At 44.7% G+C, this 115,343-nt stretch carries 107 protein-coding genes, 1 tRNA gene and 1 riboswitch (2 of these 109 cut by a window edge); of the genes, 83 read left to right on the top strand and 25 right to left on the bottom strand.

From position 1 onward, the window contains the following. The 6 genes from recC to ACXAH2_RS09955 all read left to right on the top strand — a co-directional run. Positions 1–1,883: the 3' portion of an exodeoxyribonuclease V subunit gamma gene (recC, locus tag ACXAH2_RS09980; protein ID WP_475078246.1), read on the top strand. Its footprint begins 1,507 nt before the window's first position; the window shows 1,883 of its 3,390 coding nt (coding positions 1,508–3,390); its start codon lies off the left edge, out of view; the stop codon is at positions 1,881–1,883. Beyond that, positions 1,880–5,596 carry an exodeoxyribonuclease V subunit beta gene (gene recB / locus ACXAH2_RS09975; protein ID WP_475078245.1) on the top strand — a complete coding sequence of 1,239 codons (3,717 nt, stop codon included), beginning with the start codon at positions 1,880–1,882 and terminating at the stop codon, positions 5,594–5,596. Before recC ends, recB begins: the two co-directional genes overlap by 4 nt. After that, positions 5,583–7,517, top strand: coding sequence for an exodeoxyribonuclease V subunit alpha (gene recD, locus ACXAH2_RS09970; RefSeq protein ID WP_475078244.1), 1,935 nt, complete (start codon positions 5,583–5,585; stop codon positions 7,515–7,517). Before recB ends, recD begins: the two co-directional genes overlap by 14 nt. A 151-nt stretch (positions 7,518–7,668) precedes the next feature. Beyond that, on the top strand, positions 7,669–8,676 hold the full coding sequence (locus ACXAH2_RS09965; RefSeq protein WP_475078242.1) for a tryptophan--tRNA ligase: 1,008 nt from the start codon (positions 7,669–7,671) through the stop codon (positions 8,674–8,676). 13 nt (positions 8,677–8,689) lie between these two features. Then, positions 8,690–9,541 (top strand): Tim44 domain-containing protein, encoded by an 852-nt coding sequence (locus ACXAH2_RS09960; RefSeq protein WP_475078240.1) that lies wholly within the window; start codon positions 8,690–8,692, stop codon positions 9,539–9,541. Between the two features lie 101 nt (positions 9,542–9,642). Beyond that, positions 9,643–10,152, top strand: a complete 510-nt coding sequence (locus ACXAH2_RS09955; protein WP_475078239.1) for a chemotaxis protein CheW — start codon at positions 9,643–9,645, stop codon at positions 10,150–10,152. A 77-nt stretch (positions 10,153–10,229) separates the two neighbouring features. Here the strand turns inward: ACXAH2_RS09955 and ACXAH2_RS09950 are convergent, their stop codons facing one another. Further along, positions 10,230–11,528: an inosine/guanosine kinase gene (locus ACXAH2_RS09950; RefSeq protein WP_475078237.1), complete on the bottom strand. Its 1,299-nt coding sequence runs from the start codon at positions 11,526–11,528 to the stop codon at positions 10,230–10,232. Positions 11,529–11,617: 89 nt separating this feature from the next. On the opposite strand from ACXAH2_RS09950, the gene ACXAH2_RS09945 reads away from it, so the two are divergent. Continuing rightward, positions 11,618–12,376: a HesA/MoeB/ThiF family protein gene (locus tag ACXAH2_RS09945; RefSeq protein WP_475078236.1), complete on the top strand. Its 759-nt coding sequence runs from the start codon at positions 11,618–11,620 to the stop codon at positions 12,374–12,376. Positions 12,377–12,514: 138 nt separating this feature from the next. After that, positions 12,515–13,468 (top strand): thioredoxin-disulfide reductase, encoded by a 954-nt coding sequence (trxB, locus tag ACXAH2_RS09940; RefSeq protein ID WP_475078234.1) that lies wholly within the window; start codon positions 12,515–12,517, stop codon positions 13,466–13,468. Between the two features lie 140 nt (positions 13,469–13,608). Here the strand turns inward: trxB and ppa are convergent, their stop codons facing one another. Further along, positions 13,609–14,139: an inorganic diphosphatase gene (gene ppa, locus ACXAH2_RS09935; protein WP_353667687.1), complete on the bottom strand. Its 531-nt coding sequence runs from the start codon at positions 14,137–14,139 to the stop codon at positions 13,609–13,611. Positions 14,140–14,350: 211 nt separating this feature from the next. Between ppa and ihfB the strand changes: the two genes are divergently transcribed. The 5 genes from ihfB to ACXAH2_RS09910 all read left to right on the top strand — a co-directional run bounded on the left by ihfB (position 14,351) and on the right by ACXAH2_RS09910 (position 17,491). Beyond that, on the top strand, positions 14,351–14,659 hold the full coding sequence (gene ihfB, locus ACXAH2_RS09930; RefSeq protein ID WP_475078233.1) for an integration host factor subunit beta: 309 nt from the start codon (positions 14,351–14,353) through the stop codon (positions 14,657–14,659). Between the two features lie 74 nt (positions 14,660–14,733). Next, the gene (locus tag ACXAH2_RS09925) at positions 14,734–15,057 is read left to right on the top strand and encodes a lipopolysaccharide assembly protein LapA domain-containing protein (protein ID WP_475078232.1); all 324 of its coding nucleotides are present in this window, start codon (positions 14,734–14,736) and stop codon (positions 15,055–15,057) included. Positions 15,058–15,062: 5 nt separating this feature from the next. Next, positions 15,063–16,241: a lipopolysaccharide assembly protein LapB gene (lapB, locus tag ACXAH2_RS09920; RefSeq protein ID WP_475078231.1), complete on the top strand. Its 1,179-nt coding sequence runs from the start codon at positions 15,063–15,065 to the stop codon at positions 16,239–16,241. 71 nt (positions 16,242–16,312) lie between these two features. Further along, the gene (gene pyrF, locus ACXAH2_RS09915; protein ID WP_475078230.1) at positions 16,313–17,014 is read left to right on the top strand and encodes an orotidine-5'-phosphate decarboxylase; all 702 of its coding nucleotides are present in this window, start codon (positions 16,313–16,315) and stop codon (positions 17,012–17,014) included. Positions 17,015–17,188: 174 nt separating this feature from the next. Further along, complete coding sequence (locus ACXAH2_RS09910) at positions 17,189–17,491, top strand: ComEA family DNA-binding protein (RefSeq protein ID WP_475078229.1); 303 nt, start codon at positions 17,189–17,191, stop codon at positions 17,489–17,491. A 97-nt stretch (positions 17,492–17,588) separates the two neighbouring features. On the opposite strand, the gene ACXAH2_RS09905 is transcribed toward ACXAH2_RS09910, so the two are convergent. Together ACXAH2_RS09905 and ACXAH2_RS09900 are read right to left on the bottom strand one after the other, a co-directional pair. Then, complete coding sequence (locus ACXAH2_RS09905) at positions 17,589–19,307, bottom strand: SulP family inorganic anion transporter (protein WP_475078228.1); 1,719 nt, start codon at positions 19,305–19,307, stop codon at positions 17,589–17,591. Between the two features lie 9 nt (positions 19,308–19,316). Beyond that, positions 19,317–20,192 (bottom strand): MBL fold metallo-hydrolase, encoded by an 876-nt coding sequence (locus tag ACXAH2_RS09900; RefSeq protein ID WP_475078227.1) that lies wholly within the window; start codon positions 20,190–20,192, stop codon positions 19,317–19,319. 203 nt (positions 20,193–20,395) lie between these two features. On the opposite strand from ACXAH2_RS09900, the gene uvrB reads away from it, so the two are divergent. The 3 genes from uvrB to ACXAH2_RS09885 all read left to right on the top strand — a co-directional run bounded on the left by uvrB (position 20,396) and on the right by ACXAH2_RS09885 (position 22,805). Beyond that, entirely contained in the window at positions 20,396–22,423 is a 2,028-nt protein-coding gene (uvrB, locus tag ACXAH2_RS09895; RefSeq protein WP_475078226.1) for an excinuclease ABC subunit UvrB, read from the top strand. A 34-nt stretch (positions 22,424–22,457) separates the two neighbouring features. Continuing rightward, a complete protein-coding gene (locus tag ACXAH2_RS09890) occupies positions 22,458–22,646 on the top strand; it encodes a hypothetical protein (protein WP_353667696.1) in 189 nt (62 codons plus the stop codon). An 82-nt stretch (positions 22,647–22,728) separates the two neighbouring features. Continuing rightward, positions 22,729–22,805: transfer RNA gene (locus ACXAH2_RS09885), tRNA-Val, on the top strand. Positions 22,806–23,267: 462 nt separating this feature from the next. Here ACXAH2_RS09885 and ACXAH2_RS09880 read toward each other — a convergent pair. Together ACXAH2_RS09880 and ACXAH2_RS09875 are read right to left on the bottom strand one after the other, a co-directional pair. Continuing rightward, positions 23,268–24,521 carry a type II toxin-antitoxin system HipA family toxin gene (locus ACXAH2_RS09880; RefSeq protein ID WP_475078225.1) on the bottom strand — a complete coding sequence of 418 codons (1,254 nt, stop codon included), beginning with the start codon at positions 24,519–24,521 and terminating at the stop codon, positions 23,268–23,270. Further along, positions 24,505–24,852 (bottom strand): helix-turn-helix transcriptional regulator, encoded by a 348-nt coding sequence (locus ACXAH2_RS09875; RefSeq protein ID WP_475078224.1) that lies wholly within the window; start codon positions 24,850–24,852, stop codon positions 24,505–24,507. The genes ACXAH2_RS09880 and ACXAH2_RS09875 overlap by 17 nt, the downstream gene beginning before the upstream one ends. Positions 24,853–25,610: 758 nt before the next feature. Between ACXAH2_RS09875 and ACXAH2_RS09870 the strand changes: the two genes are divergently transcribed. The 8 genes from ACXAH2_RS09870 (at position 25,611) to ACXAH2_RS09835 (ending at position 30,911) form a co-directional block, all read left to right on the top strand. Continuing rightward, entirely contained in the window at positions 25,611–26,672 is a 1,062-nt protein-coding gene (locus ACXAH2_RS09870) for a hypothetical protein (RefSeq protein WP_475078223.1), read from the top strand. Positions 26,673–26,759: 87 nt separating this feature from the next. Beyond that, positions 26,760–27,491: an Abi-alpha family protein gene (locus ACXAH2_RS09865; RefSeq protein WP_136996233.1), complete on the top strand. Its 732-nt coding sequence runs from the start codon at positions 26,760–26,762 to the stop codon at positions 27,489–27,491. Positions 27,492–27,701: 210 nt separating this feature from the next. After that, the gene (locus ACXAH2_RS09860; RefSeq protein ID WP_475078222.1) at positions 27,702–27,950 is read left to right on the top strand and encodes a DUF1272 domain-containing protein; all 249 of its coding nucleotides are present in this window, start codon (positions 27,702–27,704) and stop codon (positions 27,948–27,950) included. A 298-nt stretch (positions 27,951–28,248) separates the two neighbouring features. Continuing rightward, positions 28,249–28,680 (top strand): hypothetical protein, encoded by a 432-nt coding sequence (locus ACXAH2_RS09855; protein WP_475078221.1) that lies wholly within the window; start codon positions 28,249–28,251, stop codon positions 28,678–28,680. Positions 28,681–28,795: 115 nt separating this feature from the next. Next, entirely contained in the window at positions 28,796–29,308 is a 513-nt protein-coding gene (locus ACXAH2_RS09850; RefSeq protein WP_475078220.1) for a DUF5946 family protein, read from the top strand. A gap of 28 nt (positions 29,309–29,336) precedes the next feature. Continuing rightward, complete coding sequence (locus ACXAH2_RS09845; RefSeq protein ID WP_475078219.1) at positions 29,337–29,786, top strand: GyrI-like domain-containing protein; 450 nt, start codon at positions 29,337–29,339, stop codon at positions 29,784–29,786. A 153-nt stretch (positions 29,787–29,939) separates the two neighbouring features. Beyond that, positions 29,940–30,140, top strand: coding sequence for a tautomerase family protein (locus ACXAH2_RS09840; protein ID WP_475078218.1), 201 nt, complete (start codon positions 29,940–29,942; stop codon positions 30,138–30,140). Between the two features lie 456 nt (positions 30,141–30,596). Beyond that, entirely contained in the window at positions 30,597–30,911 is a 315-nt protein-coding gene (locus ACXAH2_RS09835; protein ID WP_475078217.1) for a hypothetical protein, read from the top strand. Positions 30,912–31,076: 165 nt separating this feature from the next. On the opposite strand, the gene ACXAH2_RS09830 is transcribed toward ACXAH2_RS09835, so the two are convergent. The 3 genes from ACXAH2_RS09830 to ACXAH2_RS09820 all read right to left on the bottom strand — a co-directional run bounded on the left by ACXAH2_RS09830 (position 31,077) and on the right by ACXAH2_RS09820 (position 34,412). Beyond that, positions 31,077–32,240: an alpha-hydroxy acid oxidase gene (locus ACXAH2_RS09830; protein WP_475078216.1), complete on the bottom strand. Its 1,164-nt coding sequence runs from the start codon at positions 32,238–32,240 to the stop codon at positions 31,077–31,079. 227 nt (positions 32,241–32,467) lie between these two features. After that, positions 32,468–33,331 (bottom strand): GNAT family N-acetyltransferase, encoded by an 864-nt coding sequence (locus tag ACXAH2_RS09825; protein ID WP_475078215.1) that lies wholly within the window; start codon positions 33,329–33,331, stop codon positions 32,468–32,470. Between the two features lie 202 nt (positions 33,332–33,533). Then, positions 33,534–34,412 (bottom strand): GNAT family N-acetyltransferase, encoded by an 879-nt coding sequence (locus ACXAH2_RS09820; protein ID WP_475078214.1) that lies wholly within the window; start codon positions 34,410–34,412, stop codon positions 33,534–33,536. A 268-nt stretch (positions 34,413–34,680) separates the two neighbouring features. On the opposite strand from ACXAH2_RS09820, the gene ACXAH2_RS09815 reads away from it, so the two are divergent. From ACXAH2_RS09815 to ACXAH2_RS09780, 8 genes are all read left to right on the top strand, one after another. Beyond that, positions 34,681–36,153, top strand: coding sequence for an aldehyde dehydrogenase family protein (locus tag ACXAH2_RS09815; RefSeq protein ID WP_475078213.1), 1,473 nt, complete (start codon positions 34,681–34,683; stop codon positions 36,151–36,153). 262 nt (positions 36,154–36,415) lie between these two features. Beyond that, positions 36,416–37,084 carry a haloacid dehalogenase type II gene (locus ACXAH2_RS09810; protein WP_475078212.1) on the top strand — a complete coding sequence of 223 codons (669 nt, stop codon included), beginning with the start codon at positions 36,416–36,418 and terminating at the stop codon, positions 37,082–37,084. Between the two features lie 20 nt (positions 37,085–37,104). Further along, on the top strand, positions 37,105–38,382 hold the full coding sequence (locus ACXAH2_RS09805) for an NAD(P)/FAD-dependent oxidoreductase (RefSeq protein WP_475078211.1): 1,278 nt from the start codon (positions 37,105–37,107) through the stop codon (positions 38,380–38,382). A gap of 185 nt (positions 38,383–38,567) precedes the next feature. Continuing rightward, positions 38,568–40,178 carry an ABC transporter substrate-binding protein gene (locus ACXAH2_RS09800; protein WP_475078210.1) on the top strand — a complete coding sequence of 537 codons (1,611 nt, stop codon included), beginning with the start codon at positions 38,568–38,570 and terminating at the stop codon, positions 40,176–40,178. Between the two features lie 190 nt (positions 40,179–40,368). Next, entirely contained in the window at positions 40,369–41,322 is a 954-nt protein-coding gene (locus ACXAH2_RS09795; RefSeq protein ID WP_475078209.1) for an ABC transporter permease, read from the top strand. After that, entirely contained in the window at positions 41,319–42,152 is an 834-nt protein-coding gene (locus ACXAH2_RS09790) for an ABC transporter permease (protein ID WP_475078208.1), read from the top strand. Before ACXAH2_RS09795 ends, ACXAH2_RS09790 begins: the two co-directional genes overlap by 4 nt. Before the next feature lie 10 nt (positions 42,153–42,162). Continuing rightward, a complete protein-coding gene (locus tag ACXAH2_RS09785) occupies positions 42,163–44,010 on the top strand; it encodes an ABC transporter ATP-binding protein (RefSeq protein ID WP_475078206.1) in 1,848 nt (615 codons plus the stop codon). 42 nt (positions 44,011–44,052) lie between these two features. Next, positions 44,053–44,451, top strand: coding sequence for a helix-turn-helix domain-containing protein (locus tag ACXAH2_RS09780; protein WP_475078205.1), 399 nt, complete (start codon positions 44,053–44,055; stop codon positions 44,449–44,451). Positions 44,452–44,489: 38 nt separating this feature from the next. On the opposite strand, the gene ACXAH2_RS09775 is transcribed toward ACXAH2_RS09780, so the two are convergent. From ACXAH2_RS09775 to ACXAH2_RS09755, 5 genes are all read right to left on the bottom strand, one after another. Next, positions 44,490–45,815 carry an NAD(P)/FAD-dependent oxidoreductase gene (locus ACXAH2_RS09775; RefSeq protein WP_475078204.1) on the bottom strand — a complete coding sequence of 442 codons (1,326 nt, stop codon included), beginning with the start codon at positions 45,813–45,815 and terminating at the stop codon, positions 44,490–44,492. Positions 45,816–45,905: 90 nt separating this feature from the next. Further along, positions 45,906–46,877, bottom strand: a complete 972-nt coding sequence (locus ACXAH2_RS09770) for a M14 family metallopeptidase (RefSeq protein ID WP_475078203.1) — start codon at positions 46,875–46,877, stop codon at positions 45,906–45,908. Between the two features lie 19 nt (positions 46,878–46,896). Continuing rightward, the gene (locus tag ACXAH2_RS09765) at positions 46,897–48,378 is read right to left on the bottom strand and encodes an NAD-dependent succinate-semialdehyde dehydrogenase (RefSeq protein WP_475078202.1); all 1,482 of its coding nucleotides are present in this window, start codon (positions 48,376–48,378) and stop codon (positions 46,897–46,899) included. A 179-nt stretch (positions 48,379–48,557) separates the two neighbouring features. Next, positions 48,558–49,052, bottom strand: a complete 495-nt coding sequence (locus tag ACXAH2_RS09760; protein ID WP_353667734.1) for an Lrp/AsnC family transcriptional regulator — start codon at positions 49,050–49,052, stop codon at positions 48,558–48,560. 102 nt (positions 49,053–49,154) lie between these two features. After that, positions 49,155–50,567 (bottom strand): aminotransferase class III-fold pyridoxal phosphate-dependent enzyme, encoded by a 1,413-nt coding sequence (locus ACXAH2_RS09755; RefSeq protein WP_475078201.1) that lies wholly within the window; start codon positions 50,565–50,567, stop codon positions 49,155–49,157. A gap of 274 nt (positions 50,568–50,841) precedes the next feature. Between ACXAH2_RS09755 and ACXAH2_RS09750 the strand changes: the two genes are divergently transcribed. The 9 genes from ACXAH2_RS09750 (at position 50,842) to ACXAH2_RS09710 (ending at position 58,475) form a co-directional block, all read left to right on the top strand. After that, positions 50,842–51,774, top strand: a complete 933-nt coding sequence (locus tag ACXAH2_RS09750; protein ID WP_475078200.1) for a 2-hydroxyacid dehydrogenase — start codon at positions 50,842–50,844, stop codon at positions 51,772–51,774. Positions 51,775–53,023: 1,249 nt separating this feature from the next. Continuing rightward, on the top strand, positions 53,024–53,506 hold the full coding sequence (locus tag ACXAH2_RS09745) for a hypothetical protein (protein WP_475078199.1): 483 nt from the start codon (positions 53,024–53,026) through the stop codon (positions 53,504–53,506). A gap of 142 nt (positions 53,507–53,648) precedes the next feature. Further along, positions 53,649–53,927: a type II toxin-antitoxin system RelE/ParE family toxin gene (locus ACXAH2_RS09740; RefSeq protein WP_475078198.1), complete on the top strand. Its 279-nt coding sequence runs from the start codon at positions 53,649–53,651 to the stop codon at positions 53,925–53,927. Further along, positions 53,927–54,163: a HigA family addiction module antitoxin gene (locus tag ACXAH2_RS09735; protein WP_475078196.1), complete on the top strand. Its 237-nt coding sequence runs from the start codon at positions 53,927–53,929 to the stop codon at positions 54,161–54,163. The genes ACXAH2_RS09740 and ACXAH2_RS09735 overlap by 1 nt, the downstream gene beginning before the upstream one ends. Before the next feature lie 543 nt (positions 54,164–54,706). Beyond that, positions 54,707–55,348, top strand: coding sequence for a DUF998 domain-containing protein (locus ACXAH2_RS09730; RefSeq protein WP_475078195.1), 642 nt, complete (start codon positions 54,707–54,709; stop codon positions 55,346–55,348). Positions 55,349–55,420: 72 nt separating this feature from the next. After that, complete coding sequence (locus ACXAH2_RS09725; protein ID WP_475078194.1) at positions 55,421–56,407, top strand: DMT family transporter; 987 nt, start codon at positions 55,421–55,423, stop codon at positions 56,405–56,407. Positions 56,408–56,493: 86 nt separating this feature from the next. Continuing rightward, positions 56,494–56,751, top strand: a complete 258-nt coding sequence (locus ACXAH2_RS09720) for a type II toxin-antitoxin system Phd/YefM family antitoxin (protein ID WP_475078193.1) — start codon at positions 56,494–56,496, stop codon at positions 56,749–56,751. Continuing rightward, entirely contained in the window at positions 56,739–57,038 is a 300-nt protein-coding gene (locus ACXAH2_RS09715) for a type II toxin-antitoxin system RelE/ParE family toxin (RefSeq protein WP_475078191.1), read from the top strand. Before ACXAH2_RS09720 ends, ACXAH2_RS09715 begins: the two co-directional genes overlap by 13 nt. Before the next feature lie 258 nt (positions 57,039–57,296). Then, positions 57,297–58,475 (top strand): hypothetical protein, encoded by a 1,179-nt coding sequence (locus tag ACXAH2_RS09710; RefSeq protein ID WP_475078189.1) that lies wholly within the window; start codon positions 57,297–57,299, stop codon positions 58,473–58,475. 97 nt (positions 58,476–58,572) lie between these two features. Here the strand turns inward: ACXAH2_RS09710 and ACXAH2_RS09705 are convergent, their stop codons facing one another. Continuing rightward, complete coding sequence (locus tag ACXAH2_RS09705) at positions 58,573–59,811, bottom strand: saccharopine dehydrogenase family protein (RefSeq protein ID WP_475078188.1); 1,239 nt, start codon at positions 59,809–59,811, stop codon at positions 58,573–58,575. Between the two features lie 34 nt (positions 59,812–59,845). After that, entirely contained in the window at positions 59,846–60,943 is a 1,098-nt protein-coding gene (gene nspC / locus ACXAH2_RS09700) for a carboxynorspermidine decarboxylase (protein WP_475078187.1), read from the bottom strand. Positions 60,944–61,209: 266 nt separating this feature from the next. Here nspC and ACXAH2_RS09695 point away from each other — a divergent pair, with 266 nt between their 5' ends. After that, positions 61,210–61,788 carry an NnrU family protein gene (locus ACXAH2_RS09695; RefSeq protein ID WP_475078186.1) on the top strand — a complete coding sequence of 193 codons (579 nt, stop codon included), beginning with the start codon at positions 61,210–61,212 and terminating at the stop codon, positions 61,786–61,788. 70 nt (positions 61,789–61,858) lie between these two features. Here the strand turns inward: ACXAH2_RS09695 and ACXAH2_RS09690 are convergent, their stop codons facing one another. After that, complete coding sequence (locus tag ACXAH2_RS09690) at positions 61,859–63,769, bottom strand: methyl-accepting chemotaxis protein (RefSeq protein WP_475078185.1); 1,911 nt, start codon at positions 63,767–63,769, stop codon at positions 61,859–61,861. Between the two features lie 230 nt (positions 63,770–63,999). Between ACXAH2_RS09690 and yegD the strand changes: the two genes are divergently transcribed. Next, on the top strand, positions 64,000–65,364 hold the full coding sequence (yegD, locus tag ACXAH2_RS09685; RefSeq protein ID WP_475078184.1) for a molecular chaperone: 1,365 nt from the start codon (positions 64,000–64,002) through the stop codon (positions 65,362–65,364). Positions 65,365–65,391: 27 nt separating this feature from the next. Next, the gene (locus ACXAH2_RS09680; RefSeq protein ID WP_475078182.1) at positions 65,392–66,465 is read left to right on the top strand and encodes an FUSC family protein; all 1,074 of its coding nucleotides are present in this window, start codon (positions 65,392–65,394) and stop codon (positions 66,463–66,465) included. A 14-nt stretch (positions 66,466–66,479) separates the two neighbouring features. Here ACXAH2_RS09680 and ACXAH2_RS09675 read toward each other — a convergent pair whose 3' ends face one another. Continuing rightward, complete coding sequence (locus ACXAH2_RS09675) at positions 66,480–67,871, bottom strand: EAL domain-containing protein (protein WP_475078181.1); 1,392 nt, start codon at positions 67,869–67,871, stop codon at positions 66,480–66,482. A 379-nt stretch (positions 67,872–68,250) separates the two neighbouring features. Continuing rightward, positions 68,251–68,459: riboswitch (cobalamin riboswitch) on the top strand. Between the two features lie 57 nt (positions 68,460–68,516). Between ACXAH2_RS09675 and ACXAH2_RS09670 the strand changes: the two genes are divergently transcribed. Further along, positions 68,517–69,188, top strand: coding sequence for an energy-coupling factor ABC transporter permease (locus ACXAH2_RS09670; RefSeq protein ID WP_475078180.1), 672 nt, complete (start codon positions 68,517–68,519; stop codon positions 69,186–69,188). A gap of 13 nt (positions 69,189–69,201) precedes the next feature. On the opposite strand, the gene ACXAH2_RS09665 is transcribed toward ACXAH2_RS09670, so the two are convergent. Continuing rightward, positions 69,202–69,795 carry a TetR/AcrR family transcriptional regulator gene (locus tag ACXAH2_RS09665; protein WP_475078179.1) on the bottom strand — a complete coding sequence of 198 codons (594 nt, stop codon included), beginning with the start codon at positions 69,793–69,795 and terminating at the stop codon, positions 69,202–69,204. A gap of 126 nt (positions 69,796–69,921) precedes the next feature. On the opposite strand from ACXAH2_RS09665, the gene ACXAH2_RS09660 reads away from it, so the two are divergent. Then, positions 69,922–71,943 (top strand): oxidoreductase, encoded by a 2,022-nt coding sequence (locus tag ACXAH2_RS09660; protein WP_475078177.1) that lies wholly within the window; start codon positions 69,922–69,924, stop codon positions 71,941–71,943. 49 nt (positions 71,944–71,992) lie between these two features. On the opposite strand, the gene ACXAH2_RS09655 is transcribed toward ACXAH2_RS09660, so the two are convergent. Continuing rightward, positions 71,993–72,505 (bottom strand): hypothetical protein, encoded by a 513-nt coding sequence (locus ACXAH2_RS09655; protein WP_475078175.1) that lies wholly within the window; start codon positions 72,503–72,505, stop codon positions 71,993–71,995. Positions 72,506–72,759: 254 nt separating this feature from the next. Here ACXAH2_RS09655 and iscR point away from each other — a divergent pair, with 254 nt between their 5' ends. The 19 genes from iscR (at position 72,760) to ACXAH2_RS09560 (ending at position 90,961) form a co-directional block, all read left to right on the top strand. Beyond that, complete coding sequence (iscR, locus tag ACXAH2_RS09650) at positions 72,760–73,248, top strand: Fe-S cluster assembly transcriptional regulator IscR (protein WP_475078174.1); 489 nt, start codon at positions 72,760–72,762, stop codon at positions 73,246–73,248. 75 nt (positions 73,249–73,323) lie between these two features. Next, on the top strand, positions 73,324–74,760 hold the full coding sequence (sufB, locus tag ACXAH2_RS09645; protein ID WP_353667750.1) for a Fe-S cluster assembly protein SufB: 1,437 nt from the start codon (positions 73,324–73,326) through the stop codon (positions 74,758–74,760). 13 nt (positions 74,761–74,773) lie between these two features. Beyond that, on the top strand, positions 74,774–75,550 hold the full coding sequence (sufC, locus tag ACXAH2_RS09640; protein ID WP_475078172.1) for a Fe-S cluster assembly ATPase SufC: 777 nt from the start codon (positions 74,774–74,776) through the stop codon (positions 75,548–75,550). A gap of 3 nt (positions 75,551–75,553) precedes the next feature. Next, positions 75,554–76,813, top strand: coding sequence for a Fe-S cluster assembly protein SufD (sufD, locus tag ACXAH2_RS09635; protein ID WP_475078170.1), 1,260 nt, complete (start codon positions 75,554–75,556; stop codon positions 76,811–76,813). Between the two features lie 11 nt (positions 76,814–76,824). Then, positions 76,825–78,042: an aminotransferase class V-fold PLP-dependent enzyme gene (locus ACXAH2_RS09630; protein WP_475078169.1), complete on the top strand. Its 1,218-nt coding sequence runs from the start codon at positions 76,825–76,827 to the stop codon at positions 78,040–78,042. An 8-nt stretch (positions 78,043–78,050) separates the two neighbouring features. After that, complete coding sequence (locus ACXAH2_RS09625; protein ID WP_475078167.1) at positions 78,051–78,401, top strand: HesB/IscA family protein; 351 nt, start codon at positions 78,051–78,053, stop codon at positions 78,399–78,401. 5 nt (positions 78,402–78,406) lie between these two features. Beyond that, positions 78,407–78,937: a putative Fe-S cluster assembly protein SufT gene (gene sufT, locus ACXAH2_RS09620; protein WP_475078165.1), complete on the top strand. Its 531-nt coding sequence runs from the start codon at positions 78,407–78,409 to the stop codon at positions 78,935–78,937. Positions 78,938–79,049: 112 nt separating this feature from the next. Continuing rightward, a complete protein-coding gene (locus ACXAH2_RS09615) occupies positions 79,050–79,475 on the top strand; it encodes a SufE family protein (protein ID WP_475078163.1) in 426 nt (141 codons plus the stop codon). Positions 79,476–79,494: 19 nt separating this feature from the next. Continuing rightward, positions 79,495–80,646: an IscS subfamily cysteine desulfurase gene (locus tag ACXAH2_RS09610; RefSeq protein WP_475078162.1), complete on the top strand. Its 1,152-nt coding sequence runs from the start codon at positions 79,495–79,497 to the stop codon at positions 80,644–80,646. Between the two features lie 167 nt (positions 80,647–80,813). Beyond that, positions 80,814–81,221, top strand: coding sequence for a nucleoside-diphosphate kinase (ndk, locus tag ACXAH2_RS09605; protein WP_013796955.1), 408 nt, complete (start codon positions 80,814–80,816; stop codon positions 81,219–81,221). A gap of 143 nt (positions 81,222–81,364) precedes the next feature. Next, positions 81,365–82,480, top strand: coding sequence for a dual-specificity RNA methyltransferase RlmN (gene rlmN / locus ACXAH2_RS09600; RefSeq protein ID WP_475078161.1), 1,116 nt, complete (start codon positions 81,365–81,367; stop codon positions 82,478–82,480). 162 nt (positions 82,481–82,642) lie between these two features. After that, complete coding sequence (locus ACXAH2_RS09595; protein WP_475078160.1) at positions 82,643–83,242, top strand: hypothetical protein; 600 nt, start codon at positions 82,643–82,645, stop codon at positions 83,240–83,242. Between the two features lies 1 nt (position 83,243). Next, positions 83,244–84,473: a RodZ domain-containing protein gene (locus ACXAH2_RS09590; protein ID WP_475078158.1), complete on the top strand. Its 1,230-nt coding sequence runs from the start codon at positions 83,244–83,246 to the stop codon at positions 84,471–84,473. 8 nt (positions 84,474–84,481) lie between these two features. Beyond that, positions 84,482–85,594, top strand: coding sequence for a flavodoxin-dependent (E)-4-hydroxy-3-methylbut-2-enyl-diphosphate synthase (gene ispG / locus ACXAH2_RS09585; protein ID WP_475078157.1), 1,113 nt, complete (start codon positions 84,482–84,484; stop codon positions 85,592–85,594). Positions 85,595–85,603: 9 nt separating this feature from the next. Continuing rightward, a complete protein-coding gene (gene hisS, locus ACXAH2_RS09580) occupies positions 85,604–86,887 on the top strand; it encodes a histidine--tRNA ligase (protein WP_475078156.1) in 1,284 nt (427 codons plus the stop codon). Positions 86,888–86,933: 46 nt separating this feature from the next. Then, the gene (locus ACXAH2_RS09575; protein ID WP_475078154.1) at positions 86,934–87,575 is read left to right on the top strand and encodes a YfgM family protein; all 642 of its coding nucleotides are present in this window, start codon (positions 86,934–86,936) and stop codon (positions 87,573–87,575) included. Positions 87,576–87,577: 2 nt separating this feature from the next. Continuing rightward, the gene (gene bamB / locus ACXAH2_RS09570) at positions 87,578–88,711 is read left to right on the top strand and encodes an outer membrane protein assembly factor BamB (RefSeq protein ID WP_475078152.1); all 1,134 of its coding nucleotides are present in this window, start codon (positions 87,578–87,580) and stop codon (positions 88,709–88,711) included. A gap of 84 nt (positions 88,712–88,795) precedes the next feature. Next, entirely contained in the window at positions 88,796–90,136 is a 1,341-nt protein-coding gene (der, locus tag ACXAH2_RS09565; protein ID WP_475078151.1) for a ribosome biogenesis GTPase Der, read from the top strand. A gap of 225 nt (positions 90,137–90,361) precedes the next feature. Then, on the top strand, positions 90,362–90,961 hold the full coding sequence (locus ACXAH2_RS09560) for a hypothetical protein (RefSeq protein WP_475078150.1): 600 nt from the start codon (positions 90,362–90,364) through the stop codon (positions 90,959–90,961). Positions 90,962–91,029: 68 nt separating this feature from the next. On the opposite strand, the gene ACXAH2_RS09555 is transcribed toward ACXAH2_RS09560, so the two are convergent. The 3 genes from ACXAH2_RS09555 to ACXAH2_RS09545 all read right to left on the bottom strand — a co-directional run bounded on the left by ACXAH2_RS09555 (position 91,030) and on the right by ACXAH2_RS09545 (position 95,040). Further along, positions 91,030–93,252, bottom strand: coding sequence for a YgiQ family radical SAM protein (locus ACXAH2_RS09555; RefSeq protein ID WP_475078148.1), 2,223 nt, complete (start codon positions 93,250–93,252; stop codon positions 91,030–91,032). A 122-nt stretch (positions 93,253–93,374) separates the two neighbouring features. Next, positions 93,375–94,016: a class I SAM-dependent methyltransferase gene (locus ACXAH2_RS09550; RefSeq protein ID WP_475078147.1), complete on the bottom strand. Its 642-nt coding sequence runs from the start codon at positions 94,014–94,016 to the stop codon at positions 93,375–93,377. Between the two features lie 145 nt (positions 94,017–94,161). Further along, positions 94,162–95,040: a LysR family transcriptional regulator gene (locus tag ACXAH2_RS09545; RefSeq protein ID WP_475078146.1), complete on the bottom strand. Its 879-nt coding sequence runs from the start codon at positions 95,038–95,040 to the stop codon at positions 94,162–94,164. A 98-nt stretch (positions 95,041–95,138) separates the two neighbouring features. On the opposite strand from ACXAH2_RS09545, the gene ACXAH2_RS09540 reads away from it, so the two are divergent. Continuing rightward, positions 95,139–96,341, top strand: coding sequence for an MFS transporter (locus ACXAH2_RS09540; RefSeq protein WP_475078145.1), 1,203 nt, complete (start codon positions 95,139–95,141; stop codon positions 96,339–96,341). Between the two features lie 225 nt (positions 96,342–96,566). Here the strand turns inward: ACXAH2_RS09540 and ppsA are convergent, their stop codons facing one another. Next, complete coding sequence (gene ppsA / locus ACXAH2_RS09535) at positions 96,567–98,963, bottom strand: phosphoenolpyruvate synthase (protein ID WP_475078143.1); 2,397 nt, start codon at positions 98,961–98,963, stop codon at positions 96,567–96,569. A gap of 243 nt (positions 98,964–99,206) precedes the next feature. Here ppsA and ppsR point away from each other — a divergent pair, with 243 nt between their 5' ends. From ppsR to ACXAH2_RS09450, 17 genes are all read left to right on the top strand, one after another. Next, positions 99,207–100,010, top strand: a complete 804-nt coding sequence (gene ppsR, locus ACXAH2_RS09530) for a posphoenolpyruvate synthetase regulatory kinase/phosphorylase PpsR (RefSeq protein WP_475078142.1) — start codon at positions 99,207–99,209, stop codon at positions 100,008–100,010. A 363-nt stretch (positions 100,011–100,373) separates the two neighbouring features. Further along, the gene (gene rnr, locus ACXAH2_RS09525) at positions 100,374–102,941 is read left to right on the top strand and encodes a ribonuclease R (protein WP_475078140.1); all 2,568 of its coding nucleotides are present in this window, start codon (positions 100,374–100,376) and stop codon (positions 102,939–102,941) included. A 40-nt stretch (positions 102,942–102,981) separates the two neighbouring features. Further along, positions 102,982–103,749 (top strand): 23S rRNA (guanosine(2251)-2'-O)-methyltransferase RlmB, encoded by a 768-nt coding sequence (gene rlmB / locus ACXAH2_RS09520; protein WP_475078138.1) that lies wholly within the window; start codon positions 102,982–102,984, stop codon positions 103,747–103,749. A gap of 11 nt (positions 103,750–103,760) precedes the next feature. Continuing rightward, positions 103,761–104,819, top strand: coding sequence for a nicotinate-nucleotide--dimethylbenzimidazole phosphoribosyltransferase (gene cobT, locus ACXAH2_RS09515; protein WP_475078136.1), 1,059 nt, complete (start codon positions 103,761–103,763; stop codon positions 104,817–104,819). A gap of 30 nt (positions 104,820–104,849) precedes the next feature. Then, positions 104,850–105,635, top strand: a complete 786-nt coding sequence (locus ACXAH2_RS09510; RefSeq protein WP_475078134.1) for an adenosylcobinamide-GDP ribazoletransferase — start codon at positions 104,850–104,852, stop codon at positions 105,633–105,635. Then, positions 105,632–106,216, top strand: a complete 585-nt coding sequence (locus ACXAH2_RS09505; RefSeq protein ID WP_475078133.1) for a histidine phosphatase family protein — start codon at positions 105,632–105,634, stop codon at positions 106,214–106,216. Before ACXAH2_RS09510 ends, ACXAH2_RS09505 begins: the two co-directional genes overlap by 4 nt. A gap of 79 nt (positions 106,217–106,295) precedes the next feature. After that, the gene (locus tag ACXAH2_RS09500) at positions 106,296–106,910 is read left to right on the top strand and encodes a trimeric intracellular cation channel family protein (RefSeq protein WP_475078132.1); all 615 of its coding nucleotides are present in this window, start codon (positions 106,296–106,298) and stop codon (positions 106,908–106,910) included. A gap of 11 nt (positions 106,911–106,921) precedes the next feature. Then, a complete protein-coding gene (cobO, locus tag ACXAH2_RS09495) occupies positions 106,922–107,530 on the top strand; it encodes a cob(I)yrinic acid a,c-diamide adenosyltransferase (protein WP_475078131.1) in 609 nt (202 codons plus the stop codon). 191 nt (positions 107,531–107,721) lie between these two features. Next, positions 107,722–108,165, top strand: a complete 444-nt coding sequence (locus ACXAH2_RS09490) for a tetratricopeptide repeat protein (RefSeq protein WP_475078130.1) — start codon at positions 107,722–107,724, stop codon at positions 108,163–108,165. Positions 108,166–108,190: 25 nt separating this feature from the next. Continuing rightward, positions 108,191–108,412, top strand: coding sequence for a hypothetical protein (locus tag ACXAH2_RS09485; protein WP_475078128.1), 222 nt, complete (start codon positions 108,191–108,193; stop codon positions 108,410–108,412). Next, positions 108,402–108,905, top strand: coding sequence for a superoxide dismutase, Ni (gene sodN, locus ACXAH2_RS09480; RefSeq protein ID WP_475078126.1), 504 nt, complete (start codon positions 108,402–108,404; stop codon positions 108,903–108,905). Before ACXAH2_RS09485 ends, sodN begins: the two co-directional genes overlap by 11 nt. Positions 108,906–108,972: 67 nt before the next feature. Beyond that, on the top strand, positions 108,973–109,272 hold the full coding sequence (locus ACXAH2_RS09475; RefSeq protein WP_475078125.1) for a S24/S26 family peptidase: 300 nt from the start codon (positions 108,973–108,975) through the stop codon (positions 109,270–109,272). A 128-nt stretch (positions 109,273–109,400) separates the two neighbouring features. Next, positions 109,401–110,036 carry a YitT family protein gene (locus ACXAH2_RS09470; RefSeq protein ID WP_475078124.1) on the top strand — a complete coding sequence of 212 codons (636 nt, stop codon included), beginning with the start codon at positions 109,401–109,403 and terminating at the stop codon, positions 110,034–110,036. Positions 110,037–110,205: 169 nt separating this feature from the next. Further along, positions 110,206–110,736, top strand: a complete 531-nt coding sequence (locus ACXAH2_RS09465) for a GNAT family N-acetyltransferase (RefSeq protein ID WP_475078122.1) — start codon at positions 110,206–110,208, stop codon at positions 110,734–110,736. An 18-nt stretch (positions 110,737–110,754) separates the two neighbouring features. Then, a complete protein-coding gene (locus ACXAH2_RS09460) occupies positions 110,755–111,444 on the top strand; it encodes a pseudouridine synthase (protein ID WP_475078121.1) in 690 nt (229 codons plus the stop codon). Positions 111,445–111,465: 21 nt separating this feature from the next. Continuing rightward, positions 111,466–111,837, top strand: coding sequence for a DUF2750 domain-containing protein (locus ACXAH2_RS09455; protein ID WP_475078120.1), 372 nt, complete (start codon positions 111,466–111,468; stop codon positions 111,835–111,837). A gap of 90 nt (positions 111,838–111,927) precedes the next feature. After that, positions 111,928–112,542, top strand: a complete 615-nt coding sequence (locus tag ACXAH2_RS09450; RefSeq protein ID WP_475078119.1) for a TetR family transcriptional regulator C-terminal domain-containing protein — start codon at positions 111,928–111,930, stop codon at positions 112,540–112,542. A 1-nt stretch (position 112,543) separates the two neighbouring features. Here the strand turns inward: ACXAH2_RS09450 and ACXAH2_RS09445 are convergent, their stop codons facing one another. Further along, positions 112,544–115,343, bottom strand: the 3' portion of a protein-coding gene (locus tag ACXAH2_RS09445) for a PAS domain-containing hybrid sensor histidine kinase/response regulator (RefSeq protein WP_475078117.1). The gene runs 671 nt beyond the window's last position; the window shows 2,800 of its 3,471 coding nt (coding positions 672–3,471); its start codon lies off the right edge, out of view; the stop codon is at positions 112,544–112,546.

Genomic DNA, 115,343 nt, shown 5'->3' with positions numbered 1-115,343 from the left:
GTTTAGATGAACACACTGCCGAGCAACATAATTTGCCCAAACAACAAGCGCACACCTGGCTCAATGGGGTGCGTCGAATGTTGTTGGGTTATGCCATGGGGCACGATCATATCTGGCAAGAGACTCTGAGTTATGGCGATGTAGAAGGCTTAGAAGCCGTTGTGGCCGGCAAATTGGCCGAATTTTTGGACGCTATTCATCATGCTCAACATGGTTTGCAACAAGCCATGAACCCAGAGCAATGGTTGCAAACCCTGTATGCACTCCGAGATACTTTCTTCGTGCTAGAAGAGGATGACAGTTTCCAAGATTTGCTGGCCACTCAATTAGATGGGCTCATGTCTGAGTGGCAGCATGCGCATTTTGATCAAGCGCTAGACCAAATGGTGATTCGCCAGTTATTGGCGCCGCGTTTACAGGAGTCACAAGGCGGTCAGCGTTTTCTGGCTGGGCGAGTTAATTTCTGTACCCTGATGCCAATGCGTTCCGTGCCCTTTAAAGTCATCTGTGTATTGGGATTAAACGAAGGCGAATACCCGCGCAGTGTTGCGCCAATGGGCTTTGATCTCATGGTGGGACATTATCGCAGTGGCGATCGTAGCCGACGAGAAGACGACAAATACCTTTTCCTCGAAGCGCTCATGTCGGCGCGCGAAGTGTTTTACATGAGTTATGTCGGTCGCAGTATTCAGGACAACAGCGAGAAAAATCCGTCCATATTGCTCAGTGAATTGTTGGAATATTTGGCGCAAAGTTGCGTCTTTGAGTCTCATCAAGATTTGCCACCAGAAGATGCGCAACAAGCATTTTTACAGCAGTTGATGGTTGAACATCCGTTGCAGCCCTTTAACCCTGCGTATTATGCTGATTCAGCAGAGAGCATGGCCAAAAACAAAGCTTTATACAGCTTTAACCCTCATTGGTTACCCGCGTTACAGGTACAGGTAGAGGATCAAGCAACGACGATTACAGACCTAGCCTCGTTCGAGCAAAGCAGTGCGGAATTACCACTGGAAGAGTTGGTGAGATTTGTCAGCCATCCGGCGCGTTATTTCACACAGCGTCGCCTGAAAGCGTATCTAAGTTTGAAAGAAGAGCAAGAACGAGAGGATGAGCCTTTTAGTCTAGAGGGCTTATCTGGTTACCAACTCAAAGACGAGTTGTTACAAGCCATGCTAAAGGGAGAGGAGGAGAGCTTCTTGGCGCGGTTAGCCTTATCCGGTGTGGTGCCTTATGGGGCATTTGGGCAATTGTCTTTGCAACAGAGTCTACAGCAATGTCGGCAGCTGTATCAGTCCTTACAAGGTTATGCTTTAGCGTCATTAGCGCCTATGGAAGTCAATTTAGCGTTAGCAGGGGTTAAGGTGCAAGCATGGCTGGACTTGCCTAGTGCCACTACGCGTTTGTCCTATCGAATCGGTGATATGACGGCAAATCAGAAAATGCGTGCTTGGATCGAGCATTTGGCCTTGTGCGCGCAAGGAACCCCTAAGCAACATCATCTGATTAACCTATTGAAAAACGGTAAAGTGGTGCAACATGAATTCACCATCTTACCGCCAGAAGCGGCTCGAACCTATCTCCTAGAGCTGTTAAATTTGCTGCACACAGGCTTGTGTCAGCCTTTAATCATGCCAGCGAAAAGTGCCGACGCTTGGTGTAAGAGTTATTGCGCAGAAAAGTCGAAAGAAGACCATGAACAAGCCTGGCAACAAGCTGTTAAGGTGTATCAAGACGCCAGTAGCGCCTTTACATCAAGTGAAGTGGAGGATGCTTATTGGCAACGCTATTTCCCAGATTTAACGGCCCATAAAACGGCATTTGTGGCGTTCTGCGAACAAGTTTGGTTGCCAATGACGCGCCATTTGGAGCCCATTCAATGACTTCTAATCCAAACACCTCTGCCGCTGTTGAAAGGCTTGATGCCATGCGCTTTCCGTTATTTGGTAAGCGTCTCATTGAAGCCAGTGCGGGCACAGGAAAAACCTATACCATTGCCAATCTTTACCTTCGTCTATTAGTGCCCACAGGACAAGCAGGGGATTTGGCGCACGCCTTAACGGTAGACCAAATTCTGGTAGTGACCTTCACCGAAGCCGCCACCGCTGAGTTAAAGTCCCGTATTCGTCAGCGTATTCGAGCGGCACGCAAAGCCCTAATGCTGAACCAGAGTGACGATACCTTTTTGGCGCAATGGCTGGCTCAGATGACAACAGAGCAACAACAAGATGCGATTGAGAAGCTGCTGTATGCCGAAAAACAAATGGATGAAGCGGCTGTCTTCACTATTCACGGTTTCTGTCAGCGTATGCTCAGTCAAAACGCCTTTGAAAGCCGTATGTTGTTTCAACAAAGTATTGAAACCGATGAACAAGCCCCGTTAGCCATGGCGGTAAAAGACGTTTGGCGACGTGTGTTTTACCCAATGGAACAAGCGCAAGCGGCGTTAATCAAACCCATTTGGTCGACCCCAGAAGCCTTACAAAAAGACCTCTCTTTGCTCAACAATCAGCCTGATGCCAACATTGTCAGCCAAGAATACGATTGGCAAGCGGCGTTAACTCAGGCTCAGCAAGAGATAAAAGCCGTGCGCACAAGCTGGTTGTCACAACGAAATGACATTATTCAGGCTTTGGAACAGAGTGGTATTAAGCGGAACTTTTGGCGTAAAGATCCCAGTAAAGACATTCAAGCCATGAACCAATGGGCTCAAGACGACCAATTTGTGTTGGATAAATGCCTTGATAAGTTTGATGCCAATGAGCACGCCACGCGTATCAGTAAAGGCGGCGAAGCACCAAGCCATGTGTTTTTTCAACAAGTGGCTCAACTACGGGAACATTTTCCCGATGCCGGTAAGGTGAAATCGGTTTTGCTGGTGTCACTTTGGCAACAAGTAAAACAGCGTATGGCAGAGTGGAAGCGAGCCACTCAGTCGTTGACCTTTACTGACTTGCTCACCTCTTTGGATGTGGCGCTGCAAGAAGACGAGAGTGGCAAATTGGCGCAACGTATTCGCAGCCTTTATCCAATTGCTTTGATCGATGAATTCCAAGACACGGATGCCGTGCAATACCGTATTTTCTCCAAGGTGTATCAAGAGGCGTTGGCCGATCAAAATCGCTTAGGGTTGATCATGATAGGCGACCCCAAGCAGGCGATTTATGCTTTTCGTGGTGCTGACATATATACCTATTTGGCCGCTAAACAAGAGGTAGACGCGGTTTATTCCTTAGCGACCAACTACCGCTCCTCAGCGGCCATGATCCAGGCAGTGAATGCTTTGTTTAGCACCCAGCAAACGCCTTTTCGAGTGGACGGTATTCCTTTTGTGGAAGTGCAAGACCGAGGCGTTGAGAGCCAATTTATTCGCCACGGCCAACGCCAAGCCGCCTTGCAATTTCTCTACTTAACCACGGATGAGCCTGTTTCAGCCAAAGAGTATCGTGATCAAATGGCAGAGCAGTGTGCCGCTCACTTACACCAAATGTTGTTAGAAGGGCAAAAATCGTCAGATGAAAAGCCACAAGCGCAACTCAATCAGCAAGGGGTGCGACCCAAAGATGTGGCCTTACTGGTCAGTAATTTTGCCCAAGCCAATGCTTTGAAGCAGGCGTTGCGTGCTCGTGGCATTGCCAGTGTGTATTTGAGTGATAAGGGCTCGGTGTTTGAAAGTATAGAAGCCAGAGAACTGCTGATCGTTCTGACAGCGATCTTATCTAATGGACAAGAAAATAACCTGCGTTCGGCACTGGCAACTGGGCTGGTGGATTGGTCGCTCGAGGATTTGGATACCCTCAATCATGATGATCTGGTGTATGAGAAATGGGTACAGGCTTTTCAAGGTTATTTGGCTATTTGGGATCAGCAAGGCTTACTGCCTATGTTACGTGTCTTCATGCAAGACGTGGTATTAGCGCCTAATATGTTGCGTCATGTGGATGGGGAAAGGCGCTTAACGGACTTTTTGCACCTCACTGAAAAACTACAGGAAAAGTCCTTAGAACTGGATTCCAAAGAAGGTGTGTTGCGCTATTTACGTCTGGCCATTCAATCGCCCAATGGTAATAGCGACGAGCAAAAAATTCGCTTAGAAACCGATGCGGAACTGGTGCGCATTGTCACCATTCACAAGAGTAAAGGCTTGGAATATCCGATCGTCTATCTGCCGTTTGCTTTGACACCTTTTCAAGACAGAGAAAAATCTGCTCTGTTTCATGATCAGAACCGGCAGTTGTGGATTGCCATTGATCCAGACGAAGCGCAAACCGAACAACACAAAGAGGAGTTATACGCAGCGGAAATTCGTTTGGCATACGTGGCGCTGACACGTTCCAAAGAAGCCTGCTTTATTGGTTTCATGGAAGTAGGGAAAAAAGCCAATAAAACCCGAGACGCCATCTTGGATGTGCATTTAAGCGGTGTCGGAGCACTGGTTAGCGAAGGTGAAGCCATGACGGCAGGGGACTTGTATCCTAGTCTAGAGCGCCTTTGTCAGCGTTATCAGCAAGGGCAAATGCAGCTCATCGACTTACCTGAAACCGCACCAGAGTTACCACGCTTTGAAATGCAAGATACGATCCCAGAAAAAGTACAGGAGCGTCGTTTCCAAGGGCGAGTAGAGCGAGATTGGTGGATTGGCAGTTACTCTTCTTTGGTGGTGGAGGATAAAGAAACACGCGACACGAGTTTGCCTGGGTTTGATGAACAAGCCAGTCTTCAGACCAAGACAGAAGACCTGTCAGTGGTTGAAAATACTCTCGACAATTCGTCAGCTGAGAGCGAAGTGCAGGCCAACCGATTTAGTTTCCCTCGAGGAGCCGCACCAGGCACTTTCTTACACGATTTGCTCGAAGGCAAAGGGTTACTGGAACACCTTGCTCGGCCAAGTTTTGCTGATTTGATCAAGCTGAATCAGCAGACCACTATGGCACAATTTTATCAACATAGGGGATTTCAAGACTGGCAAGACGTACTACAAAACTGGCTGCCAGATATAGTGCAAACTCCTTTGGTTGAGGGGGCGAGATTAGTGGATTTATCGATTGCCTCATGCCGTAAAGAGATGGAGTTTTTCTTACCCGTGCAAGGCATGAATGCTTTGCAACTGGATCAAATCGCCAGAGAGCATGACCCACTGTCACAGCGCGCCCCTGTGATTCAGGATAAAGCGCTAAAAGGCATGTTAAAGGGCTTTATTGACCTCTTGTTTGAGTGGCAAGGGCGCTATTATGTGTTGGATTACAAGTCCAACTATTTGGGCGATGAGTTTACCGATTACACGCCTGAACACTTGGCGGAAGCCATGTTGGATCACAGGTACGATTTGCAATATCAAATTTACACCTTGGCTTTGCATCGCCTCTTACAGCAACGCATTCCTGATTACGATTATGAGCGTCACATTGGTGGTGTGGTGTATGGTTTTCTGCGGGGAATGTCACCAAACTCCGATACGGGGGTGTTTCGCACACGCTTAACCAAGGAACATGTTGAGGCGTTAGACGCGTTGTTTTATGGACAAGAAACTTACGCTCAATTGGGCGAGAGTTCGTTATCCAACTCATCTGAGGCAATACAATATGGACTCTTCTAAACAACTCGATTGGTTGCAACAAGCACAAGATGGCGCTGAAGAAACGGCATCATTTTCCCTTGCCGCGTCTGCTACTGACATTCTCTCTGAATGGCGTAGCAAAGGCGTGTTAAGTGCCATTGATGAGCAGTGGATACGACAGCTTGCACAACATGCGGATGAACAACATTTGGCTGTGTTTATTGCTGGCGCATTAACCAGCGCGGCGTTAAGTGCTGGACACATTTGCATGGATTTGGCCGATGTTTGGCAATCTCCAGTAGAAGGGTTACGGGGCGATGAGCTGCGTCAAACATTGAGCAAGGTACAAGTGAATTCCGTCGCTCAGTGGTGTGCGGTATTGCAAAAATCGTCTTTGGTGAGTGAGGCTTTGTCATTGCAGGCAAGACCTTTGGTATTGGTTGGAACGCGCCTCTATCTTTATCGTTATTACCAGTATGAACAAGGCGTTTTGAACTATTTGCAGCAGAGCTTAGGTAAGCCTGTGTTTGAGGTGGAGCAAAGCTTAATACAAGGTTTATTTCCAGCGCAGACGGATGCGGTGGACTGGCAGAAAGTGGCGGTGGCGAACGCAGCGAGTCAGGCTTTTGCCGTCATCAGTGGTGGCCCAGGTACAGGTAAAACCACCACAGTGACGAAATTACTGGCTTTGTTGGTGGCTCAAGCGCAACAGCAAGGACAAAGCTTGCGCATAGCGCTAGCGGCACCAACGGGCAAAGCGGCAGCGCGTCTTACCGAATCCATTTCCAACGCCAAAGCGTCTTTGTCTCTGGACGATGAGGTTAAGCAAGGTATTCCTGAGCAAGCCAGTACCTTGCATCGTTTATTAGGTAGCGAATTTGGCCGCAGCCGTTTCAAACATCATCAGCACAATCCCTTGCATTTGGATGTGTTGTTGGTGGACGAAGTGTCCATGGTGGATTTGCCCATGATGGCAAAACTGATCGATGCGTTACCAGCTCATGCTCGATTAATCCTGTTGGGTGATAAAGATCAGCTGGCGTCAGTGGAAGCGGGCAGTGTGTTGGGGGATTTGTCCTACGGTATTGAAAATGCTTATTTTCAGTCTGAATGGGCCGAGCAATTGGCAAGATCCACTGGGGAAAATCTCCAACCATTCGCTAACCCAGCCGCTGCTCCTATTAGTCGAGCATTAACCCTATTGCGAACCAGTTATCGTTTCTCTGCCGACAGTGGCATAGGTCATCTCGCCAAAGCCATGAATCATGGACAAAGTGATGCGGTGTTCCATTGTTTACAGCAAGGTTATGAAGATTTGGCTTGGTATCCGCCCAAACAAGATCAAACACAAGCGGAAATCGGACAACTGGCAAAAGGTTATGACGCTTTTTGGCAAAGTGTGCGAGCCGGTGACAGGGTGGCTCAGGTACATGATGCTTTTAATCGGTATCAGATTTTGACCGCCGTTCGCCAAGGGGAGTTTGGCGTGGAGCGTATTAATGCTCAGTTGGAAAATCTGTTTTACCAGCACGGCATGATAAGGGATCTGCACAAATGGTATCCGGGCAAGGCGGTTATGCTGACCCGTAATGATGCAGCGTTAGGCTTGTTTAACGGTGATGTGGGAATTTGTTTGGCGGATGGTGATGGACGATTACGCGTCTGGTTTATGCAGCCCAATGGGGAGTATCTCGGTTTATTACCGAGCCGACTCAATGAATACGAATTGGTGTTTGCCATGACAGTACATAAGTCGCAAGGGTCGGAGTTTGATCAGGTGGCATTGGTATTGCCCTTAACGCCTTCTCCTGTGTTAACCAAAGAGCTTTTGTACACAGGCATTACTCGGGCCAAGCAAGGGTTTTCTTTGTGGGGCGCGCAAGAGGTGATTCGTGCGGCTACGCAAAGTCGGATTAAACGCTACTCTGGTTTATTGGGTGCTTTGTGGTCAAACCCTTGAATTAACAACTTTTTATCACCATTAACAAGCTGTCTTTAACGGCCGTAAAACAGCATACGAAATAATCGCTGAAAGGCGAGGCGAGTACCGGATTTTATGATAAGGTAGGCGCACAAATAAAATAGGTAACGTAGGAAAAGAGAACACCATAATGGCAAAAGAAATTGTTTTAACCGGTGTCACCACCACAGGCACGCCACATTTAGGAAACTATGTGGGGGCGATTCGTCCTGCGATCGAAGCAAGCCGTCAAGAGAATACGGAATCTTACTTCTTTCTCGCAGACTATCATGCCTTGATCAAATGCCAAGATCCAGAGCGTGTCAAACAGTCTCGTTTGGAAATCGCAGCAACCTGGCTGGCTTGTGGCTTAGATACGGATAAAGCAACCTTTTATCGTCAATCGGATATTCCTGAAATTACCGAGTTAAACTGGTTGCTAACCTGCGTCACCGCAAAAGGTTTAATGAATCGAGCTCATGCCTACAAAGGGGCGGTTGATGAAAACCTAGCCAATGAACAAGATCCTGACTTTGGTATCACCATGGGACTGTTTTGTTATCCTGTGCTGATGGCGGCAGACATTCTTGCGTTTAATGCGCATAAGGTGCCAGTTGGCCGAGATCAAATCCAACATATTGAAATGGCTCGTGACATAGCCGGTCGCTTTAATCATTTGTTCGGTGAGCACTTTGTTTTACCGGAAGCGGTTGTGGGTGAAGAAGGATCCATCCTAAAAGGCCTTGATGGCCGTAAGATGAGTAAGAGCTACAACAACACGATTCCTTTGTTTGAAACGGAAAAGAAACTGCAAAAAGGCATCAATAAAATCAAAACCAACTTGTTGGAGCCTGGCGAACCGAAGGATCCAAATGATTCTACAGTATTTGATATTTACCAAGCCTTTGCCACGCCAGAGCAGACGGCTGAAATGCGTCAAAAGTTTGCTGATGGCATTGCTTGGGGTGAAGCCAAGAAGGAACTATTTGCCTTGGTTAATGGTCAATTAGGTGAGGCGCGTGAGAAATACCACGAATTGATGGCCACCCCTGCGTTTGTTGAAGAGGTATTGCAAGCTGGAGCCGAAAAAGCTCGTACCCGTGCAAAAGAAAGCATTGCTAAATTGCGCAACGCAGTCGGTCTTGTGAATTTTAATTAAGCGGAGAAAAACAGTGAAAACAACAGCATTTGCCATGTTTATGGCATTTATTCTAGCGATTGGCGCTGGTGGCTACAGTACTGAGGTGCAGGCTAAGAAGTTTGGCGGTGGTAAGAGCTTTGGTAAAAGCTTCTCCATTGCTAAACCGAAGAGTGCTACCAACAGCACATCAAAAGCAACCAATACCACCAACAGCACGTCAAAAAGTAAAGGTCTTCTGGGCGGCTTAGGCGGCGGTCTTTTAGGTGGTTTGTTAGCAGGTGGTTTGTTTGCGGCTTTGCTTGGTAGCGGAGCATTTGATGGCATTTCATTTGGTGATATCTTGTTATTTGCCTTGATTGGTTTCTTGATTTACAAATTCTTCATCGCGCCAAAACGTCAGGCAGCACATGCTCAGGCACAAGCGGGTGGTATGTATCGAGAAATGTCTGACGGCCAAGCTCCTGGTGCTATGTCTGGCTTGTCTGGGTTTGGCGGTATGCCAGATATTCAATTGCCACCAGGCTTTAATGAGCAGGCGTTTGTCGCAGAAGCTAAGAACCACTATATCTTGCTACAAAAAGCGTGGGACGATAATAACTTTGACACCATCTTGGATTACGTTAGCCCTGAAATGTATAACATGTTGGTGGCAGAACGCGCTAAGTATGGTGACAACAAGCCTCGCACCGAAGTGGTGTCTTTGATGGCAGAATTGGTTCGTGGTGAAATTTCTGGTTCGACTGCGTCCATTTCATTGCAGTTCTCTGGCTGGATTAAGGAAGGCGAAGAGACCTCTGAGACCAATGAAATCTGGCACTTGGAGAAAAACTTGTCATCGGCAAGTGGCAACTGGGTTATTGTTGGTATACAACAAGACAACTAATTGTTACTTAAATTAGCTCGAAGATTCATCATAACTTGTCTAATCTAGCTGATGAGTTCTATAGTAGTAATTGTTTATTAAATTGAATATGGATATGAGCCATGTCTGAATTAGCACCTATTAACGAAGCAGGTAAAGGCGTTGCTGAGAGCAAGAAAGGTGAATTGCTCCAATACCTTACTTTTAAACTGATTGACGAAACCTATGGCATAAACGTCATGCAGATAAAGGAAGTTTTGCGCTACAGCGAAATTGCTCCTGTTCCGGGTGCACCTTCCTACGTTCTAGGTATCGTTAACTTACGTGGTAATGTGGTGACTGTGGTGGACACGCGTGTTCGTTTCAGTTTGCCAGAATGCACTATCACGGACGACACTCGTATCATCATTGTTGAGCATGATGGTGAGCAAATTGGTCTTTTGGTGGATGCAGTACAAGAAGTATTCTATTTGTACCAAGGTGAGATTGAGCAAAGTCCAAGTGTGGGTAATGACGAAGCTTTGATGTTCATTCAAGGTGTATACCAGAAAGAAGAAGAACTGGTTATCTTGTTGGAGCTGGATCGTATGTTTGAGCGCAACGACGCTCTTGGTATTGAGGCAATGAGCTAAGCCCTGTTTCCTGTCAATTTACAGATTAAAAAGGCCATGCATTTGCATGGCCTTTTTCGTTTGGTGTTGGGTCTCGACTAACGCTCCCAGTAAGCTTCTTCTAGGCTGTCTTCTCTTTCTGGTAAACCACGGGATAAGCGTGGTGCATTTTGTACCAGAATTTCATAACTAACGCGGTTAGCGTACTTACAGATTTGTGCAAATGACGAATAAGCAAGGAAAGGCGCCACGTGTTTACTGGAATTTGGCAAACTTTCTTTATGGTAGTGATTGGCAGATATGTCATGTAATAAAGCGGATAATGCACCATCACCAGCCCCATTGGTATTGCGAATCTTTTCAGGGCCTCCCATATAGGGATCAATATGAGAAAACACCTTGATCGGATTCTGACAAGCGGAGTGCAGCATAGGACGGCTGAATTCCCAGCGGTTAAAGTCTGCCAAACTGCCGGATTTAATCGGATTTGAGGTTTCGCGTTTGACGCTATCATCGGTATGACCACACAAATACATGCCATCTTGACCTGCGGTGAGCAAAACAATGTCCACATAGTCCAAGATTTGATTGGCCGCTTGTAAAGGATCCGATAACCCCGTTAAGGCTTCGGCTTCCAACTCATTCATTGCCAATACGTTGACATGACGCTTAATCAAGTCGAGCAACTCATCTTTATTTTCTTCCACAAGGTGTTGGGTGCCTAAGGTCAGTACAGTGGGCACTTGATGTTGGTGAGCGTACTCCAGTGCGGTCAGCATGGCTTGTTTAATGGGTTTGCCTTGATGGCGCAGTGGGTAGGCACAAGTGACCAAAGCGGCACTGCCGGCGATGATGTTTTCTGGAATCTGTTCTGCGTCTAATTCGTCCATGTCGCCAGGGGCAATGGCAAAAGTGCGTTCACCGTCTGGCGTGATTAAGGTGATACCACGACCAATGTCACCCGCAACGCCTTGTAAGTGGTTCATATCCACCTTGCTGCTGGTGTGGCAAATGTAATGATAGGCTGGTGAGCCTAAGGTGATATTGGCCGACATGACGCCCAATAAAACCGATTTATCGTCGGCAAGCACGGAATAATTGTGTATGGTGTTGCCAATGGTGCCACCGGCAAAGTGATCCGAAATGCATTCTTGGGCAGCCAATTCACGATAAATGGCCGAGGCAGTATCGGTATCCACTAGGTTGGACAGGCCTTTTTGAATCTTGAATTGAGCAAGAAAATCGTCTGAAACATTGGCGACAACGTCTACTATGGTCTCGTCCAAACCGACAATATAGGTATCTTTGTCCGGTTGAACATCAATGGATGGTAAGATGGGTTTAGGCTGAGATACAGGAAAATAGTGCTTTAGTTTACGTCTGCCGGGGAATTTCATGCTGTTCGCTCGTAGAATAGATAATGCTGAGATTTTAGCAAAGAATTGACCAATCGGGCAGAATCAATCCAAAGAAAAGTTAGGCAAAGATGAACGAATTTGAACTCGACCGGTACAGTCGTCAAATATTACTAAATGACTTTGATATTACAGGGCAATTGAAGCTCAAAGAAGCCAAGGTGTTGATTATTGGCTTAGGTGGCTTAGGCAATATTGCCGCTACGTATTTGGCCACTTCCGGTGTAGGGCATTTGACCTTGGTTGACGACGATACCATTGAAATGAGCAATTTACCTCGTCAGGTGTTATACACAGAAGCGCACGTTGGACAAACTAAGGCAGCGGCAGCTGCTGAACAATTAAAGCATAAGAACTCAAGTGTTGAGATTGATGTGATCGAGCATCGATTGGCTGAAAGTGAATTATTGCAAGCGGTTGCAACGACCGATTTGGTATTGGATTGCACGGATAACGTTGCGACTCGCCAAGCCATTAATAGAGCTTGTTGGCAGCAAAAAACACCTTTGGTAAGCGCGGCTGCGATACGTTGGGAAGGGCAGTTGGTGAGTTTTTTATTTGATCAAGTGTCAGCTCCTTGTTACGAATGTCTTTATCCTAACTTATCGGATCAAGCATTGAGTTGTCATGAAAGTGGCATATTGTCGCCTGTGGTCGGTATGTTAGGGGTTTATCAAGCTCTTGAAGCCATCAAGGTATTGAGCCAATGTGGTGATGTAGAGCATGGTTCGCTGAAACTCTTTGATGCTTTTCAAGGGTGTTGGCGCGAAATGCGTTTAACGCAAGACAAGGAATGTCAGCTATGTAGCAAAGTGTCATCCTCGACTTGAAAAGCCATAGATAAGCCCTATTTTAGTAATTAATATTTTTAGTAAGAATTTTGACGTTTTTTCGGTAAAATTTAGCACACAGATTTCGTCGATAAAGAAATTTATTGAGCACACATTCAGTGACAGGAGCAACAAAGAATGAGCGATGTAAAACACGCTAAGTTAATGATTTTAGGTTCAGGACCGGCTGGTTATACGGCGGCGGTATACGCTGCTCGTGCGAACCTTAACCCTGTAATGATCACTGGTATGCAAATGGGCGGTCAGCTGACTACCACCACAGAAGTAGACAATTGGCCGGGCGATGATCAGGGCGTACAAGGACCTGAGCTGATGGAGCGTATGCGTAAACACGCTGAGCGTTTTGAAACAGAAATCATTTTTGATCACGTCAACAAGGTTGATTTGCAAAACCGTCCATTCCGTTTGGAAGGTGACAGTGGTGTGTATACTTGTGATGCTTTGATTATTTCAACTGGTGCTAGCGCACAGTACCTAGGCCTAGAAAGTGAAAGCAAATTCATGGGGCAAGGCGTATCAGCCTGTGCAACTTGTGACGGTTTTTTCTACCGTAACCAAGACGTTGCTGTCATCGGTGGTGGTAATACTGCAGTAGAAGAAGCCTTGTACTTAGCAAACATTGCTAAGACGGTCACTGTGATTCATCGTCGCGATAAATTCCGTTCTGAAAAAATTCTTGCGGACAAGCTGATGGAAAAAGCGGCGAATGGAAACATTAACATTGAATGGTACTCTGAGTTGGATGAGGTCTTGGGTGACGATGCGGGTGTAACTGGTGTTCGTATCAAGAATAATCAAACCGGTGAAAGCAAAGAATTGTCTGTTGCGGGTTTGTTTGTGGCCATTGGTCATAAACCGAATACGGATATTTTCCAAGGCCAATTAGACATGAAAGATGGTTATCTAACGGTTCAATCTGGCACACAAGGGAATGCCACTCAGACCAGTGTTGAAGGTGTGTTTGCCGCTGGTGACGTAAGCGATCACATTTATCGTCAAGCCATTACCTCTGCTGGAACTGGTTGTATGGCGGCATTGGATGCAGAGCGTTACTTAGACTCTTTAGAATAAGGTCCAGTCGCAAAAGAAATATCATTAAAACCAAAAAAACCGATCATCTGATCGGTTTTTTTCTATGCATAAAAGTTAGGGCAAAAAAAAGCGTTTGTCCGCAAGCAGATCAAACGCTTTCTTCATGCTAATCGCTGATTTTATTGTGCGTTGTAAGCTTCTACGCCTTCGACAATCGCTTTGCGAGCTTCTTCTGCGTTTGCCCAACCTTCCACTTTTACCCACTTACCTTTTTCAAGCTTCTTGTAGTTTTCGAAGAAATGCTCGATCTGGTCGCGTAGCAATTGTGGGATGTCGTTAACATCTTGGATGTGGCCGTATTCTTTACTCAGTTTTTCGTGCGGTACGGCAACCAATTTTGCGTCCATACCGGCTTCATCTGACATGTTTAGCACACCAACAGGGCGGCATCGAATGACAGAGCCTGGCACCACTGGGTAAGGCGTAATAACCAAAACGTCAACTGGGTCGCCATCGTCAGCCAATGTGTTGTTGATGTAGCCATAGTTTGCAGGGTAGAACATAGGTGCTGTCATGAAACGATCTACCACCAAAGCATCCATGTCTTTGTCTACTTCGTATTTCACAGGATTGGCTGCGGCTGGAATTTCGATGATGACATTGATGTCGTTTGGTGCGTCTTTACCCGCTGGAATATTGCTGTAGCTCATTATTTTTCTTCCGATCTGGTTAAATATGCGCGCTATTATAAAAGTTAGGGCGCGCATATGCTAGTTGTCGAACAAAAACACCAATAATAATCCTTATCGAAAGGCAATTAATTCAGTAAAATTGCAGAGAATAGGCTATAACTTATTGCTTTCTTTCTAAATTTAGCTAGTCTTACATAATATTGGTCAAATAATAGACGCGAGGACGGTAATGACAAAATCTGAGCTGATAGAGATGCTTATTGATCAGCAATCTCATTTGCCTGTTAAAGACGTGGAACAAGCGATAAAGGCAATGTTAGAACATATGTCTGATTCTTTAGCAAACGGTGAGCGTATTGAGATTCGAGGATTCGGCAGCTTTTCATTGCATTATCGAGCGCCTCGAATCGGTCGTAATCCTAAAACTGGTGAGTCTGTTGAATTGAATGCCAAGTATGTACCGCATTTTAAACCCGGTAAAGAATTACGTGAATTGGTCAATGATTCGTCAGATAGTCAGTCAAACGAACTCAACTAATTTACACCTAATGCCTCGAAATTTTTCAGCTATCACGGCATAATATCGCCATTCCGTTCTCGATAGGTTGTTTTATGCTTAAATGGCTGAAAAGAGTTATCTACACTGTCCTTGTGCTTTTCTTTCTTGCTGTGGGCGTATTCTTTGCAATACGTAACCCGCAACTAATCCAACTTGATTTGGTCTTTTGGCAAGGCCCTGAATTAAGTGTTGCTCTCTATACTCTGCTCGCTTTTACCTTTGGTGCTTGTGTGGCTTTGTTGGTAAGCTCGGTGACTTATCTGCGCAGTGAAAGACAGATTCGTGTATTGAGTCGTAAATACGAAAAGACACTGGACGAAGTGGATCTTCTAAGAAAAGCATCTATTACGAAAGAGTTGTCGGTAGGGGAGGAGTAACAGCATTGACCGAAGTCGGTTTGTTTTTTGTGCTGTTTGTGGCTCTCTTTGTCGGCTGGACAATGGGACGCAAAACGTCGGCCAAAAAAAGTAAACCGCTTAAAAAGTCTGTACCGAACGATTATTTTCGTGGCTTAAATCATTTACTGAACGATCAACACAGCGAAGCCATTGATGCGTTTGTGGATTCGTTGGAAGTCAATTCTGAAACCTTTGATATTCACCTCACCCTAGGCAACCTGTTCCGTAAAAAAGGCGAAATTCAGAAAGCCATCAATATTCATCAAAACTTGCTTGCTCGACCTGAAATATCGCAACGTGAAATGCGTATGGTGCAGCTTGAGTTGGCCAGTGACTTTATGTCGGCAGGCTTATTAGATCGAGCCGGTCGTTTGTTACTGAACATGGCTTCGACGGCTCGTAAAAGTGAATTCCAACCAAAAATTTTAACCCTGTTAGTGGATCTGTATGAGTTTGAGCAAAGTTGGCATAAGGCGATTCAAATAGGCTCTGAGCTGATCAAAGAAACACCGAGCAAAAAAGAGATTAAACGTCTTGGGCATTATCATTGCGAAATGGCGCAAGAATACCAAGCTAAAGAACAGTGGAAACCCGCCTTCGCACAATACAAGCAAGCATTGGACATTGATCCATCTTGTGTGCGCGCCAGTATAGGTGCGGCCGACGTACTGAAAAAGCAAAATCGCTATCGTGATGCCATTAGAGAGCTCAAACATGCTGCAGAACAGGACAGTGAGTTTGTCCCTGTCATCATTCCTCAATTGAAAGAGTGTTACCAAAAAATTTGGGGTAGCGGTGGTTACATCAAGTTTCTACAAGAGCAAAATGCCAAGAAAACCTCTACTACCTTAATCATGGCGTTAGTTAATCATTATATGGAAAGTGATCCTGAGTACGCTGAAATGTTTCTGGTGGAAGAGTTGAGAAAGCACCCAACCATTAAAGGTTTTAAAGAGCTGATTAGTTTGCAGTTGGCCGATTCCCAAGGCTACAACCAACAGCATTTGTCGGTACTGTATGAGCTGATTGATCAACTGGTTCAAGCCAAACCCAAATTCCAATGTCGTCAATGTGGTTTTTCTGGGCATCAGCTGCATTGGCAATGCCCAACGTGTAAAACCTGGGGCGTTGTGAAGCCTATTCATGGTTTAGAAGGTGAGTAGCCACTTGCTTTCTAAACCACATCAAAGCCGTAATTAGCACGGCTTAAAAGATAAAACTAAGAGGATATTCAATGAGTTGCCAATCCCCAATCGTAGTTGCCCTAGACTTTCCAACCATGGCGCAATCTATCGAGATGGCAAAACGTCTTGACCCAAGCCAGTGTCGAGTCAAAGTAGGTAAAGAGCTATTCACTACGTCAGGTCCCGCGATTTTAGACGAGTTACACAAGTTAGGTTTTGAGATTTTTTTAGACCTTAAATTTCATGATATCCCCAACACAGTAGCCAATGCGGTAAGCGTGGCTGCCAAAGCGGGTGTTTGGATGGTCAATGTTCACGCGTCAGGTGGCCGTCGAATGATGGAAGCCTCAGCCAATGCATTACAGCAATTGCCAGATCACAATACCTTATTAATTGCGGTTACCGTGCTGACCAGTATGGATCAATCCGACCTGGTTGAAATCGGCATCGATTTGACACCAGAGCAACATGTTAAACGTTTAGCCGCGCTGGCCAAGTCTTCAGGCATGGACGGCGTGGTATGTTCTGCACAAGAGTCGCAGATGCTTTCTACTGAGTTGGGTAAAGACTTCGTCTTGGTCACCCCAGGAATTCGTCCTGCGGGCTCTGCTCAAGGGGATCAAAAGCGCATCATGACGCCAGCTGAAGCCATGGCGGCAGGTAGCCACTATTTAGTTATTGGTAGACCCATTTCCCAAGCGACCGATCCGATTAGTGTGTTGGCTCAGGTGAACCAAAGCTTAGGTTTATAGTCGTTCCTGAACTAGCAGGCAGGTTTCATGGTCATCGGGAAATCTGACTTGCAGTCACACAGTAAAGCTTTTACTCTAAAACCATCCATTGTTCGTTTTGTAAGCAATGGATGGTTTTTTTATTGGCAGGATGCCAATAATCCATTCAACTCGTATTTGAAAAAGGAATTTCATATGAACAGATTGTATGTAGCTTTTCGACGTGTCGCTCAGCAACTCTTGTTGGCAATTGGCTTGATGTTTTCTGGCCTTATTGTAGCGGCTTCTCCTTTGAATATTAACACGGCGACCGCGGATCAATTCGCGGCGGTGATGTCGGGAGTGGGTTTGAAAAAAGCCCAAGCCATTGTCGCTTATCGAGAGGATAATGGGCCATTTATGGCCATCGATGATTTGGTGGCGGTCAAAGGTATAGGCTCCGCTTTGTTGGAACGCAACCGCGAACTGATACAAGTGGTGTCATCCGACGCTAAATAAGACACTATCAGCAGTAACCAAGAACCTATTCCTCTTGGTTACTGCATTTTTTATGCTTGTTATAGGTGGCTAGCCTTCGCCTCAGTTTCTTTTCCTATCAGGTACTTCTTTCTGATAGCTTTTCTATGGCCTGATGCTGAGTTAAAAAGACTTGCCCAGAAAGCGAATCGAGCAAGTTTGATTGCTTAAGCTTATCCATCACTGGGCCTTTGATTTCTGAGAAATGCAAGGTAACGCCTGCAGATTGCAAGCGATGTGCAATGGTGTCCAAGCTGTCCAAGGCGCTGGCATCAATCATATTAACGGCATTACACATGATGATTAGGTGTTTGATATCGGGTTGATGTGCCACCACGCCTAACACATAGTCTTCCAACACACGGGCATTGGCGAAAAATAGGTTTTCATCGATTCGAATGGTGACTATGTCTGGCTGAGTTTCAACTTGATAACGCTTAACATTGCGATAATGTTGCGTACCAGGCACTCGCCCGACAATAGCAATATGAGGGTGACTGGTGTGCCATAAGAAGAAGAGTAATGACAAGCTGATGCCTACTATGATGCCTGCTTCCATGCCAACCAAGAGAACCATCCAGAAAGTGACTCCTAAAGCCAGCGCTTCTTGTTTGGAAAAACGGTAGATGCGCACAAAATCTTTAATGTCTACCAGTTGTAAAATCGCCACTATGATACTGGCTGCTAGTACCGCATTGGGAAGGTAGTAAAAAAGTGGTGTCATACAAAGCAAAACAATCAACATAAACACGGCGGTTAAAATACCGGCCATCGGGCTTATTGCTCCGGCGCTGGTGTTAACCACAGTACGTGAAAAACCGCCGGTAACGGGAAAAGCGCCGCTTAAGGCTGAGGCAATGTTAGCCGCGCCCAAACCAAATAATTCCTGATTTGGATGAATGTCCTCTTTGCGTTTCGCTGCGAAGGATTGCGCCACTGAAACAGAACCCACGAAACCGACGACACTGATTAAAAATGCCCCAGGCAATAACGCGACCAGCGTATCTAAATTGATTTGCGTGAGATTCAGTGAAGGCCAACTAAGTTGAATGGTGCCGACAATACGCACACCTTGCTGATCTAAAGAGAAAAAATACACACTGAGTGTTGCAAGAATAACGACAAAAACGGGTCCAGCCCTGCCTAATAAGCTGGATACTTTTTCAGACAAACCCAAAGCCATGAAGAAGCGCGCGAGATACTTTTTACTCAACACCAATAAAACAACGACGGTAATACTTAAGAGAAAAGTAGACAGGTTAAATTCGTCTATGTGTAAGCTCATATTGTCAATAAGTTCGAACAAATTATTACCATGCCCTTGCACGCCAAGCAGATGTTTCAACTGTCCGACTGCAATCAAAATAGCCGATGCACTAATAAAGCCAGAGATGACCGGATGACTGAGCAAGTTGGTTAAAAAGCCCATTTTTAATAGGCTCATTAGGATTAGGAAAATACCGGAAATGAGCGACAGCAAAATTGCGATGGCAAGGTATTGCTCAGTGCCTGGTAAGGCAAAAGGCAAGGCGATAGCGGCGGTCATCATAGAAGTGAGGGCAACAGGGCCAACCGCAAGGCTGCGGCTGGATCCTATTAGAGAATAGACGATGGAAGGCAATATACTGGCATACAAACCAAGATACGCGGGCAAGCCAGCTAACAGGGCATACCCCATGCTTTGTGGAATCAGTAGAATAGTCGCGATCAAACTGGCTATGCTGTCTGTAGCGAGATCGGCTTTGCTATAACGTCTTAGCCATGTCATGGCGGGCAAGTAGCGATCCAATGTCTTCATAAGGTGTCTTTATTCCAAATTTAGTGGTGTTTTTATGTAACGTATGCCATTGGCCTCTTTAGGTGGCAAATGGCCTGCACGCATGTTGATTTGTACACTTGGCCAGATCAATTTAGGCATGCCTAATGTGGCGTCTTTTTTATTACGCATCTCACAAAAGGCCTCTTCGCTGATACCAGAATGAATGTGTTGGTTGTGGGCTTTTTGCTCGGCCACCGTGGTTTCCCATGCATATACATCTCGATTCGGGGCTTTGTAGTCGTGACACATAAAAAGGCGAGTTTCTTCTGGTAAGGCAAATATTTTCTGAATCGAACGGTACAAGGCATTGGCATTGCCTCCAGGGAAATCACAACGGGCGGTGCCATAGTCGGGCATAAAGAGGGTGTCGCCAACAAAGGCGGCATCGTCAATTACATAGGTGACGCAAGCCGGTGTATGTCCAGGAGTGTGCAATACACGAATCTGCTGTTCACCCAGCGGTAGCAAGGTTCGTTCATTGACCAACAAATCAAATTGGGAGCCATCACGCTGGAATTCTGGCTCGGCATTCAGAATCTTCGAAAAAGTCGCTTGTACCTGTGTGATCTGGTCGCCGATAACAATTTGACCGCCTAAGGCGTTTTGAATATAGGGAGCCGCTGACAAATGGTCAGCGTGTACATGGGTTTCTAAGAGCCATTTAAGAGTCAATTGTTGCGCTTTGATATAAGCAATCACTGCGTCTGCTGACTCGCTATGAGTCTTGCCAGCGGCGTGATCGTAGTCCAAAACGGAATCAATAACGGCGCAGTCTTTACTGCTAGGATCTGTCACCACATAAGACACAGTGAAGGTGGCCTCATCAAAAAAGGCCTTTACTGCTATTTTGCTTTGATGTTTCATGTCATAAACCTCATTTGAGTTATAAATATATATTAATATGTTATATAAAGCCAATATATTAGTAAAGTCTAATATTTTGTTTGTTGGTGAAAATAGCCTGCACTTTGATCTTAATCAATAGAAGCAAAGACAAGGAAACACCAGACGACAGAGGGATTTTTTGCTAATCTAACGAATTGATTTTTTAACTTAGGAACAAAGTCGTGTCACAAGAGTTTCAAGTTGTTTCATCTTATGCCCCAGCGGGCGATCAGCCGAAAGCCATCGAAAAACTTGCGCAAGGGGTGGAAGCCGGTTTGGCGCATCAAACATTGCTTGGAGTAACTGGTTCGGGTAAGACCTACACTGTGGCCAATGTGATTTCCCAAGTGAAGCGTCCCACTATTATCATGGCGCACAATAAAACTCTGGCCGCTCAGCTGTACGGTGAGTTTAAAGAATTCTTTCCTCACAATGCGGTTGAATACTTTGTATCCTACTACGATTATTATCAACCCGAAGCCTATGTGGCCGCGTCCGATACCTTCATAGAAAAAGACGCTTCGGTAAACGAACACATAGAGCAAATGCGTCTATCCGCCACCAAAGCCTTGTTGGAACGAGAAGACGTTATCATAGTCGCTACTGTATCGGCGATTTATGGTTTGGGCGATCCACAGTCCTATTTAAAAATGATGTTACATTTGGATCGCGGCGATCGCATTGATCAGCGTGCGGTGCTGCGCCGTTTGGCAGAGCTGCAATACAGTCGTAACGACTTGGTCTTTGAACGTGGCAACTTCCGTGTGCGTGGCGATGTCATTGATGTGTTTCCAGCGGATTCAGAAGACACGGCGATTCGCATCGAGTTGTTTGACGACGAGGTGGAAAACCTGTCCTTTATTGACCCTTTAACCAACAAAACCTTGCGCAAAGTACCGCGTGTCACCATCTACCCTAAAACCCACTATGTCACACCACGGGAAACCATCGAAGGTGCCATTGAGCGCATTAAGGTGGAATTGGATCAGCGTCTTGAACAGCTAAAATCGCTCAATAAACTGGTTGAGATGCAGCGCTTAGAACAGCGAACGCGTTACGATTTGGAAATGATGCAAGAGTTGGGCTACTGCTCAGGCATTGAAAACTACTCGCGTTACTTATCCGGCCGAGAAGAGGGCGCGCCGCCACCGACTCTATTTGATTACTTACCGGCGCATGCCTTGCTGGTGGTGGACGAATCTCACGTTACCGTGTCGCAAATTGGGGCCATGTACAAAGGCGATCGTTCCCGTAAAGAAAACCTTGTGGAATACGGTTTTCGCTTACCCTCAGCCTTGGATAACCGACCAATGCGGTTTGAAGAATGGGAGCAAATTAAACCGCAAACCATTTTCGTTTCGGCAACACCGGGTAAATACGAAGAAGAACACCAAGACTGGGTAGTGGAGCAAATTGTTCGACCTACGGGCTTAGTCGATCCTGAATTGGAAGTGCGACCGGTAGCCACTCAGGTGGATGATCTATTGTCCGAAATCAATAAGCGAACTGTGGTTGGTGAACGCGTTTTAGTGACCACTTTGACCAAACGCATGGCTGAAGACCTAACCGATTATCTCAACGAGCATGGCGTACGAGTACGTTATCTACACTCGGACATTGATACCGTAGAACGAGTGGAAATCATTCGTGACCTGCGTTTAGGCGAGTTCGACGTGCTGGTGGGCATTAACTTACTGCGAGAAGGCTTGGACATTCCGGAAGTCAGCTTGGTGGCTGTATTGGACGCTGACAAAGAAGGTTTCTTGCGTTCAGAACGTTCTTTGATTCAGACCATAGGTCGTGCGGCACGTAACGTGAATGGTAAAGCCATCCTTTATGCGGATAAGATTACCGGCTCCATGGAGCGCGCCATCAGTGAAACCGAACGCCGTCGAGAAAAGCAGCAAGCGTATAACCAAGAACATGGCATCATTCCGCAAGGTATTAACAAGTCCGTGGAAGACATCATGGAAGGAGCATACAACCCAGGAGCCGGTAAACGTGGTAACAAGACCAAGAAGGTGGCGGAAACCGCCAAAGATTATCAAGTGGAAAGCATGGACGACGTGGCTCAAGTGCGCAAAGCCATCATTCAATTGCAAAAAGAGATGATGCAAGCCTCGGAAGAGCTCAAATTTGAATTGGCCGCTGGCTATCGTGACCAAATCCGCGTATTGCAGAAAAAGCTCAAAGAGGTTGGGGAAGCCTAATGATCGAATCGTTTAGCATTCAAGAGGTGATATCGTGGCGATTACACTCAGGAACTACAACATTGTCAGAGTGATTGATAACGGCGTGATTGTTAACTGCACCATCAAAGAAATGTGCTACGAGTACGCCGTGGTTAAATTTCGCGGCAAAGAATACAAGGTGCCATATCACTTGATTGACGAAGTCATCGGCCATGAATTGCTGGTGCCAGTGGACGCTTGAAGTCAAAGCCAATATTTCACAAAAAAGCGCATGAAATGCTTGTCAAACAACACGCCCTGCGTATAATAGCCAACACTTTTTTAGGACTATAGCTCAGTTGGTTAGAGCGCTACCTTGACATGGTAGAGGTCAGCAGTTCGAATCTGCTTAGTCCTACCAAATTCGAAAGCCCTGATCTTATATAAGATCAGGGCTTTTTTTGTTTTTGTTGCCCGATATTCATTTAGTTTCCTCGGATTGGCTTTGGTTGGGGAGCATTTTGATTTCTGCCTGAGGTTTGGGTAAGTGCTTCTTATTGGCTTTGGTTGGGATGCTTTTTTCCGCCCTGCTAGGCGGGTTACTTTTGTCTAGCGCCACAAAAGTAACCAAAAGGTCGCTTAAATCCTTTCGCACATTCAGGAACGTGTCGAGAGTTTTCACCAGTGGCTCGTTACCTCTTTTTACGTTTAAAAGTGTTTCACCTCTAATTAGGTGGTCAAATTCACTATGCCACTACATACTAAGCTACTTGAAGAAAAGCTACCTCTCACCTTGGTTGTATGTGTGTCTTGCGGGTTTGTAGCAGGCCTTATTATTTTTTAATCGTATCTACTTGGATCGACCAGACTTTGCTATATGGCATTAAACTCGAAAATCTTCATGAAGTCTTTGCCAATGCGCTCTTAGGTACTGCTTGTGCTCTTCATTCATTGGTAGATTTTTTAAAGCTTCAGGCCAAAAGGTTCTGGCTTTTTCCATCACATCGTCCAAATGCGGCTTGATCGCCCGCCATGGAATATCTGATTTAGTTGTCCAATACTCAAAGTGTTTATAGGAGACATCATACCAAGCCTTCGTCTTTGCAAGGTTTAGAGCGAAGTGTTGTTCGTTTTCAATATAAACGCTAGTGGTGACTATGTCGTAAGCAGGTGAGAGCTTGGGTGTGATTTGGTCTGAATACAGTAAGCTCCAGTTCTTCAAATGGGCGTCGCCGTTTGCTAATAGAATGTTGGCAAGTAAACGACGGGCGAGTTGCTGGACATCACTTAGACCATCACCAGAAAACTGATATAGGATTTTTGCTATTTGCTCGTCATTACCTGAATGATATTTCTCATGTGGATATTTCACTAGCACTTGAGCAAAGTCTTCCATATGAATGCGCTGGTTGTTATATCGGTCAAATCGCTTTATAGCGAAGGCCAATTTCTCATCCGGAAGGTTGATTTGAGGAAGGTTGTCTAACTTGCCTATCTCGACCATTTTTATTTCAGGAATATCTACGCCAATGAGGGAGGTGAGAGTCATGGCTGTGAATTCGTTGGCGGGTACTTCTTTGTGTTTAGTGGAAGGTGTTTTCACAATCCAGTCGCCAAGCACATTGTCTTTCGACAGATTATATCGACCGTCTTTTTCCTTCATGGAAAACTTTATCTGAACGCCTGCCAAGGAAAACTTGTTCTCTTGGCTGAGTTTGTCGAATTTAACCGCTTTTACTTGGCCATGAGATGAGAATAAATGGACTGGCACATCCTCCGGCGCCATCGGTTCAGCGACTAATGCACCCGGTAAATCCATGCCCAGATAAGACAAAATATGGAATTCATTATCAACATGGGTTTTAAGGCCTTGAGCGATCAGTTCCCGCAAGGAACCTTCAGGTAATAAGTTGGACAATATAGGGTGCAGGCGTTGGTTTGAAGCCCATGGCTCAGATAGCATTTTATTGGAACGTGGAAAATTTGGATGAGTGGTTAAGCTAAAAGTGGGGCGCGCGATATTAGATTGAAAGCTTTCAGCAAAATGTAAAACATTACGCCCATTCTTTGCCCCTGCCAAATACCCCACTAGATGGCCATGTAACGTCAACTTAAGAACACTAATTTCCGTTGTCATCTTCGTCTTCATCCCCTAATAGCCCTTTCCATGGATCATCCGATAATTTTTTTTGTTCATCAGAATGATCAGACTGCTTGTGCGGTAAAGATGTGTTGTTACTATCACTTTCAAGAACTGCTAAAACAGCATTCAGCTTTTCTTTTGGAATCAGCATGACATCGCTATTTAGGCCTTTGGCAATCAGTTCAAGCGTATCGAGCCTTGGATTGCCTTTTGCTTCTAATCGTTGGTACTGTTGTCTAGAAATGCCAATACGCATGAGCATGTCATTCTGCTTAAGTTTCAGTGCTAAACGGCGATGTTTGATTTGTTGTAGTAGATTTATCATAAGGAAACTAATAAGTTGCTTTTTAATATAAAGAAGCATATTAGTTGCTATTTTTATGTATGGCAACTTAAAAGTTTCTTTTTTGCAGGCTTAATGATTAGTGTAAGTAGCCGAGTGGTGTGGCCGTTGATAATTCGAATGGAGTACCCATTCAAATCAAAATTAGATTCAAATGGTGTGGGTTGATTTTAGAGTGTCAGAACCAGACCGAGATTTGATGCCATTTTGATTTTAGAGAGCTTCATCTGGACTAGCTCTTTGATATAAATGATCTTGAGAAAAATCTTGATCGAGTTTTAAATGAGTCTACTGATACTCCTGTTGCTGTAGTGAAGGATGGTACACCAATATTTTACTGTGAATCGCCACTATCAACAACGAAACGTAGGTTTGATAAGCACAGCGCCATCATACGTAATCTTGTGAGCAATCATCAAAAACTATACTTTGATAAAGTTTATTTTTAAGGTTACCAATGATTGGCTCGCTTTGTCTAAAATATAATCACAGTTTTGCGCGTTTACGTTGGTAGAAAAATAAAAAGTCTTTTAGTATCAATGGATAAGAATATCCATAGCAAAAATAACGCGCTGTGGATAAATGTGTAAATGCGCATGCTCGTTTTTCCAGATTTGGATTTTGTTTATAGGTTTATAAAAGCATTACTTTTCAGTTGCTTATAAAGGTATTAGTGAAGTTTTTGAATTGTCTAAACGCGCATGCGCACTATTAAAAATGTTATACCAAAGGGGTAAATCTTGAGTTTGAAATTTATTGAAAAAGAAAGCTCCTTAATCTTGCTGGAAAATGACACAGAGCTTCTTGTTATACCTGAGCAAAGTTACGATAAAGATATGTTGAAGTTTTATTGTGAGGATATAGATTCAGATCTAACAAAGAAGATTATTGGAAATAAAGTAGATGAAATACCGTCAGGTCTTCAATATTTATCTGAGTTTGAATCAGATGAATTCCCTAATGTAAATTGGATTGATTTTAAGTGCAATGGCAGTTCAGTTGAAATTATTCTTTACGTTACTTTTAACTGGGATGATTGGGATCACCCCATAAGAATCCAAGAATTTTTGGAATGCTATAAAGATGAAATTGGACGTATTGGTTTCAGTTCTGAAATCACAAAGGATGAAGGCTGGGCTTCTCTAAATATAACTTTAGTTGTTATGCAGGGCGAAATTGTAAACCAAATAGATCCTATCATAATAAAAGCCAAAGAAATCTATCAGGTTTTACTAATCAAACTTATTAAAAATAAATCAAAAGATTTATTTGTAAAAGTATTTGAGTTCCCGAAAGAGTATGAATCTATTTGTTCACAATATTTGATTTGGTTTGGTGAGTTTTTACAAAACCTTGGGATAGATGCAAGTGTTTCAACGGAAAACAACAATGGTCAAACATCTATAATTGTATCTCCTAAAGATGCCAGTGAATTAACAGATAAGATTGAGATGTTGTTTTATCAATATATCTCTTTACCTTACTCAGAGTATTTGCCCGCATCAGATAGAAGTATATCTACAGAAGATAAATTTAAAATTCAAATACTTACAAGTCAGATTGAAAACTTTAAATCACAAATTCAAATGAAAGATGCTGTGATTGAAATGAAGGAACTTTCTCTCATGAATTTAAAAGAGAGCTATGATAAAAAGAATTCAGAGCTGATGCTGATTCAAAGCATGAAAAATTCAAAGGACATTGAAATACTCGACGGCTCTTTTAGTCTTGGGGAAATCAAATGGGGAGCGCTGAAACTCAACCCTAAAAAGCTATTAGATAAAATTAAAAGTAAGGTATAACAAGGCAATGGTTCGGAATTTTAAAAGCTCCGGCTTCGCCTCCACTTTTAAAATCCGCACATTGCGACGTTAGTTTTAAGAGGCAATATGGAACAAGATAAAGATTTATTAGGTATAAAACCAGTAGCTAGAGCGGCAGAAAAAAGCGTGGATGGCGTTGGTGCATTTTTAGGCAAAATTTGCATGCCCGTTGCAGAGGAGCTAGGACTATATTTTCAAGATAAAGTGAAAGTTTGGAGAGCTAATAATGCCGCTAAAATTGAGTCTAAGGCAGAGGAGTTAGCTCTTAAGAATGGTGGCTTCGACGGTAAGGCAGTCCATCCACTTCTTGCTTGGAAAATTATGGAGAATGGCTCTTTTGCTGACACACCGGAGCTTCAGGCTGTTTGGGCTGGTTTGCTTTCGTCGTCATTGGGTAAAGAACCAGATGATAGTAACCACATTTTTATTAATCTAGTTAGTCAACTAACTGCTATACAAGTAAAAATAATTGAATATTCGTGTTTAACTGCGAGTAAGTACGTATCTTCACAAGGCTACATTCAAGCTGATGATCTAATACTAGAAAAAGATGTTATTTTTGAAATTTCTGGTTGTAAAGATATTCACCGACTAGATCGAGAATTAGACCATTTAACAAATTTGGGTCTTTTTGGTGATTTAGGCGGAGGTGGTTTCCATCCTGAGAATGGAACCGTAATTCTTACTCCTTCTCCTTTATCTTTACATTTGTTCGTTCGTTGTTGTGGTTCTAGTGAAGATCCTATTGCGTTCTATCAAGCAAAGCCTAAAACAAAGCCTGAGCAACAAAAAAACTAACAAACAATTCAACAGTGATTCGCAACGCTTGGCGCTCTCACTTCGAGTTGAGTTAAGTGTTTACGGCGCAGTGTTTAGGTTCAGTGTATACGCTGCTCACACGTTAATTGGGCGTTACGCATCAATAAAGCGAATAAGAGCCTTAATTGAATAAAAAACTGGAGTAATCTACACTAATCATCCCAAGTACTGCCGTAAAAGGAGAAGACAGTGTTAGAACTTAGACCAAACTGTGAATGCTGTGATAAAGATCTGCCGCCTGAATCAACGGAAGCCGTTATTTGTACTTTTGAATGTACATTTTGTATTGCCTGTGCCAATGACATATTAAATAACCTGTGTCCAAATTGTGGTGGTAATTTTGTACCGCGCCCAATACGTCCTGTAGCATCACTTAAAAACAACCCAGCATCTACCTTCCGCGTACTAAAAGAAGGTGGGTGCGTAGCCAATGCATAAAGCGCATTACAAATCGCCCTGCGGGCTGGACGTCGCTGACGCTCAGCCTTTTATACGAGGGTCATGAGTAGGAAAGCTCAGTGATTAATATCCTTGTAAAGCTGGATGTGAAAGATTTCGATGCTTTCGATAGGTTTGAAAAACAGGCTTTCTTAATTATGGGAAAATATAACGGTCGAATCATTTCCGCATTTGAGACTGAGTGAAATTCTGATAATTCTGGACTTGTTAACGTTCGTCGGAGCGTTAGGTACAAATTGGAAGTATATGCCCTATGAGAATAACATGGAGTTTTATCTTGGCCTCACTATTAACTAGTGCGGGGGCAGTGTTACATATTGCGATTGTTGTCGGTGGGCCTGAGTGGTATCGAGCATCAGGTGCCGGTAACGAGTTGGCTATAATGGCCGAATCTGGTTCGTTTTATCCCGCCTTTCTTGGTAGTGTTTTAGTACTAATATTCTTCGGGTGGGCTATTTATGCCCTGTCTGGTGCGGGCATCATTATTCGCTTACCCTTGCTTAAAACCGCACTCATTTTAATAACGGCATTATGTATCGTTAGAGGGCTTTACGGTTTTTTTGTGCCAGTCTTACTAAAAACTGAATACGTGATTAGTTTGGGGGTTGGCTTTTGGGTATTTAGCTCTTTTGTTTGGCTTGCCATTGGTTTAAGTTTCTTGCACGGTGTGATAAATAATTGGTCGTACATAAAAGGTAAAAACGCCTAATAAGGTCGTGCGCAGTGAGCAATTTTTGCGTTGTTTTTTGTGGTGGTCGCCACGCTGTCACTAACAATCAACAACAAAATGGCCGCGTGACGGCGACGTTATGGAGCTGGTAGATATGGATGTATGTAAGTGTTTCAGCTGTGGTGGTGAATATCTCAATATCGATGGGCCTGTGCATAAATACATGGCGTCGTCTCCAGGTTGCTGGTCTGTCTACGGTGAGGTGTTAGCTCGCGAATATAGTGACCCTACTTATTTTGGAGTGCATCGTTTGACCGTTGATGCTTACGCAGTCCAACATCCAGGTTCAAAAGATCGTCAGAGTATACAATCTGTTGGCGTTCACTTAATTAGGCTTTGCCTGTTTTTAGAGCATGGACTAACGGCCGAAAATGCCAACGACGCAATGCTTGAAGCGGCAAAAAATAAACACTCGTTTATGTATCTTGAACCGCCATCAAGCCTTGGCTCAATGACTGCTGCTGATGTCTATCGAGCCCAATCAGCGAAAGAGCATAAAGCCATGGTTAGAGAGTGGGCTCGAACCGCTTGGGATGCTTGGTCAATACATCACGATACAATTGCAGAGTGGCTGCCTAATGAAGCATTATATCTGGCAAGTCGGTGAATGTGGCGTTGTGCGATAAGGAGGAAATATGAACGAATCAACGATTGATAGCATCAAAGTATCTGGGATTTCCGTTCGGACGAATAATTCGCAGGAAATGGCATCATCTACAGCACAAATTGGTGCTCTATGGGAAAAGTTTTACGGTGAAATAGCACCTACTTTATCTCAAGGTTCAAAAGTATTCGGCCTATATACTCACTACGAATCAGACCACAACGGAAACTATGATGTTGTCGCCTGTACAGACTCAGAATTACCCAAAGATACCGCTGGAGTAGAATCATTTATTATCAAGTCTGGAAACTATTTGGTATTCAGTGAAAAAGGGGAGATGCCTCAAACAGTGTTTAGACTGTGGGGCCAAATATGGGACTACTTTAGTTCTCCAAATTGCCCACACCAACGAGCTTACACAACTGACTTCGAATTTTATAAAAGTGAAAACCAAATTGAGATCTCCATTGCGGTTACGTAAGTCACATAAAAAACGCTGAAGTCGCAACCTGTTGCGCGGGCCGTTGAGACAAAAATACAATGCGGCTCCACCATTTTCACATTGTGCTCTTGCCTCTTAGCTTAGTGCTTTGTGCTAGAAAGTCCCGAGTTAGATTCAAATTATGAGGTTTACATGCCATACGTAAATGTACAAATAACCAAAGGTGCAACTCGCGAACAAAAAGCTGAAATAGTTAAGGATATAACGGGCTCACTTCAACGAGTGCTGGGTAAAAAACCGGAATACACTCACGTGGTTATTCAAGAAATCGAAGAAGAAGATTGGGGCTATGCTGGGTTTTTAACAGACGATTGGAAAAAGAATCCGTCATAAAACCATGCTGCCAGAGTTTCACAAGAATTGTCTGTCAGCATCACCAAGCCAGAGTGCAAATGACGCATAACAAGGCACTCAAGAGAGACACAAACACAGCGCGACTGCGACGCCGCACAGAGTAAGGCTGTGCTGGTTATTGAGGCGTTAGGCAGAATTACCATAGAAGAATAGGAAGTGGGAAAGAATCACAACTGCAGGAAAGCAGTTTGATTTGTTGCAGTCATGTCATTATCAGCAAACGTATAAGCTGCTTTTTTAATGGATAGCAACTTATGTGTTTTTTGTGGAATTAATGATTGGTGTAGTAGTAAAGATATGATGATGAATCATCTCATTACAGCTAACAAACTAAAGGAATCAAAGTCCTTTAATGCAGTGTTAGGCATAAAAAAATGGAATTTGGCGATCAGGTCATTAAGTGGATTGAGTCTAACCTAGCGAAAAATTGATGGTGTGGCCCAGACGGTTTCTTCTATGGAAGCGGGTAAAGCCAGAACCATTGTGAATGTAGAGCATGCCTTGAGCATGTCCGATGGTTTGATGTCGCGTTCCAAAAATGCACGTGAAGTCTCTTCTTCCACAAAAGACATTGCAGAAGAAATTATTGCTCAAGAGCAAGTGATTTTATCCATCAATGCAAAAATACGTGAAAGCTTTCATGCCATCGAATCCTTGTCCCATTCGATGAGTGACTTGGCAGAGAAAAGCGATGAAGTTGCTCGAGTAACGCACGATTATCAGACAAAGGCGCAAGCATTCAAGGTGTAAGGCGAAGCACATAGTGTTCGCATAGATAGTTTCATGCATAGAGAGTGTCGTGCATAGACTGTAGAGTATGACGTTATCATAGGCCCAACTTGTCACTTGCAGTGGCTCTTAAAAGTTGGGCCTTTTCTTATCTAGAGAAGATGGTGTTAAAAACAGAATACAAGGTTAGGAAAAGGCACGAAAGGTGTCCTGTTTAAAAACCACATCATCACGACTTACTTCTGCTATGTCGCGATGGCCGATAAAGGCCATAGTGAGTTCCGCTTCTTGGTGGAAAATCTCCAGCATTCGGGTGACGCCAGCTTTGCCCATGGCGCCTAAACCATACACCATAGGGCGACCAACCATGACGCCTTTGGCCCCCAGTGCTTTGGTACGAATCATGTCCTGTCCACTGCGTACGCCACTGTCTAACCAGACTTCAATTTGATCGCCGACCGCAGCAACGATTTCGGGTAAGGTGCTGATGGAAGAGCGCGCACCATCCAATTGACGACCGCCATGGTTGGAAACAACAATCGCATCGGCGCCGAGTTTGACGCATTCTTTGGCGTCCTCCACTTCCATAATCCCTTTGATGATAAGAGGTCCTTGCCATAGGTCGCGGAAGTAACGAATGTCTTCCCAGCTGAGCTTGGTATCAAAGGAGCCCGCCGTCCATTTCATCAGATCATTCATGTCATCCACCCCAGTGGCGCAGCCTTGAATGTTGCCAAATGCTCGATTGGACGTTTTTAGCATATTCATGGCCCAGCGTGGTCGACGAGCTATGTCGATGATATTGGGAAGGGTTAATCTTGGTGGCGCTGTCATACCGTTTCTGTGATCCGCATGGCGACGGCCAATCATTTGTAAATCGAGCGTTACGACCAAGGCTGAGCAAGCTGCGGCTTTGGCCCGGTCGATGAGTTTTTTAGTAAAATCACGATCTTTTTGCACATAGAGTTGGAACCAGAAAGGCGATTGGGTTTTGGCGGCCACGGTTTCGATGGAACAGATGCTCATCGTCGATAAGGTAAAGGGTACGCCAAATTCTTCGGCAGCTTGGGCGGCGAGAATTTCACCATCGGCATGTTGCATGCCCAATAATCCGACGGGCGCTAAAGCCAATGGCATTTTGGCATCTTGGCCGACCAATTGAGTAGCAAGTGTGCGCGGTTCTAGATCTCTGGCGACTCGTTGACGAAACAGTATGTGTTGGAAGTCAGAGGTGTTCAATCCTAGTGTCTGTTGTGTCCAAGAGCCTGACTCGCAATAGCCCTGAAACATTTTTGGAACCCGTTTGTGATACAAGCGTCGTAAATCATTCAATTCGCAAAAAAAATTCATCCTTACTCCTTGATATTCATTATTATTGTTATGCCCTTTTTGAATGGCAAAGGGATCAGCGAAACCACACTGTATGGATCAAGATAATAGCAATTCTAATTGACGAGCTAAATGATTTAGATCTAAAGATTAGACCGCCGAGTCATCTTATTTGTCTCATAACTCTTAACTGGCAAAGAGAGTAAAGAGGCTTCGGCGGTTCTGTAGAGGGGAGGGATCTTTATGGGTTAGCCAAGCGCTTGGTTGATCAAGGCAAATTGCAGAATGTTATGATCTTTTTTTGGTGAGTCACCGCGGGACATTTGAACGACGGTATCCACTTGCTTCAAGCCAACGGATTCCAGCCAAGGGCTAAGACCACTGTCGGCGGGCACGTCAATTCGAACGAAGTCTTTTATACGGGCATTGAGGCAATGCAGTATCAGGGCTTTTGCTTGTTCTTGCTGTTTGGCAATGACTGGGCCGATGGCATAACCCCGACCAAATTCACGTAGCAAGGCAAAGCCTTCAAGCTGGCCATGCTGTTCAAGTACCACTCCTTGGGCGGATTTTAAGATTTCCGTAAGCGGCGCTCTACGATTCAGATCACAGGCTTGTTCGGCGAATTCAAATGCTGTTGTGTAGTCATTTGCTACCATGGGACGCATGGATTCATCCGTGGCGAGTGGGACAGGATAAGGTGCTGTGATGATAGCCTGATGTTGATTGACTTCCCCAATGGCTTTGAATCCAAAGCTTTCATAAAGGGGCTGGCCTGAAGGGGTGGCAAACAATAGTGCGCTTTTGTTATCGCCAATTTCACGGAGGATCTTCGACATGAGTTGACGGCCGATACCATTGCCTTGGAATTCCGGTGAGACAATGACCATGCCCAGTGAGGAGAATGTTGCGCCATGATTCCAACACAAGGCAGTGCCAATGGTTTGTCCATCATGCTCGGCAATAAATCCTACCCCGAGGTTTTCGACCAATTGCCAATCTTCCATTCTGTGTGGCCATTTTACTTGTTGAGAAAGTGAATAGGCAGCGGTTAAATCTGCCGCTGTCATTGAGCGATAAGAAATGGTGATGGGATTGTTCATTACAGTCATGCTGACCTCCATAAAATGTTGAGGTATTTTGGCGTCTGAAAGGGGGAAATTCTAGGAAATTCTTGCCAAAAATAAGGGCGTGAATGGAATTCGGTAGTAAGCACTAAATAGGGATATTAGAAGAGCAGGAATATGCCGAAACAGATTTTAATAACGGCATAAAATAGTGACGATGAAACTGCCTCCTTAACCTGTTGGACCATTAGCCAAGGGCTTGGCTGGCCAAAGCGTAACTTTGTAAGCGCGTTTTTTCCATGTTAAAAGCGGTGTTTTTCATGGTTGTGACTTGATCAAATTCAGGTAGGCCGCAAAGGGATAAAAAATCTTTAAAAAAAGCATCTTGATGACAGGTATCCAGACGCAGAAAATGTCCCGCATGATCATTAACATGAGGGATGACGAGGGCGATGGCGTCTTGGGGCGTTGCTGCAACCAGCGGACCAATGACATGGCCGCGGCCAAATTTTCGACATAAAGCAAAGCCAACTAGCTTATCATTGCGTATGAGTACGGAACCGGTTGAGTTGGTTAATAACGTCTGCATGACTTGCTCTCTTAGGGTGCCAAATGCTTGACCATCTAAGGCGATAATGTCAGCTATATGAGCTTTTTCAAGGCGGCTGATTTTGCCGTCAACAGGAAACAGAGAAGGGCTGATTGGGGTAGCAATGCCTTGATGCTGACTGACTTTGGCGATGTCATGAAAACCTAAAGACTGATACAGTCGATGCCCAGCCTTGGTCGCATTCAAGATAATATTGTGTTCAGCACATTGCGCCATGACGTGCTTCATTATCCAGCGTCCTCCACCCAGCATTTGCAAGCGTGGTGATGTAATCACCATGCCGATCGTGGCAAATTTTTCGGCCATGGGAAACCACATACCTGAGGCAACGATACGACCAATGGGATCGCAGCCAACAACGCCTTTGCCTAGCGCTAAGAGCATTTGCCAATCATTCGGCCTATGTGGCCACTGCACGGTAATAGAAAGTTCATGAAGCTTGTCGATGTCCTCATGCGTCATGTCTCGAATGGTTAGTTCGTAGGTTTCTAATCGTTTTGATGTTTCGTTTGGCACCTTTGCCACCTCTAGGCTTTATCAATATTGAGGAGAGTCGACATGTTGTTGAGTTTGTCATTGCCGCTCACTAATTACTAGGATGTTCTTGCCAATTTGTGGGGAATGACGAAGTTTTGCTCTTGATTAAGGGGATTCGGCATCAATCGCTAAATTGTCTGCAGACAAAGGCGGTTTTGTATCGTCGGCGCTCTCCTGAACAGCACAATACGCTGTTGCTTCACACTTAGAATAAAGACAGTGATTTATTCTGAAGTAGGAGAGAGGAATGGGGTCTTTTAATCCAGCAAATGTGTCACTTCCTTATAGCCATTTTATTGGTGGCGAGGCGTTTGATAGTGGCGTGAAGATGGACGTATTTCGTCCATCAGATGGACAGGCTTATGCTGGTGTGGCGCTGGCGGATTTGGATTTGGTAGACAGGGCGGTTGCCAATGCTTGGCAGGCTTATAAACACAGTGATTGGGCCAAAAAATCACCACGTGATAGAGCAAAAGCCATGTTGCGTTGGGCGGATTTAATTGTCGCTGACAGTGAGAATTTGGCGCCGCTGGAAGCACTCGGCTCGACCCGACCTATTGCCGCAGTAAAACAATGGGATATTCCGTTTTGCGCTGAGGGCATACGTTTTTTTGCTGAATATGCAGATAAGGTTGGTGGGGAAGTGATACCGACCGATCAAGGTCATTTGGGTATGACCATTACTGAGCCATATGGGGTGATTGGTGCGATTGCACCATGGAACTTTCCTTTGGTGATGGCTTCTTGGAAGATAGCGCCAGCCATGGCCGCAGGCAATGCGGTGGTGCTTAAACCATCAGAAATGACCCCTTTTAGCGTGGTGCGTTTAGCGGAATTAGCAATAGCCGCTGGGATTCCACCGGGCATTTTTAATGTTATTCAAGGGGATGGCAAGGTTGGAGATGCCCTATGTCGTCATCCGTTGATTGCAAAAGTCACCTTCACCGGTTCGACGAAAACGGGTGCCTTGATCATGTCTGCGTGTGCACAGTCAGGCACCAAGCCGGTGACCTTAGAATTGGGTGGTAAAAGCCCGCAGTTGGTGTTTGATGATGTGAAGGATCTGGATAAAGTCGCCCAACGCATTGCCGCTGCTATTACCACCAATGCCGGACAAGTCTGTGTTGCTGGTTCTCGTTTGTTGGTGCAGAAGGGGATTGCGGAGCAATTGGTTGATCGCATTGCTGAGCTGTTTGATGACATGGTTGCAGGGCCAACTTGGCAAACCTCAAGCACCTTATCTCCCATTATTTCTTCCTGTGAATTGGATCGAATTGACGGCGTTGTGCAAGGTGCCGTTCGCCAAGGTGGTGAAGTGTTGGCTGGTGGACAAAGTGTCGCTGTGGATGGCGTCAAAAGCTTTTATAAACCGACCATCTTGCATCAAGTGGACATGAGCATGGAGGTGGTGCGAGAAGAAATTTTTGGCCCGGTTTTATGTGTGGAAACCTTTTCTACCGATGAAGATGCTTTGCAAATGGCATCCCACCCTTCTTATGGCTTGTCGGCTGGGGTGCACACTGCCGACCTTAATCGCGCCATGCGCATGGTAAAAGAGTTAGAGGCAGGTACGGTCTGGGTCAATCGTTATGGTCGTAGTTGGGATTTTGCGATTCCTACCGGTGGCTTTAAAAGCTCTGGCATAGGTAAGGACCTTGGTCGTTATGCCTATGAAGCCAACCAAAAAACCAAGAGTGTGCTCATTGACTTGGGGGCTTAGTAATATTTGCTGCCAAGCGTGTGTTAAGCCCCTTACCTAAAAAAGACATTCTTTTGGTTGACGGTAGATTGTGCCGAGGTAAGGGGGCATTACCGTCAAAAATGCCTTGCAAGGAAACAAAATCGCGCTAAATCCATCGGGGTTTAGTGCTGTAATGTTTTACGAGCTTTTATAAGAGTGCCAGTTTATGCCATCGCAGATGGGCACGAACAAGGTAAAAACAACAGAGTAATTTTTGATGAATGACATGGAGAACCACTCGATGGCGACACTGAACCCTAAGTACATCACGTTTGATTGCTACGGTACGTTAATTTATTTCCAAATGGGGCCAACAGCACGTCGTGTGTTTGCCGATCGTATCTCTGCACAAGATATGGATCAGTTCGTTAAAGATTTCGCTGCCTATCGTTTAGATGAAGTGTTGGGGGATTGGAAGCCATACCAGGATGTGGTTTGTAACGCTGTGAAACGCACTTGCGAGCGTTGGGGAATCGAATATCGCGAGGATGAAGGCATGATTTTTTATGAGGCTGTCCCCACTTGGGGGCCACACCCTGATGTGCCGGAAGCTTTGGCCCGTTTGGCGAGCAAATACAAATTGGTGGCGTTAACGAACGCAATGGATGAGCAAATTCCACATAACATAGAGAAGCTGGGAGCACCTTTTCATGCGGTTTACACGGCACAGCAAGCGCAATCTTATAAGCCAAGGTTGCAAGGCTTTGAATATATGTTGGCGCAGCTTCAATGTCAGCCTGAAGAGTTGCTGCATGTGTCGTCCAGTTTACGTTATGACCTGATGTCAGCGCACGATATTGGCATTAAGAATAAAGTGTTTGTGAATCGTGGTCATGAACCTTCGACGCCATTTTATGAATATCATGAAGTGGCGGACTTAAGTGGTTTGGCGGATTTATTGGGTGTCTAGTCCCTTCATAAGGAAGCCTCATGAAGCTTGAATCTTATTGGTTAGACACGGTGCCGCCTTTTGCCAATGCTGAGCAAGACAGCCCATCAGGGCAATACGATGTGGCCATTGTGGGCGGCGGTTTTACCGGTTTGTCGGCGGCATTGGCCTTATCCAAACAGTCCGTTTCTGTGGTGTTGTTAGAAGCCAATCAAGTTGTCGGTGAAGCCTCAGGGCGCAACGGTGGCCAGTGTAACGCAGGCTTGGCTCATGATTATGCCAGTTTAGCGCAAAGCTTGGGGGTGGATCAGGCACGGACTTTTTATGCGGCTTATATGGAGGCCGTGGACTCGGTAGAAAGCATTGTTAAAGAAGAGGCTATTGACTGCGATTTTACGCGTCATGGTCGTCTTAAATTGGCGTGTAAAGAACACCATTATGATCAATTAAAACGTGCTCAAGAACGCTTATTTGACGAAGTGGACGAAAATGTCAGTGTGTTGGATGCTCAGCAAGTGGCCGATGAATTGGGCACAGACTATTTTTATGGCGGCATGTTACAGACCACCAGCGCGCAAATGCACATGGGAAAATTTGGTCATGGTTTGGCGCAAGCGGCAAGCCAGCAGGGAGCAAGGATATATCAATCTGCTGCGGTGACGGCCATTGATCCTGTTGGCCCAGATAACTACCAACTAGCCACGGCTAAAGGCTCAGTAACAGCCAACAAGGTGCTGTTGGCCACTGGCAGTTCGAAACAAGGCCCCTTTGCGTATTTTCGCCGCCGCTTGGTGTCGGTAGGGAGTTTCATCATAGTGACTGAGCCTCTTGCAGATAAGGTATTAGCGCGGCTGATGACGAAACGTCGTAGTTATGTGACGACGAAAAACATTGGTCACTACTTTCGCATCACCCCAGATAATCGCTTGTTGTTTGGTGGACGAGCGCGTTTTGCCATGTCGAGTCCCAGTTCAGATGCGAAAAGTGGTCAAATTTTACGCGATGCCATGGTGAAAATTTTTCCAGAACTCAGTCGGGTGCGCATTGATTATTGCTGGGGTGGTTTGGTGGATATGACCGCTGATCGACTGCCTCGGGCTGGTCAGCATAAAGGCGTGTATTACTCATTAGGCTATAGCGGTCACGGGGTGCAGATGTCGACTCATATGGGCAAGGTCATGGCTGAGGTGATACAGGGAAAGGCAAGGGTGAACCCATGGCAAGTATTGGATTGGCCACCTGTTCCGGGACATTTTGGCAAACCTTGGTTTTTACCCATGGTTGGCGCTTATTACCGTTTTAAGGATTTGTTGCAATGAAGGCAAGGGGTGTTTGACCATCTGTTCGATCGGCTAATTGACCTTGCACAGCAAGCAGATTCTGAAGGAATAAAAAACAATAAAAACACAAGAATAGGTTCGAACAAGGCTACTGACATCAAAGAAATGCAGAGCGCTTATTCGTACTTTTGTTCATTAGCTCAACTCACAAAAGGAACCATAACATGAAAGATGACAAGAAAAATTCGTTAATGGATCAACAGAGTTCGACCACATTGTCTCAAGGTGTATCTCGTCGTCAGGTATTACAGGGGATGATGGGTGGCGGTTTGGTCGCAGCGGGTTCCGGCGTATTAGCGCCGGGCTCTTCCCTTGTTTTTGCCGATACTTCTGAGCCACAGCGCGGCGGCAAAATTAAGGTGGCCAGTCAGTCCGGTTCAACAGCCGATACCTTGGATCCTGCAAAAGGGTCAGGGTCAACCGATTATACTCGCCAATACATGTTTTATAACGGTTTAACCATGCTGGATCATTCCTTGACGCCGCAAATGGTGTTAGCGGAATCATTTGATACTCAAGATGCGCAAAATTGGGTGATTAAGTTACGTAAAGGGGTGAATTTTCATGATGGTAAACCCTTCACCTCAGCGGACGTCGTATACAGTTTACAACGTCATAAAGATCCAAAGGTGGCTTCGAAAGTAGCGACAGTTGCTAGCCAAATGCAGGAGATCAAAGCCGTTGGTAAAGATGAAGTGCATATTCGTTTGGAAACGAAAAATGCGGATTTTCCAGCTATGTTGGCGGTTTCTCATTTTCTCATCGTACGAGATGGGACAACGGATTTCAGCATTGCTAATGGCACTGGGGCCTTTATTTGTCAAGAGTTTCAGCCCGGTATTCGCTCCGTAGGTGTGCGCAATCCGGATTATTGGAAACAAGGTCAGCCTTATTTAGACGAAGTGGAATTGTTCTCTATTCCAGATGAACCGGCTCGAGTGAATGCCTTGTTGTCTGGCGATGTGCAACTGATTAACTCGGTGAATCCAAGGTCTATGGGGAAATTGAACGATAGCCCGTCAACTAGAATCTTACAATCTGACTCGGGTGGTTACACCAATTTGGTGATGCGAGATCATCTAGGCCCATTACAGAACCCGGATTTCGCCTTGGGTATGAAATCGTTAATTAATCGAGAGCAGATTTTGCATGTGGCGTGTCGAGGATTTGGCACCATCGCCAATGATCAGCCAATCCCGAAAGGCCATCGTTATTATATGGGGGATTTGCCACAACATGATTTTGATCCAGAAAAAGCGAAATATCACTTTAAAAAAGCCGGGGTGTTAGGACAAAGCATTCCTATGGTGGCATCGCCTGCGGCAGATAACTCGGTTGAAATGGCACAATTGATTCAGTTGTCAGGTCGTCAAGTGGGCTTGAAATTGGATGTTAAGCGTGTACCAGCGGACGGTTATTGGTCGAATCATTGGATGAAAGACAGTTTAGGCTTTTCCAATATAAACCCTAGACCAACAGCGGATCTGGTATTCAGTTTGTTTTTTGAATCCTCGGCTAAGTGGAATGAATCTGGTTGGAAGAGTGACCAATTCGATCAGTTGTTACTGGCGGCGCGTGGGGAAACAAACGAGAGCAAACGCAAGCAAATGTACGGTGATATGCAGGTACTGGTACATGATCATTGCGGTATTGCTATCCCCACCTTCAGCAGTATTAATGACGCTTGCAGCATGAAACTGGGTGGCTATAAACCTCATCCTTTGGGTGGCTTCATGGGTTACATGTTTGCTGAACAGGTTTGGTTAGAAGCCTAGGGATTTCCTTACAACAAGACGTATTTGCCTCAGTCTTAATGGAGAGACGGTTTGAATAAATGAGTGCAAGTTTTTCATTGGCATTGTTACTGTCGTTTTTCCATCATGGTTGAGGCAATTCTTCGTGCTTTATGAATAGGATTGCCTTGCGTAATGCTTTCTCTTAAGGCTTTTAATAGATAGGTGATTCATGAATCAAACCCTGTTAAGGCTGATCGTAAATCGAGTGGTATTGGGTTGTTTGACCTTATTGCTGGTCTCTATGGTGATTTTTACCATCACCAATATGCTGCCGGGGGATGCGGCTCAGCAATTTTTAGGACAAGCGGCGACGGCTGAAACCGTAGCCGCGTTGCGTACCGAAATGGGCTTGGATTTGCCTTTTATGACACGTTATATCGATTGGTTAGGAGGCTTATTCGTGGGTGATGCGGGTCTCTCAATGGTAAATAATTTACCGGTAACCGAATTGGTGGCGACACGCTTGCCAAATACCTTGTATCTGGCCGCTCTGGTCACTTTGGTGTCGGTTCCTGTGGCCTTATTCATCGGTATTTTCTCTGCCATGTATCGAGGTTCTTGGTTTGATCGCTACAGCAATGTGTGCGCGGTGTTTTCTGTTTCGGTGCCTGAGTTTTTAATCGCCACGGTGGCGGTATTAATTTTTGCCGTTCATCTGGGCTGGTTATCGGCTTTATCCCATATTGAAGGCGCGCAGACATTCGGTGAGTTATTAAAAGCCTTTGTGATGCCGGTATTAACCCTATGTTGTGTGTTGGTGGCACAAATGGCTCGCATGACCCGTGCCGCCGTAATCGATCAACTGAACACTTCTTATGTCGAAATGGCCTTACTAAAAGGCGCACGTCCAATCCGTGCTGTGTTATGTCACGCCTTACCTAATGCCATTGGGCCGATTGCGAATGCGATTGCTTTAAGTCTGTCGTATTTGCTGGGCGGCGTCATTATTGTGGAATCGATTTTTAATTATCCTGGGGTAGCGACCTTGATGCTAAATGCCGTTAGTACACGAGATATGCCCTTGGTTCAGGCCTGTGCCATGTTGTTTTGTTTTGGTTATCTCATCTTGGTGTTGATGGCGGATATCTGTGAAATTGTATCGAATCCGAGGTTACGAACATGAGTCGACTTTTTACCGTGCTGAGCGCTTTTCAGAGACCAACAGTAGGGGGTTTTATGGGTTTTTGTCTGGTGTCATTTTGGCTTGTGATGGCAGTCATTGGGCCTTGGGTAGCGCCGTATCAAGCCAATGATTTTGTCAGCTACGATATTTTTGCGGCCATGAGTTCAGACTACCCGCTAGGGACAGATTATTTAGGTCGAGATATGTTAAGTCGAGTGCTAAGTGGCGCGCCTTATACCATTGGTGTGGCGTTAATGGCGACCTTGGCAGCCTGTTTGGCGGGCGTGATTTCTGGCTTGGTGGCCGCTGCTTCTTCGAATTGGGCAGACGCTATGATCAGTCGTGCGCAAGACGCTTTGATTTCCATACCGAGTAAGATGTTTGCCTTGATCATGGTGGCGTCGTTTGGCTCGTCAGTCCCCTTGTTAGTACTGACGGCAGCCATTGCTTATATGCCGGGGAGCTTTCGTATTGCCCGTTCATTAGCGGTGAATGTGATGACGCAGGATTTTGTGCAAGTGGCGCGTCTGCGCGGAGAGTCCATGCCTTACATTATTTTTAGCGAAGTCTTGCCCAATATGCTCCGTCCTGTGCTGACGGATTTTGGATTGCGTTTTGTCTTTATCGTGTTGTTATTGAGTTCCATGAGCTTTTTGGGTTTAGGCATACAACCACCAGATGCCGATTGGGGTTCCTTGGTACGGGAAAATATATCCGGCTTAGGAGAAGGTGCCCCTGCGGTCATAGCGCCTGCTATCGCCATTGCTACCTTGACGGTTGGGGTGAATTTATTGATTGACAATCTTGGTACTAAGGCCGCGCATCACTGAGGAGAGAAACATGACAGAACTGGTGAAAGTAAATGGCTTACGGGTTGCTGTACTGTCCGGTGAGGAAGAGGTGCCGATTGTTCATGGCGTGGATTTTAGCCTCAATCAAGGCGAAGTGTTGGCGCTGATCGGCGAATCTGGTTCAGGCAAAACTACGATTGCTTTGTCTTTAATGGGTTACGCGCGAAGCGGCTGTCGCATTGTGGGCGGAACGGTGGAAGTGGCTGGGGTGGATGTACTGACCTTGTCGGCGCAACAAGTATCACAGTTACGTGGCCGTACGGTGGCGTATATTGCGCAAAGTGCGGCGGCGGCCTTTAATCCAGCAAAAACCATCATGGATCAGGTTATTGAAAGTGCGTTGATTCATCAATTGCTGAGCCGAGAGCAGGCGCAACAAAAGGCCATAGGGCTGTTTCGTGAGTTAGCTTTACCGGATCCTGAGCACATAGGTGAACGCTATCCGCATCAGGTGTCAGGCGGGCAACTGCAACGTTTGATGGCTGCCATGGCGTTAATCACGGATCCTGCCTTGGTGATACTCGATGAGCCGACGACGGCACTGGATGTAACGACGCAGATTGAGGTATTAAAAGCCTTTAAAAAAGTGGTACGAGAGCGCAATACCACCGCCGTGTATGTGTCCCATGATTTGGCCGTTGTTGCGCAAATGGCGGATCGAATTGTGGTGCTTAAAAATGGTGAGATTCAAGAAAATAGTCTAACCAAAGACATCTTAGTAGAGCCACAACACGACTACACCAAAAGCCTGTTAAATGCAGCGCAGGCGGAAATGCGTGATGACATGATGAAACAGGCTGAACTGGATACAGACAAAGCAACACAATTATTGGAAATTCAGCATCTGGAAGTCTGTTTCCATAAAGGGGAGCCTGTGTTACAGGACATAGATTTAACCATTCGTCGTGGTGAAACCATTGGTGTGATTGGCGAATCCGGTTCGGGGAAAACCACGCTGGCGAGAAGTATTGTGGGTCTTGTGGAGCCTACTATGGGGAATATTTATCTTGATGGAAGCCCCTTGAAAGCGTCGGCATCGGCACGTACCCGAGAGCAATTACGCCGCGTTCAGTATGTCTTTCAAAATGCCGATACCGCCCTCAATCCACGCCATACGGTAGAAGAAATCTTAGCCCGTCCGTTACGCTTTTATCATGGGATGAAAGGGAATGAGTGTAAAGAAAGAGTGTTTGAATTGTTGTCTCTTGTGCAATTGCCAAACAGCCTTGCCAAGCGCCGCGCCACAGAATTATCAGGTGGACAAAAACAACGCATTAATCTTGCTCGTGCTTTGGCAGCGGAACCGGATGTGATTTTGTGTGACGAGGTGACCTCGGCGTTAGATACCGTGGTGGGGGCTGCCATTCTGGAATTGATGGCCGATTTACGCAAAACATTGAATGTGTCTTATCTCTTCATTAGCCATGATATCAGTATGGTACAAGCCATTTGTGATGAGATTGTCGTACTTTACTCTGGTCATAAAGTGGAGCAAGGGGCTGGGGCCTTGTTTCAACAAGCGCCATTTCATCCTTATACGCAACTTTTAATACATTCTGTTCCTGAGATGAAACAAGGATGGTTAGAAGCGACAGATTCTTTTCATGCCCCTCTTACTGAAATAGGTCCTTTGAAACAAGGAGTAGAGCTTTGTCCCTTTGTCGATAGATGTTCGGAACGTATCGAAGGCAAGTGTAATCAGATTATTCCGCCACGGGTGAAATTGGATAAAGGTAATCAAATTCTTTGTCATCATAGGTTTACCCAAACGCAAGGAAACAACAGTCAAATAAATTCGTTGCAGCCTGTTAGGGCACTGGCAAGGGAAGGGGCATAGGGAAAGATTGGATAAGAAGCGGTTAGCTTGAGGAACAGGACAATGACTCAAGACAAGGGTTTTTTGATGGAACAAGCCAGATTAAGACAGCCTTCTTTGTGGTATCTAGGTGATTCGGTAGCGGACCCCATGGTTGCCGTGAAAGCTTATATTGATGAACATTTTAAGGAGCCTATTAGCCTAGATTCCTTGGCTGCTTTGGTCGGTTTGACACGATTCAGTCTGGCCAAAAAGTTCCGTCAAAGCTTAGGCATTTCTCCCTATCAATACGTTTGTTTGGTGAGAGTATCGAAGGCGCAAACCATGATAGCCGAAGGGATTCGTCCGGTGGACATCGCAGCGGCGGTGGGCTTTTTTGACCAAAGTCATTTGACCAAGCACTTTAAACGGATTTACGGCATGACGCCGAAAGATTACCGACAGCGATATCATTCGCTTTAAAGTGAAGCGATGAGATGAGTCGACTGTCGGCTCGGTGGTTAGAATTCTGACACCTTTCCCCAAGCATTTTTATGTAAGCGTGTTAGTTGATACTGTTTATGTTCGACAAAAGTCTTTTTTCCCGCCAACATCTCGGCAATCAACTTACCTGCTCCTGGGCCAATGCCAAAGCCATGACCTGAAAAACCAGCGGCGATCATAAAGCCTTGTATATTCGTAGCGTGATCGATTACTGGAACCCCATCCGGTGTGCTGTCAATGTAACTGGCCCACGCATTTTGTATGGGAATGTCCCTGAGTTCGGGTAACATTTGACGCGCCCGCATTAAGGTTTTTTGGATGTGTCGATTGGACGGTTTGGGGTCGAGGATACGATTCTTTTCCATCGGCGAGGGCTTATCTAAAGCCCATTTTTTAAGTGTTTCATGACCAGCATTCCAGGCTTGCAAGCCCCCCGGTGAAAGCACTTGCCAACGTTTAGCAAACATGGGAATAAAAGCACCAGCGAATTTTAATTGTTGCGGTGTTATATCCACATTCGCGGACCCTGAAATGGCTAAGGTATGGCCGCCATCCCCACGTCTAGTAACAGAAATAGCCGCTGTATGCAGGGCATCAGGCAGCCCTTTGGCGCCCGGCATGATAGCAAGGATTGACGAACGCACCGCCGATTGTGGAAAGCGAATGTCCAATTGATTACAGAAAGAAGAAGCCCAAGCCCCCCCTGCTAAGACCACTTGTGGTGTTGCAATGACACCTTGTTCGGTAATGACTCCGGTGACTTTCCCAGCTTGTGTTTCGATACCACGAGCGGCGCAATTTTGGTGGATACTGCCACCATGTTTTATAACGCCTTTGGCGATCAAAGGAGCGGCTTTAGAAGGATCGGCAATACCGTCTGAAGGAGAAAAGACACCACCTAACCAGCTCTGATGGGTGGCTTTGCCACGTTCATTTGCTTGCTCAGAAGTGAGCAGATGAGAAATGACGCCTTGCTGTTTGGCAAATTTTCCCCATTTTGCCCAGCTTTCAAGTTCTTTAGGGTTATTGGATAAGTAGAGCAATCCGCAACGACGAAAACCTAAATCTTCATTCAGATCCGCCATGATCTCTTCCCATAATTCGAGACTTTTTGTCGCCAAAGGCAGTTCTCGAGCGTCACGATTTTGTTGTCGACACCAGCCCCAGTTACGGCTGGATTGTTCTGCGCCAACTTGTCCCTTTTCAACTAACGCAACCTTCATGCCTTGACGGGCGATAAAATACGCCGCACAGACGCCTACAATGCCGCCGCCGATTACCACAACATCGGCCTTTTTGGTCAGGCTATCGGAGGAAGAAATGGTCATTAAGGGTGCGGGCATTGCGTTCTCCTAACGGTGACTTGAGTGTATTGACTGAATAGAATGTATTGGCTGACAGACATCATGCTTGCTGTGGTGTAACGTGACACCTTATTCACTTTGTAACTCTCCGAATCGCACCACGGTTACACCAGGTCGTAATTGGCGTATGGAAGGCATGACTAACACACAGTTTGGATAAGGCGTGACGATCTGTTGATCGCCTTGCCAAGCAATCGGAGTGCCAGCCTGAGGAAAGGTTTCCAATCCTGTGAAAGCATCACTAAAACGGAAATCCATGCTAGTAGCGACCACGGGTTCGGTTACCTTAACAATCTTTAGCTTGGGGTCAAGGGGCTGTAACCAATCGGCTGGTATATGGCGTTTTTCTATTATGCCATGCAACAATAAAAAGCGTGCTGTTACGTCCTTGGCAACGACAACGGAAGAGGCTTGCCAATGTTGCCCGCATTCAACCAGTAACGCATTTTTGGGACTGTTGGGATCGCCAAAAGCATTGTAATCTCGTAAACGACACCCTTCAGGGTGGCCTTCATCTTGGATGATCCAAGCGGGTGATTGTTGCTGCTTGGCGAAGCTCAATCCTTTATTAAGAGGGCCACATACATTTAATGGCGGACAAGCTTCGTGCATGGAGTGGATGTCGAGCAGGAAGTCCACTTCATCGATTACGGGACGTAATTGTCGTGCGCGCGCTAATTCGCAAGAGTTCTGGCTTAAGTCATCGAGTATTTGATGGGTCCAGACTCGGTTTAAGTCCTGATCGACAAAACGAGATGCATCCGGATTTTGCGCATCAAAGGCTTGGTAGGCTGCAACATTAGCAAAGGCCAAAGTCAGTTTGCCGTGACTTGGTCGTATGCCTAAATCAATGAGTGCTTTAACAACAATCGCACCACACACTTCATTGCCATGCGTTAATGAATTGATCATGACATGAGGGCCGGGAAGGCCACTGTCAAATTGATAAACATAAGGAATGTCCCCATTACCTTCGGCGTAGGGGGCGATATCGGGAAAGGGTATGTCAATTGGATAGTCTGCTAATGCTGTCTTGTTCATGCTGTAATGGCCTTCTGTTTTAGCTTAGATTTCCTTGGCAAAGGTATTTGGTGTCTAGGTAATCGTCTAAACCATAGCGTGACCCTTCACGACCATAGCCAGATTCCTTTACTCCGCCAAATGGTGCGGTTTCTGAGGCGATGGCACCTTCATTAATGCCGACAATACCGGTCTGCATTTGATGGGAAACTCGCCACACACGATTGATATCTTGTGAATAAAAATATCCCGCCAATCCATAGGGTGTATCGTTGGCCGCAGCTATGACTTCTTCTTCATGATGAAAACGAAATAACGGTGCCACCGGACCAAAGGTTTCATCATGGGCCAATTCCATGTCGTGGTTAGCATCGCCTAAAACGGTGGGAGCAAAATAATAAGGCCCAGTGGCTAGGTCGTTTTGCAATGCTTGGCCACCGGTTAATAAGGTGGCGCCTTTTGCTAAGGCATCCGCCACGTGGCGTGCTATTTTGCGAACGGCTTTGTCATTGATCATAGGCCCGATTTGACTGTCTTGATGATCCCATGGCCCGACTTTTAGATTGGCGATTCGCTCAACGAGTTTTTCCGCAAACGCTTCATAGCAGCGATCATGAACATAAATACGATTTGGGCAAACGCAGGTTTGGCCGCCATTACGAAATTTAGCGGCGATCAAGCCTTCTACCGCAGCGTCCAGATCGGCATCTTCAAACACGATGAAAGGCGCATTGCCACCCAGTTCAAGGGACATTCTTTTCAAGGTGCCTGCGGCTTCTCTGGCTAGCATCTTGCCAACCGCGGTAGAGCCCGTAAAAGTGACTTTACGAATGCGAGAGTCAGATAACCAACTGCCCACCAAATCAGCCACCTTGTGTCGAGAACAAGTGACAATATTGATGACGCCTTTGGGTAAGCCAGCTTCTTCCGCTAAGGCCACTAGGGCCAGAGCCGTTAATGGGGTGTCTTCGGCAGGTTTGGCTACTATCGTACAGCCAGCCGCCAAGGCGGGTGCCAGTTTACGGGCAATCATCGCGAGAGGGAAATTCCATGGCGTGATCGCCGCTACGACACCAACCGGCTCTTTGACCACCATGAGTTTTTTGTCGGTCACGGTTTGTGGCAGGATATCACCATAAGTGCGTAAGGCTTCCCCAGCAAACCAATCTACGTAAGCCGCGCCGTAATTTACTTCGGCTAAGGATTCCGTCAAGGGTTTACCTTGTTCGAATGACATAATAGTGGCGAGATCATGACGGTTTTCAAGGATGAATTGATGCCAACGGACGAGAAAGTTTGACCGCACTTTTGCCGGCTGATTACGCCATTTATCGAAAGCCTCAAAGGCAGCATCGGTAGCCAGTTTGGCGTCGTCTGCGGAACTCTCTGCGACCTCAGCAAAAGTGTCTCCGCTGGCTGGGTTTTGAACTGGATAGACTTGGCCTTGTACGCTGTTTTGCCAGTGTCCATTGATAAAGTTGTCAGCACGGATGAGCGAAGGGCGTGTTAAGGTTAACGTCATCGGGTTACGGCCTTGTGTAATGCAGTGAGTAAGTAATGAAGGTTATTTTAACCAGCTGAACAGGGCATTTGGCTTGGATAATGATAAGGAAAAGAAGGATTCCTGCTTTATTTTTATGGAATTCAGAAGCATATGCCGTTTGTTCACGGCATGTGCAGTAACCTATGAGATGAGCGGGATTAATTGTCTTGCATGAAAAGGTTGTCAATGGGGTAAAACTTTTTCACTATGGGGGATTTGATGACGATGTAACTGAAATATTTATCAATGAAAATATTCTGGTCTAAAAGGTCTTCCATCACCGTCTGATAGTGCACCACATTACGTGTCAAAAAGATGAGTTGATAGTCAAATCCACCGCTGACAAGATGACATTCCTGCACCTCATCCACTTTGCGTATGTAAGCTTCAAATTGGGCGAAATGGTCTGGTCGGTGATCCTTAAGGGTAATCTGGGTAAAGACTCGTTGAATGGTGCCTAATTTTTCCAATTGAATATGTGCACCGTAATCCACTATGTAACCTGACTTTTCTAGGCGTTTGACACGGGTTAGGCAGGGGCTTGGTGACAAACCTACGGCATCGGCCAAATGCACATTGGAGATACGACCGTTACGCTGCAGATGGCTTAGAATACGGATATCCAGTCTATCTAGTTTCGGCGCTCCGTTCATCCAAATCTCCAATTATTTTAAGCAGTTAGGTATTTGATATTAACAACAAAGATCGTTAAACGTCATCAATAAGGCGCAAAAATAATTACGATGTAAGAGGCATCATTTATTCACCACGGATTGCGAGTATGTGGCTGCCTTATCCATTGCCAGACGAACGTCAGGTTGCGCTATTATCTCATCAAGAGTGCTCGTTAAGCGTTGAAACAAGAGGTCAAAATCTCGTTTGGTATAACATAGGGCTGGCGCAAAGCCAAGAATATTGTCGGCAAAGGCGCGGAAAATAAGCCCGTGTTGATAAGCGCTTTTGGCAATACGGTCAGCCAATTTTAACTCAGCAGGAAAAGGCGTTTTAAGCTCTTTATTGGCGACCAATTCCACAGCACCCAGTAAGCCGCGACAGCGGGCATCGCCGACCAGAGGGTGAGACATAAATGCTTGTAAACCTTGTTCAAAATAGGGGCCAAGGTGCTGACCATTAGCCAACAATTTCTCTTCGTATAAGCGAATCACTTCTAAAGCGATGGCAGCACTGACAGGGTGCGCTGAATAGGTGTAACCATGACCAACAGGCGCGTTAGAACCACAGCCTTCTAGTAGACCTTGATACACCTCATCACTCATCATGACCGCACCCATGGGGGCGTAACCTGAGGTCAAGCCTTTTGCCATGGTCATTAGGTCGGGGGTTACTTGTTCTGCCAAGCTGGCAAACATGGGCCCAGTGCGACCAAATCCTGTGATGACTTCATCCACCACAAATAATATGCCCAACTCGTTACAGCATAACTGCATGGCTTTAAGCCAACCTTGCGGCGGGATAATCACGCCACCAGAGCCCATGATGGGTTCACAGAAAAATGCTGCGACCTGATCCACGCCCAGTTCTTTAACCTTGTTTCTCAAAGCCGTGACCGACTGGTTAATAAGGCTTTCATCGGTTGTCTTTTCAGCACTGCGATAAGCGTAAGGACACGGAATACGATGTTGATTAGGCTGGGGTAAATCAAAATGTCGATGAAAGGCTGGCAAGGCTGTCAGCCCAGCGCCTTGAGATGACGAACCATGATAACCGCGTTCGACGCTGATAAAGTGCTTTTTACTGTGTTTTCCTTGAGCATTGAAATAATTGGTGATGAAACGAATGGCCGAGTCGACGGCATCCGATCCCCCCAGGGTAAAGTAGACATGCTGGAGTGAAGAGGGGGTAATCTCAACTAATTTAGCGGCCAGCTTGATGGCCGGTTCAGAGCCAAAATCAAAGTAACCTGTGGCATAAGGAAGAGTGCGCATTTGTGCTTCTGCAGCCTTGATCACACTGTCTTGACCATAACCCACATTGACGCACCAGAGTCCTGAAAAAGCGTCTAATAATTCTTTGCCTTGATAATCGGTAAGGTAAGCCCCTTTACCAGAATGAAGTATGGTGACGCCCTTTTCTTCGTGTTCACGATAATGGCTGACAGGGTGGATTAGATGCTGTTTGTCCAGAGAAACTAAAAAATCGTTATGCATATTCACGGCACCATCAGTTAGGAAAAGGAAACTTATACTAGTACGAAAACAGCGGCGTAATATGTTAAGTAAGCTAGTCTGAACAGGCGAAATATGGCGAATTGGAGCGCGAATCGAAAGATTATTTTGTTTATTGCTGTTGGCCTGCTTTTCTCCTTTTAGGCCCTTAAAAAGCTGACATTTGAAGGCTATCATATTGCCTTAAAAGTCATTGTTTGCATCCTTTTCTGTCTCCAGTTGAAGGGTGAAAACGCATTGTTGAAGAGAGCCTGTTATGAGCCTTGCTATTGTATTTGCCACCAATTCCCCTAATTACTCAAAGGCGTTGGTGGCACTCTGCGGTCAACTGTATCCCGAGGTTGCGGCCTATTTACCTGAAGATGAGGGGGCACAAAAGGCGAGGGTGGCAGCATGCTGGGCACCGCAACAAGACTTATTAGAGCGCTTTCCTAACATTCAATTGGTGCATTCTGTCGGTGCCGGTGTTGATCATATTCCAGAGAACATTTTAACTTCCTCAACGCCGGTCTGCCGAGTGGTTGATGATGGGCAAAAATGGGCGATGTTTGAATACGCTCTTTACGGCATATTACATGTACAGCGTAATTTTGATAAAGCAATCATGGAGCAGGCGTCGCAAAACTGGCAACGCTACCCTATGAAAACGGCTTCTGCGGTGCGGGTGGGAATATTAGGAATGGGCGAATTGGGCGGTTTTGTTGCACAACAATTGGCTCAGTTTGGCTACCGTACAATGGGGTGGTCACGGTCACAGAAAAGCCTTGATCAGGTGTCTTGTTTTTGTGGCGAAGATGGATTGACGCAAATGTTACAACAGACGGATGTGTTGATTAATTTGCTGCCCTTGAATCAACACACTCAAGGCATCTTGAATCGGGATTTGATGGCACAGTTGCCAAAGGGCGCGTACCTAATTAATTGTGGTCGAGGTGGGCATCTGGTAGCGAGTGATTTAATAGCAGCGATTGAATTAGAACATGTACGTGGCGCTTTACTGGATGTTTTTCCTGTTGAACCCTTACCCTCGTCAGACCCTTTATGGAAAACCAAGGGGGTCATCATCACACCACATGTGGCTTCTGATGCATCCAAACCGGAAATTATTCATCAGTTGGTGCGTAACGCAAACCGATTGGCGAATGGGCAAACACCTCTTAACCTGATTGATGCAAGGCGTGGCTATTAAGTGCTGCTTTTGAATCAGCTTGACGTAAACACTCTAAAAAAGAGCATATTTTTGCAATGAAAGCGTATTCGCACGTGTCGAGAGTGTTTGGTTGCTAGGCTCAATATCTCTTTTTACGTTTAAAAGTGTTTTAGATCTGACAAAAACTCATGTGCCTTCCCCTTTTCAAAAGGTGGGATTTTTCTTTTGTTCTTCTTGCCCGATATTTAGTTAGTTTCCTCGGATTGGCTTTGGTTGGGGAGTTATCTTTTGTTCTTCTTTCCCGAGATTTGATTATGTGCTTCTGATTGGCTTTGGTTGGGGGAGCATTATTCCGCTCTGCTGAGCGGGTAACTTTTGCCAAACGATGCAAAAGTAACCAAAAAATCTTTTGAGTCCTTTCGCACATTCAGGAACGTGTCGAGGGTTACCTCATGAAGCGAATTATCTCTTTTTACGTTAAAAGCGTTTCACATCTGACAAAGTCTCGTGTTCCTTCCCATTATGTCTTCAAGGGGAAGGTGAGGATGGGGTTAGTCCAGCAACCACAAATCAGCTCACCGCCAACAACGAAAAGTAGCTCTGATTTCGCCTATCGAAAAAAACTGCAATTCTCTTTGGAAACGCCAAAACGCTGTTCTAATATGAAGTGAACGTAAGGGATGTACGAATGTATTGATAAGGAGTTTTCCAGCCTTTTATTCACTCCCTTCTAATTTAAATTCGCACGTTTGTTTTCCAGATTTGGATTTTATTGATACCTTAACAAGCACTCAAATCTTTAAGTAAAATTGAACTTTTGTTTATTCATGGAGTGAGAGCAGTAATACGACATATAAAGTTGGGGAAACCTTATTATGAATGGATTACCAACCTGTTAACTAGAATGCATAAAAACAAGGTTGTTGTTTCGTTAGCGAATAAGTTAGTTCGAGTTGTTTGGGTGATACTTGCACTAGATCAAAAATATCATGCTCAAACGATCTAAATTTTAAAGAGTGATACACCAAGTTTTGCTTAGTAACAAAGAGTGATGGCAAGATAGGTAAGACCGTGACTTGGAAATTCTGGGACTAACATCGTTTCGTTGAAAACGCCAAAATGATTAGAACCAAGTCAGCGCCATTTTGAATTAGTAAAGCATCAGGGATAAAAGCTAAAAAGGCTTTACTAAAAATCCGAATAGATGGCTACAAAACTACTCTTGTTAAAGCTTGATTTTGCTTGCAAAAATCGGGGTGTCCATAGATGTTAAACGTCAATCATAGCTATGTCATGGATTCAAAATTACAACCCTGAATGGGTAGAGGACAAAGAAAAGGCAGAGGCACTTATTCAAGCTTTCGCTCGACTATGGGTTGGCAAAACCATTGAGTCAGCCTATGTGGGCTGGTACGTGCCAGACGACGAATGGTACGAAGACTTTCCCATAATTATTAAAATCGACGGGGTTCAGTTTGAGGTATGCTGGAAGAAGTTCGATAGCCTTTCTATTACCAAAAACCAGATAGATATAGACAATTGTATTTCAGGTGATGAGCTTATTCCGTACAAGAAAGATGCATTGTCTGCTCTACAAAGCGCAATCGGGAAACGCATTAAATCAGTAAAGCTTGGAATGTCTTCTATGACTTTGGAGGATAAAGTAATTCCCATGATAAATAGCTTAGATTTTGAGCTAGAAAATGGCTATCTCACTATTTTTAATGCACTAGATGAAAATGGGATCAGCAATGTGCCAGCCAACGTTTAACAAATCAAAGCACTCGGACTTGGCAAAGCTGTCACCTTTTTTGTTCCAAAAAAGCCGCAAACTTCACCAAACTGGTGTTTGAGGCGTTATACGCTCAAAAATCACGCTGACCATTTGTAACCCAAAGGGTTACGATGAAATCATGATTAAGAGTTTTATACATAAAGGCCTTCAGAAGTTTTACGCTAAAGGAACCACACCAGGAATTCAGAAAAAGCACGAGAATAAGCTTCGTCTTATTTTGTCGAATCTCGATCAAGCCGAAACACCTGATGACATGGATTTACCTGGCCTTTACATGCATAAACTTAAAGACAATAGAAATGATATTTGGTCTGTCCGGGTAAGTGGGTACGGGAGAATGACATACCGCTTTGTTGGACGAGATGTTGAAATTGTTAATTACGAGGATTATCACTAATGAATATGCATAACCCTGCGCATCCCGGTGAGATACTCAAAGATCTTATTATTGATGCTCTAGACCTTACGATTACTGATGTAGCGCAGCATTTAAATGTGAGCCGTAAAACACTATCGAAAGTTCTTAATGGTAAAGGGGCTATTACCCCAGAGATGGCTCTCCGTCTTGAACTCGTTTTCGGTAAGCCATCAGCGGCCCATTGGCTTCGTTTACAAAACGCTTTTGACTTGTGACAAACAAGGCAACACCAGAGCTCTTTATATGTCTCACCGTATAATATGGCTGCGGTATAAAACGCGCATAACAAAAAAATTCAGTTCGCCCCCACCAACAACTGAAATTAAATAGTTTCTAATGGGCAATGATTTAGCCATTTTACTCAGCAGTTCATAAAACCCCTCGTATGCTTCGCAATCGATTAAAAATTACGCTAATGTCCTTATCTTAGACCGCAAAAATACGATATGAAGGGAAGGGTATGGTGCAGTGGGTTACAAGGTGGCTCGCTTTGTCTAAAAAATAATCACAGTATTGCGCGTTTGCGCTGGTAGAAAAATAAAAAAGTCTTTTAGTATCAATGGATAAGAATATCCGTAGCAAAAATAACGCGTTGTGGATAAATGTGTAAATTCGCATGCTCGTTTTTCCAGACTTGGATTTTGTGAATACCTTTATAAAAGCATTAATTTTCAGCTACTTATAAAGGTATTGGCGATACTTATGAATTGTCTAAACGCGCATGCGCATTATTAAAAATGTTAGGCGAATAAACAAGGGTGGGCACTTTGAATAGTAGATATTTACTTTTAGCGTTACCTATATTTAGTTTCCTTTGGTTTACTAGTACTATTTTTATAGCTGGTCACTTTTATCCTGAATACAGCCATATTGCTCAATTTATAAGTGAATTGGGGGCAACGGGATCACCTTATGGGGTTTATGTAAATTATTTAGGGTTTATCCCCACTGAATTATTCATATTTGGTTTTGTATCTATTAGTTATTCTGTATTACCCCGTACAAAGTCGAATACCATTGGACTTATATTTATTGCAATCTACGGTATTACCCTTGGCATAGCAGCTATTTTCCCATGTGACTTTGAGTGTAAACCTGATGTGCCAACAATATCTCACAATATTCATATGGCTTCAGCTTTTCCTGGTTACATATGCGGGATTATCGCAATATTCTGTATATCTTCAGATTCTATGTCATGGTCAAAATCAAAGACATTTAAATTTACGGGTTATGTAGCTGCTATATTAGCTCTGTTCGCTTTTTTAAATTTAGACCCGAGTTCAAAAGCGGTAGGGTTAAATCAACGTATTTTAGAGCTTACAATGTATTTATGGCTTATTTTCCTTGGATACAGTTTGAGTAAATATTTGCCTAACAAGCAAATCAACAAGGACTAAAAACAGCGGGCTGTTCGCTTCGCTCCATTTTAGCCCACCATTTTTAGCCCATTAATAGGGCGTTAGGAGGCTATGGCAATAGAAATAAAATATGCATCCGATAGGACTCGATCCGCTGTCGTTACGATCATCTTTACCGTGTTCGCACTTGCGCTTGGAGATGCAATCATCAAGGGAGTAAGTGCCAGTTTTACACTTTGGCAAATTTTCGTTTTGCGCTCTGCGGTCGTTGTATCTATTCTTGTCTTGACGCTCAAATCTCGTCAATGGCATGCGTCAATCCTGCCGAAACATTTTTGGTGGACGTTGTTGCGAAGCTTGATGCTGACGATAATGTGGGTCACCTACTATGCCTCGCTTCCTCATATCAACTTGTCAGTAGCGGCAGCTGCATACTACACGTTGCCACTTTTTATCACGATCTTCGCTGCTGCGTTTCTTGGAGATACTATCGGCAAGATTGGATGGCTAGCGATAGCGCTTGGGTTCATTGGGGTTATTTTGGTACTTCAGCCGCGAATCGAGGATTTCAACTGGTATGCTCTCCTCCCAGTTTCATCCGCTATCTTATATGCCTTGGCGATGATACTCACTCGATCTCATTGCAAGTCGGAGAATGTACTCGTGCTTTCTCTCTGGCTGAACCTTGTGATGTTCGTCTTCGGTGCAGTGATATCCTTGGCGTTGTTGTTGACCCAACAAAGTCCACAGATGACTGAGGGTCAGGTGTTCCTTATTGGCCTCTGGTCGGAGATGGGTATAAAAGAATGGTCGGTCATTGCTGTTCTCTCGGTAGCAATACTGGTCGGGAGCATAGGGGCGGCGTACGCTTATCAAAACGGCACGCCAGCTACAATCGCGACCTTCGATTTTGCTTATGTAGCGTTCGCTGTCCTCTGGGGTATAGTCATGTTTCAAGAGATCCCAAGTTTTGTTGGTGCGGTTGGCATGTTCCTAATCGTGTTTGCAGGGGTTCTTGCTGTTCGCTCAAAGACAAAGCGTCATGATCCGCCTAACAAACGTATGCTGTCGGACGCGACGACGACGCCGCGCCGCTGATGTTTGGCGTTAGCCGTACAAGTTGATCACTCAAGCTCTTGTGATACTATAGTGATACTTCTAATCCTTTGATTTTAGGCTCTGTCATGAAAGTTGAATTAGTTACTACACTCAAGCGCCAAGCAACAAAAATTTTAGCGGATCTACACTCCTCAAAAGAACCTGTTTTGATCACCGAGCATGGTCAGCCTTCTGCGTACCTTGTCGATGTTGATGATTTTGAGTTTATGCAACAAAGAATGGAATTGCTTGAATCACTTGTTCGCGGCGAGAAAGCAATTAAAGATGGCCATACATTTTCGAATGAGCGAGCGAAAGAGAAAATGGAAAAATGGCTGAAATAATTTGGACTGCTCCTGCGCTAAATAACTTGAACGAAATTGCCGAATATATAAGTTTAAGTAACTCTGCAGCGGCCAAAAAATTAGTTCAAACCGTTTTTGATAAAGTGACAAGATTAGAGGAGTATCCTGAATCTGGTAAAGTCCCATCGGAATTACCCAGTTTCAGTTATAGGGAGTTAGTTATTAACCCTTGCCGCGTATTCTATAAAGTTGAAAATGACCGTGTATATATTCTGCATGTCATGCGTCAAGAACGGGACTTAAGAAAGTTTCTACTTACCAGTTAAGTACGGCTAACAAAGCCATTAAGTCGGTTTCGTAACCGTTGTCTCGGTTCCGCTTCGCTCGTATTTTAGCCCACCCGTCTGCGCCCCTTATTTTAAAGTTAGCCCTACCTACAACTGAAATTAAAAAGTTCCAAATGGGCAATGATGTAGCCATTTTCCTCAGCCGTTCATAAAACCCCTCGTATGCTTCGCAATCGATTAAAAATTACGCTAATGTCCTTATCTTAGATCGCAAAAATACGATGTGAAGGGAAGGGTATGGTGCAGTGGATTACAAGGTGGCGCGCTTTGTTATTTGTGTCAGTGGTGATTGTGCTGGCTTGGGTCGGAGTGGTAGACAGTTATGCCGAAGACTACATTAATGCCTCGTTGGTGACGTCTTCTGTGTCGTTTGGCTTGGCTAGATTGTTCAATGCTACTGTGTCAGTGCTGTCGACCGTCACACTCAATGTTCCCATCGTCGGCTCGATTCAGATTGGTGAAATGCTAGATCCACTGAATGATTTGGTGGAAGACTTTTCGTCCATTATGAAGTACGCCATTTCGTCCTTATTGATCCAAAAATTTCTCGTGGAAATCTTCCAAACTCTGTATTTCAAAGTCTTTATTAGTGTGTCTGGCGTGCTCTACTTAGTTTGCTATTACTTTTCTCTCAGTGGCTTGGTGGTGATTTATCGAGTGTTTCTATTTGCTTGTCTGTGTAAGTTTTCCATTGCCTTAGTGGCGTTAGCAAGCGGTTGGATGGACAGTGCCTTTGTTGAGCCACGCATAGCGCAAAATAATTTGGCGCTGGAGGCGTTTCCCGTTTCCCCCAATCAATTGGATCAGTCATTGGATTTGACCGCAGAGCTAAAAGCTCAAGCGGCGTTAGATTTGCAAGAAGAAAAGCTAAAGCATGATGCTCTGTTAGCGCAAATGTCATTGTTGCGTGAAGCCTTAGCAGAACTTAATGAAGAAAAAGCCATGCTAAACGAGCAGAAAGCGAAGTTGATGAAAGAAGAAGGGACTTTTAATAGTTTGTTTAATCGCTCAGATGCCTTGAAAGCCATTCAAACGGAATTGGATCAGGTGAATGACAAGATTCGCATTCAACGTCTCACTTTGGCTGATCTGTCAGATCAAGAACAAGAAAGTGTCGATGACATGGCGTCTTTAACCGAGCGTATGAATGGCAAAATGAGCACCTTTGAAAGTCTTACCAGTGGTTTTAGTCGTGTCACCATGGCCGCCAAAAGCAAAATTTTGGGTTATGTGGATTCCTTGAATGCGTCCATGGATAAGTTCTTAAATTTGATGGCGCTGTTTTTACTAAAAACCTTGGTCATGCCGTTATTGTTCTTGTGGGGTATCTATAAAGCTTTCGTGAAGGTATGGGAAATGACGCCAAAGCAAGCCGTAGAGAAGGCGCAAGCCTCATTGAATCGCATCCCTAAATGAGTTGGTTCACTGCAATGGAGCATAAAAAATTCCCAGTGAGAAAGCTCACTGGGGATTTTTGTTTGCTGACTTTTTCTTATTAAAAGAATAGCTTGGCTTAAAGCGTGAAAGGACGGTCGCCGTTTTCGTCTTTAATGCGTGTGGGTAGGCCCATGTCGTTCAACAAACCTAGGAAAGGTTTCGGGTCTAGCTGTTCAACGTTGCGCATTTCTTTGGCATCCCAAGTACCGTTTGCCACCAAAATAGCGGCAGCAACCGGTGGTACACCAGCGGTGTAAGAAATACCTTGGCTGCCCACTTCGTTGTAAGCGTCTTTGTGATCGGCCACGTTGTAGATGAAGACTTCTTTTTCTTCACCGTCTTTGATGCCTTTTACCACATCGCCGATGCAGGTTTTACCTGTGTACTCTGGTGCCAAAGAAGAAGGGTCTGGCAATACCGCTTTCACCACTTTTAACGGCACAACTTCTAAGCCTTCTGCGGTTTTCACTGGCTGTTCAGACAAGAGCCCCAAGTTTTTCAATACCGTAAAGACATTGATGTAATGTTCGCCGAAACCCATCCAGAAGCGTACGTTTGGTACGTCTAGGTTCTGTGATAGTGAGTGAATTTCATCGTGACCTGTCATGTAGGCGGTTTGCTTACCGACCACAGGTAGGTCATCGGTACGGCTGATTTCAAACATTTTGTTTTCTTGCCACTGGCGATTCTGCCAAGAGTAAACACGACCAGTAAATTCACGGAAGTTGATCTCAGGGTCGAAGTTGGTTGCAAAGTATTTGCCGTGGCTGCCCGCATTGATATCGATGATGTCGATATCACTTACGCTGTCAAAGTAATCATTGTAGGCCAAAGCGGCATAGGCGTTTACCACACCTGGATCGAAGCCAACACCTAAAATGGCCGTAATGCCATTGTCTTTACAACGCTCACGGCGTTGCCATTCGTAGTTGGCATACCAAGGTGGTTGCTCACAAATTTTTTCAGGCTCTTCGTGAATGGCGGTGTCTAGGTAAGCAGCGCCCGTTTCGATACAGGCTTCCAAAACAGACATGTTAATGAAGGCAGAACCGACGTTGATGACGATTTGCGATTCGGTGTCTTGAATCAACTTTACAGTGGCTGGCACGTCTAGAGCGTCTAGGGCAAATGCTTGAATGCGGCCTTCGACTTTCATACTGCCTTTGTCTAGGACACTGGCTACAATATCGTCGCATTTCGCAACGCTACGTGAAGCAATTGCGATATTGCCCAGTGTGTCGTTGTGTTGAGCGCATTTGTGAGCGACGACACGCGCCACGCCTCCGCCACCAATAATGAGGACATTTTTTTTCATAGTAAGACTATCTCCAAAAGTTGAGTCTGTAGAATTAGGACAGATTCTGTTCAAAATCTTGGTAATCAAACTCTCTAACGAGTTCGATCGTGCCATCCAATTGGCGTATGGCAATGGACGGCATTTTGACGCCATTAAACCAGTTTTTCTTCACCATGGTGTATCCTGCTGCGTCTTGGAAAGACAAGCGATCACCTACTTGTAACGGTTTTTCAAAGGTGAACTCACCAAAAATATCGCCAGCGAGGCAAGATTTACCGCATACCATGTATTCGTGTTCGCCATCGTTTGGCAACATTTTGGCATTCTCACGATAAATCAGTAGATCCAACATGTGAGCTTCGATAGAGCTGTCGACAATGGCCAGGTTTTTGCCATTGAATAGGGTGTCGAGTACCGTCACTTCAAGCGTGGTGCTCTTGGTGATACTGGCTTCACCTGGCTCTAGGTAGACTTGTACGTCGTATTTCTCAGCAAAGGCTTTTAGACGCTGGCAAAAACGCTCCAGTGGATAGTTGTCACCCGTAAAGTGAATACCACCGCCTAAGCTGACCCATTTGACTTGCGCAATCAGATGACCAAAGCGTTCTTCGATCCGGCTCAGCATCTCATCAAAACGCTCAAAGCTGTCGTTTTCACAGTTGTTGTGGAACATGAAGCCAGAGATATCATTAATAACGGTACGGATGCGCTCAGGATCCCATTCACCTAAACGACTGAAAGGGCGGGCAGGATCGGCGATGATAAATTCAGAGGTGCTGACTTGTGGGTTAACGCGCAGACCACGCGTTTTGCCGGCACTGATGTCTTTAAAACGATTGAACTGGCCAATCGAGTTAAAGATGATCTTGTCAGAGTGGGCTAATACTTCTTCGATTTCATCGTCTGAGTACGCCACGCTGTAAGCATGGGTTTCACCTTGAAAACGGGTTTTGCCCAATTTGACTTCGTATAAAGAAGAAGAGGTGGTGCCATCCATGTAGTCTTGCATGAGATCAAAAACGGACCAAGTAGCAAAGCATTTTAGCGCCAGCAGAGACTTAGCGCCGGAGTGTTCGCGCACATAGGCAATCTTCTCTAAATTCTTCAATAGAGCGGCTTTGTCTATGAGGTAATAGGGGGTTTTGATCATGGCACCTGCCCAGTTATAAAAAGTCGGTATTCTAGCAAACAAGAGAGGATTTTCTAGTTGCCTATGCCTCTTTTCAGTGGCTTTTTCGTGTCATTTAGTGATTTTTTCTGACCTAACAAACAATGTGCGATTTTTGTGCAAATTTAGCCATTATCCTTATTCGGTGAACTGCTTTATAATTCGATGCGTTTTTGCTATTGGCTGCGTTTTTTTGCTATTGGCTAGGTGGCTTTAATAGCGAGTGGGATAATGAGAGGGCATGTGTCATGTTGATGTTAATAGTGGGTTTGGTGATTTTTATCTGCGTTCATTCGATACCTGTGGTGGCGCCAAACTGGCGTGAAATGCACCTTGAGAAAACAGGTTTGGTGCAATGGCGCACACGTTTTATTTTGTTGACCGTATTGTCGTTAGCCTTGGTTGTGTTGGGCTATCAGCAAATGCGCCTTGAGCCTGTTTGGTTATGGTTTCCTCCTGTCGTGGTTCAGCATGTGGCTTCTTTGGTTATGCTGGTGGCATTGTTCGCCTTAGGTTCGGCCTTGGTGCCAAAAACCACGTTGAAATCGAAAATGGGTTATCCCTTTTTAATTTCCGTTAAGTTGTGGGCATTTGCCCATTTAATGAGTAACGGTTCTCTGGCTGATGTGATTTTGTTTGGCAGCTTGTTGGCTTGGTCAGTGGTTAGCTTTGCTGTTTATCGTCGTCGTGATCGTAAAAATGCAGTGCAGCGTGAAGAAAGTGGTGTGCAATACGATCTGATTGCTTTTGTGTTTGCTATGGTGTCTTGGTTTGCCATTGTTTTCTTCTTACACAAAGCGGTCATTGGTGTGTCTCCGCTGGTGTAGTCTTAACCGGAAAAACATAAAAAAGACCTGACAATCTTGTCAGGTCTTTTTTGTTGGTATCAGCACATTCTTAGGTTCTGAAGTTGTTGATGTTGCTCATCATGTCGTCAGACAGGGCTTTCAGTTCTTCGGCACGGGTGGCGCTGTCGGCAGCTAAAGTAACCAGCTCAGTAGCGCTTTGTTGAATGTCAGCGGTATTTTGATTGACTTCAGCCGTGACACTGGTTTGTTCTTCTGTTGCTGTGGCAATTTGTGCGGCTCGATCGTTGATCATAGCAACCGATTGCTGGATTTGATCCAAGCTTAATTTGGCTTGGTTCACGTCTCGCACACTGCTTTCCGCTTTGTTGTGGCTGAGTTGAATTTTCGCCACCGCATCCTTGGTAATGCCTTGCAAGGCTTCAATCATAGATTGAATTTCTTCAATCGAGCGATAGGTGCGTTGTGACAAGACACGAACTTCATCGGCGACCACGGCGAAGCCACGACCTTGTTCGCCTGCACGAGCCGCTTCGATGGCAGCATTTAATGCCAGCAAGTTAGTTTGTTCGGCGATTTCCGAAATAGTCGTCAAAATGGAGTTAATACCATCCGCATTGTGACTCAAGTTATTGATGACTTCGGCCACTTCTTGAATGTCGGTGGCTAAGGCACGAATGCTGTTTTGACTCTGCTGAACTTGTTGTTGACCAAGGTTGCTTGATGCCACCGTTTCATCAGCATTGTTGGCGGTATTGGTGGCGTTACTGGCAATTTCTTGTGTGGCTTGCGCCATTTGATGAATCGCCGTCGCGACCATAGAAATGTTGCCTTGTTGTTCGCCGAGTTTGTCAGCACTTTGTTGCGATGAGCGATAGGAAGCATTCGCCTGATCCGATAAGTGCACGCCAATTTTTTTCAGATGTGAAATGGTATTGTGCAACAAGGCAACGAAATGGTTGAAGTTATTCACCAGCTCGGCAATCTCGTCTTTTGAGTTGCTGGTCAGGCGCTGAGTGAGGTCACCGTTACCGTGGGCAATCTGCTGTAAGCTTTCCGACACACGACGTAAGTCTTTTAACAAAATGCGAGAAATTTGAGACACCACCAAACAGGCTAATACCAGCAAGACAATCACGGCAATAATGATGTTTATGCCTAAATTATAAAGCGGTTTGTCTAAGGTCTTTTTGTCCATCATTAAACCCAACATCCAAGGGCTGTTTTGAATGTTGCTGGTATACATTAAGATTTTTTGTCCTTGAATATCCAGATTCGTAAAACTTGCCTTGGAGCGTGACGCAGTAAAGAAGCTCTTGTTTAAGTTGTCTGATAATTCAGTCGCGTCTTGCAAAATAAGCGACTTATCTGGATGAGCAATGATTTTACCTGTGCCATCAAAAAGCGTGCTGTAACCATTGCCAGCGACTTTCATAGCAGTGATTTTGCTCAGTAAATCGTCTAGAAATACCAGGCCACCAATGGCGCCTACAAATTTGCCTCTGACTTTAATCGGCTCAACAAAGGTCATGGATAATTTTTTGGTTGACGCCGAAATATACGGCGCGGTGACGTAAGCAGTGCCTTTGCTTTTCGCATCTTTGTACCAGCTGCGAACACGAGGGTCGTAGTCGGCGCTGTTAAGTGATGGATCGTGTCGATACATGGCGCCATTTTCCAATCCTAAGAAGGTCATGCCAAAACTTAAGCTGGTTTGAGCTTGTTGTAATATATCGAGGATTTGTTGTTCGTTGACTTCTGGGTTAGCGGAAAGCATGGCTTCAATTTTTTGCTTGATGGCGACCATAGTATTGGCACGATCTTTAGACCAAGTGTTGAGATAGGTTGAAATGGTGTCGGCTTGGGTTCTGGCGTCCAGTTCCACGCGATTTTTATTGGTGCTGGTGAAATCATAAAAGGAGACGCTTCCGACTCCAATGGCAACGATAATGGCCACTATGATGGCTTGCAGTATGATTTTAGTTTGTAGCGAAAGGTGCATCGTTTGCTCCAGTATAAGTGTGTTTGATCTTGTGCTCTTTTTTTGAAACGTCCCTATTCATTCCTTATAAATTATTATTCTTTCGCAATGATGAAATTTTTTATTATGAACCTAATTTCTGTCTGACTTCATTTGGGTGAAGCCTTACCCGTTAGCTGACAGCCTCCTGAGCCTGTGTTACTGTGCGCGGCTTTGATTTTTGTGAAACATACTTTATATAGGTGAATCAGATGATGTGTGGTTTCGATTATGGCACCTCTAATTGTGCATTAGGTGTGATGGCTGATCAGCAAGTAAAATTGTTGCCATTGGAAGCGGATAATGCTTTTTTGCCATCCACACTGTACGCGCTTGATCGTGACCTGATCACTGAATTCGTTGTGCATAATATGCCCTTTGAAGAGCAACGCCAAGCCTTAATTGATGTGCGTCAAGCGGCGTTGAATCGAGCACAAAGGGTGCGCCGTGAAGAGGATATTAAGCACTCTGATCAAGCCTTGTTTTTTGGTCGTGCGGCGTTTGCAGAATATTTTGAATTTCCACAAGAAGGCTATTTTGTTAAATCACCTAAATCCTTTTTAGGCAGCTCTGGTTTACGCAAACAGCACACAGACTTCTTTGAAGATGTGGTCACTTGCATGATGCAGAATGTCAAACGCTCGGCAGAAATACATGCTGGGCAAACACTGACACAGGCTGTGATTGGTCGACCGGTTAATTTTCAAGGGGGGAATGCAGAACAGAGCAATCAACAAGCGTTGCAGATATTAACCACCGCCAGTCATCGAGCAGGTTTTAAATCCGTCGAGTTTTTATACGAGCCGATTGCTGCTGGGTTGGACTTTGAAACTAAATTGGATGAAGATAAAACCGTATTGGTAGTGGACATTGGTGGTGGTACAACGGATTGTGCTATGGTGCGAATGGGGCCAAGTTATCGCGATAAGTTGGATCGCACAGCGGATTTTCTTGCCCACACTGGCGAGCGAATTGGTGGCAACGATTTGGATATCACTATTGCCGCAAAGCAATTTATGCCTTTGTTTGGTATGGATTCACCTTTAAAAACCGGCTTGCCAATGCCAACACAGATTTACTGGAATGCTGTGATGACCAATGATGTGACCGCCATGACCAGCTTCAACAGTTTGCAAAGTGAGCAACAAATTGAAGATCTGATGCGTGACGCTAAACAGCCTGAGTTATTAGAGCGCTTTGCTCACCTGCGCGAAAACAAGCAAAATTTTCACATTGTTCGCAATGCAGAAGAGGGTAAAATAGCCCTATCTCAACAGCAAAATCATAACATCAATTTGGCTTACATCGCCCCTGGTTTGATGATTGAACTGGAGCGTCAAGCAGTGGCTTTGTCCATAGCTATACCTTTGCAGAAAATGATGAGTTTAATGACACAAGCTATTGAACAGGCGGCAGAGCGGCCTGATCTTATTTACATCACAGGTGGCTCGGTACAATCGCCTATTGTTCGCGCGGCCATTGAGGAGCGCATAGGGCAAGTACCAGTCATAGATGGTGATCACTTTGGTAGTGTGGCAGCTGGACTGACTGTGTGGGCGCAGCGATTATTTCGTTAACTAATTGATGAACTGAGGAAGTGAACATTGTTACAAGCCATTAAAGAGCAAATTCGAAGTCTGTTTTCTTGGAGCGATGTGAAACGTCCTTGGCATATTGCTGTTATCGCTGCCATTTGTGTTGGTATTCCACCTTTTATTGGCGCCGCTATAGGGCAATTTGCCTTGGCTACCCTAGCAAGTTTGGGGGCTATGGCGATTCTGTATTTACCTAAAACGCGAACGGCGCACCGTATGGTGACCCTTACCCTGTGTTCTTTTGGCTTTATGTTGTGTTTCAGTGTGGGGGCTTTGTCCAGTTTCAGTCCTTATACGGCTGCTTTCGCTTTGGCGGTGTTGTCGTTTGGTGCTATTTTGATAACTCGCTATTATTACTTACCGCCACCGGGCAGTTTCTTTTTTATTCTGGTTACCGCATTAGCCATATACTTACCCTTTGATTTAAGCCATTTGCCTCGCAATATTGGTATGGTTGCGTTAGGCGGTATGTTGGCTTGTGTGATTGCTTTTATTTACAGCTTGATGACTGGCGCGAATGATTTACCGCAGACCACAGTAGAAACTGATCCAAGAGTGAATGCCATTTTGCTGGAAGCATCCTTGGTGGGGTTCTTTATTGGTTTGTCTTACTTGATCGCGACTTGGTTGCAATTGGTTAACGCTTTGTGGGTGCCGATTTCTTGTGCGGCAGTATTGCAAGGGGCGACTTATCGTATGATATGGCACAGAAATGTGCATCGTATTGTGGGTACAGTGATTGGCATGGGGCTAGCTTGGTGTGTGTTCGCGTTGCAACCAAATTACTGGTATTTGGCCTTTTTTATGTTTTTGTTCCAATTTTTGATCGAATTATTCATTGTCAAAAATTACGGCGCAGCAGTGATATTCATCACCCCCTTAACGGTTATCATGGCGGAGTTTACCAGTGCTAATATGTCGCCAGAATTGTTGCTGCAGCATCGTTTGCTGGACATTTTTATTGGCAGTAGCATAGGCATCATTGGTGGTACGATTTTCCATCGAACTTCTCTGCTTAAACGCATCGAGGCACGAATGAATGAACGCCGTTCTTTGTCTGGTCGCCATCCTTCCGCTGATTGATTCCGAGGGTTTTTTTATATCGTATTTGGTTTTTGCGGTCTTCCATAAAACCAGCCTTGATGGTAGCGAATGTCTAGGCTAGTGATTCTGTCTTTGTCTTCTTGGTCTTCTACGCCTTCGATGATACAGGGGATATTGAGGGTTTTGAAAATCTCAATGAAGGGCACCAAAAATTCACCATTTTTGGATTTGAGAATGCTCTTATCGATCTTGATGAAATCAAAGTCAAATTCAAAAATGTACGAGAAGTTGGAAAAACCAGAGCCAAAGTCATCCAAAGCAAAACGATACCCCAGCTCTTTGAGCATCTTTATGGTCTTTTTAATCTTTTCTCGATTGAGGAACAAGTCTTCGTCTTCTGTGATTTCTATGATGATCTCTTGGCGTTGTGTTGGGTTAATGGAAGACAAATAGCTTGTTATACGACCATCGATTAAATGTGTGGCCGACAGGTTAATGTGGAAGTTTTTACAGGCGAATTGTTCGCGTTCGGTAGCCAATTTACTGAGCTGCCACAAGGTATGATCAATATAAAGATTGTGCTTTTTAATGTTGTTGATCAGATGAATGGCGTGTTGTTGGTTTTGGTATCGGGTAAAGATTTCATACGAAAAAACCTGGCCATTTTGCGCATCTATGATGGGCTGATAAACATTAAAAAAGGTATCTGAATAAATTTTTCTTTTGAGTTTTTTTCTGTCCGATAAGAAGGTCAGGAATGGGATAGAAACAAATTGAAAAAACAGAAATGACAACACAAAAGTCGACAAATAAAAGACATAGGATGGGTTGAGATCCTGTTTGTATTGATAGGCATAATATAGGTTTGCTATGTATTGCGATGGCATCTCACGATAATTGGCAGCTAAGTTATCGCCAAGTGGTTGGGTGTCTATTTTGATGTTTTGCAGCAAGTTCTCAATGGATTTGTGTTTAATAAGCACATTAAACTCAGTTTCTTGCGAGGACTTTTTCACCACATAAATCTGTTCATTGTAAAGATTGGAACTATGCGGGCCGGAAAATATAAAGCCATCATGGGCTTCTGGGTTCCGCACTTGAACATTGCTTTCACCCCAAGAACTGCAAATCAGTGTGCCGCGCATTTCTCCTGCTTGGACTATGCCAATTTCTATCACGCCATCTATGTTAAAGATGGATTTGCGCATGTTGTTGAGCACTTGAGTAGAGCATTCGCCAGTGAATAAATGAGACGTGTTGTCTAATACCTTGGTAATAGAGAGGAGCAAGTTTTCAAGAAAAGCAATTTGTTTCTCATTGTTTTTGACTAAATGCTTCGAGGCTTGTGAAGATAATCGTTGGCACTCGGCCTCGCCAAGTAGGAAAGACAAGCCGAGAGCACAAACTAGACTAATCAATAAAATCTTCACTTTCTTTTGTAGCATTCTGACTCGCGAACTTAACAATAAGAAGATTCTAAAATTTTAGTAAGTTGACCATGAATGAAAAAGTATCTTTTTGTGAGTGAAAAGCTGAGATTCTCGAGTTTTGCTAAGCAAGGGATGCAAAGATGCTCATGAATGTAAGGAAATCGTCATGAATTTCATATGGTTATACTATTATGGGCTGAGGGTAATATTGCCTTTAAATGAAGATGAGAATTAATAATCGCTTAATTTCGGTAACGAAAAATTACATTTTATGCGCTAGATTCTTAATATTTTTAGTTTTTCTGCTAAATCTGGGCCATTTTACTTTGAAAAATTGCCTCTATTCGTCCGAGACGTTACCCTTTCTAACGATTGTTTAGAACTAATAAGTTATTAGCAGTCAGGTTGTGAAGGTGTTGGAAGCAACAGTGATTGTGGAAGATGAAACGGGAATTAGGTGTGAAACCTAAACTGCCCCCGCAACGGTAAATCGATTGTCTTATGAGGTTTTCTTGCACTGCGAATGTGGGAAGGAAGGAAATCGTTATCATGAGAGAAAATAAGTCGATGAGTCCGGAGACCGGCCTTCATGTAACACTGCATTTGCAGTTCTGAATTTGTTCATACGGGTGAGTGTGACAATGATGAGGAGGCACAAGAGTGCATATTGAACCAGGCGTCGTCGATGGCGCAAAAATGTTATTAAGTTATGGCACCGCTTTGGCAGCAGCAGGGTTAACCTTGAAGGCAGCGGTTGATGTCATTAAACAAGTTGGCGTTTCATCCTTATTGGGACGCAGTCTGATCACCAGTGTGTTGGTGTTTATTTTCTTTGAGGTGTTGCCTCATCAAGCAGTTGGCGTGTCTGAAGTACACTTCATACTTGGCTCGACTCTGTTCCTAATGTTTGGTGCTGGTGCCGCTGCGATTGGCTTGGCTGCTGGGTTGCTGCTGCAAGGTGTGCTTTTTGCACCATTTGATTTACCGCAATATGGCATGAACGTCACCACCTTGCTGTTGCCTTTGTTTGTCATGTCTATGATTGCAAAGCGCATTATTCCTCAAGAAACGGCCTATGTGGACATCAGTTACAAACAAACTTTGCAAATGTCGCTGATTTATCAAGGTGGCATTGTGGCTTGGGTCGCATTTTGGGCGTTTTATGGCCAAGGTTTTGGCGCTGAAAATCTAACTTCAGTAGCCACTTTTGGTCTGGCTTACATGAGCGTGGTTTTGCTAGAGCCATTGCTTGATTTAGCAGTATTGGCTGGGGCAAAAAGCTTACAGCGTTTGAAAGATTCAGTGCTTTTCAACACTCGCTTATACCACTAAGTTTTATCGTTAATCACGAGCGGCATAGACTCTTGATCATCTGATCTATCATGCCGCTCAAATCCTCTTTGTCTAAGTAAATGCCATCCAAATAGAATCTTGCTAAACCGTGTAAGCTGGCCCAAGTGGTTTGTCCAATGCGCAATGGGCTGTTGTCTGCCGGTAGTACCTTTTCTTGTTGGAGCTTTTCTACCCAATCAATCCAAGTTTTAAAAGTTTGCCGTGAGGCGGCTTTCAAGCTGTCACTAGGCTGACCTGCTTTCCATATTGCCCGCCCATACATCAGGTCGTAGGTCTCGCTGTGTTGTTGAGCGTATTCAATGTACAAATGAACATACTGACGAAACAATGCTAGGTTAGGCTGGGATTGCTCCATCAATTGACACAATTGTTTTTCTTGTTCGTAAAAGCCTTTTTCAGCCAAGGCACAAAGCAGAGCATTTTTGTCTTTGAAATGGTGATAGGGCGCGGTGCGTGATACACCAACCACATCTGCCAATTTGCGCATGCTTAAATTCTCAACGCCTTGATTCTTAATGATATCGGATGCGGCTTCTAGAAGAGATTTGGTGAGATCACCGTGATGGTATTTTTTTAGATTCGTCATGACGAAAGATTATTATCCGACAAACTTGACAATGTCAAAATGAAAATCTATCTTGACGGTGTCAACATTGCTTGCGGGCAGCAGCAATGACACTATTACTCAGTCACAATAATAAGAGAGTCGCTTATGAGTCATGCAGCTTACCCACATTTGTTTGAGCCTTTAGACCTTGGTTTTACTCAGTTAAAAAACCGCGTATTAATGGGTTCCATGCACCTTGGTCTGGAAGAAGTCAAAGGTGGTATTGAGCGTATGGCGGCTTTTTATGCCGAACGAGCGCGTGGTGGCGTGGCCTTAATTGTTACCGGTGGTATTGCCCCGAATACCGAAGGGGTGGTTTATGCTGGCGCTGCGGTTATGGGCTCTGAAAAAGACGTGGCTGAACACAAAATGATTACCGATGCGGTGCACCATGAAGGTGGTAAAATTTGTATGCAAATCCTGCATACAGGTCGTTACTCTTACAATCCGAAATTGGTTGCGCCATCGGCGATTCAGGCGCCAATTAATCCCTTTAAGCCACAAGCGTTAACTGAAGAAGGCATCGAAAAGCAGATTGATGACTTTGTGAATGCCGCGCAATTGGCGAAGCAAGCAGGCTACGATGGTGTCGAGATCATGGGGTCGGAAGGTTACTTTTTGAACCAGTTTATCGCCGCTCGTACCAATCAGCGTGACGATGAATGGGGCGGAGAATATGGCAAACGCATTCGTCTTCCGGTGGAAGTGGTGCGCCGTGTGCGTGAAGCGGTGGGTGAAGAATTTATCATTATTTATCGTTTATCCATGTTGGATCTCGTTGAAGGCGGTAGTACGCTGGAAGAAGTGGTGGAGCTTGGTTTGGCGATTGAAAAAGCGGGCGCCAGTATCATCAGTACCGGTATTGGCTGGCATGAAGCGCGAGTACCGACCATCGCCACCAAAGTCCCTCGTGCTGCTTTCACTTGGGTGACGGCGAAATTAAAGCAATCGCTTAATGTGCCTTTGGTCACCTCTAACCGAATTAATGCACCTGATGTGGCTGAGGAGGTGTTGGCTCGCGGCGATGCTGACATAGTGTCCATGGCACGACCTTTTTTAGCGGACCCTGAATTTGTCATCAAGGCGGAGCAAAATCGTGCTGACGAGATCAACACTTGTATTGCTTGTAATCAGGCGTGTTTAGATCATGTGTTTGAAAACAAGCTGACATCGTGTCTTGTGAACCCTCGTGCTTGTCATGAAACGGAATTACTGATCTTACCTACTGCACAAACGAAACGCTTGGCAGTGGTAGGTGCTGGACCTGCTGGTTTGGCGTTTGCAACTACGGCGGCGAAGCGGGGTCATGAAGTTACCTTGTTTGATGCCGCCAGTGAAATTGGTGGTCAGTTTAATATTGCTAAGCGAATTCCAGGAAAGGGAGAGTTCTACGAAACCTTGCGTTACTTTAAACGTCAGGTGGCGTTAACAGGGGTAAAATTACAGCTTAATACGCAAGTGGATATTGCCATGCTCAATCAAGCTGAGTTTGATGAAGTAATTTTGGCAACGGGTATTCTGCCAAGAACACCAGGAATTGAAGGTGTAGATCATCCGAAAGTATTGAGTTATTTAGATGTGATGGCGGGCAGGCCCGTTGGTAAACGTGTCGCAGTGATTGGCGCGGGTGGCATCGGTTTTGATATATCCGAATTTTTGCTTCACGCAAAGAGCCATAAGTCGCAAAAAATTGCAGACTTTATGGCGCAATGGGGCGTGGACATGAGCTTGTCTGCTCGTGGCGGGGTGGAAGGTATGAAGCCAGTCTTTGAACCTGCGCAACGGGAGATCTTTTTATTGCAGCGTAAGAAGAGCAAGGTGGGAGCCAACTTAGGCAAGACGACGGGTTGGATTCATCGTACCGAATTGCTGAAAAAAGGCGTGACTTTCTTATCGAGTTGCGAATACCACAAGGTAGATGATCAAGGTTTACATCTTTCTGTTGATGGCAATGAGCAAGTGTTGGATGTGGATAATGTGATCATTTGCGCTGGTCAGGAATCAAATCGTTTGTTAGAAGTAGGCCTGCAAAAACCGGTTCATTTGATTGGTGGTGCCAGTGTTGCCTCTGAGTTAGATGCTAAACGCGCCATTAACCAAGGCACAAGACTAGCGGCAAGCATCTAACATCACCAGTAGGCTGTTTTATATTATCGGCCATTATAAAACAGCCTCATTATTGTGAGGCTTTTTCGTTTGGCTCACCGGTTTTTAATAAACGCAATAAATCTTCTCTTTCTAGGCTATTTTTTAGCGCCAAATCCAAACGGTACTGATACTGGCTATTCCAGTCTGCGCTGTCAGGTGTGATACGAGATAAATCGTCCATGGCGGACTTCATTACTTTTAAATAAGACTGAATATTTTCTTCTTGATTGATCAAGATGTTCTTGAGTGCCGTAGCGCTACTGTGACGTAAATAGAGTTTCAGCTCTTCGGTGTTGGCTTCGATTTTATCTATCTGCACGCTGTATTTTTTTTGCGCATTTTGCACATCAGTAATACGCGCATCGTATTTGCTCAAGGTCGCGTCGATTTCAGCATCATTATTGCTTGAGCTGATCAGATAGAAGCTTACTCCAGAGGAGGCGCCAACGCTTAAGACAAAACAAAGCAATACGGGTAAGAGAACACTTTTGGTTTTTTGGCCGGCGGAATTGTCGGCTGAGTTATCGGTATTTGATGTCATAACAACTCTTTTTTCACGGTAATGGATGATGGAAAAGCAATGCTGTTTATTCTAAGTGATTTTACAGATTTTGGGGAAAATTCTCGTTGAATTTAGCTGAGATGGTTTAGTTTTTTAGTTAGTAGACGTAGAATGCGCACGGCATTGGCTCGCCCTATTTAATAACCAAGTAAATTACTCAGGTAAATACTTGATCAAAATACTAGGTTTTGTGTATTATTTGGGCTTACAGAAAAGTATTAATTGGATAGCTTATGCGTCTTACAACGAAAGGTCGCTATGCAGTAACCGCCATGCTTGATCTGGCATTACATTCGACTCAAGGGCCAGTTTCTTTGTCGGATATTTCTGAGCGACAGGGGATTTCCCTATCTTATCTTGAGCAATTGTTTTCCAAACTGCGTAAGCAGTCTTTGGTAATCAGTGTGCGTGGGCCTGGCGGCGGCTATCGTTTAAGTCGTGCGAATCAGGATATTTATGTTGCGCAAATTGTAGATGCCGTCAATGAATCGGTGGATGCCACTGGCTGTAAAGGTCGTAGCGACTGTCAAAGTGGTCATACCTGTTTGACGCATCATTTGTGGTGTGACTTGAGTGATCAGATACACGATTTTCTCAGCCAGATTAGTCTGGAACAGCTAGTGCGACGTAAAGATGTACGGCAAGTAGCTGAACGTCAGGAACTGGAAAGTCGACCATTGGGCTTTGACAGCAGCAAAATTAGTGCGGCTATTCTAGATTAGTCAGTCGATTAATTAATTGTGTGAAACGAATAGAAACCGTTGGTGTTTCGCGTTTCAAGAATGAGTGAGTTTTATATGACAGAGCAGATAGATAAGGCGCTGGCGAGGGAATACGAAGCCGGATTTGTATCTGATATTGAATCAGAAACATTTAAGCCCGGATTAGATGAAGATGTCATTCGTCGTATTTCGCAAATGAAAGGTGAACCTGAATGGATGCTCGAATGGCGTTTGAGTGCCTTCCGTGACTGGTTAAAAATGGAAGAGCCTGAATGGGCTTTAGTGGATTATCCTAAGATCGACTTCCAAGCCATTTCTTATTATTCCGCACCGAAAAGCATGAAGGATAAACCCAAGTCGTTAGACGAGGTGGATCCTGAGTTGCTGCGTACTTACGAAAAACTGGGTATTCCATTGATCGAGCAGCAAATGCTGGCTGGTGTTGCAGTGGATGCGGTTTTTGACTCTGTTTCTGTGGTTACCACCTTCCGTGAAAAGTTAGAAGAAGCGGGTGTTATCTTTTGCCCTATTTCGGAAGCCGTACATAAGTATCCTGAGTTGGTGAAGAAATACCTGGGCAGTGTGGTACCAAAAAAAGACAATTACTATGCTGCTTTGAACTGTGCCGTGTTTACCGACGGCTCTTTTGTTTACATCCCCAAAGGCACTCGTTGCCCAATGGAGCTGTCTACTTATTTTCGTATCAATGAACAAAATACCGGTCAATTTGAGCGTACCTTGATTGTTGCTGATGAAGGCAGCCATGTTAGCTACTTGGAAGGCTGTACCGCGCCGCAGCGTGATGAAAATCAATTGCACGCCGCCGTTGTGGAGTTGGTTGCCCTAGACAATGCTGAAATCAAATACTCGACGGTACAGAACTGGTATCCAGGTGATGAAGAAGGTAAAGGCGGTATTTACAACTTTGTGACTAAGCGCGGCGTGTGTCACACCAATGCGAAAATCTCTTGGACGCAAGTGGAAACCGGCTCTTCTGTCACTTGGAAATACCCAAGTTGTGTGCTGAAAGGCGATAACAGTATTGGTGAATTTTATTCGGTTGCTTTGACGCGTGGTCGTCAACAGGCGGACACTGGTACCAAGATGATTCACTTAGGGAAAAATACTAAGTCGACCATCATTTCCAAAGGTATCTCAGCGGGCAAGAGTAACAACAGTTACCGCGGTTTGGTGCGCATGAACCCAGGTGCTGAAGGGGCGCGAAACTTTACTCAGTGTGATTCCTTATTGATCGGAGATCAGTGTGGTGCGCATACTTTTCCCTATGTGGAAAGTCGTAACCCATCCGCCATCGTTGAACACGAAGCCACTACGTCAAAAGTCAGTGATGAGCAAATGTTCTTGTGTCAGCAGCGTGGTCTAGATCCTGAGAAAGCCGTTTCCATGATAGTGAATGGCTTCTGTAAGGAAGTCTTTAAAGAATTACCGATGGAATTTGCCGTAGAAGCTGGCAAGTTACTAGAAATTAGCCTTGAAGGCTCTGTAGGTTAAGGAATTTTAAGTAATGTCGAATTTATTGTCGATCAAAGATCTTCACGCCAACGTGGAAGAAAAGAACATCATCAAAGGCTTAAATCTGGAGATCAAACCAGGTGAAGTACACGCTATTATGGGACCGAATGGTGCAGGTAAGAGTACCATGGGTTACGTGCTTTCTGGACGTGAAGGCTACTCGGTTGAAAGTGGTAGCGTGACGCTGGATGGCGAAGATTTATTGGAAATGGAAACCGAAGAACGTGCTCGTGCTGGCCTTTTCTTGGCGTTCCAATACCCAGTTGAAATTCCTGGTGTAAGTAACTTGGAATTCCTTAAAGCGGCTGTGGACGCTCAGCGTGAAGCCCGTGGTGAAGAGCCAGTGACTTCTGCTGATTTCTTAAAAGAAGCCAAAGCGGCTTGTAAGCAAGTAAACCTTCCAGTTTCTTTCTTAAAACGTGGTGTCAACGAAGGTTTCTCTGGTGGTGAGAAGAAGCGTAACGAGCTGATGCAAATGCTGTTGTTGAAACCAAAAGTATGCATCTTGGATGAAACGGATTCTGGTTTGGACATTGATGCCCTGCAAGTCGTTGCCGAAGGAGTGAACAGCCAACGTTCTGCTGATCGCAGTTTCATTGTTGTGACTCACTACCAGCGTCTTTTGGACTACATTAAGCCAGATTATGTTCATGTGTTGTCTGACGGAAAAATTGTTAAGTCAGGTGACGCTTCATTGGCCCATGAGCTAGAAGCACAAGGCTATGCTTGGTTGCAAACCGCGCCAACTGAAGATGAGTTAGAGGGCTAAGACATGAGTGAATGGTTAGCAAATGCCATTGCTCGTGGGCAAGAGACACAAGATTGGTTAGCGCCAAAGCGCAGCCATGCTCTTGATCTGCTTGCAACCACTCAATGGCCAACCCGTAAAACAGAAGCTTGGCGTTATACACCCTTGCGTTCTGTTGAGCGTTCCAATGCCAAAGTGATGTCTGTGGTCGCTGGTTTATCACCCAATACGATTCCGAATGTGACGCCGCTTGAATTGGTGTTCGTCAATGGTCAGTTTGATGCTTTGCAATCCGCAAAAGAGCTGCCGCAAGGTCTGACGGTGCAGTTGGGGCAAGATCTTTCTGAAACCCAGCAAGCGATCGCATTGCGAGCTTTTTCAAGCATCAAGCCTGAGCGTCATTTGTTTGGTTTGATCAATGATGCACTGGTACAAGATGTGGTCATCGTCAGTGTGGCTGAACATGCCAAGATTGATCGGCCTTTGCGTATTAGTTCGCTGATCAGTCAAGGTGCGGAATCTCATACCCGGGTTTTGGTGCGTTTGGAGAAAGGTGCCAGCTTGGCGGTCATTGAAGACATTCAAGGTCAAGGTGAAACCTTAAGTACCGCTTTCGTGGAATACGATGTGGCCGCGGATGCGAGTTTGGAGCATTATCGCTTTGCTTTGCAAACCGGGTCGAATGTTTGCTTGGGTGGCAGTCATTTCCAATTAAGTGATAAATCCAAAATGCACAGTACCATCGTGGCATTCGGCAGTGATTTATCGCGTCTGGATACCGACATTATCCACGGTGGTGAATACGCTGACGCTAAGTTAAATGCCATGCATTTACTGGACGGCAAAGAGCTATTTGATCTGCATGCCACGGTTGAACATGCTATGCCAAATGGCACCACAGAAGAAAATGTGCGAGGCATTGTTGCCGATCAGGCGCGTGCGGTATTTAACGGTCGTATTCACATTCATCGTGATGCACAAAAGACCTTGGCGGAATTGAATAACCGCAATTTGTTGATGTCTGATAAAGCAGAAATCAACACTAAGCCAGAGTTGGAAATTTACGCAGATGACGTGCGTTGTGCGCATGGTGCAACGGTCGCTGAAATTGATAAACAGGCACTGTATTACTTGCAAACACGTGGGGTGAGCAAGTCCAAAGCTCAGGTGATGTTGAACTTCGGCTTTATTAACGAGTTAATTGATCTAATGCCGAATGAAGACTTAGCTGCATGGATTCGTCCTGTTATCCGTGAGCGCTTTGCGCAAATGGAAGTGAAGTAAGCGAGGTAAGAATGAGTTTTGATGTATCCGCCATGCGCGAACAGTTTCCTATATTAAAGCGCGAAATTGATGGTAAACCTTTGGTTTATCTTGATAACGCGGCCACAACACAAAAGCCGCAGTGTGTTATTGATGCCTTGGTGGATTACTACACAAGTTGTAACTCGAATGTGCACCGAGGTGCGCATCGTTTAGCTGACGAGGCGACTCGTCGCTTTGAAGCCGCGCGAGACATAGTCAAAGACTTTATTAATGCGCCCAAGCGTGAAGAAGTGATTTGGACAACGGGCACCACCGAAGGCATTAACATTGTTGCTAACGGGTTAGGCAAATTGTTGCAGCCGGGCGATGAGGTGATTGCGACTGGTATGGATCATCATGCGAATTTGGTGACTTGGCAGCAAGCATGTAAAGCGTCAGGTGCGACCTTAAAAATCGTGCCTGTGACCGATGAGGGTGAGCTAGATCAAGCTGCTTATGTGGATATGCTTGGTGAGAAGACAAAATTTGTTGCCATTCCTCACGTGTCAAACGCGTTGGGTACAGTGAATCCTGTGCAACAGATGACAGCTCAAGCTAAACAAGTGGGAGCATGGGTACTGATTGATGGCGCGCAAGGCGCGGCTCATGGCTGGGCCGATGTGCAAGTCATAGGTTGTGATTTTTATGTTTTCTCAGCGCATAAGCTCTATGGCCCGATGGGGATTGGTGTGTTGTGGGGTAAAGAGGCTGTGTTGGCGGATTGGCCTGTATGGCGTACTGGTGGTGAGATGATTGCTACGGTTACCTTGCAAGACGCAACCTGGAATGTTTTGCCTTATCGATTTGAAGCAGGTACGCCCAATGTGGCTGATGCCATTGCTATGGGCGAAGCCATTCGTTGGTTTACTGCCTTGGATCAAAAGGCGGTTGCAGACCATGAAAAAGCTTTGTTAGAGCACGCCACTCAGTTGGCCAATGAGTTCGAAGGTTTGACCATTATAGGTAAAGCCAAACATAAAATTGGCGTATTGAGCTTCGTGCTGGATCAAGGTCATCCAGCAGACATTGGTTTCTTATTGGACCGTCAAGGTATTGCGGTAAGAACGGGTGATCATTGTGCTCAACCCTTAATGGCACGTTTTAATGTGCCGGGCACTGCGCGTGCATCCTTTGCGATTTATAACACGTTAGAGGAAGTGGATGCCTTGTTTGCAGCGCTGAAAAAAGTGCGCTCTATGTTGGCGTAGGAGGTTTTATGACAGTTACGACATTTGACCCAGATTCCAGTGTCTCTTTGACACCGAAAGCAGAGAAATACTTTGCTTCAAAACTGGCTAATCTGCCGGGTAATGTGATTCGTCTTAGTACAAAGGAAAGTGGTTGTACCGGCTTTGCTTATGTGCTGGATATTGTTGAACAGGCGCAAGAGCAAGACACTATTTTAACTTTTGGTGATGTGACGTTAGCCGTTGGTGCGGATTCCATGACCATGTTGAAAGGCACGGAAATTGACTTGGTGCGCGAAGGCGTAAACCAAGTTGTGAAATTTAATAATCCAAACGTTGTGGCTGAGTGTGGCTGTGGCGAAAGCTTTAGTGTGAGTTAAATTTCATGCAGAAAATGGTTGTGACACAGCGGGATTGCCCTGCTCGACGTGTGCCAAGTGGTGAGCCTACGGTTATTCCTGAAGGTCAGTTTATTACCATTAATCAAAGCTTAGGTGGCAATTATACAGTGACTTGGCAAGGCAACATGCTACGCATTGATGGTACCGATGCCGATGCTATAGGTCAGCAAGCTGAAGTGCTAAGCTTTGAGGATTTGGGTTCCACTGAGATTAATGAAGAGCAAGTCTGGCAAGCTTTAGATACGGTATATGATCCTGAGATTCCAATTAGTTTGGTTTCCTTGGGGTTGGTCTATGACGTGACCCTCGATCAAGCCCATAAACAAGTCTTGATCAAGATGACCTTAACGGCACCGGGCTGCGGTATGGGGCCTGTGTTGGTCAGCGATGTTAAGTATCGAGTTGAGAAAGTACCTAATGTTGAAGAGGTTAAAGTAGATCTGGTATTTGATCCACCTTGGTCACGGGACATGATGAGTGAAGAAGCACAATTAGAAGCCGGCTTGTTTTTTTGATTCGATTTTTAAAGGCGGTTTTCTAAGAAGGATAGCAACGACTTTAATGGTATCATTAAGGTCGTTTTTATTTTTAAATGTTGCCATTGGGCAGCGACGGTCGAGAGGATATATGTCTTTACCAAGCACAGATGACATTATTGATGATCTTTCTTTTTTTGATGATTGGGAAGATAAATACAAATACATTATTGATTTAGGTAAGTCTCTGCCTGAATTTGCAGAGCAGTGGCGAACACCAGAGCGTTTGGTTAAAGGTTGTCAAAGCAGTGTGTGGATTCAGCCGGGCAATGCACAAGATGCTGAAAGAGGGGAGGTGCTGACTTTTGCCGTCGACAGTGATGCCATTATCGTGCGCGGTTTATTAGGTCTGGTGTTGGCAGCATTTGATCATAAAACGCCACAGGAAATTGTTGATTTTGATATTGCTCATTATTTCTCTGAGTTGGATTTAGAGCGTCATCTTAGTCCAACTCGCGGTAATGGCTTGCGATCCATTGTTACGCGTATTCAAGGGATAGCGCAGGCTGCTGCGTAAAAAAGTGGGAAGAAATTCAATGAATATTCCAGTGTATTTAGACAATTCAGCTACCACGCCAGTGGACCCAAGAGTCGCTGAGAAAATGATGTCGTGTCTGACTCAAGATGGCAATTTTGGCAATCCTGCCTCACGTTCACATATGTATGGTTGGCGTGCGGAAGAAGCGGTTGAAGAAGCGCGTTTACAGGTGGCAAGTCTTATTAATGCCGATGCGCGTGAGATTGTATGGACATCTGGGGCGACAGAAGCGAATAATCTGGCTTTAAAAGGTGTTGCGCAGGCCTATCGCCAGAAAGGGCGTCACATCATTACTTCTATGATAGAGCACAAAGCGGTACTTGATCCTTGCAAACAGCTTGAAAAAGAAGGTTTTGAAGTCACTTACTTGCTGCCAGATGGGCATGGGGTGATTTCCCCAGAGCAAGTACAAGCAGCGATGAAAGAAGACACCATTTTAGTTTCCCTAATGCATGGTAATAATGAATTGGGTGTGTTGACCGACATAGCAGCAATAGGAAAGTTGACGCGTGAAAAGGGGGTTTTCCTTCATGTCGATGCAGCGCAAACCACCGGCAAAGTGGCGATTGATGTGAATGCTATGAATGTGGATTTGATGTCACTAACCGCGCACAAAGCTTATGGCCCAAAAGGTATTGGTGCTTTGTATGTTCGTCGTTCACCTAAGGTTAAGTTGGAAGCGCAAATTCACGGCGGTGGCCACGAACGAGGTATGCGCTCGGGGACACTTGCAACCCATCAGATTGTTGGTATGGGAGAGGCTTTTCGTATTGCTGTCCAAGATATGGAAAGTGATTGCGCGCGAATTCAAGCGCTGCGCGAACGTTTATGGCAAGGTTTGACTGAATTGGGCGGTGTTCACTTAAATGGTGATGCTGAACAACGGGTAGCCGGTGTGATTAATGTTGGCTTTGAGCAGGTGGATGGTGAAGTCTTATTGATGTCGCTGAGTGATATTGCAGTGTCATCCGGTTCTGCTTGTACTTCAGCCAGTTTGGAGCCGTCCTATGTGTTGCGTGCTTTAGGTTTGGATGACAGTTTGGCACACAGCTCTCTGCGTTTATCGGTAGGTCGTTTTACGACTCAAGAAGACGTGGATTTTGCTATTGAGACAATTAAAAAGGCTGTCACTGCTTTGAGAGCGGCCTGAGTGAAAGAAAAAGCGCAAAAATCGAAAAATATCTCTGTTTGAGCATACAATTTTCATAAATTGATGCGTATAATCCACGCGCTGAAACTTTTAAGTCCTGGGCCATGGCTTTTATGGTTTATGTCAAACTAGCCATCGCCCATAAAAACTAAATTTGGAGTTATATCATGGCGTTAGAACGCACTCTATCTATCATCAAGCCTGATGCGGTAGCGAAAAACGTAATTGGTGAAATCTACACTCGTTTCGAGCGTGCTGGTTTCAAAATCGTTGAAGCTAAAATGATTCAACTAGACGACGAATTGGCTGGCGGTTTCTACGCTGAGCACAAAGAGCGTCCTTTCTATAAAGATTTGGTTGCTTTCATGACGTCTGGTCCTGTTGTGGTTTCAGTTCTTGAAGGTGAAGGCGCGGTTCTGCGTCATCGTGAACTGATGGGGGCAACTAACCCTAAAGAAGCGGCTGCTGGTACTTTGCGTGCTGATTACGCTACTTCTATCGATGCTAACGCTGTACACGGTTCTGACTCTGTTGAATCTGCTGCCCGTGAAATTGCTTACTTCTTTGGTAAGTAATTGACAGTTTGAGCCTTTTTGCTCAACGCACTTGAAAAGGCGGGCATTAGCCCGCTTTTTTACAGAGGCTTCTGAAAAGAAAATCCTTTTCAGAAGCTTTTTTCGTTTACACTTAACGCTATAACAGCAAGCGATTTGGAATTATGACTGACACCAAAAAAGTAAACCTGCTGGGTTTATCGCCTACTAAACTGATTGAATTTTTCGAATCCATCGGTGAGAAAAAATTTCGTGCCACTCAGGTAATGAAATGGATTCATCAGAAAGGAGCGGAAAACTTCGACGAAATGACAGATGTCAGCAAGGCACTGCGGGCTAAGCTGGAGAATATCTGTGAAATTCGTGCGCCAGAAGTGGTGTCTCAGAACATTTCCAAAGACGGTACGCGTAAGTGGATCATTCGTACCGAAGGCGGTAAAAATGATTGCGTTGAAACCGTATTGATTCCCGATGGTGATCGCGCCACTTTGTGTGTTTCTTCCCAAGTGGGATGTTCATTGGATTGCAGTTTTTGTTCAACGGGTAAGCAAGGCTTTAACCGTAATTTGACGCCTGCTGAGATCATAGGGCAGTTATGGATTGCTATAAAATCCTTTGGACCGATGGACCCGAACGGTCCGCGCCGTGTGACCAATGTGGTGATGATGGGCATGGGTGAGCCTTTGATGAACTTCGAACCAGTGGTCGATGCCATGATCCTCATGATGCATGACAACGCTTATGGATTGTCAAAGCGTCGAGTCACCTTGAGTACATCGGGTGTGGTGCCTAAAATTTACGAATTGATTAAGCGCACGGATGTGTCTTTGGCCATTTCATTGCACGCGCCAAATAACCCGTTGCGTGATGAGTTGGTGCCGATTAACCGTAAATACCCCATTGCTGAATTACTGGAAGCTTGCCAGCATTATCTAGCAAATTTGCCAGACAAACGTCACATTACGATTGAGTACACCTTAATGTCTGGCGTCAACGACAATGAAGAGCAGGCTCATGAATTGGCGAAATTGCTCAAGGATTTGGAATGTAAGATCAATCTAATTCCATTTAATCCATTCCCGCATTCAGGTTATGAGAAACCTTCCAATAATCGTACGCGTCGCTTCCAAAAGATACTCGCTGATGCGGGTTATACAGTGACGGTTCGAACTACTCGTGGGGATGATATTGATGCCGCGTGCGGCCAATTAGTGGGGGATTTCCATGATAAGACTCGCCGAAGTCAGAGGTATATAGAGTTACGTGAAGTATCAGGTTAACTTTTCTTTAATCATATAAATCGATAAGACAAGGATGTCTTTATGTTACATAGGAACTTGGGGTGGCTGTTGCTTTTGGTGTGGCTAACAGCTTGCTCTGATAAGTATGTTCACCAAACCTCGTTTCCCGTCAGTAAACGTTTATCTCTTATTCAGACGCATTTGTTACTTGGGCAACTGTCGCTTGCTAAGCAACAATTAGACAGTATTGATGAGGTGGATCAGCAACAAGAATATTGGCGTTTAAACAGTTTATATTGGCTGACATTAAAAGATTTTGAAATGGCTGAAAAGGTTTCGCAAGAGGGATTAAAAAGGTCCCCAATGGATGCTTTTTTACTCAATAATTATGGTGTGATATTGGGAGCAAAAAATCGTTGGGAGGAAGCCTGCGGGCTTTTTCAACAGGCTGAGAAAATTGCATTGTTACCGCGTCAATCTGTTCAAATAAACCTTTCGCGCTGCGCCTTACGTCAGGAAGACGTAAATTTAGCCAAGAAGCACATAGTAAGAGCAAAAGAAATCGCAGATTTGCCTGTTATAGGTTTGCTGACTGAGCTCAATCTTGTTTTAATACAAGGTAATAATGACAAAGCTCGCATAATTTTTAATAATATCCAAGCTCAGGCCAGCATCGCTCTAGGATGGGCGCATTTTGATGAGTTTACCTGTTTGTCCAAGTATATAAATCGACACGAGGATGACGCGACAAAATACTCATATGCGAGTGATTTTACATGCCTCAATGGCTCAAGGTATTGACATGACAACTGATAAGCAACTAGACACTCCTTTTGAACAAGAAAGTTTTGAAAAAGAAAGCACTGTGGATAATTTGACATTGAACACCGAAGAAACAAAATCCGATTTGGCAGAATATTCGCTAAATACTGAGATCACAGATGCAAACGAAACAGAAATGACAGTTGAGCAAGATGACCCTCAAATCCTAGAGGATGCTGTATCTAACCCTGCTGAAGAGAATGATTTTGACGACAAAATGCTCGATGAAGACGCTTTAGTTGAAGAGCAAACAGTCGATATTGGTGAAATACTAAAAACGAAACGTGAAGAATTAGGTTTAGATTCTCGACAAGTAGCGACCGAATTGAAGCTGACCATTGACCAGGTAATAGCCTTAGAAGAGAGTCGTTTCAGTTATTTTCGTTCTATGACCTTTGCGCGTGGTTTCTTAAAAAGCTACTGTCGTTTTTTAAATATCGACAGCAAAGAGATGTTAGCTGCATTCGATCAGCGTCAATCTCAAGGTAAACCGAGCATTCAGCCTGTTGATAAAGTGGTACAAAAACAGTCCCACCTTGGTGATCCAATAGTGATCTTCATATCCGCAGTGATCGTTGCGGTATTACTCTTCTTCGTCTTTTGGTGGCCTTCGCAGAGTTCTGATGAAGCTATTAGTGAGGTGGATGCACCTTCAACAGCAGTAGAACAACAAGCGACAACTGAAACCACTCAAAGCAACGAAATTACACCTGACGTTGCAGCGTCTGCAAGTACTGAGCCGGATGAACAGTCAGTGGCAACAATTCAACAAGCGGAAACTCAGCAACCCCAAACCGATGCGGAAGACGTTTCTCCTAGTAGTCAACCAGAAACAGATAATGTGGTAACGGGTTTGTCTCCAGAAACGGTGGCGTTACTAGAAGAAGCGGGTGTTAGCCCTGATGAAGTGGTGAAAGCTTCTCAGGAAAAAATAGAAGAGCCTGTTGAACAAAAAGTACAAGCTTTCTATTTAGATGACATTGACATTTCGTATGATGATGATTGCTGGACAGAGATTCGTGATGCAAGTGGTAAGATTTTGTTTTCTGGTGTAAAAACGGCTGGCAGTGAATTGACGTTAACTGGCGAAGCACCATATCGAGTGGTGTTTGGGTATTCAAGAGGCGTTTCCTCATTGAAGTACAAAGGCCAATCATTTGATTTTTCCCCTTTCGTTCGCCAAGATTTGGCTCGTTTTGAGCTCAAGTAGAGAAAGATATGCATTTTGAATCACCTATAAAACGTCGCCATTCCCGTCAGATTATGGTTGGGGATGTGCCAGTTGGCGGTGGTGCGCCAATCAGTGTTCAAAGTATGACGAACACAGAAACCTGTGATGTAGAGGCAACAGTAGCGCAGATTAAAGCGATTACCGAAGCGGGAGCGGATATTGTTCGTGTATCTGTCCCTTCCATGGACGCCGCGGAAGCCTTTAAGCAAATTCGCCAAGCGGTTTCCGTGCCCTTGGTTGCAGACATTCATTTTGACTACAAGATCGCTTTAAAAGTTGCCGAATATGGTGTGGATTGTTTACGAATTAATCCGGGTAATATAGGTAACAAAGATAGGGTGCGTTCTGTTGTAGATTGTGCTCGCGATAAAAATATTCCGATTCGTATCGGTGTCAATGCTGGCTCGCTTGAGAAAGATCTGCAAAAGAAATATGGTGAACCCACTCCTGATGCTCTAGTGGAGTCCGCGTTTCGCCAAATTCAGTATTTTGATGAATTAGATTTCCATGAATATAAGTTGAGCTTAAAAGCATCGGATATTTTCATGACGGTTGAAGCGTACCGTAAAATTGCTTCACAGATAGATAACCCTCTCCACCTTGGTATCACCGAGGCCGGTGGTTTACGTTCAGGTACGGTAAAATCTTCGATTGGCCTTGGCTTGTTGCTGATGGATGGTATTGGCGATACTTTGCGCGTTTCTTTGGCAGCCGACCCAGTGCAAGAAATCAAAGTAGGTTGGGATATGCTACGCAGTTTGAAATTGCGTAATCGCGGCATTAACTTTATTGCTTGTCCTAGTTGTTCGCGTCAGAATTTTGATGTCATCAAAACCATGAATGAATTGGAAGAACGTTTAGAAGACGTGACGATTCCAATGGATGTGGCGGTGATTGGTTGTGTGGTGAATGGTCCAGGTGAAGCCAAAGAAGCCGATATTGGTCTGACTGGCGGCACTCCGAACAATCTTATTTATCAAGATGGTAAGCCTCATAGTAAAACCAAAAACCTGTCATTGGTAGACGATTTAGAGAAAAAAATTCGCGAGAAGGCCATTCTTAAAGAGCAAGAAATGGCCAACATTATTGCTAAAAATTAAGGATCCATAGTGGCTCGTAAAATTCAAGCGATCCGAGGGATGAACGATATCCTTCCTGATCAATCTTCTGTCTGGTTGTATTTAGAAAAGGCAGTGGCTGATGTTGTTAAATCCTACGGCTATCAGCAAATTCGTTTTCCTATCGTGGAAAATACAGATTTGTTCAAACGCGGTGTGGGTGAAACCACCGACATCGTTGAGAAAGAAATGTACACCTTTGAGGACCGTAATGGTGAGTCTTTGACTTTGCGTCCTGAAGGTACAGCCAGTTGTGTGCGTGCAGCTGATCAAGCAGGTTTGTTATATAACCAAGTACAGCGCCTATGGTACACAGGCCCTATGTTTCGCTATGAGCGCCCACAAAAAGGTCGCTATCGTCAATTCCACCAAATTGGTGTGGAGTCTTTCGGCATGGCAAGTGCTGACATAGATGCTGAGTTGATCATTTTGTCCGCTAAACTATGGCAACAATTGGGACTGCTTGAACACGTTGAGTTGCAGCTAAATACCATAGGGTTAGCATCTGAGCGCGAAGCCTTCAAAGCCAGCTTAGTAAACTACCTTACTGAATTCAAAGCAGAGTTGGATGAGGACAGTCAGCGTCGTTTGACCACTAATCCATTGCGTATACTGGATTCAAAAGATGCTAAGACACAAGATGTATTAAAAAATGCCCCAAGTCTTGATGATTTCATTGGCGATGAGTCGCGTGCACACTTTGATCGTTTGCAAGCCATTTTGACAGCCAACGGCGTTCCTTTCGTTATTAATAATCGTTTGGTGCGAGGCTTGGATTATTACGGTAAGACAGTATTTGAATGGGTAACCACACATTTGGGTGCACAAGCCACTGTTTGTGCCGGCGGTCGTTACGACGGCTTGGTGGAACAGCTTGGTGGCAAAGCGACGCCAGCGGTGGGTTTTGCCATGGGGGTTGAGCGTCTTATCTTGTTATTGGAAACGCTGAATTTAGTACCCGAAGAAGCACAATATCGTACCGATGTGTTTATCATCAGCTTGGGTGAAGAAGCGGAAATAGCTTCAACGGTATTGGCCGAAAAGATTCGACAGGTTAATCCTGAATTAGTGGTATTGCGTCATTGTGGTGGCGGTAACTTTAAGAATCAAATGAAAAAGGCTGATCGTTCAAATGCTCGTTATACCTTGATTATGGGGCAAGACGAGGTGGACCAAAGTATTTGCCAAATGAAAGATATGCAAACGGGTGAGCAAACGACAATTGCTTTAGCGAATTTACCAGTGCATTTGGTTAAGAGTTTGAAAAATATATAAAGCTTAGCGTGGAATAGACGCCACGCTGTTAATGAGGAAGTAAAAAGTGTCTGAATTAAAGACTGAAGAAGAACAAATAGAAGCTTTCAAAGCCTGGTGGAAAAAGAACGGTACTGCATTGCTTGTGGTGGTTGCCGTTGCGGTTGCGGGTTACTTTGGTTGGCAAGCTTGGAAGACTAATCAGGAAAATCATTTAAGTGAAGCATCCGCTTTGTACCAAAACTTGGTTGAAGCGGCGGCTAACTTGGAAGATGAGAATAACCAGAAAACCGTAAGTTATATTGCTCAGCAATTGTCTGAGAATTACAGCGACACAGGTTACGCTATGTTTGGTCAATTGTTCTTAGCACGTGTGGATGCAGAGCAAGGTAATTATGATGCGGCCATAGCGGCACTGAAGTTGGCGGCAACGCAAACTGAAGACGCTTCATTTGTTGCTATTGCAAACTTGCGTATTGCTCGTTTGTTATTGCAACAAGGTGATTATCAAGCGGCTATGGATCATGCACAACAAGTGACACAACCTGAATACTTGGCTCAGCAGCAGGAAGTTATTGGTGATATTTTCTTGCAACAGGATATGCGTGATGAAGCCCGTACAGCCTATGAAAAAGCCAGCGAAGCACTGGGAACGGGAGTGAATCATCCTCTGCTCGATATCAAACTTCAGGATTTAGTGAAAGGTTAATAATGAAAAAGTCTCTTTTTCTGCTGTTATTATCGGTGCTTGTCATACAAGGCTGTTCTAACGCTCGTCCGCCTTTACCAGAATTGCCCAAGCTCGTTAATGAAGTTGATCTTCATAAGGATTGGCGCACGGGAGTAGATGGTGACTTTGGTGAAACCAGCGAACGTTTTAGTTTGGTGGCCAAGGACGATCAAGTGTATTTGGTGACGGATCAAGGCACCTTGTATGTATTGAATCAACAAGATGGTGATGTCATCAGCAAAATAGAGACGAAATATCCAGCCAGTTCGGGTGTGGCTTTGCAAGGTGACACAATTTACTTCGGTACCTATGACGCGCAATTGATTGCAGTGTCTTTATCCGATAAAAGTGTGCTTTGGGAAAAGAGTCTAAGTTCTGAAATTTTAGCGGAAGCGACTTATGCTGCAGGTAAAGTGGCGCTACAAACGGCTGATGGTTGGTTGAGCGTATTGGAAGCGGACAGTGGTAATACCCTTTGGCGTGCAAAGGAAGATTTACCTGCATTAACTGTTCGCGGTACCAGTGCTCCAGTCATTGCTGGTGGTTTGGTTGTCAGTGGTTTTGCTGATGGTCAGGTCAAGGCTTTTTCATTAGAGTCTGGTGACGAAGTTTGGTCTTATGTGGTTGGGAAGCAGGAAGGGCGTTATGAAATTGAACGGCTAAGTGATGTAGATGGTCGTTTAGTGGTAAAAGATAATGTGGTTTATGCGGTGGCGTATAATGGCACCTTGGTGGCTTTGTCACTCAATACAGGTAGACCGTTATGGCAGCGTAATATTGCCAGTGCCGTTGGTGTAGCGGTGAAAGGTGATCTTTTGGTCGCTGTGGACATGCAAAGCAAGGTAATTGCTTTGAATGCAAAAAATGGCACAGAAATTTGGCAAAACTCAGCATTATTGGATCGTGATCTGATTACGCCGGAGTTTTTTGGTCAGTACCTCGCCTTGATGGATCGCGCCGGTTTTGTTCACTTATTAGACATGAAGAGCGGCACTATTATGGCGCGTACTCTTGCTAATGAAATAGATGTACCGCCAGGAAGTCGTATGCTAGCCAAAGACAAACGCTTATTTATTATGACACCGGATTCAGATGTCACAGCGTTAACCTATTAGTCTGTGCAACGAGAGATTTAATTTAGAACGGGCTGCCATCACTGATTGGGATGGTGGCCGTTTGTTATTTATAAAGGTAAAAAAATGATACCAGTTATTGCATTGGTAGGTAGACCCAATGTTGGCAAATCCACTTTGTTTAATCAGCTGACACGCTCTCGTGACGCTTTGGTGGCGGATTACCCTGGTTTGACCCGTGACCGAAAATACGGGGACGGCAAAGTGGGTGGGCATGAGTTTATTGTCATTGATACGGGGGGGATCAGTGGTGATGAACAAGGTATAGACGAAAAAATGGCACGCCAGTCCTTGCAGGCTATTGAAGAAGCCGATTCTGTACTGTTTTTAGTTGACGGTCGTCATGGTTTAAATCCTGCCGATGAAATGATTGCTAATCATTTACGTCGCTCAAATAAACCTGTGACTTTGGTCGTCAATAAGACAGATGGTATTAATGAAGACATCGCCTTAGCGGACTTTTATTCCTTAGGTTTTGGTGAATTACAACCGATTGCGGCAGCTCACGGTAAAGGCGTTCATGTATTAATTGATGGGGTAATGCTGCCCTTTACTGAGCAGGTGGAAGAAGCTAAAAATCAAATTGATTTGGATGCCAAAGGTATTCGGATTGGTGTGGTGGGGCGTCCAAATGTGGGGAAATCTACCTTAGTAAACCGCATGCTGGGTGAAGATCGAGTAGTGGTCTATGACATGCCGGGTACCACACGGGACAGTGTGTATATTCCTTATTCACGACACGATAAAGACTATACCCTGATTGATACGGCGGGGATTCGACGTCGTAAACATGTAAAGGAAGCAGTAGAGAAGTTTTCTATTGTGAAAACCTTGCAAGCCATTCAAGATGCTAATGTGGTGATTGTGGTCATTGATTCCCACGAAGACTTAGTAGAGCAAGATTTGCACATGATAGGGTATGTGCTGGATGCTGGTCGTGGTGTCATCATTGCCATCAATAAATGGGATGGCTTACAGAAAGATGAGCGTGAGCACATTAAGAGCGAAGTTGAGCGTCGTTTAGGTTTTGTACCTTACGCAAAAGTTCACTACATTTCGGCATTGCATGGTACAGGTGTGGGGGATCTATATGACACCATTGAAACCACTTATGACTCCTGTTACGCGAAATGGTCAACCAACCGTTTAACACGTATTTTGGAGGATGCTGTGGCTGAACACCAACCACCAATGGTGAACAGTCGTCGTATTAAATTGCGTTATGCTCACCAAGGTGGCTCGAACCCACCGCGTATCGTGGTGCACGGGAATCAAGTTAACTCGCTTCCTGGTAGCTACAAACGCTACTTGGAGAATAAGTTCCGTACGGTATTAAAAGTGACAGGAACCCCCATTATTTTTGAGTTCAAATCGTCGGATAACCCCTTCGCACCGAAGAAGAAATAGCCTAGTCGTTAAGACGAGAAAGCCCTGTTTGTGAACTGATCCCAATCGTTAGTCACTGAAAACAGGGCTTTTTTATTTGGATCACAATTTATCAAATTATTCCCTTTTTAGCATAAATGAAATATTCAAAGGATGAATGCAGTAATAATAGTGTCATTTACTTGTGCTATGTCGAGTTTTCACTTTTTTTTCACTAGTATTTCCGCATCTAGTATGGGGAATATTATGTTGTTTCTACGTGGTTTTATTTATCTGGTTTTGGTTTCTGTTATTGCACAACTTATTTCCATAGAAGGCTATCAGCACTTATCCGCAGCTGAATACAGTGAGCATTCGGTCACTGAGCATCTGCAGGATTTTATGTCCTTTATGAGCTGTATGTTGTTTTTGTATGTATCTCGCCGTTCTGAAGCACTTAAGATTGCGACGACTTTACTGGCAGCGTTAATGGCAATGATGTTCGTACGAGAATCGGACTCATTATTGGATAAGTATGTGTTTGATGGCGCTTGGCAAACCGTGGTGCTATTGATCTTGTTGTGTGTGGTTATTTTCTTGTGGGGGCAATTTAAAGTTATCTATCCTTCTATGCAGGAATATGCAAAGCACGCGAGTTTTGGGACTTTTCTGGCGGGCTTTGTGACCATTCTAGGCTTCTCTCGATTAATGGGGCGTGGTTCCTTTTGGGAAGCCGTAATGGGCGACGCTTATATGCGAGTGGTAAAAAATATAGTGGAAGAAGGCATTGAAACCCTAGGTTACACATTGGTTTTCATTTCCGCTATGGAATTAGCCTTGGCGTATCGTCGTAAACTCCATCAATAATTTTTGAATGGCGTCATCTCAAACGTTAAAAAATTCCCCTAGTAGAGTTTGTCGATATTAGGGGGCTTTTAGCGCGCTCTGGACTTTTGTTTGCCCGTCACTTTTCCTTGAGAGCGATTTTTATTAGCTTTATTACGCGCTTTTTCATTTGCTAAGTTTTTCGCCATGGTTGGACGATTAGAGCTATGAGAAGCCCCTGTGCCTTGTCCTGGTTTGGCATTTTTAGGACGGCGTGGGGCGCGTTTATCTTGTTCAGCAGGTGGTACTAACTTGTTCGCACCATGACCAATTAAGTCGGATCGACCCATTTTGATTAAGGTGTCTCTTAATGCTTTCCAGTTGCTAGGGTCATGGTATCGCAAGAAACCTTTTTGTACACGACGTTGCTCATAGTCTTTTGGTGTGTATACATCCTCACTCTTATAGGTTACTTGTTTTAGTGGGTTTTTACCTGAGTGATACATGGCCGTCGCTAGTGACATAGGCGATGGATAGAAGGTTTGTACTTGATCGGGCTTGAAGTCATGTGTCTTCAACCATACTGCAAGATTCATCATATCTTCATCAGAGCTGCCTGGGTGGGCGGCAATAAAATAGGGAATCAAATGCTGTTTCTTGCCCGCTTCTTTTGAATACTTATCAAACATGCGCTTGAATCTATCATAGGAGCCCATCCCTGGCTTCATCATCTTAGACAAGGTGTCCGTTTCTGAGTGTTCTGGGGCAATTTTTAATAGACCACCAACGTGATAAGTCACCAGTTCTCGAACGTATTCGGGATCTTCCACCGCCAAATCGTAACGTAAACCTGATGCGATTGAGACAGTATGAATGCCTTCGACTGCTCGTGTTTTACGGTACAACTCGGTTGTGGGGCTATGGTCTGTGTTTAGATTTGAGCAGATTGTCGGATAAACACATGACAGTTTTCGACAAGAAGCTTGAATCTCGTCGTCCTTACAATTCAAGGTGTACATGTTCGATGTTGGTCCACCCAGATCAGAGATGTGGCCCGTAAAGCCGGGTACTTTGGCTTTGATGTCCTCGATTTCATTCAAGATGGATTCGTGTGAACGCGATTGAATGACTCGTCCCTCATGTTCTGTGATGGAACAGAAGGTACAACCACCAAAGCAGCCTCGCATGATGTTGATGGAAGTCTTGATCATGTCGTAAGCTGGAATTCGGGCTTTTTTGTATTTAGGGTGTGGAACACGGGCATAAGGAAGATCAAAAACCCCATCCATTTCATCTGTTTCCAATGGAATCGGCGGTGGATTTACCCAGATTTCTTTTTTGCCATGTTTCTGAATAAGCGCTCGCGCATTATGAGGATTGGACTCTAAATGCAAGATACGTGAGGTGTGCGCGTACAATACTGGGTCTTTCGACACTTTTTCAAAAGAGGGGAGGCGAATGTAAGTTTTTTCCGCGTCCAGCTTTTCACCACGACGTAAAGGCGCTGGGATGACACGAATTGGCATTACGTCTGATTCTTCTTCCGTCTGGCATTTGCCTTCAGGAATGTATTCGTATGGGCTGTAAATCTTGTCAACTTTACCTGGCCAATCAACGCGAGTGGAATCGATTTCGGTAAAGCCACCAGGAGGCGTATCCCGCACTATGGTGGTACCACGAATGTTGGTCAGTTCTTTCATGCTTTTGCCCATGGCAATGTCATGAGTGACTTCCAACATGGCGCGTTCCGCATTACCGTATAATAAGATGTCTGCCGTGGAGTCAATCAATACAGAACGACGTACTTCATCGCTCCAATAATCGTATTGCGCAATGCGACGAAGGCTAGCTTCGATGCCGCCTATCATCACAGGCACATCATTGAAGGCTTCTTTACAACGTTGTGAGTAGACAATTACGGCTCGATCAGGCCGTTTACCCCCTTTGCCATAAGGTGTGTAGGCGTCATCATTACGTACTTTCAAATCTGCGGTATAACGATTAATCATGGAATCCATGTTGCCAGCCGTAATACCGAAATACAGATTTGGACGACCTAAACGCATAAAGTCATCGGTATTACGCCAGTTAGGCTGATCAATAATACCGACACGATATCCTTTGGATTCCAACAAGCGACCCAATACCGCCATGCCAAAACTGGGATGGTCGACATAAGCATCCCCTGTGACTATGATCACATCACAGCTGTCCCAGCCTAGGGCATCCATTTCTTCGCGAGTGGTGGGCAGAAAAGGTGAAACACCATAACACTCTGCCCAATACGCTGGGTAGGAAAATAAGTGTTTTGCTGTCTTGTGTCGTTTGATCATGATGTGCTCTGGCTAGATGAACCGCAGGAATTATGACAATGGATAATTTTACCTTATGTAATGGGCGGCATTATCCCAGAAAAAGACTTGAGTAAATAGTCTTTGTTGGGGAAGAAGTTGGTTTAATTTTGATCAATATGCCAAACACTTTCTTCATACAGAGTGTAAAGACTGTCACGATACTCTGTTTGGGTCTCTATGAGATTTTCATTGGCCAATTTACGAATTTTATTGCCCCAAAGTCCTGTTATCTCTTTATCATCAACAGAAAATGGTGGGCCTTGTTTATCACCTTCATAATACAATGCAATGAGTAACACGAAGGCATCATCGGCTAATCTTGCTAAGGTATGTTCCACGTATTTTTTGCGCAGAGCGATGGGCATGGCAACCATAGCGGCTCTGTCATAGCAGGCATCAAATTGGTTTTCTTGAAAATGAAAATAGTCACCCTCGATCAAACGAATGGGTAATTCATTGATATGGTAAATTTTTATTTCACCTTTGTGCTCAGTCTCATAGGTCAGATCGTTGTCACCAATGAATTCAATGATGGCAAGGGAAGAAATTTCGACGCCCGTGACTTGATAGCCTTGTTCAGCAAGCCAAATGATATCATTGGTTTTGCCGCATAAAGGCACCAATACTCGACTTTGTTTCGTAAGAGTAGGCCAATAATCCACTAATTTTGGGTTAACACCCTCTAAATGAAAGCCAATACGACCAGTTTGCCAACGCTCTAACCAAAACTCATTGGTAATCATGGTGACCTCTTTAATGATGATAAGTTATTAAACAAGGGGGATAACTAACATACAGAATAATACGATAATATGTACTTTATTATAGGTTATTTTACTTGTGGTTTTATGTGGTAAATCATGTCGAAATGTGTAAAAACGAACTAGATTATTGTGCTTTGCCGTGTTGACAAACAAAATCTAAGAAAGCCTGATTGGCCTTGGATAGATAGCTGTCCTTGCGCCATGCTATGTTCAAATCTAACCAGATTGGTGGATCAAAAGAGCGGGTAAGAAGCTGTTCATTTTCTTCAATGACCATGGCTAGCATGGTGGAGATACCAAACCCTTGTTGAGTGATGGATTTGATCAAAGGAATTAAGTTGGTTTCGAACCCTATGTTCGGGCTTATGCCAACTTGTGCTGCTAATTTGTCGACAATTCGTCGATGGAAGAAACCTTCTTTAAACATGACTAATTCTTCTTGGAAAAAAGTCTCCGGTGGAATTTTTTCCAGTTGGCTAAAAGCATGTTCTTCGTTTACGACGACCAGCATTTCCTCTTCTAAAAGATGCTCCCCTGCCAGGGTTTCGGGTAGGTTTTCTGCCACAATGACACTTAAATCCAATTCGCCTCTTTCGAGCATTTGCTGTAATTGCCAAGTGCCACCTTCGATTACGGTTAAGGTAATATTAGGGTATTGATTGCGGAAGCCCATCAGAATAGGGGGAAAGTAATATGACCCCAACATACTTGGGATGCCTACTCGCACTTCGCCTTTTTCTAGGCCATTAAGCTCAGACATTTCCAGTAAGGCTTCGTCGGTTGCTTGAACGATTTTTTGCGCATGCACTAACAATTTCTTACCTTCATCGGTCAAACTAATATTGCGATCAGCACGGTGAATTAGGGTTAAACCAAATTCTTTTTCCAGTTTTTTAATGGCCATGCTGACAGCGGGTTGTGCTACACCAAACTCATTAGCGGCTTGGGTAAAGCTGGCAGTGCGCGCAATACTGATCAAATAGCGAAGGGGTTTTATATCCATCAATAACTCTTATGATTTTGATAAGTCAGATATATTTTATTGATGTTTTGCTCAGGCGTATAGTGCTCTTAGTATCAAAGTTGTCTTAGGAGAAGAGGGTGATCGCAGTTGGCACTAAAAAGTTTTGGCGTGGCACCTTGGCCTTAATGATTGGCTCGTTCATGATTTTTGCCAATGTTTATGTTACACAACCGTTACTGCCTATGATTGCTGAGGAATTCTCTATATCGGCCTTACAAGCCAGTGCGAGCTTTACCATTACCACTTTGACTTTAGGGCTGTCATTGCTTTTCTATGGTCCCATTTCTGATGCACTGGGGCGCAAAGGAATTATGGTGATGACCATGGTTGGCATTACATTGACCACAAGTTGTTTAGTTTTTGTTCAACAATATGAATACCTTCTGATACTAAGAGGTTTACAGGGTTTTTTTCTAGCAGGCTTGCCAGCAATTGCCGTGGCTTATCTAGGAGATGAATATGCACCGGAAGCGTTGATAGTCGCTGTGGGCTTGTACATCAGCGGGAATACTTTGGGAGGCATTGGTGGTCGATTAATCGGTGGTTTTGTCGGTGAATGGTTGGGCTATTCAGCAACCTTTGCGGTGATGACAGCCATCAGTTTCATCTGTTTGCTGATATTTTATGTCTTATTACCAGCTTCACAACATTTTCAGGCTAAACCTCTAAGATTGAGTGAAGTCTTATCTAACATGAAAGCTCACATGACAAATCGAAAGCTGGTGACCAGCTATGTGATTGGTGGACTGAGCTTTTTCATTTTTATTAACCAATACAGTTACGTTACTTTTGTATTGGAAGCCGCTCCTTATCATTTATCGGCTAAGTATGTCGGTTTGCTGTTCTTAACTTATTTGTCAGGTACAGTGGGCTCAGCCATATCCGGAAAATTGGCAAAGCGTTGGTCACAAGTGCATATCATGATGTTGGGCACTGGCATTTTTATGTTGGGGTCTTGCGTGACGTTAGGTAAGAGTATTTGGCTCATCATTTTGGGGTTATTGATCAACAGTTTTGGTTTCTTCTTGTGTCATTCCAGTGCCAGTAGCTTTGTGAGTCGACATGCTAAACAAGCCAAAGCCAGTGCCTCATCCTTGTATCTGGTTTTTTATTATCTAGGTGCCAGTCTAGGAGGCTTTTACTTGGATCCATTTTGGCAAATGGACGGTTGGACTGGAGTCATCCTTGGCTCTTGGATCATCTTAGCCATTGTGCTGATGGCGCAGTTGAGTCTTTTAAGATACCAAGCAAAATCATCACAATCCCTTGTAAAGCTTTAAGAATAAAGAGGAATAAGTGACTGACAACTCAGTCAGCCATTTGAGGTTGGCAGTTATCCTAAAAAACACGTATAAAAAAAGCCCTGCAGTGCAGGGCTTAAAACGAGAGTGTGACAACAATAAGGCCACGAGCCGTGATTAAACGGCAATCTGACTTAGTAGGTTTCCCTATTAAGATGCAGTCGGTATCCACCCTTTGTTATTTTTTTCAGGTGGATGGTTAACTCATACCGCGTCTTGGTTTAGAGACGCGTTTTCAATGACTTCATTTAAGTGCAGCCAAGTTTCCACCACGGTATCAGGATTAAGCGATACACTTTCGATGCCTTGAGCCACTAACCAATCTGCGAAATCGGCATGGTCGGAAGGTCCTTGCCCACAAATGCCCACGTATTTTCCTTGTTCACGACAAGCGGAAATGGCCATTTTAAGCAGTTTTTTCACCGCCGGATTGCGTTCATCAAACTTATCAGCGATCAAACCTGAGTCACGATCCAAGCCCAATGTAAGCTGCGTTAAATCGTTAGAACCAATGGAGAAGCCGTCAAAGTACTCGAGGAATTCTTCCGCCAGTAAGGCATTCGATGGCAATTCACACATCATGATGACTTTAAGACCGTTTTCACCGCGAGCAAGACCTTGTTCAGCTAACAGTTCAGTGACTTGCTGTGCTTCTTCTAGGGTGCGAACAAAGGGAATCATAATTTGTACATTAGTGAATCCCATGTCATTTCGAACGCGACGAATGGCTTCACATTCAAGGGCAAAGCAATCACGGAACGAATCATCTATGTAGCGTGCTGCACCTCGGAAGCCAAGCATTGGGTTCTCTTCATCTGGTTCAAATTGAGGGCCACCAATGAGGTTGTGATATTCGTTGGATTTGAAATCAGACAAGCGCACTATGACTGGCTTTTGCGAGAAAGAACAGGCCAATGTGGCAACACCTTCCACTAATTTATCGACATAGAATTCCACCGGACCTTGGTAGCCGGCAATGCGATGATCAATTTCTTCTTGCAAGATGGCATCCATGTCCGCGTAGTTGAGCAAGGCTTTAGGGTGTATGCCTATCATGCGGTTAATAATAAATTCCAAACGGGCCAGACCGATACCGGCGTTGGGTAGCATAGCGAAGTCAAAAGCTCGGTTTGGATTGCCGACGTTCATCATGACTTTGACCGGCAGCTCCGGCATGTTACCCACTTCAGAAGTGATCACATCAAAGTTCAATTGACCTTGGTAAACAAAGCCCATGTCACCTTGTGCACAGGATACAGTTACTTGCTGATCGTCTTGTAAAACTTCGGTTGCATCACCACAGCCAACCACGGCTGGAATGCCTAATTCACGGGCAATAATGGCCGCGTGACAAGTGCGTCCACCGCGGTTTGTCACAATGGCGGAGGCACGTTTCATGATAGGTTCCCAGTCTGGGTCGGTGATGTCTGTTACTAAAATATCACCCGGTTGGATGCGGTCCATTTCAGTGATGGAAGACAAGACTTTTACCGCGCCAGTACCTATCTTGTGGCCAATGGCTCGTCCTGTGATTAATACATTTGACGTTTCTTTTAGACTGTAACGTTCCATGCTTTGTGTATTGGTCTGACTGCGAACCGTTTCAGGGCGTGCTTGTACTATGTAAAGTTTGCCATCAACACCGTCTTTGGCCCATTCAATGTCCATTGGTCGTTGGTAATGTTGCTCAATGATGCAGGCTTGTCTGGCCAGATCTTCAATCTCTTCGTTGCTTAATGCAAAACGATTCTGATCATCAAGTTCAACGGGAACTATTTTAACAAATTCATCACTGCTCGCGGCGGCGTATTCCATTTTTTGAGCTTTGCTACCTAGGCTTTTTCGCACTACAGCCGGACGCTCGGCGGCCAATGTTGGCTTATGAACATAGTATTCGTCAGGGTTCACCGTACCCTGAACCACCATTTCTCCTAAACCGTAGGCGGCGGTAATGAATACTACTTCGTCGAAGCCAGATTCAGTGTCTAGCGTAAACAGCACACCAGAAGCGCCTATGTCGCTGCGTACCATTTTTTGAATGCCTGCAGACAAGGCCACACCTTGGTGTTCAAAGCCTTGATGAACCCGGTAAGAAATGGCTCGATCGTTAAACAAAGAGGCAAATACACGTTTGATTGAGGCTTTGATGTCAATCAAACCTTTTACATTTAGATAAGTTTCCTGCTGTCCAGCAAACGACGCGTCAGGTAAGTCTTCCGCCGTTGCGGAAGAGCGCACAGCAAAGGAAGTATCTGTAGGATTGTCTTCGCACAGTTCGCTAAAAGCCGCCTCGATTTCCTGATTGAATTCATCGGAAAATGGCGCCTCTTCGATCCAATTACGAATTTTGACACCGGCTTCCGCTAAAGCATGTACGTCGTCTACGTCTAAACTGTCTAAGATGTTATGGATTTTCTCTTCTAAGCCGCTTTCTGCCAAGAAAGTGTGATAGGCATAAGCAGTCGTAGCGAAACCGTTTGGTACTTGAATACCAAGGTCTGTCAGGTTGGAAATCATTTCACCCAAAGAGGCGTTTTTACCGCCAACTTGGCCGACATCTTCTAAACGAAGATCTTTAAACCACTTAATGAATTTGTTCACAAGAGACTCCGAAAATTAGGCTTTTAATATTCATAATGCTGTCGAGTAAATAGGCTCGTCAGAACAAAAAGTGAAGTGACTACGTCATGATTCAGGCTCATGATTTAAGGCTTGTCAAAGGCAACACTATGAGTTCATTGTATGTAGCTGGGATACGTTGAATAAAATCGATTATTCGATGTAGTTTTATTTCAATCGAAAAAACGGATGTCGTTAGATAACAACAAAATGAGAAAAAATGACATGAAAGTGTATTTTGTTTCCGACGGTACTGCGATCACGGCTGAGGTGTTTGGTTCTGCTATGTTGTCCTTTTTTGATGTCGATATAATGACCAAAAGTGTGCCGTTTTTAACCACAAAAGATCAGGCAAATGGATTGAAGCAGCAGATTGATAACGAAGTGCTGCAAGGAGCGTCCGTGTTGGTGTTTTATACCATTTCGGATTCCTTCATGAGAGACATAATACAAAGCTGCAATTGCCATTGTTACAATGTTTTTGGTGACATGTTGTCACCCATTGAGCAGGCGTTAGGAGTAAAAGCGCAGCCCGCAGCACAAAAAGCGCACGGTATGAAAGCGGGTGTATATGATGGTCGAATCGATGCCATTAACTACGCTTTAGCCAATGATGATGGGGCTTCTATTAAGAATTTTGATGAAGCTGACATCATCTTATTAGGGGTGTCACGTTCAGGCAAAACGCCCACCAGTTTGTATTTGGCCATGCAATATGGCATTCGTGCCGCCAACTATCCAATCACAGAAGATGACTTCTCCAGTGCGGGCTTGCCCAAAGTATTACGACCCCATAAAACGAAGCTTTACGGCCTCACCATAGACGCGCAGCGTTTGCATGAAATTCGCACTGGTCGCATGGCGCAAAGCAAATATGCCTCGTTTCGACAATGCCGTTATGAAGTCGAAGAAGTGGAGTCTTTATACCGTCAAGAACGTATACCATTTCTTAATAGCACGCGTTTGTCGGTGGAAGAAATTTCCACCAAAGTCATGGCGGAGATGAATTTGGAGCGTCACAGACACTGAGAAAAATGGCTTAATAGATCGAATTATTCGATGTATAGCTTAGATTTGGTGTTTTTTTTGTTTAAAAAATTGTCATAAATCAATGTTTTTATTTTTGGCTTACTAATTTGATTATGGATAATCGACTGAAAAATAGGCAGTTTTTGTCGCATTTGTAGTGAAATTACAAAGCGGTCAAGCGGAGTGTGCAGATAATAAATAGAAACGCCGCAAAAGAGAGAGTATTCGCTGAGAATACTCTATAATATCGATAACTTATGTGGCTCCGAATCCCTTAATTTTAACGAATATGCCACATTCTCAATAGTAAGATGTTCATATTGGTGAGCGATAAACAGGATGTCTTACTGAATAACCAAGGATATGCCTACTTTGAGTAAAAAAATTAACGATCCACATCTTCAACGAGAAGCTTTAAAATACGACAACCCCGTTCCCAGCCGTGAATTTATCCTAGAATTTCTTGCGACGCGTAACCAACCTTTTAGTCATCTGCAACTTTGTGACGAATTCTCTTTAATAGGAGAGGACGAGATTGAAGCCTTGCGCCGGCGTTTGATCGCCATGTGTCGTGATCATCAGCTAAATTCCAATGCCAACAATGAATACTTTCCGATTCTAGAAAGCGACTTAATTGAAGGCTATGTGCAGGGCAACAAAGAAGGTCATGGTTTCTTACTGAGAGAAAACGACGACGATATCTTTTTGTCCGCACGACAAATGATGAGTGTGATGGACGGCGACAAGGCGAAAGTGCGTTTGTCTGGCCGCAGCGTTAAAGGTCGCTTGGACGGTGTTGTCGTAGAAGTCATTGAGCGCCGTCATACGCAGTTGGTTGGTCGCTACTACCAAGAAAGCCAAACCGCTTTTGTGACCCCTGAAAATCCACGAATTTCTCAAGATGTGTTGATTACCAAAGAATCCGGTCTGTCACCAAAACATGGGCAATATGTGCTGGTGGAAATTATATCCTATGCTGATCGCGGACAAGCTGCACAGGGCTTAGTGAAAAAAATATTAGGCGATTTCATGGCACCTGGTGTGGAAATCGAAGTGGCCATGCACCGTTACGAAATTCCTAACGAATGGCCTGCTGCAGTGGAGCAACAGATTCAGCATTTCACCACGGAAGTAGCAGAAGAAGACAAAGCCCATCGTGTGGACTTGAGAGAAACACCATTTGTGACCATAGATGGTGAAGACGCTCGTGACTTTGATGATGCTGTGTATTGTGAGAAAACGCCGGGCGGTTGGAAGTTGTTTGTTGCCATTGCCGATGTATCTCACTACGTCAAAAAAGACACGGCCCTGGACGAAGAAGCCATAGTACGTGGTAACTCGGTCTATTTCCCAGGTCGCGTCATACCAATGTTGCCAGAAGTTTTGTCGAACGGACTGTGTTCATTGAATCCAGATGTTGACCGTTTGGCTATGGTGGCGGAGATTTCTCTGACCAGCAAAGGCAAGATGCGCGGCTTCAAATTCTATGAAGGGTTAATCCGTTCTCATGCACGTTTGACCTACACTAAGGTGGCGAAAATGATCGCTGCTGAACCGGAAGAAGAAGGCGTGGCGTTACGGGAACGCTATCAGGGCATAGTATCGCACATTGATGATTTGAGTGGTTTGTATCAAGTACTAAAAAGCGCCCGTGATGAGCGTGGTGCTATGGAATTTGAAACCGTCGAAACACGTATGGTGTTCGATGAGAACGCTAAGATTGAAGACATAGTGCCTGTTGAACGCAACGATGCCCATAAACTGATCGAAGAGTGCATGTTGTGTGCTAACGTGGCGGCAGCTGAGTTGTTGATTAAAGCGGATTTACCGGCTTTATTCCGTGTCCACGAAGGGCCAAAAGAAGATCGCTTAATGACCTTGCGAACTTACTTAGGTTTGCTTGGTTTGGAATTACCTGGTGGTTTAAAACCCACCCCTGCCGATTATGCCTTAGTAGCAGAGCAAATTCGTGACCGCGCGGATGCTCGTAGTATCCAAACCATGATGCTGCGTTCTATGTCGCAAGCGGTTTATCAAGCGGATAATATGGGCCACTTTGGTCTGAATTACGAAGCCTATACCCATTTCACCTCGCCGATTCGTCGTTATCCGGATTTGTTGGTGCATCGCGCAATTCGTTATCTGATTCGTGGTGAAGGTCGACCAAAAGTATCGCAAGCCCATCGAGTGGCGGGCAGTCCTTCTTTAAAAGAGAAGAAAATTTACGGCTACGACCATGCTGATATGGATGGTTTAGGGGATTCTTGTTCCTTAACCGAACGCCGTGCTGATGAAGCCACCCGCGATGTAGAAGCTTGGCTAAAATGCCAGTATGTAGAACAACATCTTGGAGATGCTTTTGACGGTGTTGTCACCGCGGTGACACCGTTTGGTCTTTTCGTTGAACTACAAGGGTTATTTGTAGACGGTTTGGTTCATATTTCAGGGTTAGGACAGGATTATTTTGTCCATGATATTGAGCATCAAGCCATCATTGGCGAACGTACTGGCAAAGTATTCCGTTTAGGCGATAGCTTGAAAGTACGTGTGGCGAGCGTCAATCTAGAGCAACGTAAGATAGATTTGAGTTTGGATGATTCCGCACCGAGGGCTCGTAAAAAGGTAGAGCGAGATGACTTATCTGAGTTAGAAATGCAATTGGCTCAGTTGCCGCCGATTGAATTGGGTGGTCGCTCTAAGCCGAAAACGGAGCCGAAAAAAGACCCTCAACAGGAAGACAAGAGCGGCGAAAAAACCAAGTCGAAAAAGCGTCGAGCACCTTCTAAAGGCAAACGAGTGAGACAGAAGGAAACGGCCCAATCAGCTAAAGCAAAAGGGTCTGCTTCGAGTGCCAAAAAGCCAAACAAGGCAAAAGCGAAAAAGCCAAAAAAGGCTAAAAAAAGCAACGCTAAGTCGCGTGCTAGTGAATAATTGAACAAATTAAAATAGAACAGAGAGAATTGACACATTCATGTCAGATTTAGAGTGGATATACGGCATTCATGCCGTTGAAAATGCCCTGTCGCAACAAGCTGATCGTATTAAAGAAGTACGTTTTCAGGAAGGTCGCGATGATAAGAAAACACAGCGTTTGATGAGCTTGTGTAAAAAACACAAGGTGCGTTATAGCCTAGTGCCGCGTCGTGATTTAGACCAATTGTTTAGCAAGACCAAAGAGCGTGTTGTTCACCAAGGGGTAGTCGCTTATACCGCCATGACCAAAGCGGGTAACGAAGCGGATTTACACACTTATATTGAAGGGTTGGATGAAACGCCTTTGGTCATTATTCTGGATGGCGTCACGGACCCGCACAACCTTGGCGCTTGTTTGCGCAGTGCCGATGCGGCTGGCGCGCATGCGGTGATTATGCCAAAAGACAATTCTGCGCCTCTTAATGCAACCGTGAGCAAAGTTGCCTGTGGTGCCGCAGAAAGTATGCCTGTGTATGCCGTGACGAACTTGGCCCGTACTATGAAAAAGTTACAGGATCAGGGTATTTGGATTTTTGGCACCGCTGGCGAAGCCACAGATACTATTTACGATCAGGATTTAACCATTCCGACGGCCATCGTCATGGGGGCAGAAGGCGAGGGCATGCGTCGCTTAACTCGTGAGCAATGTGATTACCTAGTGAAATTACCTATGGCTGGTGTGGTGTCTAGTTTGAACGTCTCGGTGGCGACCGGTGTTTGCTTGTACGAAGTGGTTCGCCAACGTGCAGAAAAAGCCAGTCGCTAAGGAGTGGACAGGTGCTTCCGACGTTTCAGATTACCCCATTAAAGACCGTATTAGACGCTGATTTACAGCTCAAAATTGATACCAAAACCAAACCGCTAGGTTCGCTTGGAGAACTGGAAAGTTTGGCGTTGCAATTGGGGCGAATTCAGCAGTCTCTTGAACCCAAGGTGGACAATGCCAAAATGTTGGTGTTTGCTGCCGATCATGGTGTCGTGGATCAGGGCATCAGTTTGTTTCCCCAAGAAGTCACGCCGCAGATGGTGATGAACTTTTTGATGGGCGGCGCCGCTGTTAGCGTGTTTTGCCGTCAGCACAATGTGCCTCTTCGAGTCGTGGATGTAGGGGTGAAAGGCGATATTGCAGAACATACTCTGTTGTCACAACGCAAGGTTGCTCATGGTTCGCAAGATTTCAGTCAGATGGCAGCTATGACCCGTGAGCAAGTAGTGTTGGCCATGCAGGCAGGCATTGAGGAAGTGGATCAAGCCATCGCTGAAGGTTGCAACCTGCTCATGTTTGGTGAAATGGGCATAGGCAATACCTGTGTGTCTTCTTGTATGATGTCGGCCTTGTTGGGTGAGTCCCCTCAACAAACAGCTGGACGCGGAACCGGATTAGATCAAGCGGGTGTGTCTCATAAAGCTAACGTGATTCAAGCCTCTTTAGAACGTGCAGAGTCAGAAACTGGGAAAAGTATTCAACAATGGGATGCTGAAACCTTGGCAATGCAAGTGGGTGGCTTTGAAATTCTCGCCATGGCGGGAGCCATGTTGCAGTCTGCGTCGCGCAATATAGCATTTGTGGTGGACGGATTTATTTGTTCTGTGGCTTTGTTGTTTGCGCACAAGGTGAACCCTTTGGTGAAGGACTATGCCGTGTTCGCTCATCAATCTAACGAACAAGCTCATCAAAAACTCTTGGCGCATCTGCAAGCTCAGCCCATCTTGTCTCTAGACTTGCGTTTGGGCGAGGGTTCAGGTGCGATTTTAGCTTATCCTTTGATACAAAGTGCCTGTGTTTTTATGGCCAATATGGCCAGTTTTGAAAGCGCAGGCGTCAGCGATCAATAACGTCTTTACTGCTTTTAAGGTTGAGATTCGATGAAAAATCCATTTGCAAATGCTTATTGGCAAGGCTTTAAGCGCAGCTTGGTGACTTATACAAGAATCCCATTAAAAGTGGATTGGGAGGACGAGGTTGAGCATGTGCCCGCGTTGAGCTTTTTGCCTTGGGTGGGTTTAGTTGTTGCTTTGCTAAGCGCTTGGCCTCTGTGGTTTGACTGGTCAACGTCTCTGCAAGCTGTTTGTATGTTGCTTACTGCTGTGTTGCTAACCGGTGGCTTTCATGAAGATGGCTTGATGGATTGCGCAGATGGCTTAGTGGGCGGTTGGGATCAAGAACAACGTCTGACCATAATGAAAGACTCTCGACTCGGTAGCTTTGCTGCTTTGGGGATCTGGTTTAGCTTGACGTTGAAATGGCTGTTGCTGTCTGAACTATTGAGTACTGGCTCGGAGTCTTTTCTTGGCTTAATTTATCTGCTTTCGGCTTGGTGCGCAGTGCACATCTTGGCGCGCATGTTTCCTTTATTGTTAATGCATTGTTTAGACTATGTTTCGATCGGGCAAAGCAAGGCCAGCAGTATGATTTCGCGCTTTGATGTGAAGCAGTGGCTGGTGGCTCTTTTGCCTTGTGGCATCATTGCTATCTTGTCGTTAAGTCTCGTGGAAATCCTTTTAGCAGCATTGTTTGCTGGATTATTGTTGCTGGGGATGCGTCAGTACCTTAACGCTAAAATTCAAGGGTTTAATGGTGATGCCTTAGGTGCCAGTGAGCAACTAGGAGAAATTTTTGTGATTGCGGTTTTGCTGGTGTTTGCTGCGTGAAATTGTATCTAGTTCGTCATCCCAGACCCGATGTAATACCAGGCTTGTGTTACGGTGATCAAGATGTTCCCTTGTTAGAAGGTTGGCAGCAAGGTGCACAGGCATTAAAGCAAGCCTTAGCACTAGAGTACGATCAAGATAAGGTGCGTTGTTATCACAGCCCTTTAAGCCGAGCGGCACAATTGGCAGAGTATCTCAGTGAGGGAAAATCTCATTCCATAGCGGCATTGAAAGAGCTGGGGTTTGGTCGTTGGGAAGGACTCACTTGGTCCGATATTCCTAGGCAAGAGATGGATATTTGGGCTGATGACATAGTGAATGCCAATCCTTATAACGGGGAAAGTTTACAGCAAGTGGCCGATCGCGTTTGGCACTGGTGGTCAAGCATCAAGGATGAGGACATGGAGGCTTGTGTGTTGGTCGCGCATTCTGGTGTGATCAAGGTGTTGGTCAGTCTGTTGTGTGAATGGCCATTGGACAAATGCTTTCGTATCGATGTGGCTTTTACCAGTGTGACGGAATTGGATATTCAGGGTGACTGGCGAGTGTTGAAGCGCTTAGGTGCGGGTGACTGGCAGTAGTCGTTGACGGTTGTTAGAGAAATGTACAATTAACTGGCTTTGACCCTCGTCAAGCTACAAAGATGATAGAGATAAAAACATGTTGTTATATCTTTTGGGCATGTTCGGTATTGCGGCATTTGCCATCACAGGGGTTATTTCCTCCGGTAAAAAAGACATGGACCTGTTTAGTGTGGTGTTTCTTGGCATGGTCACTTCATTAGGTGGCGGTACGATAAGAGACACAGTGCTTGGTGTGGAAACCGTATACTGGGTAAAAGACACTTCTTATCTTTGGGTGGCATTTTTTTCGTCGGTTGCCGCATTTTTTGCAGTGCGTCTTATTGAAGATAGGCAAAGAGTGTTTCACTATGCTGATTCGTTCGGCTTGGCCTTATTTACCGTAGTGGCGACAGAAAAGGTACTGGAACTTGGTTTTCCTTCTACTATTGCCATTACTATGGGGGTGATCACAGGAATCGCTGGTGGCATTATTCGTGATGTATTGAGTCACAAACCACCTTTGGTTCTAGGGCGTGAGTTTTATGCTACCCCCGCTTTTCTTGGTGCGCTCTTGTTAGTGTTACTTCAAAAAAACATACCTTTCCATGAATTTAACTCGATTTACGCTGTGTTATTAGTCTTTATACTAAGGGTCTTTGCGATCCATAAAGATCTGTATTACCCCAGTTGGCTACTTTATAAAAAGCGTTAAGGATATCAATCATGTCACAGCAATTAACCGAAGAAGAAAAGCAACAAGCTCGTTTGTTAAAGAAAAAAGCGGTGGTCGATCAACGTATTGCAGCGGCGACAGAAGAGCGTGGCGTGACTATCTTGTTGACCGGTAATGGCAAGGGGAAGAGCTCTAGCGCGTTTGGTACTATGGCGCGTGCACTGGGTCATGGACAAAAGTGTGGTGTGATTCAATTTATAAAAGGCCGTAAAGCCACAGGTGAGCAATTGTTTTTTGGCGAACATCCGCGTGTGGATTTTCATGTGATGGGGCATGGTTTTACATGGGAAACTCGTGACCCTCAATTAGAACAACAGGCTGCGAACCTGGCTTGGTCGTTGGCTAAAAAGATGTTGATGGATACCAGTATTGATTTTGTTCTATTGGATGAAATTACTTACATGTACAAATACGGTTACCTTGATGAAGCTGAGTTGATTGCCGTATTGGCTGCTCGACCTACACATCAAAATGTGATGATGACAGGGCGAACCGCACCACGTGTGCTTCTAGATTCGGTGGACACTCACAGTAAGATAGCCAACGAAAGACATGCCTTTGCCAACGGTGTGAAAGCGCAAGCAGGCATTGAATGGTAAGACAGACTCAATAGATTTCAAAGTGTCTTTTTTGTAAAGGCTCACTTGATAAGTGGGCCTTTTTTATGGACAAAAAATAACGCGCATTTTTAATAATGAGATTTATTCTCAAAAAGCTGGATTTTTAACTTTTCTTTTACGATAATGATTCTCATTAGTTTCGTTTGGCAATCACTGCCGTGGAGGAAAGAATGCAAAATTGGGAACGCTTAACACGACAAGCTAATAAAGCTTACTCAAATCATGAATATTCCAATGCTGTAGAACTCAATCAACAAGCTTTACACCAAGTAGAGTGTGAGTTTGATGATAACTTCCACCAAGATGCAGAATCTGCAGTTGCGGCGGCGGCAGTGAGCTTTTTAAACATTGCTGAATCTTACACTGCTCTTGGCGATTTTTTGTCAGCGAATACACAGTATGAAAATGCAGTGAATTTTTTACAGGCCGTTATTGTTCGTTCAGATGTGGACGAGGAGCAGCGCGGCCTCATTATGAGAACCGCTACCCATATTCGTTTTGAATGGGAGCTGTTTTCACAAAGTCACAGCAAACATGTTGTGGCGCAAAGTAAGGCGCTAATGCGTTCTATTTCAAATGCTGTTACCAGTCAGGGCGTCATGGTACGTCATTAAATTGCTCTACTAAAAGGATATCTATATGAAATCTACTTTTTTCACTATTGTTGTCAGTGTCTGTTCCGCTCTTATCGGCTCAACAGCCTTGGCACATCCTGGTCATGATCATACTCATTGGTCTAGTGAACTGATTCACATGCTAACTTGGTTAGCAATTGCCAGTGTGATTGTGGGTGGCTTGCTATACAAACAAGTTTTCCGAGGTAAAAATTCTAAGCAGGAGGATAACAATCATGATGCATAATCTGGTTAATGTACTGGACAAGGTAATTGGCTTTCAAACGGCTCAAGCCCATTGTGATATTCCTTGTAAAATCTACGATCCATCTACTGCGCAATTAGCGGCATTAAGCTGTGTTCGCCTGCTGGACTTAATTAAAGAAATTGAAGACAAAGGCGATTTAAACGTTGCCGATTATGCGCAAATTTCTCGCTTAGTGAGTGAGAAAGAGTCCGCTTGTACTGAAGTAAAAGAAGCCGTTCGCATTATTTGGGGTGATTATTTCAAAGCGCCACAATTTGAGCAGATTCCAAATGCCAATGAGCTGACTCATAGCATTATGTTGCAAGCATCAAAATGCAAGCAAGGAATCAGTCGAGAAGATGGGGAAAAGCTTGTGGCTTTAGTCAATCAATTTGCTGAGGCTTTCTGGTTGACCAAAGGTGTGCCGACTTATACCGCTGCTTGCCCATATCCACCCATGTTGGATACGGTTTATCCAGACCTAAAAGGGTAAAACAATCAGGAAGGAGAAAATTTTCTCCTTCCTATTTTATGCTTTAGATAGGGTACAAGGAGGCTTTATGTTTCGCTTCATTAAAGTGCAGGGAGAAAGCATGGCACCCAGCCTTCACGATGGGGATTTTGTCTTTATCAGTCGTTGGTATAGAAAGCTTGAAGTAGGACAATTGGTGGTGGTTGATCATGCTTTGTACGGTTTTATCGTAAAAAAAGTCTTACATATAGCCCCTGATGGCCAGTTATGGCTGGGGGGAGAAAATAACCAAAGCTTGCAATCAGAGCGCATTGGTTGGGTATCGCCACGACGAGTAATGGGGAAGGTGATTGGACGTATTTGCGCACAAAAACCAAAACTGCATTGAGTGTCTAATATTCTAGACACTATAGTTGAATAAGTCGTTTTTTATCCGTCAGATTGCCCTTGGTCTGATTTCTATTTTTCTCTAAAATCCCGCCTATTGTTCCATCTGCAAATTTTCAAGGGATAAGCATGTCGACAGCAGATTTACCAAAAAAAGAGTTACCAGAAGTTCAAAAGCATACCCGTTCGGAAGATATTCAAGCCATGTTAATTGGCACCTTGATCATTGCCTTGGGTGTGAATTTATTCACCCAGGCTGGCCTATTAACAGGTGGTTCAGCTGGTTTAGCCTTCCTGATTCAATACTCGACCTCATTGACCTTTGGTCAGGCCTTTTTCTTGATCAACTTACCTTTTTATTTATTGGCAATATGGCATTTTGGTTGGAACTTTACCCTGAAGACTTTTTTTGCCGTATTTTGCGTGTCTGCTTTTTCAGATTTAACGCCAATGTTGGTTTCCTTTGAATCGGTTGATCCTGTTTACGCTAGTATGACGGGGGGTTTTCTTATGGGCGTTGGTTTCTTAATGCTGTTTCGCCATAACGCCAGTTTAGGTGGGGTCAATATTTTGGCTCGTTACCTGTCAGAAAAATACCATATCTCCATGGGTAAATTCCAAATGGCCATTGATTGTACAATAGTATTAGCTTCTGTCTTTGTGGTGGATTTTTGGCTGATTGCTGTGTCTTTCATTGGTGCAATTGCCCTTAATATGATCATTGCTGTGAATCATAAACCTGGACGCTACATGGGTAACGTGTAAAAGGCGCTTATTCGAAATAACAAAAGCGGTATTGAGCCGCTTTTTTGTATTTTCGGCACGGCTTTGTATTTTTTTAGGCACATTTTTTTATATATCTGACCTAATGTTTTCATAAATCTAGGTGCTCGGGTATCATATCGCCAAATGAGAAAACTAAGGAAATGTGAGTTTGGAGCTGTTAAAGGTTGATAACCTTAATCCTTATCTAGATGATTTGGTTGAATTGCTAATTGATGCGGTGGACTCTGGTGCCCCCATAGGCTTCTTACCGCCAATGAGTGAGCCAGAGGCAAAAGCTTATTGGACCTCTGTAAACGATGAACTTCAGGAAAATTCTCGTCAAGTATTACTGGTCCGTGAAGAGGGTAAAGTGGTTGGCAGTGTGCAAATTGCCATGTCTCCTAAAGCCAACGCCTTGCATCGTTGTGATGTGGAAAAGCTGATGGTGCATACTCAAGTAAGAGAAAATGGTCTAGGGAGTATACTGATGCAAGGGGTTGAGCGAGTTGCTGCCGCCATGCAACGTCAGTTATTAATCTTGGAAGTTCGCAGTGATGATATCGCACATGATATGTACGTTAATATGGGCTATATCCCGTTTGGTGAAGTCCCTGGTTATATCCGTAGTGCCAATGGTATGTTGCATAATTCCACTTTCTTTTATAAAGAAATAGAAACCAGTCATGAAGTATTTAGTTGATTGCAGTAGGCCGTTTTTTTGAGACTCGATTTTTATTTATCCCATGTTACTGAATTAGCGCGCAAAGCCGCAAAAATTGCTGCCGCTAAAGGCCGTGTCACCGTCAATGGTGAGGTAGTAAAAAAAGCCAATTACACAGTGCAAAAAAGCGATCAAGTCTGCTTAGACGGTGAGTTATTGGCCTGGCCGAGTGAAGGTTATTATTTACTGCATAAACCGGCTGGTTATGTTTGTGCCAACGAAGATCCTGAACATCCGATTGTGTTGGATTTATTGCCCAATCACCTTGGTCAAAAGCTGAAGATAGTGGGGCGCCTAGACAAAGACACCACAGGATTGCTGTTGCTGACAACCGATGGCCAATGGTTACATCGAATCACCTCGCCGAGACATGTTTGTCCAAAGCGTTACCATGTGCAGCTGGCGGATGAGATTTCGCAGCAAGCCATTGACCAGCTTGAGGCGGGTGTCTTGCTAAAGGGTGAAAGTCAGTTAACCAAGCCAGCCAAGGTTGAGCAGCTAACCGAAAAGGAAATTTACCTTACCATTCAAGAAGGTAAATACCATCAAGTGAAACGCATGTTAGCATCGGTAGGTAATAAGGTTGAACAATTGCATCGTGATCGAATTGGTCCTTTGCCGCTAGACGAAAACCTCCAGCTTGGTGAATACCGGGTGCTCACAGCGGAAGAAGTCGCCTTTTTTTAGACAGAATAAGAGACCAAATAGATGACAGAATTATCGATGGACGAACGCGTACAACTGCTGGTTTCGCCTGACAGTGAACGCCTAGCTTATTTTATTGAACAAGCTAAAGCGACTGAGCAGGTTTGGAGTTTAAGTAATGAAGAAGGCTTTGTGATGGTAGAAACTGACGAAGGCGATTGCGTGATGGTTTGGCCTGATGCTGAGTTTGCTAGTCAGTGGGCCATTGAAGATTGGGACGATTGTGAGCCCGTGGCGGTCTCTTTGACGACTTTTAAGCAAGAATGGTTGCCGAGTTTGGCGATGGATAAAATCACCGTGGCGGTGTTTCCAAATATCGAAGATGAAGGCAAGTTATCGACTGCCGAAGAGCTGACGGCTTTATTGGGCGATTAGCTTAGCTACTTTGATAGGATGAATTTTACACTTCTAGGAAGGAAGTAGTGAGGTATTTTCGTTAAGGAAGAAGCAGATTAAGGACCCCCAATGAGTAAGCGTCAAAATCATCGTGAAGAAGTCTTCATTAAAATATTGGATGCAGCAGAAGTCGAGTTTGGTTTAAAAGGCTATAATGGCGCCAGTTTGCAACACATAGCGGAGCGAGCAGGTTTACCTAAGCCGAATATCATTTATTATTTTCAATCGAAAGCGAACTTATACAAGCAAGTATTGGATCAAACCCTAATGGGCTGGAATGACGTGTTTGATCGCGCCACAGTGGAAGATGATCCTGCCGAAGTGTTGAACAGCTTCATTCGAGTAAAATTGCAGAACAGCTTCGAGAAACCCGTTGCATCGCGCTTGTTTGCCATGGAAGTCATCAGTGGTGCCAATCACATTGGGGAGTATTTAAAAGAAGCATTACGTCCATGGTTTGCTTCTCGAGTGGCCTTGTTGGAAGCTTGGATGTCGGCTGGAAAAATGCGTCAGACCGATCCTGCTAGTTTGATTTTTATGATCTGGGCAACCACACAACACTATGCCGACTTTGAGGCGCAAGTCTTAGCTTTGAGTGGTAAGGACAGCTACAGTGAAGAAGACCTTACACGTATTGCTGATGCCATTAGTGGCGTAGTTTTAGCGGGATGTGGACTGCAATAAATCACAACATTCCCGCTTCATGGTTTATTTGAGAGTCTTGTACATGGCGTATCAAGGCTCGTAATTTAGCCGGTTTAGCCGGCTTGGCCATATAGCTGATCTGACGTGATTTGCATAGTTCAATAAGGTCTGCTTCACGTGACGCCGTCAACAAGGCGGCGGGAATATTTCTGTTGGCTTTTTCTCTTAGTGCTTGAATCAAACTGAGCCCTTCTTTGTCATCATCCAGGTGATAATCCACCAATAAGAGTTCTGCTTCTCCCTCTGCTGCCAGAGCCGCGTCGTAACTTCGGAAACCATGGCATTCGCATTGCCAATGAGTCAGTAAGCTGGACATGGCGGCAAGATTGTTTTCATCATCGTCGACACACCAGACACGACAATGTTGCGTCTCGTTTGGCTTTTCAATCTGCTCACTTAGCTTAGCAGGAGAGGGGCGGGCTTGATTGATGGCCATGGGAATCTGAATGCTAAAACAGCTTCCTTTATTAGGAACAGAGCGCACTTTGGTGACTAATCCGAGCTGTTTTTGCATCCGACGTACTAGGCCTAACCCCAATCCCATGCCTGGCTCTTGCGTATTTTCCCAACGGTAAAAATCGTCAAAGACTTTTCTTTGTTCCGCTTCAGGAATGCCTATGCCTGTGTCCCAAACTTGTAAGAGAACTTGTTTGTTGCAAGGTCGCACGCTTAATAGCACACGACCTTTAGTCGTGTATTTTATGGCATTTGAAACAAAATTCTGGATAATTCGTCGCAAATAAATAGGATCTGAATAGACATGAAAAGCACGGATACGAGTATCGAAACGGATGTTTTTACTGGCGGCAATGACATCGAATTCTGTCACTATGGGAGCCAAAATCTGTTCCAATTCACAGCTTTCCAGTTTAGGTTGAATGGCACCTTGATCGAGACGAGCAATTTCCAATAAAGTGGAAATAAGTGCCTCAGTTGATTCTAACGAATCGGACAAATTGTTAATAATTTGGCTGGTGTCCTTGTCCAGTTGTGTGGTGTTCAGTATGCCCATGTAGAGTTTGGCGGCATTGAGTGGCTGCAAAATATCGTGACTGGCTAAGGCAAGAAACTCTGTTTTTGAGGCATTTGCCTGTTCGGCTTCGGCTTTGGCGTCCAATAGGGCTTTTTCCGCCTTATTACGACGATTAATTTCTTGCAACAATTCCACATTGACACTTTGTACTTCTTCTGCGCGAGCTTCAACACGCTTTTCCAGATCAATGTTGGCTTCCTTCAGGGCTTGCTGGCTTTCAATGTGTTCCGTAATGTCAGTAAAACTGGTGACGAAACCACCATCTGGTAATGGGTTACCCACCATTTCAATGACACGGCCATTGGCTCGACGGCGCAAGAAACGGTGAGAGGTGCCTGTCTTTAAGTGATCCAGTCGTTTATTGACCAAATCTTCAATTTCTCCCACACCGCATTCGCCTCGTTGTGCGTTGTAACGTATCAGTTCCTCTACTGGTAAACCCACTTTGAGCATACCTTCTGGGTAGGGATAGAGTTGTAGGTAGGTTTTATTCCAAGCCACTATTCGTAGCTCTTTATCGACAACACTAATTGCTTGATCAAGATTATCCATGGAAACAAACAACAGATTCTGACTGAACTGGATGGCTTGGGTGGTTTCATCCAGATAGGTCATCATTTCTTCCACCTTGATGTGTTTATCCACCAAGATGGAATTAATGATGGTGCGTGCTGAAGAGCCTCCAAGAACGCCGCCAAGTATGCGTTCGCAATAATCGATAAACAAACGGCTAGGTTGTTCACTTTGGCGAATGCTTTGATCATAGTATTGCTCAAAATTGTTCAATACTTGCTGAGATTTTTGTTTACCAAGAAAGGTTTCCAATAAGACCAGCAAATCCCCATTGGTGGCTTTGCTTTTGGTTTTAAAAAAGCCTTTTTCTAACTCGGTAGTGGGGCTGACAAAAGCCGTGGCTTGAATACGATCTATCAGTCTTTCGGTGGACAGTAAAGACCCTAAAACATAGCCAAAAACATTGGTAATAAGGCTAATAAAAGCGCCGTAACTGATGAGCTCCGAGCGAGATTGTCCACTGGCCATGTCCCATTCTATGTTGCCACTTAGGGGGAGCATCATCATCAGCATCCAACTGATGAAGCCGAACGTTAGCCCTGTGTATACCCCATAAGCATGACCTCGTTTCCAATACAAGCCGCCAAATACGGCAGGCATCAATTGTAAAACCAATGAGAAAGCCAGTAAGCCTGTGCCTGTTAAAGACTCGTGATTGGCCATCTTTTGATAATACAGAAAGGATAAGGTTAGTATGCCCAGCATGGCCAGACGACGAATAACCAGAATACGTCGTCGATATAAGGGCAAGGCTTGATGTTGAGCGCTGGCTCGAGCCAACATCAAGGGGAGAATCACATCGTTGCTGATCATGATACTCAAAGCAAAGGTTGCCACAATAATCATGGCTGTGGTGGCGGAAATACCCCCCAAAAAAATGAGCATTTGTAAGGGCAGATAATCTGACATCAAGGCAAACTGAATGACATAAGTATCAGGATTAATGTCGCTGCTGAATAAACTCTGTCCGGCAAAGGAAATAGGCGGAATGATAACGGCGAATATGGCCAGATACAGAGGAAACATCCAGCGCGCCATATTGGATTGATCTTGATTTTGGTGATCCACCACTGTGACATGGAACTGGCGAGGCAGACAAATCACCGCAGCGGCAGACATAAAGGTTTGCATTAAAAAAGGGAAGGTTAAAAAGGCGTCTGGGTGCCAAACGGAA

Source organism: Marinomonas sp. ABL3_031 (assembly GCF_056161265.1).
Note: the sequence above shows the minus strand (reverse complement) of the source record. Positions and strands in the feature narration are given on the sequence as shown.

Bases quoted from the DNA above. Each gene is read 5' to 3' on its own strand.
- ACXAH2_RS09610 (WP_475078162.1), top strand. From the start codon at position 79,495: ATGAATATTCCAGTGTATTTAGACAATTCAGCTACCACGCCAGTGGAC.
- ACXAH2_RS09880 (WP_475078225.1), bottom strand. From the start codon at position 24,521: ATGACAACGGAAATTAGTGTTCTTAAGTTGACGTTACATGGCCATCTA.
- ACXAH2_RS09740 (WP_475078198.1), top strand. From the start codon at position 53,649: ATGATTAAGAGTTTTATACATAAAGGCCTTCAGAAGTTTTACGCTAAA.
- ppa (WP_353667687.1), bottom strand. From the start codon at position 14,139: ATGAGCTACAGCAATATTCCAGCGGGTAAAGACGCACCAAACGACATC.
- ACXAH2_RS09760 (WP_353667734.1), bottom strand. From the start codon at position 49,052: ATGAACGGAGCGCCGAAACTAGATAGACTGGATATCCGTATTCTAAGC.
- bamB (WP_475078152.1), top strand. From the start codon at position 87,578: ATGAAAAAGTCTCTTTTTCTGCTGTTATTATCGGTGCTTGTCATACAA.
- recB (WP_475078245.1), top strand. From the start codon at position 1,880: ATGACTTCTAATCCAAACACCTCTGCCGCTGTTGAAAGGCTTGATGCC.
- ACXAH2_RS09490 (WP_475078130.1), top strand. From the start codon at position 107,722: ATGCAAAATTGGGAACGCTTAACACGACAAGCTAATAAAGCTTACTCA.
- ACXAH2_RS09805 (WP_475078211.1), top strand. From the start codon at position 37,105: ATGAAGCTTGAATCTTATTGGTTAGACACGGTGCCGCCTTTTGCCAAT.
- ACXAH2_RS09675 (WP_475078181.1), bottom strand. From the start codon at position 67,871: ATGCTACAAAAGAAAGTGAAGATTTTATTGATTAGTCTAGTTTGTGCT.
- ACXAH2_RS09955 (WP_475078239.1), top strand. From the start codon at position 9,643: ATGTCTGAATTAGCACCTATTAACGAAGCAGGTAAAGGCGTTGCTGAG.
- sufT (WP_475078165.1), top strand. From the start codon at position 78,407: ATGCAGAAAATGGTTGTGACACAGCGGGATTGCCCTGCTCGACGTGTG.
- ACXAH2_RS09485 (WP_475078128.1), top strand. From the start codon at position 108,191: ATGAAATCTACTTTTTTCACTATTGTTGTCAGTGTCTGTTCCGCTCTT.
- cobO (WP_475078131.1), top strand. From the start codon at position 106,922: ATGTCACAGCAATTAACCGAAGAAGAAAAGCAACAAGCTCGTTTGTTA.
- ACXAH2_RS09795 (WP_475078209.1), top strand. From the start codon at position 40,369: ATGAATCAAACCCTGTTAAGGCTGATCGTAAATCGAGTGGTATTGGGT.
- sufC (WP_475078172.1), top strand. From the start codon at position 74,774: ATGTCGAATTTATTGTCGATCAAAGATCTTCACGCCAACGTGGAAGAA.
- ACXAH2_RS09905 (WP_475078228.1), bottom strand. From the start codon at position 19,307: ATGAAGACATTGGATCGCTACTTGCCCGCCATGACATGGCTAAGACGT.
- pyrF (WP_475078230.1), top strand. From the start codon at position 16,313: ATGAGTTGCCAATCCCCAATCGTAGTTGCCCTAGACTTTCCAACCATG.
- ACXAH2_RS09825 (WP_475078215.1), bottom strand. From the start codon at position 33,331: ATGACTGTAATGAACAATCCCATCACCATTTCTTATCGCTCAATGACA.
- ACXAH2_RS09590 (WP_475078158.1), top strand. From the start codon at position 83,244: ATGACAACTGATAAGCAACTAGACACTCCTTTTGAACAAGAAAGTTTT.
- der (WP_475078151.1), top strand. From the start codon at position 88,796: ATGATACCAGTTATTGCATTGGTAGGTAGACCCAATGTTGGCAAATCC.
- ACXAH2_RS09945 (WP_475078236.1), top strand. From the start codon at position 11,618: ATGAACGAATTTGAACTCGACCGGTACAGTCGTCAAATATTACTAAAT.
- ACXAH2_RS09665 (WP_475078179.1), bottom strand. From the start codon at position 69,795: ATGACGAATCTAAAAAAATACCATCACGGTGATCTCACCAAATCTCTT.
- ACXAH2_RS09875 (WP_475078224.1), bottom strand. From the start codon at position 24,852: ATGATAAATCTACTACAACAAATCAAACATCGCCGTTTAGCACTGAAA.
- ACXAH2_RS09710 (WP_475078189.1), top strand. From the start codon at position 57,297: ATGGTGCAGTGGATTACAAGGTGGCGCGCTTTGTTATTTGTGTCAGTG.
- iscR (WP_475078174.1), top strand. From the start codon at position 72,760: ATGCGTCTTACAACGAAAGGTCGCTATGCAGTAACCGCCATGCTTGAT.
- ACXAH2_RS09810 (WP_475078212.1), top strand. From the start codon at position 36,416: ATGGCGACACTGAACCCTAAGTACATCACGTTTGATTGCTACGGTACG.
- ACXAH2_RS09720 (WP_475078193.1), top strand. From the start codon at position 56,494: ATGAAAGTTGAATTAGTTACTACACTCAAGCGCCAAGCAACAAAAATT.
- ACXAH2_RS09925 (WP_475078232.1), top strand. From the start codon at position 14,734: ATGCTTAAATGGCTGAAAAGAGTTATCTACACTGTCCTTGTGCTTTTC.
- ACXAH2_RS09450 (WP_475078119.1), top strand. From the start codon at position 111,928: ATGAGTAAGCGTCAAAATCATCGTGAAGAAGTCTTCATTAAAATATTG.
- ACXAH2_RS09660 (WP_475078177.1), top strand. From the start codon at position 69,922: ATGAGTCATGCAGCTTACCCACATTTGTTTGAGCCTTTAGACCTTGGT.
- yegD (WP_475078184.1), top strand. From the start codon at position 64,000: ATGATGTGTGGTTTCGATTATGGCACCTCTAATTGTGCATTAGGTGTG.
- ACXAH2_RS09965 (WP_475078242.1), top strand. From the start codon at position 7,669: ATGGCAAAAGAAATTGTTTTAACCGGTGTCACCACCACAGGCACGCCA.
- ACXAH2_RS09800 (WP_475078210.1), top strand. From the start codon at position 38,568: ATGAAAGATGACAAGAAAAATTCGTTAATGGATCAACAGAGTTCGACC.
- ACXAH2_RS09560 (WP_475078150.1), top strand. From the start codon at position 90,362: ATGTTGTTTCTACGTGGTTTTATTTATCTGGTTTTGGTTTCTGTTATT.
- sufB (WP_353667750.1), top strand. From the start codon at position 73,324: ATGACAGAGCAGATAGATAAGGCGCTGGCGAGGGAATACGAAGCCGGA.
- ACXAH2_RS09470 (WP_475078124.1), top strand. From the start codon at position 109,401: ATGTCGACAGCAGATTTACCAAAAAAAGAGTTACCAGAAGTTCAAAAG.
- ACXAH2_RS09790 (WP_475078208.1), top strand. From the start codon at position 41,319: ATGAGTCGACTTTTTACCGTGCTGAGCGCTTTTCAGAGACCAACAGTA.
- ACXAH2_RS09900 (WP_475078227.1), bottom strand. From the start codon at position 20,192: ATGAAACATCAAAGCAAAATAGCAGTAAAGGCCTTTTTTGATGAGGCC.
- ACXAH2_RS09725 (WP_475078194.1), top strand. From the start codon at position 55,421: ATGGCAATAGAAATAAAATATGCATCCGATAGGACTCGATCCGCTGTC.
- ACXAH2_RS09910 (WP_475078229.1), top strand. From the start codon at position 17,189: ATGAACAGATTGTATGTAGCTTTTCGACGTGTCGCTCAGCAACTCTTG.
- ACXAH2_RS09715 (WP_475078191.1), top strand. From the start codon at position 56,739: ATGGCTGAAATAATTTGGACTGCTCCTGCGCTAAATAACTTGAACGAA.
- ACXAH2_RS09770 (WP_475078203.1), bottom strand. From the start codon at position 46,877: ATGAACAAGACAGCATTAGCAGACTATCCAATTGACATACCCTTTCCC.
- ACXAH2_RS09500 (WP_475078132.1), top strand. From the start codon at position 106,296: ATGTTGTTATATCTTTTGGGCATGTTCGGTATTGCGGCATTTGCCATC.
- sufD (WP_475078170.1), top strand. From the start codon at position 75,554: ATGAGTGAATGGTTAGCAAATGCCATTGCTCGTGGGCAAGAGACACAA.
- rlmN (WP_475078161.1), top strand. From the start codon at position 81,365: ATGACTGACACCAAAAAAGTAAACCTGCTGGGTTTATCGCCTACTAAA.
- sodN (WP_475078126.1), top strand. From the start codon at position 108,402: ATGATGCATAATCTGGTTAATGTACTGGACAAGGTAATTGGCTTTCAA.
- ACXAH2_RS09845 (WP_475078219.1), top strand. From the start codon at position 29,337: ATGAACGAATCAACGATTGATAGCATCAAAGTATCTGGGATTTCCGTT.
- ACXAH2_RS09655 (WP_475078175.1), bottom strand. From the start codon at position 72,505: ATGACATCAAATACCGATAACTCAGCCGACAATTCCGCCGGCCAAAAA.
- ACXAH2_RS09745 (WP_475078199.1), top strand. From the start codon at position 53,024: ATGTCATGGATTCAAAATTACAACCCTGAATGGGTAGAGGACAAAGAA.
- ACXAH2_RS09850 (WP_475078220.1), top strand. From the start codon at position 28,796: ATGGATGTATGTAAGTGTTTCAGCTGTGGTGGTGAATATCTCAATATC.
- ACXAH2_RS09840 (WP_475078218.1), top strand. From the start codon at position 29,940: ATGCCATACGTAAATGTACAAATAACCAAAGGTGCAACTCGCGAACAA.
- ACXAH2_RS09550 (WP_475078147.1), bottom strand. From the start codon at position 94,016: ATGATTACCAATGAGTTTTGGTTAGAGCGTTGGCAAACTGGTCGTATT.
- ACXAH2_RS09475 (WP_475078125.1), top strand. From the start codon at position 108,973: ATGTTTCGCTTCATTAAAGTGCAGGGAGAAAGCATGGCACCCAGCCTT.
- ACXAH2_RS09765 (WP_475078202.1), bottom strand. From the start codon at position 48,378: ATGACGTTAACCTTAACACGCCCTTCGCTCATCCGTGCTGACAACTTT.
- ACXAH2_RS09705 (WP_475078188.1), bottom strand. From the start codon at position 59,811: ATGAAAAAAAATGTCCTCATTATTGGTGGCGGAGGCGTGGCGCGTGTC.
- ACXAH2_RS09735 (WP_475078196.1), top strand. From the start codon at position 53,927: ATGAATATGCATAACCCTGCGCATCCCGGTGAGATACTCAAAGATCTT.
- ACXAH2_RS09630 (WP_475078169.1), top strand. From the start codon at position 76,825: ATGAGTTTTGATGTATCCGCCATGCGCGAACAGTTTCCTATATTAAAG.
- ndk (WP_013796955.1), top strand. From the start codon at position 80,814: ATGGCGTTAGAACGCACTCTATCTATCATCAAGCCTGATGCGGTAGCG.
- ACXAH2_RS09815 (WP_475078213.1), top strand. From the start codon at position 34,681: ATGGGGTCTTTTAATCCAGCAAATGTGTCACTTCCTTATAGCCATTTT.
- ACXAH2_RS09780 (WP_475078205.1), top strand. From the start codon at position 44,053: ATGACTCAAGACAAGGGTTTTTTGATGGAACAAGCCAGATTAAGACAG.
- ACXAH2_RS09545 (WP_475078146.1), bottom strand. From the start codon at position 95,040: ATGGATATAAAACCCCTTCGCTATTTGATCAGTATTGCGCGCACTGCC.
- ACXAH2_RS09555 (WP_475078148.1), bottom strand. From the start codon at position 93,252: ATGATCAAACGACACAAGACAGCAAAACACTTATTTTCCTACCCAGCG.
- recD (WP_475078244.1), top strand. From the start codon at position 5,583: ATGGACTCTTCTAAACAACTCGATTGGTTGCAACAAGCACAAGATGGC.
- ACXAH2_RS09510 (WP_475078134.1), top strand. From the start codon at position 104,850: ATGAAAAATCCATTTGCAAATGCTTATTGGCAAGGCTTTAAGCGCAGC.
- ppsR (WP_475078142.1), top strand. From the start codon at position 99,207: ATGAAAGTGTATTTTGTTTCCGACGGTACTGCGATCACGGCTGAGGTG.
- ACXAH2_RS09775 (WP_475078204.1), bottom strand. From the start codon at position 45,815: ATGCCCGCACCCTTAATGACCATTTCTTCCTCCGATAGCCTGACCAAA.
- ACXAH2_RS09750 (WP_475078200.1), top strand. From the start codon at position 50,842: ATGAGCCTTGCTATTGTATTTGCCACCAATTCCCCTAATTACTCAAAG.
- ACXAH2_RS09455 (WP_475078120.1), top strand. From the start codon at position 111,466: ATGACAGAATTATCGATGGACGAACGCGTACAACTGCTGGTTTCGCCT.
- ACXAH2_RS09865 (WP_136996233.1), top strand. From the start codon at position 26,760: ATGGAACAAGATAAAGATTTATTAGGTATAAAACCAGTAGCTAGAGCG.
- ispG (WP_475078157.1), top strand. From the start codon at position 84,482: ATGCATTTTGAATCACCTATAAAACGTCGCCATTCCCGTCAGATTATG.
- trxB (WP_475078234.1), top strand. From the start codon at position 12,515: ATGAGCGATGTAAAACACGCTAAGTTAATGATTTTAGGTTCAGGACCG.
- rlmB (WP_475078138.1), top strand. From the start codon at position 102,982: ATGTCAGATTTAGAGTGGATATACGGCATTCATGCCGTTGAAAATGCC.
- ACXAH2_RS09830 (WP_475078216.1), bottom strand. From the start codon at position 32,240: ATGAATTTTTTTTGCGAATTGAATGATTTACGACGCTTGTATCACAAA.
- ACXAH2_RS09615 (WP_475078163.1), top strand. From the start codon at position 79,050: ATGTCTTTACCAAGCACAGATGACATTATTGATGATCTTTCTTTTTTT.
- ACXAH2_RS09625 (WP_475078167.1), top strand. From the start codon at position 78,051: ATGACAGTTACGACATTTGACCCAGATTCCAGTGTCTCTTTGACACCG.
- nspC (WP_475078187.1), bottom strand. From the start codon at position 60,943: ATGATCAAAACCCCCTATTACCTCATAGACAAAGCCGCTCTATTGAAG.
- ACXAH2_RS09950 (WP_475078237.1), bottom strand. From the start codon at position 11,528: ATGAAATTCCCCGGCAGACGTAAACTAAAGCACTATTTTCCTGTATCT.
- rnr (WP_475078140.1), top strand. From the start codon at position 100,374: ATGCCTACTTTGAGTAAAAAAATTAACGATCCACATCTTCAACGAGAA.
- ihfB (WP_475078233.1), top strand. From the start codon at position 14,351: ATGACAAAATCTGAGCTGATAGAGATGCTTATTGATCAGCAATCTCAT.
- ACXAH2_RS09695 (WP_475078186.1), top strand. From the start codon at position 61,210: ATGTTGATGTTAATAGTGGGTTTGGTGATTTTTATCTGCGTTCATTCG.
- ACXAH2_RS09755 (WP_475078201.1), bottom strand. From the start codon at position 50,567: ATGCATAACGATTTTTTAGTTTCTCTGGACAAACAGCATCTAATCCAC.
- ACXAH2_RS09785 (WP_475078206.1), top strand. From the start codon at position 42,163: ATGACAGAACTGGTGAAAGTAAATGGCTTACGGGTTGCTGTACTGTCC.
- ACXAH2_RS09690 (WP_475078185.1), bottom strand. From the start codon at position 63,769: ATGCACCTTTCGCTACAAACTAAAATCATACTGCAAGCCATCATAGTG.